The following is a 111,669-nucleotide window of genomic DNA, read 5'->3' as shown; positions in this document are numbered from 1 at the left end:
GGGCCCGGGACGCCCGCCTCGCCCCCGTCACCGTTCCGCCCGCGCGCGGACCCGTCTGCCTCCACGACGGCAAGGCCCGCGCCGAACTCGGCGCCGTCGACCGGCCGCTGCTCATGGCCGTCGGAGCGCTCGAACGCGGCCGGGGGTACCGGACGCTGCTCGACGCGGCCCGGGAGTGGCGGGAGCTCGACCCGCAGCCGCTGCTCGTGATCGCCGGGGAAGGGCGTGAACGGGCCTTCCTGCAACGGCGGATCTTCGAGGAGCGGCTCGCCGTCCGGCTCATCGGCCGGCGGGACGACGTCGCCGAGCTGCTGGCGGCCGCGGACGTCGCCGTGCTGCCGTCGCGGTGGGAGGCCCGCTCCCTGCTCGCGCAGGAGGCGCTCCGGCTCGGTGTGCCGCTCGTCGCGACCGCCGTCGGCGGCGTACCGGAACTCGTCGGTGACGCGGCGGAACTGGTGCCGTACGGGGACGCGGGGGCCCTGGCGGGGGCGGTACGGGGCCTCCTCGACGACGCGGAACGACGGATGGACCTGGCGGCGGCGGGACGGGTGCAGGCGGGGTCGTGGCCGACGGAGGACGAGACGGTCGCGCATGTGCTGTCGGTGTACGACGAGTTGGTGGCGGGCCGGTAGGCGCCCCCGCACCGGCCTTGGGCGGCGGGCCGCCCCGCCCCCGTTACGGCGTGTGCCGGCGGGCTCGCAGGGCCAAGGAGAGGGCCAGGACCGTCTGGGGGTCGTCCAGGTCCGTGCCCAGGAGTTCCGAGATGCGGGCCAGGCGGTTGTAGAGGGTCTGCCGGTTGAGGTGCAGCTCGCGCGCCGTCTCCGCCTTGCGGCCCGCATGGGCCAGGTACGTCTCCAGGGTCGGCAGGAGCGGCGGGCGGGAGGTGCGGTCGTGGTCCCGCAGGGGCCCGATGGCGCGGTCCACGAAGGCCGCCAGGTCCGGGTGGTCGCGCAGGCGCCACAGGAGCAGGTCGATGTCCAGGCGCCGGGCGTCGTACCAGGGAAGGTCCGACAGGCCCTGCGCCGCCGTCGCCGTCTCCGCGGCGTGCCGCAGGCCCGCCGAGGCCGCCGCCCAGCCGCCCGCGACGCCGACCACGACGACCGGCGGGTGCGCTCCGGCGCGTTCCAGGCCGGCCCGTTCCACGCCCGCGCGCAGCGCCGCCGCGACCCGGTCCGCGACCGCCGTGCGTTCCGTCTCCGAGCGCAGGCCCAGGAGCAGGGGGACGCGGCCTTCCACCGGGCGGACGCCGAGCAGGGCCGGGACGCCCACCGAGGACAGCTCCTCCAGGACCGCCCGGGCCAGCAGGGCCCAGTTGCCCGAGGGGGACAGCTCCGGGGCCAGACGCATGACGACGGGGAGGAGCGGGCCGTCCCCGGGCTTGAAGCCCAGGACCCTCGCCTGCGCGGGGGCGTCCTCCGCCGAGATCCGGCCCTCCGCCAGGTCCGTCAGGAAGTCGCCCCGGCCGCGGGCGGCGAGTTCCTCCTCCTGGCGGGCCTGCATGAGGACGACCGCGAGGAGTCCCGCCGCCCGCTCGGCCGCCATCCGGTGGACGGGGGAGAGGGCGCCGGAGACCGCGAGGAGGACGAGACGGGCCCGCACTGAGCCCGTACCGGGGCCGCCGCCGGGCACGTCGACGAGGACCGTGCCGGTGGGCGGGCCGGACTCGCGGGCCGCCCGCTGGCCGCGCAGCCCGTCCCACACCTGGAGCGGGTCGGCCGGCGCGGACTCGGTGCCCGCCGCGTACAGCAGCTGTCCGTCGGCGGTCTCCAGGAAGACGGGGTTGGCGGCGAAGTCGGAGAGGATGCGGAGCACCTGCGGGACCCCGCCGCCGCCGAGCAGCGCCTCCGTGCACTGCCGGTGGACCTCCTCGGCCTGCCGCTGGAGCGCGTAGTGGCCGTTGACGATCTCGGTGTGGATCTCCTCCGTGACGGCGACGAAGGGGACCTCGCGGTGGAGCTGGACGAGCGGCAGCCCGGCCGCCCGCGCGGTCTCCACTATCGTCGCCGGGAGGCGGGCGAAGCGCGGGCCCAGCTCGACGACGAGCGCGGCGATGCCCCGGTCGGCGAGCCGGCGGACGAAGGCCCGCTGTTCGGCCGGGCGGGTGCCCAGGCCGAGGCCCGTCGTGAGGAGCAGTTCGCCGCCCTTGAGCAGCGACGCGATGTTCGGCACCTCGCCCGCGTGCACCCAGCGCACGGTGCGGTGGAGCCGATCCGCGCCGGCCACGACCTCCGGGAGCCCGCCGCGCAGCCCGGGGAGTTCCAGCGCCCGCTGCACGGTGATCCCGCCCTGATTGTCCATGGGCCCGGACGCTACCCGCGTCCGTGTTGCGGCGACATCACCGCACGGTCACGGGACCGGACAGTTCGTACATCAGGGCGACAACTCGTCGTCCCGTGGCGGGAATTGTGCGACCGCATGTCGATTGTGGCCTACGTCACTCGCGAGGATCCTCTCGGGCCATGGCAGAGAACCCCACCCCAGAGGTCCACCGGCTGAAGGCGAACTCGGTCGGACTCGTCGGCGTCGTCTTCATGGCCGTCGCCACCGCCGCGCCGATCACGGCGATGACCGGAAACCTCCCCATCGCCGTCGGCTTCGGCAACGGCACCGGAGCACCCGCCGGATACCTCTTCGCGACGCTCGTCCTGACCGTCTTCTCGGTCGGCTACGTGGCCATGGCCAAGCGGATCACGGCCGCCGGCGCCTTCTACGGCTACATCTCGCACGGCCTGGGCCGGATCGCCGGCATGGCCTCCGGCATGCTGGCCGTCCTCGCGTACGTCGTCTTCGAGGCCTCGATCGTCGGCGTCTTCTCCTACTTCGCCAAGACGACCGTCGCCGACCAGCTCGGCCTCGACCTGCCGTGGATCCTTTACGCGGCGGTCATGCTCGCCGTCACGGCCGTCCTGTCGTACTTCGACATCAACCTGACCGCCAAGGCGCTCGGCGTGATGCTCGTCGCCGAGATCGCCGTCCTCTTCGCGGTCGCCACCGCCGTCCTGATCGCGGGCGGCGGCCCCGACGGCATCCCGGTCGAGCCGGTCGACCCCAGGAACGCCTTCACCGGCACCTCCGCCGGGCTCGGCCTGTTCTTCGCCTTCTGGTCCTGGGTCGGCTTCGAGTCGACCGCGATGTACGGCGAGGAGTCCCGCGACCCCAAGCGGGTGATCCCGCGCGCCACCCTGATCTCCGTCGTGGGCGTCGGCCTCTTCTACATCTACGTCTCGTGGATGACCATCGCGGGGAACGGCCTCGCGGGGTCCGTGAAGCTGTCCGCCTCCTCCTCGCCCCTCGACCTGTTCTTCGCGCCCACCCAGACCTTCATCGGCGCCTGGGCCGTCGACGCCTTCCAGTGGCTGCTGCTCACCGGCTCCTTCGCCTGCGGCATGGCCTTCCACCAGTGCGCCTCGCGCTATCTGTACGCCATCGGCCGGGAGGGCTTCCTCCACCCGGCGCTCGGCCGGACGCACGCGAAGCACGGCTCGCCGTACATCGCCTCGTACGTGCAGAGCGCGATCGCCGTCGCCCTCGTCGCCGCCTTCTGGCTCACCGGCCAGGACCCCTACATCCACCTCTACACGCTGCTCGCGATCCTCGGCACGATGGCGATCCTCATCGTCCAGACGCTGTGCTCGTTCGCCGTCATCGGCTACTTCCGGAAGAACCACCCCGAGGACCGGCACTGGTTCAGGACGTTCACCGCCCCGCTCCTCGGCGGCATCGGCATGATCGCCGTCGTCGTGCTGCTGGTCATGAACATGGAGACCGCGGCCGGTCTCGCCGCCGACTCCCTCTTCTTCAAGGCCATCCCCTGGATCGTCGGCCTCGTCTTCTTCGGCGGCCTCGGCCTCGGCCTGCACCTCAAGGCCAGGCGGCCCGAGCGTTACGAGATCATCGGCCGGATCGTCCTGGAGGACGCCGCCGAGCGCCCCGCCGACCCCCGCACGGAGCCCGCCCCCGTACCGCAGAGCTGATCCCGCCCACCTCCAGGAGCGCCCCATGGCACGCACCAACCCGATGCACCTCCTGAAACTCCTCGCCGCCGAGCACGCCGACGCCCGACGGCTGAGCATCCCCGTCGACGAGCTGCGCGGCATGAGGGCCGACGCCCTCGGACGCCGGACCCTGCTCAAGTACGCCGCCGCCGCCGGGATCGCCGCCGGCGCCGGCACGGCGGTCCCCGCCGCGGCTGCCACCCCCGCCCCGCCCGTCAAGAGCACCGCCCGGGTCGCCGTCGTCGGCGCCGGGATCTCCGGCCTCACGGCCGCCCTCACCCTCCAGGACGCCGGTCTGAGCCCGGTGCTCTACGAGGCGAACCCGTCCAGGGTCGGCGGCCGCATGTGGACCCAGCGGGACCACTGGGCGTACGGCCAGACCTCCGAGATCGGCGGCGAGCTGATCGACACCAGCCACAAGAAGATCCTCGAACTCTGCCGCCGCTTCGGACTCGCCACCGAGGACTTCCTCGGCGGCGGACCCAACGGGGCCGAGGAGGTCCTCTGGTTCGGCGGCGCCTACTACCCCCGGGCCCGGGCCGACGAGGACTTCAACGCCGTCTACCAGGCGCTCCACCGCGACCTGCTGGACGCGGGCGAGGTGAAGTGGAACCAGACCACCCCCACCGGCACCGCCCTCGACGACATGTCGCTGTACGAGTGGATCGAGAGCCGGGTCCCCGGCGGGCACTCCTCACCGCTCGGCCGGTTCCTCGACGTCGCCTACAACGTCGAGTACGGCGCCGACACCACCGAACAGTCCTCGCTCGCCCTCGTCCTGCTCATGGGCTACCAGACCAACCCCGGCAACTTCAACGTCTGGGGCCTGTCCAACGAGCGCTACCACATCGTCGGTGGCAACGACCGGCTCCCGAACGCCGTCGCCGGGGCGCTCGCCCCCGGCACCCTGCGCACGGGCTGGTCGCTGACCGCCGTACGGGCCGAGGCCGACGGCACCCAGACCCTCACCTTCACCGAGGCCGGCGCCACCCGGACCGTCACCGCCGACCACACGATCCTGTGCGTCCCGCTGCCCGTCCTCCAGCAGCTCGACCTCTCCCGGGCCGGGTTCGACCCGCTCATGCGCAACCTCCTTCGGGACGCCCGCATGGGCTACTGCACCAAGCTCAACATGCAGTTCGGCACCCGGCCCTGGCGCGGCACCGGCCCCTGGCCCGGCGTCTCGTCGGGCGACTGCTTCACCGACACAGAGGTCCAGCAGACCTGGGACACCACCAAGGTCCAGGGCGGCACCGGCGGCATCCTCCTCCAGTACGGCGGCGGCAGCCTGGCCCGGAGCCTGAACCCGGCCGGGCCGTTCTCCACCGAGTCCGACCCGTACGTACGGAACCTGGTCACCCGTCACCTGGCCGGCATCGACGCCTTCTTCCCCGGCACCTCCCGGGCCTACACCGGCCGCGCCCAGCTCTCCGCCTGGCACAAGAACCCGTACTCCCTCGGCGCGTACTCCTACTGGCCCGTCGGCTACCTCCACCGGTACGCCGGGTACGAGGGCACCGCCCAGGGCAACGTCCACATCGGCGGCGAGCACTGCAGTTACGACTTCCAGGGCTTCATGGAAGGCGGCGCGACCGAGGGCGAGCGCGCCGCCAGGGAGGTGATCACCGCACTGCGATGAGCCGGCTCACCCGGCCGGGGCGATGTTCTGGTTGAACCGGAACACGTTCTCGGGGTCGTACTCGGCCTTCACGGCGGCGAGCCGGCGGTAGTTCTCCTCACCGAACGAGGAGACGATCCGCTGCTCGCCCTCGGCGCCGACGAAGTTCAGGTACGTCGCGTCGAGCGCCCACGGCCGCACATCGGCCCGCACGTCGTGCACCCACTGCCTCGCCCGCTCGTCGTACGCGGGGTCCTCCCAGGTCGCGAACGGGTGCACCGCCCACGGAGCGGTGCGCCACGGCTGCGGATACTCCGAGGGCCCCGCGGCCACGGCACCGCCCATCAGGAACAGCACGTGCTGGGTGGCCGTGGACGCCGGGATCCCCGCGCCGCGGTCGCAGAAGCTGTCCACGGCCTCGTCGGGGAACTCCCGCAGGTACTCGGCCGACCAGTAGTTCCGCAGCCCCGGAGGGTCGTCCATCATCGACTGCAGATCCACGTAGGGGATGTCCGTGACGATCTCCACCGCCGGCTTCAGCGCGAACAGCGGCGCCGCGAACTCACGGAGCTCCTCGACCGGCCCGGTGTACGTGAACAGCGCCCCGCAGACCAGCTTGCCGACCAGTTCCTCGGGTATGAACGGCTCCGGGGGCGCGGGCAGATAGATAGCGCCGCCACCCATCTCGTCGGGCGCGACGGCCCCGAGATCGCGGAAGGTGCGCACCACCTCGGGCGCGTTCTCCGGCAGGTACAGCAGCATCGACATGCTCATCCGGGGCAGCGGGTGCAGCCGCATCGTCAGCGAGGTCGCCACGCCGAAGTTGCCGCCGCCGCCGTGCAGCGCCCAGAACAGCTCCGGATGCTCCTCGGCGTCCGCGCGGACGTGCTTGCCCTCCGCGGTGATCAGATCGACCGCGAGCAGGTTGTCGCTGGCCAGCCCGAACTTCCGCTCCAGCCAGCCCGACCCGCCGCCCAGCGTGAAACCGCCGACGCCCGTCGTGGACACCCGGCCTCCGGTGGTCGCCACGTGGAACGGCTGGCACGCGTGGTCCAGGTGGGCCATCGTCGCCCCGCCCTCGACCCGTACCGTCATGTCCTCCGGGTCCACCACGACGGCGTGCATCCGGCGGAGGTCGACGATCAGCGCGCCGTCGATCATGGACGTCCCGGCCACGCTGTGCCCGCCGCCGCGCACCGCGATCGGCAGGTCGGCCTCGCGGCCGAACTGGATCGCGTTGGACACGTCGGCCTGGGTGGCGCACTGGGCGATCACCGACGGGCGCCGGTCGATCATGCCGTTGTGCAGGGCACGCGCCTCGTCGTAGCCCTGACCGCCGGGGATGATCACCTCACCGGCCAGGTCGTCGACGAGCCCGGCGAGGGCGCTTTCGGAGATGTGGGGAGCCATGGGAGCCCCCCTTTCGCGAGGGGGGACAGGACCTCTTCATCGTAGGTCCGGCCCCCCTGGAGCGCTCCTCAGCCCCCGTACGCCCCGCTAGCCGCCGTACGCCCCGCTCGCCGTGAGCCGCAGCGCCGTGTCGATCAGCGGGACGTGGCTGAACGCCTGCGGGAAGTTGCCCACCTGCCGCTGGAGCCGCGGGTCCCACTCCTCGGCGAGCAGCCCCAGGTCGTTGCGGAGCGCGAGCAGCTTCTCGAAGAGGGTGCGCGCCTCGTCGACCCGGCCGATCATCGCCAGGTCGTCCGCCAGCCAGAACGAGCAGGCGAGGAACGCGCCCTCGTCACCCTCCAGGCCGTCGACGCCGGCCTCCTCGCCGGCCGTCGGGTACCGCAGCACGAAACCGTCCTCCGTGGACAGCTCGCGCTGGATCGCCTCGATCGTGCCGATGACCCGCTTGTCGTCCGGCGGCAGGAAGCCCATCTGCGGGATCAGCAGCAGCGAGGCGTCCAGCTCCCGGGAGCCGTACGACTGCGTGAACGTGTTCCGCTCCTTGTCGTAGCCCTTCTCGCAGACGTCCCGGTGGATCTCGTCGCGCAGCTCGCGCCAGCGCTCCAGCGGGCCGTCGGCGTCCCCGGACTCGATCAGCTTGATCGTGCGGTCGACGGCCACCCAGGCCATCACCTTGGAGTGGGTGAAGTGACGGCGCGGGCCACGGACCTCCCAGATGCCCTCGTCGGGCTGGTCCCAGTTCGTCTCCAGGTAGTTGATCAGCTTGATCTGGAGCAGGGAGGCGTAGTCGTTGCGGGACAGGCCCGTCATGTGCGCGAGGTGGAGGGCCTCCGTGACCTCGCCGTAGACGTCCAGCTGGAGCTGGTTCGCGGCGCCGTTGCCGACCCGGACCGGGCCGGAGTTCTCGTACCCCGGCAACCAGTCCAGCTCCGCCTCGCCGAGCTCCCGCTCGCCCGCGATGCCGTACATGATCTGCAGGTTCTCCGGGTCGCCCGCGACGGCGCGCAGCAGCCAGTCCCGCCAGGCGCGGGCCTCCTCGCGGTAGCCGGTGCGGAGCATCGAGGAGAGGGTGATCGCCGCGTCCCGCAGCCAGGTGTAGCGGTAGTCCCAGTTCCGGACGCCGCCGATCTCCTCCGGCAGCGAGGTCGTCGGCGCGGCGACGATCCCGCCGGTCGGCGCGTACGTCAGCGCCTTCAGGGTGATCAGCGAACGGATCACGGCCTCCCGGTAGGGGCCGTGGTACGTGCAGTGCTCGACCCACTCGCGCCAGAAGTCGGCGGTCGCCTCCAGCGCGCCCTCCGGGTCCGGCAGCGCCGGCGGCTCCTTGTGCGAGGGCTGCCAGGAGAGCGTGAAGGTGATCCGCTCCCCGGGCATGACCGTGAAGTCGGAGTACGTCGTCAGGTCCTTGCCGTGGGTCTCCGCGTCCGTGTCCAGCCACACCGAGTCCGGCCCGGCGACCGCGACCGTGCGTTCCCCGACCTTGTGCACCCAGGGCACGATCCGGCCGTAGCTGAACCGCATCCGCAGCGAGGAACGCATCCGGACCCGGCCCGAGACGCCCTCGACGATCCGGATCAGCTGCGGCGCGCCGTCGCGCGGCGGCATGAAGTCGGTCACCCTGACCGTGCCGCGCGGGGTGTCCCACTCGGACTCCAGGATCAGCGAGTCCCCCTGGTAGCGGCGCCGGTCGGCGGGGGCGGCCTCCGCGTCCGCGGGCCCCGCCGGGCCCACCCGCCAGAAACCGTGTTCCTCCGTGCCGAGCAGTCCCGCGAAGACCGCGTGCGAGTCGAAGCGGGGGAGACACAGCCAGTCGACACTGCCGTCCCGGCAGACCAGGGCTGCGGTCTGCATGTCTCCGATGAGTGCGTAATCCTCGATGCGCCCGGCCACGTGCTCCACTCCAGTCGTACGGCCACGTCCGCCCCTGAGGGGCGCTTGCTGCTGATGTGCGTGATGTCTGTGAGGTGTCGGCCAAGCCAGTGTGCGGGATGAGCCGCCCTTCACGACGGGCGATGCCGGCCTGCGCGGCGGGTGACGCCGGCCTGCCCGGCAGGTGACGGCGGCCTTCTCGGCAGGTGACGCCGGCCTTCTCTGCGGGGGATGTCCGAGCAGAATACGTGCCACCCCGGCGACCGTAGTGATCACACGGGCGGCGCGCTGCGCCACACGGGTGAGCCGAGCCGCCCCCGGCCCCCACGGTCGCGTCGCCGTCCGTGAACACCCGACTGCCGCGTGTGGCCGGAAGCGGTCTCCCGATGTCGCTGATACCCTGGTACCCCGTGGACCGGTGGGAAACGGCGACAGCCGAGGACCCCGAAACCGCAGCGACGGCACCCCCCGATTCTTCCGGAGGGGACGCCGGTACGCACCTCCAGAACGCGACCACGGGAGCCCCCTCTTGGCGATGCCGCCCAACACCACGACGACCAAGCACATCTTCGTCACCGGGGGTGTCGCCTCCTCGCTCGGCAAGGGGCTGACCGCCTCCAGCCTGGGTGCGCTCCTCAAGGCCCGCGGCCTGCGGGTCACGATGCAGAAGCTCGACCCGTACCTGAACGTCGACCCGGGCACGATGAACCCCTTCCAGCACGGTGAGGTGTTCGTCACCAACGACGGCGCCGAGACCGACCTGGACATCGGCCACTACGAGCGCTTCCTCGACGTCGACCTCGACGGCTCGGCCAACGTCACCACCGGCCAGGTCTACTCGCAGGTCATCGCCAAGGAGCGGCGTGGCGAGTACCTCGGCGACACCGTGCAGGTCATCCCGCACATCACCAACGAGATCAAGGGCCGCATCCGCCGCATGGCGACCGACGACGTCGACGTCGTCATCACCGAGGTCGGCGGCACGGTCGGCGACATCGAGTCGCTGCCCTTCCTGGAGACCGTCCGCCAGGTCCGCCACGAGGTCGGCCGCGACAACGTCTTCGTCGTGCACATCTCGCTGCTGCCCTACATCGGCCCCTCCGGCGAGCTGAAGACCAAGCCGACCCAGCACTCCGTCGCCGCCCTGCGCAACATCGGCATCCAGCCCGACGCGATCGTGCTGCGCGCCGACCGCGAGGTCCCCACCGCGATCAAGCGCAAGATCTCGCTCATGTGCGACGTCGACGAGGCCGCGGTCGTCGCCGCCATCGACGCCCCGTCGATCTACGACATCCCGAAGGTGCTGCACACCGAGGGCCTGGACGCCTACGTCGTCCGCAAGCTCGACCTGCCCTTCCGCGACGTGGACTGGACCGTCTGGGAGGACCTCCTGGACCGCGTCCACAACCCCGACCACGAGGTCACCGTCGCGCTCGTCGGCAAGTACATCGACCTGCCCGACGCCTACCTGTCGGTCACCGAGGCCATGCGCGCCGGCGGCTTCGCCAACAAGGCGCGGGTCAAGGTCAAGTGGGTCACCTCCGACGACTGCAAGACCCCGGCGGGCGCCGCGAAGCAGCTCGGCGACGTCGACGGCATCCTCATCCCCGGCGGCTTCGGCGACCGCGGTGTCTCCGGCAAGGTCGGCGCGATCCAGTACGCCCGCGAGAACAAGGTGCCGCTGCTCGGCATCTGCCTCGGCCTCCAGTGCATCGTCATCGAGGCTGCGCGGAACCTGGCCGACATCCCGGAGGCCAACTCCACCGAGTTCGACCCGGCCACCGCGCACCCCGTCGTCTCCACGATGGAGGAGCAGCTCGCGTACGTCGAGGGCGCCGGCGACCTGGGCGGAACGATGCGCCTGGGCCTCTACCCGGCGAAGCTCGCCGAGGGTTCGGTCGTGCGCGAGACCTACAGCGACGAGCCGTACGTCGAGGAGCGCCACCGCCACCGCTACGAGGTGAACAACGCCTACCGCGCGGAGCTGGAGAAGAAGGCCGGTCTGGTCTTCTCCGGCACCTCCCCGGACAACAAGCTCGTCGAGTTCGTCGAGTACCCGAAGGATGTCCACCCCTACCTGGTCGCCACCCAGGCGCACCCGGAGCTGAAGTCCCGCCCGACCCGCCCGCACCCGCTCTTCGCGGGCCTGGTGAAGGCGGCCGTCGAGCGCAAGATGGGCAAGACGGCGAAGTAGTACGGCGCGTTAACGTAGCCGGGGCAAGGGTCCTCTTCCGGACCCCTGCCCCGGCTTTCGTATGCGGTCAAGCGGTCAAGCGGTCACATGGCCAAGCGGTCAAGTGGTCAGCGGTCATGTGGGAGGACAGCTCATGCAGCAGGTGCAGGACACCCCGGAGGAGTGGCGCGTCGCCGCCACCGCCACCCCCTTCACGGGCAAGAAGACGAGTGTCCGCACGGACGACGTGGTCATGCCGGACGGCTCGGTCGTCCGCCGCGACTACCAGGTCCACCCCGGCTCCGTGGCCGTCCTCGCCCTCGACGAGGAGGACCGCGTGGTCGTCCTCCGGCAGTACCGGCACCCCGTGCGGCAGAAGCTCTGGGAGATCCCCGCCGGGCTCCTCGACGTGCCCGGCGAGAACCCGCTGCACGCGGCCCAGCGCGAGCTGTACGAGGAGGCGCACGTCAAGGCGGAGGACTGGCGGGTCCTGACCGACGTCTACACGACGCCCGGCGGCTGCGACGAGGCCGTACGGATCTTCCTGGCGCGGGACCTCTCGGAGGCGCAGGGCGAGCGGTACGAGGTCTCCGAGGAGGAGGCCGACATGGAGCTCGCCCGGGTGCCGCTCGCGGACCTGGTGCGGGGGGTGCTCGCGGGCGAGCTTCACAACAACTGCCTGGTGGTGGGGGTGCTGTCGCTGGCGGCGGCGCGCGCGGAGGGCCTCCAGTCCCTCCGCCCGGCGACCTCCCCGTGGCCGGCCCGCCCCTTCGACTCGTAGCCCGCCCGCGGGGCCGGCACCGGTGCGGACCCGCGCCCGGGCGGGGCGGCGCCCACGACGGGGGTGGGCGCCGCCCACGGGGTTGCGGTCTGAAGATGTGCTGATCCGATCGGGGGACGTGTCCGCCCTGCTCCGCCAGGTCCGCCTCGCCCCCTGAACTACGCTCGGAATCGCCCGTGCGGAGCCCCCCGCGGGATCGGCTCGTGCGCAGGTGGACGGGAGCGTGGCCCGTGACGGATCAGGCTGTGGCGGCGGCCGGCCGCCGACAGTTCTTCGGCCGGCAGCGGGAGTTGAAGGCCCTGCGTGCCGACATCGAGCGGACCGGCCTCGACACCCTCACCGGCCGCAAGGCACCCCGCGCCCGGGTCCTGCTCATCGCCGGCAAGCCCGGATCCGGCCGGTCGGCGCTCGCCGAGGAGCTGGCCGCCGGGCTCGCCGACCGCTACCCCGACGGAGTCTTCCGCGCCCGGCTGACCGAGCCCGGCGGCGACCCCGTCCCCACCGCGCGGGTCGCGCAGGAGCTGCTCGCCGCGCTCGGCGTCGCCGAACCCCCGGGGGCCGGCGAGGACGAGCTGACGGAGCTGGTCCGCGGGGCCTTCGCGGACCGCAGGGCCGTCCTCGTCCTCGACGACGCCGTCGACGCCGAGCAGGCCGACCCGCTGATCCCCGACAACCCCGACTCCCTGGTCATCGGGGTCGCCCGCGGTCCGCTGACCGGGATCCCCGACGTACGGCCCTGCACGCTCGGCGGGCTCGACCCCAAGTCGGCCATCGAGCTGCTGACCGCTTTCACCGGCTCCGTCCGCATCACCGTCGACCCCCAGGCCGCCGAGACCCTCGTGGAGGAGTGCGGGGGACTGCCGGCCGCGGTCGTCCTCGCCGGCGGCTGGCTGTCCGCACAGCCGAAGGCCTCCGTCGCCGATCTCGCGAAGCGGCTGCGCGGCCTCGGCGGCGACCCCCTCACCCGTACCTTCCTGCTCGCGCACGAGGCGCTGCCCGCCACCGCCGCGCGGATACTGCGATTCCTCGCCCTGGCCCCCCTGGGCCGGGCCGACGCCCACACCGCCTCCGCCCTGGCCGGCTGCTCGGTCCAGGCGGCGGAGACGACCCTCGCCGACTTCGCCGCCCTGGGGCTCGTCTGGGGCGGCGGGGACGGACAGTACGAGGTGCGCGCGCACCTCGTCCCCCTGCTTCGCGCTCAGCTGGAGGAGCGCGACCGGCCCGCCGAGGTGCAGCTCGCCCGGGCCCGGATGCTGGAGCGGACCGTACGGCTGCTCCAGTCCTGCCGTGCGGTCACCGAACCCGAGGGCACGCCCGCCCGACGCAAGCTGGCCGGCCTGCCGCGCGCCCTGCGTTTCCCGAGCACGGCCGCCGCCGCGGCCTGGCTGGACTCCCGGCGGCCCGTCCTCCTGGCCTCCGCCCGCCTGGCCGTGGCGGACGGGGAGCTCGACACCCTCGCCCGGCGCCTGGTCGCGTCCCTGGTGAGGGCGCTCGCCGCGCACCAAGGCGCGGAGGCCGCCGCCCCCGAGCTGTACGGCCTGCACCGGCTGGTCCTGGACGTGGCCGAGCGGCGCGGGCTGCACCGCGAGCGGGCCGCGGCCCTCCTGAACCTGGCCGATCTCGATGCGAAGACCGGCAGGACGAAGGACGCTCTGCTGCGATATCGGTTGGCATTGGATGCCGGACGCGCAGCAAATGACCCGTACGCGACCGGTCGCGCAATGGAATCCGTAGGTGGCGCGTATCAGGAGCTGGGGGACTGGCAGCGGGCCGGCGACTGGTACGGGCGGGCGCTCGCCCAGCGCCTCGCCCGGGACGAGCGCCCCGACCAGGCCCGGCTGTACGCCCGTCTCGGAGCCGTACAGACCTACGCGGGGCGGTACGGGGAGGCCCTGAGGAGCTGGCGCGCCGCCGCGGCCGGCTACCGGAGGCTCGCCGATCTCCCGGGCCACGCGCGGGCGTTGAGCGAGGCGGCCCGGGTCCAGGAGTACGCGGGGCGGCCCGAGGAGTCCCTGCGGACCTGCGAGGAGGCGGTGGAGTGGGCCCGCCGGGCCCAGGACACCCGCCTCCAGGCGGCGCTCCAGCTGCGCCTCGCCGACACCCTCGACCGGCTCGGCGACCCCGCGGCCGCCGGGTTGCACCGGTCCGCGGCCGAGAGACTTCTGGAAACGGAACCATCAGCCTACGAAATCCGCAGTGGCTCCGTCGAAGATTAGTACTTTGAAAGGCTAGACAGCGGGAACTCCTTCATTAGACTGGGTGCGCCGCGTTCGAACGTGGTCTGCCCCGGTGCGCCGCAGTGCATCCGGGTATGTATCGCAGTGCCCCAGATATCCCCCTGATTCAAGGACCGTGATCGACGATGAAGGTCGGCATCCCCCGCGAGGTCAAGAACAACGAGTTCCGCGTGGCCATCACCCCCGCCGGTGTCCACGAGCTCGTCCGCAACGGCCACCAGGTCTTCGTCGAGCAGAACGCCGGTGTCGGCTCCTCGATCACGGACGAGGAGTACGTCGGCGCCGGCGCCGAGATCCTCGCCACCGCCGACGAGGTCTGGGCCACGGCCGACCTGCTGCTCAAGGTCAAGGAGCCCATCGCGGAGGAGTACCACCGCCTCCGCAAGGACCAGACGCTCTTCACCTACCTGCACCTCGCGGCCTCCCGCGAGTGCACGGACGCCCTCCTGGAGTCCGGCACCACCGCCATCGCGTACGAGACGGTCGAGACCGCCAACCGCGCGCTCCCGCTGCTCGCCCCGATGTCCGAGGTCGCGGGCCGCCTGGCCCCGCAGGTCGGCGCGTACCACCTGATGCGCTCCGTCGGCGGCCGCGGTGTCCTCCCCGGCGGCGTCCCCGGCACCCACGCCGGCGAGTGCGTCGTCATCGGTGGCGGCGTCTCCGGCTGGAACGCCACCCAGATCGCCGTCGGCATGGGCTTCCACGTGACCCTGCTCGACCGTGACATCAACAAGCTCCGCGAGGCCGACAAGATCTTCGGCACCAAGGTGAAGACGATCGTCTCCAACGCCTACGAGCTGGAGAAGGCCGTCGTCGAGGCCGACCTCGTCATCGGCGCCGTCCTCATCCCGGGCGCCAAGGCCCCGAAGCTGGTCACCAACGAGCTCGTCGCCAAGATGAAGCCCGGAAGTGTCCTTGTCGACATCGCGATCGACCAGGGCGGCTGCTTCGAGGACTCGCACGCGACCACCCACGCCGAGCCGACCTTCCAGGTCCACAACTCGGTCTTCTACTGCGTCGCGAACATGCCGGGCGCGGTCCCGAACACCTCCACCTACGCCCTCACCAACGCCACGCTGCCCTACATCGTGTCGCTGGCGAACAACGGCTGGGTCGAGGCGCTGCGCCGTGACTCCGCGCTCGCCCTGGGTCTCAACACCCATGACGGCAAGGTGGTTTACAAGGAGGTCGCCGAGGCGCACGGCCTCGAGCACGTCGAGCTCGACAGCCTCCTGGCCTGACCCCGAGGGCCCGTTGACGCCGTCCCCGTCAACGCGTGCCGTCAATATCACGCACCCGGCCGGACCTTGTTCGACAAGGTCCGGCCGGCCGTGTCTCCGGGGCTGCCAAAACGTTCGGGCAACTCGCCTCGAACGTAACCCTTTAACCGTTTCGCACACCCCTGAAACGTGTGGATGCATGCCTGCGCACCCTTGACAGAGACGTGTTCGGTTGCCGACACATCGGGCCGGGTCCGGCGGATTGTGTTGCTGCGGAGCGGTGACACGCCATAGAGTCGCCAACCGTCGGCATGGTGCCACGCTGACCTATCGATAAATGTTCCTGGTGACATCCAAGGAGGTAAGACGACTTGTGAATGAGTCGACAATTACTCCCGGGAGCGGCGCGCCAGGTGCCCCGATCGGCTCCGTCGCGGTGCGGACCTTCGCGACGCACCAGCCCATGACGAGTGCCCACACGATGAAGACGATGGACGGCCTACACGTGAACGCCACGGCCGGCAACGAGATGGGCCGAGAGTCCACCCACTTCGCCGCCTATGACGAGGTGCCCGAGGGGCACTTCTACGACCCCGACGCCGAGTACGAGCCCGACCCGGAGTACGCGGCCACCCTCGCACCCGACGCTGCCCGCCAGCGCCGCGAGCGGATCGGCCCCACCGGACGGCCCCTGCCGTACTTCCCGATCCCGGGTCCCCTGACCGACCACGGACCCGCCAAGATCATCGCGATGTGCAACCAGAAGGGCGGCGTCGGCAAGACCACGTCGACCATCAACCTGGGCGCCGCGCTCGCCGAGTACGGACGACGGGTGCTGCTCGTCGACTTCGACCCGCAGGGAGCCCTGTCGGTCGGCCTCGGCGTGAACCCGATGGAGCTCGACCTCACCGTCTACAACCTGCTCATGGAGCGGGGCATGTCGGCGGACGAGGTGCTCCTGAAGACCGCCGTGCCCAACATGGACCTGCTGCCGAGCAACATCGACCTCTCGGCCGCCGAAGTCCAGCTGGTCAGCGAGGTCGCGCGCGAGTCCACGCTCCAGCGCGCCCTGAAGCCGCTGATGAACGACTACGACTACATCGTGATCGACTGTCAGCCCTCGCTCGGCCTGCTGACCGTGAACGCCCTGACGGCGGCTCACAAGGTCATCGTGCCGCTGGAATGCGAGTTCTTCGCGCTCCGCGGAGTCGCGCTGCTCACCGAGACCATCGAGAAGGTCCAGGAGCGGCTCAACCCCGAGCTGGAGCTCGACGGCATCCTCGCCACGATGTACGACTCCCGGACCGTGCACAGCCGTGAGGTCCTCGCGCGCGTCGTCGAAGCCTTCGACGACCACGTGTACCACACGGTCATCGGGCGGACCGTGCGCTTCCCGGAGACCACGGTCGCCGGCGAGCCCATCACCACGTACGCCTCGAACTCCGTGGGCGCCGCCGCCTACCGTCAGCTCGCCAGGGAGGTGCTCGCCCGGTGTCACGCCGAGTGAGTCTGCCCGGCGCCGACGAACTCTTCCGTACGACCGGGGGGACGGCGCTCCAGGCGTCCGCACCCCGCCGCGCGGTCCCGGCACCCGCGGCCGAGAGCGACACGGCGGCGGCCGAGGGCTCCGCGGAGCACGCTCCGGCGGATTCCGAGGCCGCGGAACCCCGCGCCCGGACGGCCGAGCCCGAGGGACCGGCCGCCAAGGCCGCTCCCAACGCCCCGGTCCCCGCCCCCGCGGCGGCGGCCCGGCGGCGCGGCGCCCGGACCGCGAACCGGCGGCCCAGCGGCCGCGAGCGCCACGACGAGAAGATCACGGTCTACGTCTCCGCCGAGGAGCTGATGGACCTGGAGCACGCCCGGCTCGTGCTCCGCGGCGAGCACGGTCTCGCCGTCGACCGGGGCCGGATCGTCCGGGAGGCCGTCGCGGTCGTCCTGGCGGACCTGGAGTCCCGCGGCGACGCGAGCATCCTCGTCCGCCGCCTGCGCGGCCGCTGACGGTAGCCTGCGGGCTGCCGTCCTCCTCGTTCCCCTGGACCCCCATGCACCACGCCCCTGACGAAACGTCCCGCCCACCGCGCCGCCTCCTGGGTCGCGGCCCGGGCGAGACGGCGGGGACGGGCACCCGTCCCCAGGACGGTTCCGGGGCCGACGCCCCGCCCGCGGCCGTACCGGCGCGTCAGGGCCCCGACCCGTCCGGTCCGCCGGACCTCGCGCCCCCGGGGTCGCCGGAGCCCGGCCCCGCGGCCGGTGCGGGCTCCGAGGAGCCGTCGGGCGCCCCCGGTGCCACCGACGCCGGGGACGGGCGGTTCACCGTGCGGCTCTCGAACTTCGAGGGGCCCTTCGACCTGCTCCTCCAGCTCATCACCAAGCACAAGCTCGACGTCACCGAGGTCGCGCTCTCCCAGGTCACCGACGAGTTCATGGCGCACCTCCGCGCCCTCGGGCCCGACGGGGACCTCGACCAGACCACCGAGTTCCTCGTCGTCGCCGCCACCCTGCTCGATCTCAAGGCCGCCCGGCTGCTCCCGGCCGCCGAGGTCGAGGACGAGGCCGACCTCGCCCTCCTGGAGGCCCGCGACCTGCTCTTCGCCCGGCTCCTCCAGTACCGCGCGTACAAACGCATCGCCGCGATCTTCGAGGAGCGCTGGGAGGCCGAGGGCCGCCGCCACCCCCGTACCGTCGGACTCGAACCGCACCACGCCGAACTGCTCCCCGAGGTCGTCATCTCCATCGGCGCCGAGGGCTTCGCCCGGCTGGCCGTCAAGGCCATGCAGCCCAGGGCCGAGCCCCAGGTGTACGTCGACCACATCCACGCCCCGCTCGTCAGCGTCCGGGACCAGGCCGCGGTGGTCGTCGCGCTGCTCCGCGAGCGCGGGACGGCCGTCTTCCGGGAGCTGATCGAGGACGCCGGCGACACCCTCACCGTCGTCGCCCGCTTCCTCGCCCTCCTGGAGCTCTACCGGGAGAAGGCCGTCGCCCTCGACCAGGAGACCGCCCTCGGGGACCTCACGGTCTCCTGGACCGGCGGCGAGGGCGACCCGTCCGCGGCCGTGACCGACGAATTCGACCAGGAGGCCACCGCATGAGCGACCTCAAGCCCGCCCTCGAAGCCGTCCTCATGGTCGTCGACGAGCCCGCCACCGAGGCCCACCTCGCCAAGGTCCTGGAGCGCACCCCGCGCGAGGTGGCCGACGCCCTGCACGAGCTGGCCGACGAGTACACCTCCCAGGGCCGCGGCTTCGAGCTGCGGCGGGTCGCCGGCGGCTGGCGCTACTACACCCGCGCCGCGTTCGCCCCGGCCGTCGAGGCCTTCGTCCTGGAGGGGCAGCAGGCCCGGCTCACCCAGGCGGCCCTGGAGACCCTCGCGGTGGTCGCGTACCGCCAGCCGGTCAGCCGTTCCCGGGTCTCCGCGGTCCGCGGAGTCAACTGCGACGGCGTGATGCGGACCCTCCTCCAGCGCGGTCTGGTGGAGGAGGCGGGCGCGGAACCCGAAACAGGTGCGATCCTGTACAGGACGACGAACTACTTCCTGGAGCGGATGGGCCTGCGCGGCCTGGACGAACTCCCCGAGCTCGCCCCCTTCCTCCCCGAGGCCGAGGCGGTCGAGCCGGACTCCCTGGAAGGCGTCCCGTCGTTCGACCCGGACGCAGACGTAGACGACAAGACGGAAATTTGATGCGAAGCAGCAGCGGCAGGAACAGCAGCGGAAACAACGGCGGGAGCCGTGGTGGCAACAGCGGCGGCCGCGGCGGCAGCGGCGGTGGCCGCGGCAACAGCGGCGGTGGCGGCGGGCGCGGCGACTACCGCGGCGCCGGCGGTGGCCGCGACGACCGCCAGGGCCAGGGCGGCGGACGCCCCGGGCAGGGCGGCGGACGTCCCGGCCAGGGTGGCGGACGTCCGGGCCAGGGCGGCGGACGTCCCGGCCAGGGCGGCGGCGGGCGTTCCGGGCAGGGCAGCGGCGGGCGTCCGGGCCAGGGCGGCGGTCGGCCGACCGGCTCCAGCCCGCGCAACGCGCGCCCGGAGGAGCGCACCTACGACGAGCGCTACGGCGTCTCCGGCGGCTCCTCGGACGGCCCCAGGCGCGGGCGTGGCGACGCCGCGCGCGGCGGCGCCAAGGGCGGCCCCCGGCAGTCCCCGCAGCGCGGCGGCGGCCGTACGGCGCCCGCCCGCTCGCGTGAGTACGACGCCCGTACGGAGGAGCGCAACCGGGAGCGGTACGCAGGCAAGCCCGAGATCAAGACCCCCAAGACCTTCCCGGGCGCCGAGCAGGAGGGCGAGCGGCTGCAGAAGGTCCTCGCCCGCGCCGGCATGGGCTCGCGGCGCGCCTGCGAGGAGCTGATCGAGCAGGCCCGCGTCGAGGTCAACGGCGAGATCGTCGTCGAGCAGGGCATGCGCGTCGACCCGGAGAAGGACGAGATCAAGGTGGACGGCCTGACCGTCGCCACCCAGTCGCACCTGTTCTTCGCGCTGAACAAGCCCTCCGGCGTCGTCTCCACCATGGAGGACCCCGACGGCCGCCAGTGCCTCGGCGACTACGTCACCAACCGCGAGACCCGGCTGTTCCACGTCGGCCGGCTCGACACGGAGACCGAGGGCATCATCCTGCTCACCAACCACGGCGAGCTGGCCCACCGCCTCACGCACCCGAAGTACGGCGTGAAGAAGACCTACCTGGCCGCCATCACCGGCCCGCTGCCCCGCGAGGTCGGCCGGCGCCTGAAGGACGGCATCCAGCTGGAGGACGGCTACGCCCGCGCCGACCACTTCCGCGTCGTCGAGCAGACCGGCAAGAACTACCTGGTCGAGGTCACCCTGCACGAGGGCCGCAAGCACATCGTGCGCCGGATGCTCGCCGAGGCGGGCTTCCCGGTCGAGAAGCTGGTCCGCACCGCCTTCGGCCCGATCTCCCTGGGCGACCAGAAGTCGGGCTGGCTGCGCCGCCTGACCAACACCGAGGTCGGCATGCTGATGAAGGAAGTCGGCATGTAAGGCCCGTGTGCCCCGTGAGAAGCCCGTGACCGCCCGGCGGTCGCGGGCTTCTCCGCGTCCTGAGGGGCTTGTGGGTGAGACCCGTCCGGCTTTATAGTCAGGATGACTCTTAAAGAGATCGGAGGTGAGTCCCGCCGTGAACAGCCGGTGGACCTGGACCCACGGGGGTGGACCAGGCCTCGACGTCCCACCGGTGCGCCCCACGCGGCGCACCACGGGGACAAGGCTGCCCACGGCGGGAGTCACGCCATGACGCGTTACGGCCACGGCCTCGTCCCCGGCAGGTTCCTTCCGCCGCACGCCGGCCACCACCACCTCGTCCGCACCGCGCGCGACCGGTGCGAGCGCCTCACCGTGCTCGTCCGCGCCTCCGCGGCGGACACCCTCCCCGCGGCGGACCGGGTCGCCTGGATGCGCGAGATCCACCCCGACGTCCTCGTCGTCGGCGGCGAGGAGTACGCCGGCCCCGAGCAGGTCGACGCCGTCTTCACCGCGGAGCCGTACGGACAGGAGCCCGGCCGGCGCCTCGGCGCCGAGACCGTCCTCGTCGACCGGGTCCTTCCCCTCACCGGCGCCGCCGTCCGCGAGGACCCCGCCGCCTTCTGGGACCACCTGGAGCCGCCGGTGCGGGCCGCGCTCACCCGGCGGATCGTCGTCCTCGGCGCCGAGTCCACCGGCACCACCACCATGGCCCGCGCCCTCGCCGACCACTACCGGCGGCGCGGCGGCGTCTGGGCCCGCACGCGGTGCGTACCGGACCACGCGGGCGAGTACCGGGCACTCGGCCTCACCGAACGCCCCGGTGCCGGCCCGTCCGACGCCGCCCTGCGCTCCTCCGACTTCCCCGTCATCGCCCAGGGCCAGGCCGAACGGGAGGAGGAGGCGGCCCGGGACGGCTCGCCCGTCCTCTTCTGCGACACCGACGCCTTCGCCGCCACCATCCGGCACGAGCGGCACATCGGCACCGCCAGCCCCGCCACCTGCGAGATCGCCGCCCACGGCCGGCAGCACCTCTGGCTGCTCACCGACCACCGGGGCGTCGACTGCGCGGACGACACGGATCGGCTGCGGCCCTGGATGACCGCGCGCTTCCTCACCCAGCTCGCGCGCACCGGCCGCCGCACGGCCGTCCTCACCGGTCCCCACGAGGAGCGGCTCGCGGCCGCCGTCGCCGCCGTCGACGGACTGCTCGCCGAGGGCTGGCACCTCACCGAACCCACGCCGGAGCTCCGATGACCGTCCACCGGGCCCCCGAGGGCTACGACCCGTACGCCTTCGCGCCGTTCGCCGTCACCGTCGACCTCGCCGTCCTCACCGTCCGCGAGGAGCGGCTCCACGTCCTGCTCGTCGAGCGGGGACAGGAGCCGTACGCCGGATCCTGGGCCCTGCCCGGCGGGTTCGTGCTGCCCCGCGAGTCCGCCGAGCGGGCCGCCCGCCGCGAACTCGCCGAGGAGACCGGGCTCTCCGAGGCCACCGTCGCCGGACTCCACCTCGAACAGCTCCGCACCTACACCGAACCCGACCGCGACCCGAGGATGCGGGTCGTCTCCGTCGCCTTCACCGCGCTCGTACCCGACCCGCCCGAGCCGCGCGGCGGCGGCGACGCGGCCCAGGCCCGCTGGATGCCGTACGGGACGCACGGCGGGCTCGCCTTCGACCACGACCGGATCCTCGCCGACGCCCACGAACGGGTCGGCGCCAAGCTCGAGTACACCTGCCTCGCGACCGCGTTCTGCCCGTCCGAGTTCACCCTCGGCGAGCTGCGGCAGGTCTACGAGACGGTCTGGGGCGTCGAGCTCGACCGCCCCAACTTCCGGCGCAAGGTCCTCACCACGCCCGGCTTCGTCCAGGCCGTGGAGGGACCGCCGCGCCTCACCGGCGGACGGGGGAAACCGGCCGCTCTCTACCGGGCGGGAGGAGCCACGACCCTCCACCCGCCCCTCCTGCGACCGGAAGGACGCCCCGCATGAACCTCACCCGCACCGCCACCAAGCAGGCCGCGACCGGCTCTCTGATCGGGCTGGCGCTCGGCGACGCGCTGGGCCGGCCCACCGAGTTCATCGACGTACCGCGGATCATCAGCTGGTACGGCCCGTGGCGGCAGATGGCGCTCCCCGACAACGGCCGCGTCACCGACGACACCCAGATGACCCTCGCCTTCGCCCGCGGCATCCGCACCGCCATGGACCGGGGCGTGCTCGCCCCCGAGCGGCTCGCCCCGCCGCTGCGGGAGGAGTACGTCGACTGGTACCACTCCCCGGAGAACAACCGGGCCCCAGGCAACACGTGCCTGCGCGCCTGCGCGCTCCTCGACGGCGAACGGCTCTGGCAGGACGCCAGCCAGATCCACTCCAAGGGCTGCGGCGCCAACATGCGGGTCGCGCCCATCGGGCTCGTCCCCGGGCTCGGCGACGAGCAGCGGGCGGGCGCCGCGCAACTCCAGTCCGGCCTGACCCACGGTCACCCCACCGCGCTCGCCGCCTCCGACCTCACCGCCCGCGCCGTGTACCTGCTCGCGCAGGGCGTCGACCCCGCCGGGCTCGTCGGACAGCTGCGCTCGTACGCCTACGAGAACCGCTCCGTCTACCGCGAGCACTGGCTCGGCGACCTGTGGACCCGCTCCCAGGACCCCAGCGCCCTGCACTTCATCCAGCGCGGCTGGGACGAGTGCCTGGCGGTCCTGGAGCGCCTCGACGCCGTCCAGCGCTCGGCCGACCCGGAGCTCGACCCCTGCGAGTACACCGGCGACGGCTGGATCGCCGAGGAGGCCCTCGCGACCGGCCTCCTCTGCTTCCTGCTCTTCCCCGACGAGCCCCTCACGGCCCTCCGTCGCGCCGCCTGCACCCGCGGCGACTCCGACTCGATCGCCGCCCTCGCGGGCGCCTTCGCCGGCGCCCACCTCGGCGCGGACGCCTGGCCGAAGGAGTGGGCGGAGCGCGTCGAGTACCGCAGCGACCTGCTGACCTTCGGCGCGCTCTGGGACGCGTGAACCATGACCCTCACCCTTGACCCGGACCGGGACCTCTCCGCCGTCGTCGCGGAACAGCCCGACCCCCTGCTCTTCGCGACCGTCTCCGGCGCGCACCTCTACGGCTTCCCCTCCCGCGACTCGGACGTGGACCTGCGCGGCGCGCACCTGCTGCCCGTGGACGCCCTGATCGGCCTGCGCGAACCGGAGGAGACCCGCAGCCGGATGTGGTTCCGCGACGGCGTCGAGATGGACCTCGTCACCCACGACCTGCGGAAGTTCGCCCGGCTGATGCTGCGCCGCAACGGCTACGTCCTGGAGCAGCTCACCTCCCCGCTCGTGGCGCACACCACGGACACCCACGCCGAGCTGGTGTCGCTCGTGCCGGAGCTGCTCACCCGCCACCACGCCCACCACTACCGCGGCTTCGCCGGCACGCAGTGGCGGCTCTTCGAGACCAGCGGCGAACTGAAGCCCCTGCTCTACACCTACCGGGCGCTGCTCACCGGCATCCACCTGATGCGCTCGGGCGAGGTACAGGCCCATCTGCCGACCCTCGTGGGGGAGGTGGCCGAGGCTCCCGCCCGGCTGCCCGAGCTGATCGCGGCGAAGACGGCGGCCGAGCACGGGCGGGCCGACGTCGGTCCCGAGGCCGTACGGGCCGAGACGGAGGCCCTGCACGGCGTCCTGGACGAGGCCCAGGCGGCCTCGGGGCTCCCCGAGGCGGTGAGCGTCCACGACGCGCTGCACGACCTCGTCGTACGGGCCCGGCTAGAGCACGCTCAGGGCTGAGGCCCGACGGGCGCGGATCAGGAAGTCCTGGATCCGGGGCTCGTCCGGGGCGGCGGGGAGCGGGGTCCCGTCGTGGGCGCGGTCCGCCTCCTCCTGGAGCCGGTTCATCCAGGACTCGACCTCCGGCCAGGCCACCTCGCCGCGCTTCACCGCGAGGAGGCGCTCCCGGTCCTCGCCGACGTCGAGGCGGAGCTCGCCCGTGCGCAGCAGGTCGCGGCAGCTGATCAGGAGCCGCAGCAGGTGCATGGCGTGCTTCCAGCGGGGGCTGCCGTACTGGCGGACGTCCGCGTCCAGCTTGCGGCGCTGGCCGCCCGCGTACCGCACGAAGGTCTGGTGCGCCCGGCGGGACAGGAAGGCCCCGCGCAGGGAGAGCAGCTCGCGGCCCAGGTCGTCGACGTGCCGGACCACGGGGGAGTGGAGGCACTCCAGGACGTTCGGGTTGTTGCGCAGGGCGAGCTCGCAGAAGCGCTCCAGCTCCCAGCTGAACTGCTCCTCGCCCGGCCCCTCCACATGCGCGGGAGGCTTGTCGAAGTGCCAGAAGAGCGGCGTCGGGGCGAGGTAGACGCCCCGCACGTCCGTGTCACTGTCCTCGGTCGCCAGACCGAAGGCGCGCGATCCCATCACGCAGGAGTAGATCGTGTGCTCGCGCACCAGCTCGTCCGGAGTCATGCCGGGCAGATTACGCCAGGGTGATCGTTTCCCCCGAGACGGTGATCTGCTCGGCCGGGAGGGGGCGGGGGGCGGGGCCGGCGGCCACCGAGCCGTCGGCGATGCGGTACTTCGAGCCGTGGCAGGGGCAGTCGATCGTGCCGTCCGCGACCTTGTTCACCGTGCACCCCTGATGGGTGCAGATCGCGGAGAACGCCTTGAACTCGCCTGCCGAAGGCTGCGTCACGACCACCTTCTTCTCCGCGAAGACCGTGCCGCCGCCGACCGGGATCTCGGAGGTCTTCGCCAGGGCGTCGCCGCTCGGGGCGGGGGTGCCGGCCGGTCCGGTGGTGGCCGGTTCCGTGCCGGCCGGGGTGCTCGTGGTCGTACCGCCGTCACCGCCGTCACCGCCGTCGTCCGAGCCGCAGCCCGTCGTCAGGGCCGCCGCGGCGAGCAGGACAGTACGACGTGTCGTGGCGCTCGAAGTCATGCCGCCAGCTTGGCCGCGCACCGCCCCCGGGGCCCGCAACACGCCTGCGCGCGCGGCCCGGCTCCCCCGCACGGCCGTCAACCGCCCGGCCGCTGCCCCGAGTGGCGGAACGCCCCGCTCCGGGCGACATTGGGCGGGTTCCGTACCGGACGAAAGGCAGGACCATGGCGGGCAACGACCTCGGCAGTCTCCTCGGGAGCCTCCTCGGCGGGAGCGGAAGCGGGCAGAGCGGCGGCATCCTCGGCTCCCTGCTCGGGGCCCTCGCCGCCGGCAAGGGCGGCGGCGCGGGCGGCAACGGCTCGAACCCGCTCGGCGGACTCCTCGACATGCTGACCAGGTCCGGCCTGACCGACCAGACCACGTCCTGGGTCGGCACCGGCGAGAACCAGGCCGTCAGCGGCGCCCAGATCGCCGACGCCCTCCCCGACGAGACCCTCCAGAAGGTCGCGGCGGAAGCCGGCGTCAGCCCCCAGCAGGCCGCCGACGAGATCGCGCAGTCGCTGCCCCGGGCCGTCGACAAGCTGACCCCGAACGGCTCCCTGCCCCAGGGCTCCTCCCTGGAGGAGATCATCCGGCAGCAGCAGCTCTGACCACCCACGGCGCCCGCCCCGTCTCGGAGGGCGGGCGCCGCGGTGCGCCGCCCCCGTCGCTGACTAGGCTGAACGGAGCACTGACGCAGGCGAAGGAGCACGACGTGGCGGTACGAGCGGTCCGAGGAGCCGTCCAGCTGGAGCGGGACGAGGCCGGACACATGCGCGAGCAGGTCGAGGAGCTGCTCGCCGCCGTCCTCGAACGCAACGGGCTCACCACCGACGACCTCATCAGCATCTGGTTCACGGCCACGCCCGATCTGCACAGCGACTTCCCCGCCGCCGCGGCCCGGCACGTCGGGATCGTCGACGTGCCCCTGATCTGCGCACAGGAACTCGACATCGAGGGTGCGATGCCGAGGGTCGTCCGGCTGCTCGCCCACGTCGAGACCGAACTGCCCAAGTCCCGGATCGCGCACGTCTACCTCGGCGCCGCGGCCGCCCTGCGCAAGGACATCGCCCAGTGAGAACAGCGCTCGTCATCGGAACCGGACTGATCGGCACCTCCGCCGCCATCGCCCTCGCGGGCCGGGGCGTCACCGTCCACCTGCGCGACCACGACCCGGCGCGCGCCCGCACGGCCGCCGCGCTCGGCGCCGGCACCGACGAGGCGCCCGAGGGCCCCGTGGACCTCGCCATCGTCGCCGTGCCCCCGGCGCACGTGGCCGCCACCCTCGCCGAGGCCATGAAGGCGGGCCTGGCCCGCGGCTATCTGGACGTGGCCTCCGTCAAGGGCGGCCCGAAGCGGGAGCTGGAGGCACTCGGCCTCGACCTCACCGCGTACATCGGCAGCCACCCCATGTCCGGCAAGGAGCGCTCGGGCCCGCTCGCCGCCACCGCCGACCTCTTCGAGGGGCGGCCCTGGGTCCTCACCCCGACCCGGGACACCGACACCGAGGTCCTCAACCTCGCCCTGGAGCTCGTCGCGCTCTGCCGGGCCGTGCCCGTCGTCATGGACGCCGACGCCCACGACCGGGCCGTGGCCCTCGTCTCCCACACCCCGCAGTTGGTGTCCTCCATGGTCGCCGCGCGCCTGGAGGAGGCCGAGGAGTCCGCCGTACGCCTCTGCGGGCAGGGCATCCGCGACGTCACCCGGATCGCGGCCTCCGACCCGCGCATGTGGGTCGAGATCCTCTCCGCCAACCCCGGGCCCGTCGCCGACGTCCTCTCCGGCGTCGCCGCCGACCTCGACGAGACCGTACGGGCGCTGCGGTCCCTCCAGTCCGCCTCCGCCGACGAGCGGCGCGACGGGGCCACGGGCGTCGAGGACGTCCTGCGGCGCGGCAACGCCGGCCGCGCGCGCGTCCCCGGCAAGCACGGTGCCGCCCCCACGGTCTACGAGACCGTCGCCGTCCTCATCAGCGACCAGCCGGGCGAGCTCGCCCGTATCTTCGCGGACGCGGGGCGCGCGGGCGTCAACATCGAGGACGTCCGCATCGAGCACGCGACCGGGCAGCAGGCGGGTCTGGTCCAGCTGATGGTCGAACCGTCGGCGGCACCTTCCCTGAGCACGGCGCTCCAGGACCGAGGCTGGTCCCTCCGCACACCGTGACCCGACACGGGCCGGAGCCCGGCCGGGCGGCGCCGTGGCCCGCGCCCGCGCCGGCCCGTGCCCGCGCCGACCTGCGCCCGCGCCGGGCGGGGCGGTGCCCCGTTGCCGTGTGTGCCCGCGCCCGGGTGGGCCGTCGCCCGCTGCCCGTGTGGGCAATCGTCCCGCTGGGCGGGACGGGTGGGCACACGGGACGGCGCCCTCTCGCGGCGCCTCCGCTCCCTGGGCCTGGACCCGCACCACGCGTGGCGGCGCGCATCCGGTGCGGGTCAGGGCGCGGAAGCCTAGGCCCGGCAAGGGCGCCGTTCCGTTGTGCCCACCCGTTCCGCCCCGGCGGAACGCATGCCCACAACGGGGTGAGTACCGCCCCTTGCGGAACGCCTGCCCACAACGGGGGTGGGCGCCGTCCGTACGGGGTGGGCGCCGCCCCGGCGGAATGCATGCCCACAACGGGGGGGGGGTACCGCCCCCCGCGGAACGCCTGCCCACAACGGGGGGTCGCCGCACCGGCGGGAGGCTTGCCCGTAGTGGGGTGGGCCCGCCCACAATGGGCGGGGCCGAATGGGGGCTGGGGACTCGGTAACCTTGTGGGGGTCCCCCGCATCCCGCCGGGCCCTACCGTTCACCCCAGGAAGGTGTTCCCACCGTGGAATCCGTGATCGTCGCCATCGACGGGCCCTCCGGCACGGGCAAGTCCAGCACCTCCAAGGCGGTCGCCGCCAAGCTGGGGCTGAGCTACCTCGACACCGGCGCCCAGTACCGGGCGATCACCTGGTGGATGATCAGCAACGGCGTCGACGTCACCGACGCCGAGGCCGTCGCCAACGCCGCCTCCAAGCCGGTCATCGTCTCCGGCACCGACCCGGCCCGGCCCACGATCACCGTGGACGGCGCCGACGCCTCCGGTCCGATCCGGACCGAGGAGGTCACCTCCAAGGTCAGCGCCGTCAGCGCGGTCCCCGAGGTGCGGAGCCTGATCACGGAGCTGCAGCGGTCCATCGCCCGCGGCGCCGAGGTCGGCATCGTCGTCGAGGGACGGGACATCGGCACCACCGTCCTGCCCGACGCCGACCTGAAGATCTTCCTCACCGCCTCGCCCGAGGCCCGTGCCGCCCGCCGTTCCGGCGAGCTCAAGGGCGTCGACGTGCACGCCACGAAGGAAGCCCTGATCAAGCGGGACGCGGCCGACTCCAGCCGTAAGACGTCCCCGCTCGCCAAGGCCGGCGACGCCGTCGAGGTCGACACCACCGACCTCACCCTGGACCAGGTCATCGAGTGCGTCGTCACCCTGGTGGACGAGAAGCGGGCGGCCGCCCGGTGACCGTGCCCTCCGAGAAGGGCGCCGCCGTCGGCCGACGCATCGGCATCGGGCTGATGTACGGCTTCTGGAAGCCGCGCGTCCTCGGCACCTGGCGGGTGCCGGCCTCCGGCCCCGTCATCCTCGCCGTCAACCACGCGCACAACATCGACGGCCCCATGCTCATGGGTACCGCCCCGCGCCCCGTGCACTTCCTCATCAAGAAGGAGGCGTTCGTCGGCCCGCTGGGCAGCTTCCTGGAGGGCATCGGGCAGCTCAAGGTGGACCGGGACTCGACCGACCGCACGGCGATAGGCAACGCCCTCGGCGTCCTGGAGCAGGGCGGCGTCCTCGGGATCTTCCCCGAGGGCACCCGCGGCGACGGCGACTTCGCCTCGCTCCGCGCGGGCCTGGCGTACTTCGCCGTCCGCAGCGGCGCGCCGATCGTCCCCGTCGCCGTCCTGGGCAGCACCGACCGCCGCGGCCGGCTGGTCAAGGCACTGCCTCCGCTGCGCGGCCGCGTCGACGTCGTCTTCGGCGACGCCTTCGAGGCGGGGGACGGCTCCGGCCGCCGCACCCGCAAGGCGCTCGACGAGGCCACCGTACGGATCCAGGGGAAGCTCACCACCCACCTGGAAAACGCCAGGCGCCTCACCGGGCGCTGAGCGAGACTCTCAGTAGTGGGCCCCGCGGCCCGGGGACCCACCGACCACGAATGATCAAGGAACGGACTTCATGAACGACCAGCACGACCACGGGGCACTTGGCGACGCCGAGTACGCGGAGTTCATGGAGCTCGCCGCGGAAGAGGGCTTCGACGTCGAGGACGTCGAGGGCGCGATCGAGGAGGCCGGCCACGGCCCGCTCCCCGTTCTCGCCGTCGTCGGCCGCCCGAACGTCGGCAAGTCGACCCTGGTGAACCGCATCATCGGCCGCCGCGAGGCCGTCGTCGAGGACAAGCCGGGCGTCACCCGCGACCGCGTCACCTACGAGGCCGAATGGGCCGGCCGCCGCTTCAAGGTCGTCGACACCGGCGGCTGGGAGCAGGACGTGCTCGGCATCGACGCCTCCGTCGCCGCCCAGGCCGAGTACGCCATCGAGGCCGCCGACGCCTGTCTCTTCGTCGTGGACGCCACCGTCGGCGCCACCGACACCGACGAGGCCGTCGTCAAGCTGCTCCGCCGCGCCGGGAAGCCCGTCGTCCTGGCCGCCAACAAGGTCGACGGCCAGTCCGGCGAGGCCGACGCGGCCATGCTCTGGTCCCTGGGCCTCGGTGAGCCGTTCCCCGTCTCCTCGCTGCACGGCCGCGGCACCGGCGACCTCCTCGACGAGGTCCTGCGGAAGCTGCCCGAGGCCCCCGAGCAGCGCTTCGGCAACGCGGTCGGCGGCCCCCGCCGCATCGCCCTCATCGGCCGCCCGAACGTCGGCAAGTCCTCGCTGCTCAACAAGGTGGCGAACGAGGACCGCGTCGTCGTCAACGAGCTGGCCGGCACCACCCGCGACCCGGTCGACGAGCTCATCGAGCTCGGCGGCGTGACGTGGAAGTTCGTCGACACCGCCGGCATCCGCAAGAAGGTCCACCTCCAGGAGGGCGCGGACTACTACGCCTCCCTGCGGACCGCGGCCGCCGTCGAGAAGGCGGAGGTGGCCGTCATCCTCATCGACACCACCGACAACATCTCGGTCCAGGACCAGCGCATCATCACGATGGCGGTCGAGTCGGGCCGCGCCATCGTCATCGCCTACAACAAGTGGGACGAGCTGGACGAGGAGCGCCGCTACTACCTCGAGCGCGAGATCGAGACCGAGATGCAGCAGGTCGCCTGGGCGCCCCGGGTCAACGTCTCCGCCAAGACCGGCCGCCACATGGAGAAGCTGGTCCCGGCGATCGAGACCGCCCTCGCCGGCTGGGAGACCCGCGTCCCCACCGGCCGGCTCAACGCCTTCCTGGGCGAGATCGTCGCCGCCCACCCGCACCCGGTCCGCGGCGGCAAGCAGCCCCGCATCCTCTTCGGCACGCAGGCCGGCACCAAGCCGCCCCGCTTCGTGCTCTTCGCGTCCGGCTTCCTGGAGGCCGGCTACCGCCGCTTCATCGAGCGCCGGCTGCGCGAGGAGTTCGGCTTCGAGGGCACCCCGATCCACATCTCGGTCCGGGTGCGCGAGAAGCGCGGCCGCAAGAAGTAGTACCCGCGGAACGACACACGGCTGAGGGCCGGGACCCTGTCGGGGGTTCCGGCCCTCAGCCGTGTGTTCTGCCTCTAGAGGCCCCTGCGGGGGCCCGGCGGCAGCGCGGCCTGCGCGTGCGGGTGCTGCTGTGCCGCCGACCAGGCCGTCGGGTGCGCCGCCGCGGGCCGGTGCCCCTGCCCGTACACGCCCGTGCTCAGGACCGTGCCGAAGGCCCGGAAGCCCAGCTCCTCCTCACCGCTGCGGTCGCCCGGCAGCGTACGGAACGACCTGAGGTACTCCGCGTACAGGGCGTCGTAGATCGGCGTGGGCGAAGGCCCCGCCGCGGCGTCCCGCGCGGGGCGCATCGACGGGATCTGGCTCGGATACGGCTGGAGGAACGGGTCGTATGGGTGCACATAGGTGCCAACGACACCGACGCCCGTCGGATGCGGGCGGCTCTCCGAAAGGGGAGCGGCCCGGGGACGCGGCACGGTCGGTAGACCCGCCCCCGTCCCGGGGCGCCGCGCCCGCCCTATGCCGGGCCGGCCGTCCTCCATCAGGTGCCGGCCAGCGGCATCGCCGCGGCGACCAGACGGCCGTTCGCCGCGGCCTTCTCCAGTGCGTCGCGGAGCAGGTCCTCGCGCGGCTGCTGGCCGATCGAGCCCACCGGGGCGGCGAAGACCAGGACCGTGTGCGACTTGTTGGCCGCCGCGCGCCAGCCCTCGGTGACCTGGAGCGGCTGGTGCGCCTGCCACCAGGCCGCCTGTCCGGCGCCGCCCGGACCCGGCTGGAGCACGGAGTGCAGCTGGCCCATGGCGACCAGCACCGACCAGCCCGGCAGCACCGCCGGCTTCTCGCCCAGGTCCATGACCGGCTGGAAGCCCTGATCGGCCAGGAGCGGCAGGAACTCGTCGGTGAGGCCGTCCGAGCCCGGCCGGGCCACCGGCGCGGTCGGCTCCACGACGAGCGCCGGGTGCAGCTCGCCCTCGATCAGGACGAGACCGCTGGTGACCCCGAGCACGGCCTGCTCGGGGTGGGAGGCGGAGAGCGCGTCGGCGGCGTCGGAGGCCGTGATGGAGGCGACGGCGCCCTGGAGCTGCTCCTCGGCGACCCGGACGACCTGCGACGGGATGCACGTGGCGTGGGCGAACGCGAGGACCGCGGTCTCGTCGCCGACGAACAGCACCGTGCTCGTGCGCTCCTGGTCGGAGTCCCCCGGCGTGCGGCAGGACGTGCAGTCGTAGCTGCCCGGGGCGTTGTCGCCGGCGAGCAGCCGGTCCGCTTCTTCGTCGCCGATCTCGGCGCGTACGTCCTCGCTGACGTCGAGCATGCGCGGCACGGGGGGCTCCCTGGACTCGGTACGGGGGGACGCCGGGCCGTTCCCGGGCGTCTCATGCCGAGTTCAACGGGTCAGCCTCGGCCGGGGTCACGCGCGGAAGCGAGGCAACTTGCCGGAGGCTCGTGCGGCCGGGGCCGCGCGGGGCCTTCCGGGGCCGTCCGCGGGGCGTGACTCCGACCGGGTGGGGTGTGAACAGTGTTCCGCGCGGCACGGGCCGGGGGCGCCGGGGGGCTGCCTAGCCTTCCCCGATGTCGAAGATCCGATTTTGGACGGCGGGTTCCCTCGTGGCGGCGTCCGCGGCCGCCCTCCTGAGCCTGGCCCCGGTGCCCGCCCACGCCCGGGACACGCCCGCCGGACCCCTGGGCGCACCGGCCCCGGTCAGGGACGTGCGGGACGTGCCGGACGGCGTGCGGGACGTGCCGGACGGGGTGCTGGACGTACCGGAGCAGGTGCTGGACGTGCCGGACGGGTTGGTGGAGGCCTCGGACGCGCTCCTCGGCCTGTCGGACGCCCTCCGGGAGACCGACTCCCTGCCCCCGTACGCCTGCGCGCGGGACCAGTGGCCGTGGGGCTGCGTCGCCGAGTGCGAGAGCAGCGGCAACTGGCAGACCAACACCGGCAACGGCTTCTACGGCGGGCTCCAGTTCTGGCACCCCACCTGGATCGAGTACGGCGGACTGAAGTACGCGCGGCGCGCCGACCTGGCGACCCGGCAGCAGCAGATCACCGTCGCCGAGGAGGTGCTGCGCGTCCAGGGGTGGGGCGCCTGGCCCGTCTGCTCCAAGCGGTACGGCCTGTCCGGCCGCGTCCACACCGTCCAGCCCGGCGACACGCTCGGCTCCATCGCCCGCCGCTTCGGGATCAAGGGCGGCTGGCAGGCGCTGTACGAGGCGAACCGGAGCGTGATCGGGGCCGATCCGAACCGGATCGTCGTCGGCACCATGCTGCGGATCGACCCGCTCTGACCCGTCCGGGACGTCACCGGTACTCGGCCGGCTCCCCGCTCGACGCGCGGGAGCCGCGCCGCAGCTCGTGCACGACCGAGCCGGCCGGCAGCCCGTCCGGTACGCGCTGCTCGGCCAGGACCACGGCCGCCCCCCGCTCCACGGCGAGCGCCGCGAGCATCCGGTACGTACGGGCCGCGACCGGCGGGGCCATGCCGAGCGACGGCTCGTCGACCAGCACCACGCGCGCGCGTGCCGTGAGGAACGCGCGGGACAGCGCCAGCATCCGGCGCTCCCCGCCGGACAGGGTTCCGGCCGTCCTGGAGAGGAGGGGGGCCAGTTCCGGGTACGGGGCGGTGGCGTCGGGCGCGTCGGCGCCGGGCGCGGCGAGCGCGAGGTTCTCGGCGACGGTGAGGCCCGCGTACACGGCCCGCAGGTCCGGTACGAAGCACAGTCCGCGGCGGGCCCGCCCGTGTGCCGGCAGCCGGGTCACGTCGGCCCCGCGCCACTCCACCCGGCCCGCCGAGAGGCCTGCCGTGCCCGCCAGGGCGCGCAGGGCGGTCGTGCGCCCCGCGCCGTTGCGGCCCAGGAGAACGGTCACCGTCCCGGCGGGCACGGGCAGGTCGAGGCCGTGCAGGGCCTCCAGGGGGCCGTAGCGGACCCGGGCGGCGCGCAGGGCCATCTCGACGCTCATGACAGGATCCGGCCCCCGTCCATGGGGTGCACGGTGTGCGCGATCCCGGCGACCAGGTCCGGGTCGTGCTCGACGACGAGGACCGTCAGGCCGTCCGCGGCGAGGGCCGCCAGGATCCGGGCGAGCGCGGCGGTCTCGGCGGCGTCGAGCCCGGCGGCCGGTTCGTCGAGGAGCAGCGTATGCGGCCGCCCCGCCAGCGCGCGGGCCAGCTCGACCCGGCGCAGCGTTCCGGTGGGCAGGTCCGCCGCCGCCCGGTGCCGTACGGGCCCGTCGAGCCCGAACAGCCGCAGGCTCCGCTCCACGGCGGCCGGGTCGCCGCGTCCGCCCTTCTGCTCCTCGCCGAGGCGGACGTTCTCCTCGACGGTGAGCGACGGGAAGACGGCGAGCCGCTGGAACGTCCGGGCGATGCCGAGGCGGGTCCGGGCGTGGGCGGACCGGTGGGTGATGTCGGCGCCGTCGAGCGTGACGCGGCCCTGGCCGCGGTGGGGGCGCAGGGTCCCGGCGAGACAGTCGAAGAGGGTGCTCTTGCCGGCGCCGTTGGGGCCGACGAGGGCGGTGACGCGGGCGGGGGAGAGGCCGAGGGTGACGTGGGAGAGGGCGGTGACCCCTCCGGGGTAGGTGAGGGTGAGGTCGTGGACGTGGAGCCCTGGGCGGGCGGGGCCCTCGGCGGGCGGCGGGCCGTGGTCGTACGCACGGCCTTCGGCCCGCCTGGTGTCGGCCGGACCGGTGTCGGGCTGTCCCCTCGTGCGGGGCGGTGGCCGGCCGTGGGGTGGGGGGAGCAGGTTCGTCAGCGGGGGGATTCGGGCCGTCAGGGCTGCCAGGAGGCCGATCAGGGCTGCCGCCGTGCCTGCCTGGGGGCCCGCGTCCAGGGTCGTCAGGAGGGCCGCGGCGGCCAGGGGGGTGAGGAGGCTGTCCGCGCCCAGGACCAGGACCGCGGCGAACCACAGCAGGCCGCGGACCGGGTCGTACTGCTCCGGGTCGAAGGCTCGCAGGCCCACGCCGAGCAGGCCGCCGCCCAGGGCCGCCAGGGCCGCGCCCAGGACGACGGCCAGGAGCTTGAGACGGGGCACCCGGACGCCCGCCGCCTCGGCGCCCGGCTCGTGGTCCCGCAGGGCGGCGAGCGCCCGGCCCGTGCGGCCCCGGCGGAGTGCCGCCGCGAGGGCCAGGCAGCCGGCCAGGACCACCAGCTCCAGGGCGTAGAAGGCGCGGTCGTCGGAGAAGCCCGCCGGGCGCCCGAGCTCCAGGCCCGCCGTGGCGTACGGCTGGGTCAGGACGAAGCGGCTCACCGCCACCCCCACGGCGAGGGTCGCCAGGGCGAGGGCCAGGCCGTGCCGCCGGATCGCCGGCCACCCCGTCAGCAGGCCCGTCACGGCCACCATCGGCACCGCGAGGACGAGCGCCAGGAGCGTCGGGACTCCGGCGGTCGCCAGGAGCGCCGTGAACAGGGCGCCGAGGCCCGCGTACGCCGCCTGGCCCAGCGCGATCTGCCCGCCCCGGCCCGTCACCACGACCAGCGACAGGAGGATCACGGCGAGCGCGGGCACCTGGACCGCCGTGTGCAGGTCGGAGCCCGCGAGGCCCAGGGGGAGGAGGAGCAGGACGCCCACCACGAGCCACAGCGCCGTGGGCACCCGGGTGGCGCGGGCCGGCGGCGGCAGCGCGTCCCGGCCCTTGCCGCCGATGCCCGGCAGGACGAGCGCCGCCACCAGGAGCGCCACCACGAACAGGTTCGCGCCGACGGCCTGGAGCAGCGGCCCCGCCCAGCCCTCCGGGTGCAGCCGGGTCAGCTGGGCCTGGGCGACCCCGATCGCGAGCGCCGCGCCGATCGCGACCGGCAGCGACCGCATCCGGGCGATCACCGCGACCGCGATCACCTCGACGACGAGCAGCGGCATCCCGTACGGGTCGAGCCGGACGTACGGGGCGAGCAGCACGCCCGTGAGCCCGGCCGTGAACGAGCCGAACGCCCAGCCCGCCGCCGCGACCCGGTCCGCGTCGATCCCCGCCAGGACGGCGAGCGGACGGTTGTCCACGACCGCCCGCAGCTCCCGCCCGAACCGCGTCCACCGGGTCACCGCCCCCACCGCACAGGCCAGCGCCAGCACCGCCGCGAGCTGCGCCCACGGATCGTCGCCGAGCAGCACCGGCGCGTCGTCCCGTGCCCCCGGGCCCCACAGCAGCACCGCCCCGCCCACGAGGAGGACGAAGACGCCGATCGTCGCCACCAGCGTCTGCGCCGGGTTCGAGCCGCGGAGCGCCAGGGGGCGGAAGACGCCGCGGTCGAGGGCGAGGCCCAGGGCGGGGGCCACGACCAGGAGCGTGACCAGGGCGGCGACGGGCAGTGGCCAGCCCTGGTCGACCACCAGCCCGCGGAGCACGTACGCGCAGACCATGGCGACGGCGCCGTGTGCCAGGTTCAGCACCCCCGTCGCCCGGTAGGTGACGACGAGGCCGATCCCCGTGAGCGCGGCGGCGCTGCCGACCGCGAGGCCGGCGAGCGTCAGCTCGTACGTCAGGGAGGCCATGGCTCACACACCGGGCAGGGGGCGAGCTCCGCGTCCCCCACCTCCACGGCCTCCTCCTTGCCCGCCACCAGCGGGCAGTCCGGGCGGTGCGCGAGGGTGCCGCCCGGCACCCGCAGGAAGGGGCCGTCCGAGGACGGTGGGGGAGTCTCCTCCGGCGGCGGGGGCTCCGGCTCCGGAGGGAGTACGGGAAGCAGCGCGCGCGCCGCGACGAGGACCGCGCCCGCCACGAGCAGCGCGGCCCCGGGCACCGTGCAGGAGGCCAGATAGGGGAGCTGACGCTCCGCGAAGCGCTCGCCGGAGATCCCGTACCAGCCGAGCGCGCAGAGCACCGCGCCGCCGGCGGCCGCCGCGAGACCGCTCCACAGCAGGATCCGGGCTGTCGGCACCGGGGCCTCCCTCGTCCCCTCCGTATGTCTCTTTCTTGCACTATGCCCTGATCCGTCCCACCCTGGTAACACCAGCAGAGCTTCAGCAGGACACCAGCCACTCAGGACTGGCGAGACACCCGGTGGTGAGCCAGATGGTCGTCGATCGACGCGGGGGGCGCCCCCGCCTCGCGGTCCTCGGGGCCGTCGCCGTCCTCGTCCTGGCCCCCGCCCTCGCGAGCTGTTCGGACGACGGGGGGACGAACAGCTCAGGCACGTCCTCGTCCTCCCCACCGCCCGCCTCCCCACCGCCCGCCTCGGCGGCACCCGCCGACCCGGTCGCCGCCAAGGCCGAGATCACCAGGAACTGGACGGCGTTCTTCGACCCGAAGACCCCCGTCGCCGAGAAGGTGAGGCTCCTGGAGAACGGGGAGCAGCTCAGGCCGGTGCTCGGCGCGTTCGCCGCCGACAAGAACGCGGCCATGACCTCCGCGAAGGTCACCGGCATCGAGTTCACCTCGGCCACCGGCGCCAACGTCACCTACGACCTGCTGGTCGGCGGGACCCCGGCCCTGACCGGCTCCCAGGGCACCTCCATCCTCCAGAACGACACCTGGAAGGTCTCCGTGAAGACCCTGTGCGGCCTGGTCGAGCTGAGCGGTGTCACCGTTCCGGGCTGCTGAGGCGGTCGCGGCGCTGCTCCTCGCCGTGCTGCTCGCCCTCCTCGCGGGTTGCGGCAGCCGGCTCCCGGAGCGCGCCTTCGAGACGCGGCCCACCGCCACCCCCTCCGGCGGTGAGCCGCTCCGCGTCGGGATCATCACCAGCGCCACGAGCCCGGTCGGCGGGCAGACCTTCACCGGCCCGCGCGACGGGGCCGTCGCCTGGTTCGAAGCCCTCAACGCGCGCGGTGGCCTCGACGGGCGCCGGATCGAGGTCGAGACCTGCGACGACGGGGGCAGCGGCGTCGGCAACAACGCGTGCGTGCACCGGCTGATCGACGAGCGCGGCGTCTTCGCCCTCGTCGCCACCACCGCCCTGAACTACGCGGGAGCCCCCCTCGTGGCGCGCGCCGGAGTCCCCGACATCGGCGGACAGCCGCTCACCCCCGCCTACGACACCTATCCGCACCTCTTCGGCATCTACGGCAGCTCGGCCCCGCGCACCGGTCGCGCACCCGGCTGGGACGGCACGCTCTACGGCGGAACCGAGGTCTACCGCTGGTTCCGGAAGGAACTGGGCGCGCGGACCGCCGCCGTCGTCTCCTACAACCAGGCCGCCTCCGCCGCCTACGCCCGGCTGGTCGCCCGGGGGCTGCGCGCCGAGGGCTACCGCGTCGTCGACGAACAGGTCGACTTCGCCCTGCCCAACTTCCGTGCGGTCGCCGCCGATCTGCGCGCCGAGCACGTCGACGTCGTCTTCGACGCCATGGACACCCACGGCAACGTGCGCCTGTGCGAGGCGATGCAGACCCTCGGGGTCCGGGTCGCCGCCAAGGTGACCAACGTGCAGAACTGGTCCTCGGCCGTCTCCCGCGACTACGCCCGGGCGCCCGGCTGCCGGGCCTCGCTGTGGGTGACGGGCTCCAGCAGGAACTACGAGGACACCGGGTACCCGGCCGTCCGCGCGTTCCGTACGGCGATGGGCGACCGGCCGCTGTCCCAATGGCAGTTGGAGGGCTGGGCGGCGGCGATGTGGTTCACCGACGCGGCCCGCTCCTGCCTCGCCCGGGACACGCTCACCCGGGGCTGCGTCGAGGACTTCATGAACCGTCCGGAGCCGTACACCGCGAGCGGACTGCTGCTCCCCGTACGGTTCGAGCACCTGGCCCGGCCGCCCGCGACCCGGAACACCTGTCTGTCCGTGGCCCGTTGGCAGGACGGGCGCGGCTGGGTGAGCCAGGGCGACATGACGGACAACTGCGCGACCGTCCCGCAGCTCGGCTACCGCCCGTGAACGGCGCCCCCGCACCGGCAGTACAGTCGGGCACCGACCATGATGACTGACCGGGGGGAACCGGCAGCGCGATGCGCATCTCCTTTCTGCTCCACAACGGCTACCACTACGGCGGGACGATCCGGACCACGTTCACGCTCGCCGAGGAACTGGCGGAACGCCACGAGGTGGAGATCGTCTCGGTGTTCCGCCACCGCGACCGTCCACGCCTCGGCCTGCCGGCGGGGGTGACCCTCCGCCACCTCGTCGACCTGCGCGAGGACAGCCCGGGATACGACGGCGACCACCCCGACCACCACCGCCCCGCCCAGGTCTTCCCGCGCGGTGACGGCCGCTGGAAGCAGTACAGCGCGCTCACCGACACCCGGATCGGGGAGTACCTGCGCGGCGTCGAGGCCGACGTCCTCGTCGCCACCCGCCCCGGGCTCAACGTGCAGCTCGCCCGCCAGGCCCGGCGGGGGCCGGTCCTCGTCGGCCAGGAGCACCTGATCCTGGACGGCCACAGCTACCGGCTGCGCCGGGACATCGGCCACGAGTACGCCCTCCTCGACGCCGTCACCACGGTCACCGAGGCCGACGCCCGCGCCTACCGGAGACTCCGCCTGCCCGGCGTGCGGATCGAGGCCGTCCCCAACAGCGTGCCCGCGCCCTCCGCACGGCCCGCCGACCCCGCGGCGAGGACCGTCGTCGCGGCGGGCCGGCTGACCCGGGTCAAGCGGTACGACGTGCTGATCGACGCCTTCGCGGAAGTGGCCGCCGACCATCCCGACTGGAAACTGCGGATCTACGGCTCCGGCGACGCCGTCCAGGACCTCAGGGGTCCGCTGGCCCGGCAGATCCAGGACCGGGGCCTCGGCGGACAGGCCTTCCTCATGGGGACCGTCACCCCCATGGAACCGGAGTGGGCCAAGGGCTCGATCGCCGCGGTGACCTCGCAGCGGGAGTCCTTCGGCATGACGATCGTCGAGGCGATGCGGTGCGGACTGCCGGTCGTCTCCACCGACTGCCCCCACGGGCCGGGCGAGATCATCGAGGACGGGGTCGACGGTCGGCTCGTACCGGTCGACGACGTCGCGGCGGTCGCGGGCGCGCTGCGGGAGCTCGTCGAGGACGAGGAACTGCGGGCCGAGGCGGGGCGGGCGGCGCTCGCCGCATCCGAGCGCTTCGACCCGGCGCGGATCGCCGCGCGGCACGAGGCGCTGTGGGGGGAGCTGGTGGCCCGCGGGGCGGGGCGGCGCGTGCACTCCCCGGGGCGGGCGCGGGTGCATCGGGGGGTGGGGCGGCTGATCGACGCGGCATACGCCCAGAAGGCGAGGGCCGGCCGCCTGGTACGCCGCCTCCGCTGACGGGCCGGGCGGTGCCCCGTTGCCGTGTGGGCAATCGCCCCAGCGGAACGATTGCCCACAACGGGGTGGGCGCCGCCCCGGCGGAACGCATGCCCACAACGGGGTGGGCACCGTCCGTACGGGATGGGCGTCGCCCCGGCCGAATCTCGTGCCCACAGGGGGCCACCGCAGGGATTGCGGACCGTAGTTGTCCGCTGTCGCTGGGAGACTTGGGGCATGTTGGAGACCTCCGCGCGGCTCTTGCGGCTGCTTTCGTTGCTTCAGGCCCACCGCGAGTGGTCCGGTTCCGATCTCGCCGAGCGGCTCGGCGTGACGCCGCGTACCGTGCGGCGGGACGTCGACCGGCTCCGGGAGCTCGGTTACCCCGTGCACGCCAGTCCCGGGACGGGCGGTGGGTACCAGCTGGGGGCCGGCGCCGAGCTGCCGCCGCTGCTCCTCGACGACGAGGAGGCCGTCGCGGTCGCGGTCGGCCTGCGTTCCGCCGCCGGGCAGGGCGTCGAGGGCATCGGTGAGAGCTCCGTACGCGCCCTGGCGAAGCTGGAGCAGGTTCTGCCGGGCCGGCTGCGCCGCCGGATCGGGGCGCTCAACGGGTTCACGGTGCCCCTGCTGCGTACTCCGAGGGAGCGGGTCGACCCCGCCGTCCTGACCGAGCTCGCCAACGCCTGCCGGGACAGCGAGCGGCTCCGTTTCGCGTACCGGGACCACGGCGGCGCGGCCACCCGCAGGACCGTCGAACCGCACCGTCTGGTCTGCACCGAGCGCCGCTGGTACCTGGTGGCCTGGGACCTGGACCGGGGCGACTGGCGTACGTTCCGGGCGGACCGGATCGAGCCGACGCCGCCGCACGGCCCCCGCTTCCCGCCGCGCGAGCCGCCCGCCGAGGACCTGGCGGCGTACGTGCAGAAGGGCGTGTCCGGCACCGCGTACGCACAGGAGGCGACGGTCCGGCTCTTCGTCCCGGCGGCCGAGGCGGCCGCCGCCGTCGGCCCGCTGGACGGTGTGCTGACGGCGGACGGCGAGGACGCCTGTCTGCTGCGGACCGGGGCGCGGAGCCTCGACTCCATGGTGTTCCACGTGCTGTTCATGGGCTTCGACTTCGAGGTGGTCGACCCGCCGGAGCTCGTGGAGGCGGTGCGGTCGCTCAGGGACCGTCTGTCCCGGGCCCTCGACCGGCCGGAGCGCTGATCCGCATCCGCTCGAACGCGGCGAACTCCGGGTGGTGGAGGTCGAAGGCGGGCGCCTCGGAGCGGATCCGGGGCACGGCCTCGAAGTTGTGCCGGGGCGGTGGGCAGGACGTCGCCCATTCCAGGGAGCGCCCGTAGCCCCAGGGGTCGTCGGTCTCGACCTTCTCCCCGTACCGCCAGGTTCGCCAGACGTTGTAGAGGAACGGCAGGGTGGACACGCCGAGCAGGAAGGCGCCGATGGTGGACACGGTGTTGAGCGCGGTGAAGCCGTCGGCGGCCAGGTAGTCGGCGTACCGCCGGGGCATGCCCTCCGCGCCGAGCCAGTGCTGCACGAGGAAGGTCAGGTGGAAGCCGGTGAAGAGGGTCCAGAAGTGGATCTTCCCGAGCCGTTCGTCGAGCATGCGGCCGGTGAACTTGGGCCACCAGAAGGAGAAGCCGGCGAAGGTCGCGAAGACGACGGTGCCGAAGACCGTGTAGTGGAAGTGGGCGACGACGAAGTACGAGTCGGTGACCTGGAAGTCCATGGGCGGTGAGGCGAGGATGACGCCGGTGAGCCCGCCGAAGAGGAAGGACACCAGGAAGCCGACGGACCAGAGCATCGGGGTCTCGAAGGAGAGCGAGCCGCGCAGCATCGTCCCGGTCCAGTTGAAGAACTTCACCCCGGTGGGCACGGCGATGAGGAACGACAGCATCGAGAAGAACGGCAGCAGCACCGCGCCCGTCGCGAACATGTGGTGGGCCCAGACCACCACGGAGAGGCCGGTGATCGTCATGGTGGCGCCGACCAGGGTCGCGTAGCCGAAGATCGGCTTGCGGGAGAAGACGGGGATGATCTCGCTGACGATCCCGAAGAACGGCAGCGCGATGATGTAGACCTCGGGGTGGCCGAAGAACCAGAAGAGGTGCTGCCAGAGCAGCGCCCCGCCGTTCTCGGGCTGGAAGACCACGGAGCCGAGGCGCCGGTCGGCCTCCAGGACGAGCAGCGCCGCCGCGAGGACGGGGAAGGCGACGATCACCAGGACCGCGGTGAACAGCACGTTCCAGGTGAAGATCGGCATCCGGAACATGGTCATGCCGGGCGCCCGCATGCCGACGATCGTGGCGAGGAAGTTCACCGAGGTGAGGATCGTGCCGAAGCCGGAGAGCGCGAGCCCCATGATCCACAGGTCGACGCCGGCGCCCGGTGACCGGTCCAGGCTGTTGAGCGGGGCGTAGGCGGTCCAGCCGAAGGCGGCGGGGCCCGTCGGCGTGAAGAGGGAGCCGAGCACCATCAGGGCGCCGAAGAGGAACAGCCAGTACGAGAACATGTTGAGCCGCGGGAAGGCGACGTCGGGCGAGCCGATCTGCAGCGGCACCAGTTCGTTCGCGAAGCCGGCGAAGGTGGGCGTGGCGAAGAGCAGCAGCATGATCGTGCCGTGCAGGGTGAAGGCCTGGTTGAACTCCTGGTTCGTGACGAGCTGGAGCCCGGGGCGGGCCAGCTCGGCCCGCATCAGCATCGCCAGGAGTCCGGCGAACAGGAAGAAGACGAACGACGTGGCCAGATACAGGTGGCCGATCTTCTTGTGGTCGGTGGTGGTGAGCCAGTCGATGAGGATGCGGCCGTGCCTCTGGCGGGCCGATTCGGGGCTCGCGGTCGCTGTCCCGTTGCCCATGACTGCCTCCGCCTCGCCGTCCTCCCGGCTCCGCGTCTCCGGGCGTTCGGACAGCGTAAGCATTGTGTAAGGGAAGAGTGTGCGCCTCGGGTGCGCGTCGCCGACACAATTCCGTACGGGGGCGAGGGAAGCGGGGAATTGAGGGTGTGTTAGCGGCGCTTGCGCCCGCTTCGTGCGAACTGCTCGGCGCCGTTCGGAATTACTGGAGAAACGGCCGGAAACGCTCCCCGCGGCCACCGGTGAGCAGGCCAAACATATGTCGATAACTTGTGACACAAGCGTGACCGCCAAGGGACTAACGTGAGGTTCATGTCACCCACTTCGCGCACTCCCGAACCGCCCCGCGACGCTCCCGAGTCCTATGTGGGGCTCGACGCCGAGGGAGCCGAGCGGCTCGCCCGGACCCGCGGCTGGAGCGTCGTCCGGTCCCTGCCGCCCGGCTCGATCATCACCATGGAGTACCTGTCGGGGCGCATCAACTTCGAGGTCGAGCACGGCTCCGTCACCCGCTGCTGGCTCGGCTGAGGAGCCGGCGGGACCGCATGCGGAAGGGCCCCGGCCGAGATGGCCGGGGCCCTTCCGCACGTCTGTCAGCCGCACGTCTGTCAGCCGCGGGTCGCCGGGGCGCGCCGGGCGCCGGCCACCCCCACGGGCTCCCGCGCGGGCTCCCGGACCGGCTCGCGCACGGGGCGCGGTCCACCGGAGGCCACGGGCAGCGAGGGCACGAGCCGGCGGCGGTCCCGCAGCCGCTCCCGCACCCGGTCGCGCGCGGCGAGGATCCAGGACTCCGCCACGGCCAGGACCGGCTCGCACCAGGGCAGCGCGAGCAGCACGAGGAGCCCGGCGGCCCAGCCGAGCAGCACGTCGCTCAGCCAGTGCGTGCCGAGGTAGACGGTGGTGAGGCCCACGCCGAGGGCGACCACGGCGGAGAGCGCCGACAGATAGCGCCGGGCTCTCGGGGTGGTCGCGAGGTAGGCGAGGATGCCCCAGGTCACGACCGCGTTGGCGGTGTGCCCCGAGGGGAATATGTCGCCGCCCGCGAAGAGCTCCGCGGAGCCGACCTGGGTCGCGTAGTGGGGGCCGAGGCGGCCGAGGCCGAGCTTGACCGCGCCCACCGAGACGTTGAGCAGCAGGAGGGCGGCGCCGAGGCACAGGAGGGGCCGCAGGGTGTGCTGGCGCCAGGAGCGCCAGCCCAGCCAGGCGGCCACCATGACGGCCGTGGGGCCGCGCTGGCCGAGGACGACGTAGTAGTCGAGGAAACCGTGGATCTCGGGCCACTGCTGGTACGGCCGGAAGAGCATGATCTTCCAGTCGAGGGTCACCAGCCACGTCGACAGCAGCACGGCCACGACGATGGCGAGATAGAACGCCGACGTCCCGCCGAAGAGGGCGAGACGCGTGCGGGTCATCCGCGGGACCTCTATCTTCGGCGGTTCCGGCTCCCGGTCCAGCCGGGCAAAGATGTCGGTACGCACCCAATCGACGTTACAGGGAGTGAGAAGCAGACCCGGTCGTTCCGCTCCCTTCGTGATGACCATGTGATGTGGAGTGGGTCTCACCAGGTGGTCTATTCCAGGCGTCCGTCGGGAAATCCGATGACCTTCAGCCCTATTGCCGCGCGGGTTGTTTCCGTAAGGGTGTTTGAACGCGCGGGAATTTCCTCAAACAGACGTCCGTGCGGAATTCCATGCGACGCGCGGCCCCCGCCGAGTGGCGTACGCCACACCCGGAGGCCCGCCGGGGTGAGAGCTGCACCACGCGCTCGGGCCTTGAACTCGCGTACGCTGACGGCTCACTCGCCCGTCGATGCCGGGCCGCCCCAGGGGCATACGCCCTGGTCGGGGCCCGCCGAGCGCGAGAGCTTCACTGGGAGGTACGTACATGCAGCGGACGAACACGGCCCAAGGGCGACCGCGTGCCACCGTCGGCGCCGGCGCCAACCGCTGGGTCGTCCTCGTCGTCCTCTGCGTCAGTCTTCTCCTGGTCGCCCTCGACGCGACCATCCTCCACGTCGCCGTCCCCTCGCTCACCGAGGACCTGCGCCCCAGCTCCACCGCGCTGCTCTGGATCGTCGACGCCTACCCCCTCGTCTGCGCCTCGCTGCTGATCCTCTTCGGCACCCTCGGCGACCGGGTCGGCAGACGGCGGGTCCTCCTCCTCGGCTACGCGCTCTTCGGCATCGCCTCGGCGGTCGCCGCGCTCGCCACCGAGCCCTCGGTCCTCATCGGGGCCCGCGCGCTGCTCGGCGTCGGCGGCGCCATGATCATGCCCGCCACGCTCTCCATCCTCCGGACGGTCTTCCCCGACCGGAGGGAGCGGGCCACCGCGATCGGCATCTGGACCGCCACGGCCGCGATCGGGGCCGCCACCGGACCGGTGCTCGGCGGCTTCCTCGTGGAGAACTACTGGTGGGGCTCCGTCTTCCTCATCAACATCCCGCTGATGGCCCTGATCCTGCCCCTCGGCCGCCGCCTCCTCCCCGAGTCCCGGGGCGCCGCCGACGGGCCCTGGGACGTGCTCGGCGCGCTCATGGCCGCGGGCGGCGTGCTCGGCTGCGTCCTCGGGGTGAAGCGCGCCGGGGCCGGCGACCCGCTGCTCGCCCTGCCGACCGCCGGGCCGCTGCTGCTCGGCGCCGCGCTCCTCGTCCTCTTCGTACGGCGGCAGAAGCGGCGCGCGCACCCGCTGATCGACATGCGGCTCTTCTCCCGGGCCGCCTTCACCACCTCCGTCGGCTGCATCGTCATCGGCATGCTGGCCCTGGTAGGCCTGGAGCTCATCGCCGTCCAGTACCTCCAGCTGGTCCTCGGACTCAGCCCCCTGGAGACCGGGCTCCGGCTCCTCCCGCTGACGTTCGCCGCCATGGCCGCCGGCGCCACCGGCTCGTACACCCTGCGCAGGATCGGGCCGCGCCGGATGGTCGGCTGGGGCTTCGTCCTCACCGCCGGCGCGGTGCTGCTGCTGACCCTCATGGGACAGCACGACCGGCCGATGCTGCTCACGGTCGGTTTCGTGCTGCTCGGCTTCGGCCTGCAGACCACGCTCTTCTCGGCGTACGAGTCGATGCTCAGCGAGGCGCCGCAGCGGAGCGCGGGCGGTGCGGCCGCGATCGGCGAGACCTCGTACCAGCTCGGCGCGGGCATGGGCATCGCGCTGCTCGGCAGCGTGATGAACGCGGCGTACGCCCCCGGGCTCGCGTCGGTCCCCGGGGTGCCGGCGGAGGCGAGCCGGGCCGCGGCGAACTCGCTCGGCGAGGCGTACAAGGTGGCCGATCAGCTCGGCGGTGCGGCCGGTGACGCCCTGCACCAGGCCGCCCGGCACTCCTTCGTGACCGGTCTGCACATCACACTCTGCGTGAGCGCCGGGCTGCTGCTCCTCGGCGCGCTGATGGCCCGGCGACTGCCGGAGGTCATGGAGTGTCCGGTGGATCAGGAAGAGGCCTTCGACGAGGCCCAAGGGGCACGCGTGGCCACAGGGGTCCCTGAGTCCCCGGACGGGGCCGCGGAGCTCCGTGACGCGGCGCGGCCGGGCGGGTCGGCGCAGGCGCCGGAAACGGCGCCCACCGGTCTCGCGGAGCGGCCGGGGCTGTCGCAGCCGCTCGGGTCCCCGGAGCCGACCGGTCCCGCGGAGTCGACCGGGTCCTCGGAGCCGCTCGTCCCGGCGGAGGCTCCCGTCTCCCCCCAGGGGGCGGCGGCGCCTCGCGTGCCCGCGACGCGGGAAGCGATCGAGCCCGCCGGCTCGGGACGCCCGGTGCACTGACCCGACCCCGTCGGGAGGTGCCGGGCCGGACCGGCGGACCCGCTCAGCTCTGGTTGAAGAAACCGTCCTGCCGACGGCGTCCCGTCTCGCCGGTGACGATCTGGGTGTCGGCGGGGGTCAGCAGGAAGACCCGCGTCGCCACGCGCTCGATCGAGCCGCGCAGACCGAAGGCGAGACCGGCGGCGAAGTCGACGACGCGCTTGGCGTCGTTCGGCTCCATCGCGGTCAGGTTCACGATCACCGGAACCCCGTCCCGGAAGAGCTCGCCGATGCCCCGGGCGTCCCGGAAGCCGTCGGGGGAGACGGTGGCGATCCGGCGGCCCCGCTCCTCGGCGGTGTCCGTGGCCACCCGGACCCGGGGGTCCGTCACCCAGGCGTCGCCGCCCTCGGCACCGTCGGCGTACTCGTCGTCGTAGTAACGCTCGTCGTTGTCCTCGACGAGTCCCAGCCAGGCACTCGCCTTGCGCACCGATCCCATGGACGCCTCCTTTCAGCGCGGTCACTTGTGGTTCCGCAATCCCTATCGTCGTCCATGATGCGGATCGCGCGCCAAGTGGATAGGCGCCGCGCAGGGGATTCGTGACGGTACTGGTGCAGAACGTGAGGGCCGTTTCCTGGCGATTCGTCAGGAAACATACGGTATGCGGGGCCTGATGGAGGGCCATGTAGCTGAAAATATGAAAGTCGGGCCACAAGGGTGACGATGGGCGCGTACGGGTGAGCGAAGCCGCTCGCTACGATGCCGCGAGGCCGCTCGGCGGACCCTCGCCGGCCCTCGCCATCGCCCACGACTCACGGGGGAGTCCTTGTTCGGAATCGTCAGACCCTGCACCCATCGGCTCACCGACGGGCTCAGGACCGAGTGGATGGCCCACCTCTGCGGCCTCTGCCTGGCACTCCGCGCCGACCACGGCCAGTTCGCCCGCGTCGTCACCAACTACGACGGACTCATCGTCTCCGTCCTGACGGAGGCTCAGACCGGGGTGACCGAAGCGGGCCGCCGCAAGGCCGGGCCCTGCGCGCTGCGCGCCCTGCGCACCGCCCCCGTCGCCCGCGGCGAGGGAGCCAGGCTCGCCGCCGCCGTCTCCCTCGTCCTCGCCTCGGCGAAGGTCCGGGACCACGTCGCCGACCGGGACGGCCTGTTGGCCCGCCGGCCCGTCGCCGCCGCGGCCCGCCGCGTCGCCCGCTCCTGGGACCGGGCAGGGGCAAGGGCCGGCCGCGACCTCGGCTTCGACACCGCCGTCCTCGTCGACGCCGTCGACCGCCAGACCGGCATCGAGGCCCTCGCCGGACCCGGCACGCCCCTGCTCACCGTCACCGAGCCGACCGAGACGGCGACCGCCGCCGCCTTCGCCCACACCGCCGTCCTCGCCGGCCGTCCGGGGAACGCGGCGCCGCTCGCCGAGGCGGGGCGCCTCTTCGGACGCCTCGCCCACCTCCTCGACGCCGTCGAGGACCAGGCCGCCGACGCCGCGACCGGCGCGTGGAACCCGCTCACCGCCACCGGCACCTCCCGCGACGAGGCCCGCCGGCTCGCCGACGACGCCCTCCACGGCATCCGCCTCGCGCTGCGGGACGCGGAGTTCGCGAACGGCAAGCTCGCCCACGTCCTCCTCGCCCACGAGCTGCGCACCTCGGTCGACCGCGCCTTCGGCACCACCAGCTGCTCGCACGGGGCACCCGGGGCGGGCCAGGGCGCGCCCGGCGCCCACGGCCCGGTGCCGGGGAACCCGTACGCGACGCCGGGCGGGCCCGTGCCCGGCAACCCGTACGCCCCCGGCGGACCCGGTGGCCCGGGCGGGCCCTGGGTCCCCGGACCGGGCGGCCCCGGTGGTCCCGGCGGCCCGCTCCCGCCCGAGCCGCCGAACCGGCGCGGCCTGATAGCCGGCTGCGCCCTCTGGATCGGCCTCGCCTGCACCTGCCAGATGTGCTGCGGGACCTTCGAGGACCCCTGGAGCCGGCAGCGGCGCGAGGGCCTGTGCCAGCAGTGCGACCCCGGTGACTGCTGCGACTGCTGTGACTGCTGCAGCAACTGCTCCTCCTGCTGCGAGGGGGACTGCTGCTGCGGGGACTGCGACTGCGGCTGCGACTGCTGACGGACCGTCGGGGACCCGGGGCCGCCCCGGCCACCGACGGTACGTCGGGGTTCGGCGGCCCCGGCTGTCGACGGACCGACGGGGACCCGGCGCCGTACGTCGGGGTTCGGCGGCCCCGGCTGCCGACGGACCGACGGGGACCCGGGGCCGTACGTCGGAGTTCCGCGGCCCCGGCTGTCGACCGGCCGTCGGGGACCCTGCGCCGCTACTTCGTCGGCGCCGGGATCTCCGGCGGGGAGATCCGCGACGTCTCGATGCCCGAGGCCGTCACCCCCCACTTCTTCAGGATCCGGTCGTACGTCCCGTCCGCCTTCAGACCGTTCACCGCCGCCTGGAACGCCGGCGCGAGCGGGGTGCCCTTCTTGAAGGCGAAGCCGACGTCGAGACGCCGGTACTCGTTGAGGAACTTCAGGTTCTTCTGCTGCGTCACCGCGTACCGCACGCCGTTGATCGTGTTCATCACGACGTCGCTGCGGCCCTGCTGGAGCGACATCCAGATCGCCCCGGTCTCGCTGTAGACGTTCACCTCGTACGCCGGCTTCCCGGCCTCCCCGCACCGGCCCTTGTTCTTCTCCAGGGTCCGTTCGAAGGTGGTGCCGGCGTTCACGGCCACCTTCAGACCGCACAGCTGGGTGAGGTCCGTGACCGCCTTCAGACTGCTGTCGGCGCGCGCGGCGAAGCCCTGCCCGTCGTTGATGTACGTCACGAAGTCGATGGTCTTGCGCCGCTCCTCGGTCACCCCGAAGTTCCCGGTGCCGACGTCGTACTTGCCGCTGCCGAGCGCCGGCAGGATCGCCTCGAAGCCGACCACCTCGCGCTTCAGCTCCAGACCGAGCGCCTTCGTCACGGCGGCCGAGAAGTCGGCGTCCACCCCGACGACGGTCCTGCCGTCGGGCAGGTAGGCGGCGCTGGGCGGATTGCTCACCGAGGCGGCGAACGTCAGGCTGCCGCGCTGCCGCACGTCGGCGGGGAGCAGCTTCGCCGCCGCCTCGTTCTTCTTCACCGCCGCCACGACGTCCTCGGTCGGGAGCGCGCCCTTCGCGGCGCCCGGCGCCCCCGAGGCCCCGGCCGGGGCGGTCGCGGGCTCGCCGCCCGAGCAGGCGGTGAGGCCGAGCGCGGCCGCGGTGATCAGGGCGAAGGCGAGGGTGGTGCGTGCGGTGCCGGAACTCGTGCGCGTACTCATGGCTTCGGGTTCTCCAGGAATTTCTCGAACGGCAGCGGGCCGATCGACTCGGGATCGGCGGACACGTCGAAGAGCGGGCGGTAGCCGCTCGCCAGGTAGAGGCCCTTGGCCTCCGGCTGGCGCGGCCCCGTCGTCAGATAGATGCGGGAGTAGCCGCGGGCGGCGGCCTCCCGTTCGAGCACGGTGAGGACACGGCGGGCGAGACCGCGCCTGCGGTGCGCCGAGTGCGTCCAGATCCGCTTCAGCTCGGCGGTGTCCTCGTCGTAGCGGCGGTAGGCGCCGCCCGCCACGGGCCGGCCCTGCTCCAGGAGGAGCAGGAAGGCGCCGTGCGGAGGGGCGAACTCCGCCGCCGGGTAGCGGTGCAGATCGTGCGCGGATCCGTACCGGGTCGTGTATTCGTACGCCAGCTCGTCGAGGAGCGGACGGGCCAGGGGATCGGTGGTCGTGGTCCGGTGCACGGACAACGCGAAGGTCATGAAGGTCCTTCAGGGCGAAGGAGGAAAAGGAAGTACGGGAAAGAGCGAGGGGAGGGGAGAGCTCAGGCGCTCACGAGGGGCCCGGGTGTGAAGGCGCCGCGGACTACAGCACGCGGACGGGGAGAAGCAGAGGGTCGGCTCAACAGGAAGAGGACCACACACGACCGAAGTCGATGTGGGAGCGCGTGACCAGCTGCTGCGGATGCATGGCCCCAGTGGAACAGGCATCCGGGTCCGCGTCAACCGGGATGAGACGTACGGCTCAGAGTGCGGACACCCTTGACAGTGGGGCGTGTTGACCGCATAGCCTCGAAGGGCGGTTCGGGCTGAGGGGCCCGGATCCGCGGCTCCACGCGTGTGAAGGCGCACCCCGTGTTCGATCCGCCCTCTGGCATCCACGGAGCCCTCGCATGTCCGCGACCCTCGTCAAAACCCCTTCCACGGCCCCGCCGGCCGAACCTTCTCCGCGCATCGTGCCCACCCGCCGGGCCGGCCAGTGGGCCGCCGCCGTCGTCGTCCTCGTCCTGCTCGCGCTCGCGCTCGTCTCGGTCGTCCGCAACAAGGCCTTCCAGTGGGACGTCGTCGCCGAGTACTTCACCTCCGCGTCCGTCCTGCGCGGCCTCGGCCTCACCCTGTGGCTGACCGCCCTCGTGATGGCCCTCGGCTTCGTCCTCGGCACCCTGCTCGCCGTCCTCAGACTCTCCGCCAACCCCGTGCTCCGCGCCGTGAGTTGGGGCTACGTCTGGTTCTTCAGATCCACCCCGATCCTGGTCCAGCTGCTCTTCTGGTTCAACATCGGCGTGCTCTACCCGCAGATCCTCGGCGTGAACACGGTCAACCTCCTCGGCCCCGTCGCCGTCGCCGTCATCGGCCTCACCCTGCACGAGGCCGCCTACGCCGCCGAGGTCGTCCGCGGCGGCATCCTCTCCGTCGACCGGGGCCAGATCGAGGCGGCCCAGTCCCTCGGCCTCGGCCGGTGGCGCCGGCTCTCCCGGATCGTGCTGCCGCAGGCCATGCGCGCGATCGTCCCGCCCGCCGGGAACATGCTGATCGGCACCCTCAAGGGCACCTCGATCGTCTCCGTCATCGCCGTGCAGGACCTGCTCTACTCGACCCAGCTCGTCTACCACCGCACGTACGAGATCATCCCGCTGCTGCTGGTCGCCACGCTCTGGTACGTCGCCGTCACCTCGGTCCTCGGCATCGGCCAGCACTACGTCGAGCGGCACTACGCCCGTGGAACGGCCGGTGCGCGATGAGCCCGCGCCCGTCGATCGTCGTCGTGGGCGCCGGGCCGCGGGGGACCGGCTTCCTCGAACGGCTCGCCGCCAACCTGCCCGAGCTGTACGGCGACGAGCCCCTCGACGTCCACCTCGTCGACCCGCACCCGCCCGGCCCCGGCCGGATCTGGCGCACCGCGCAGTCCCCGCTGCTCTGGATGAACTCCCAGGCCGAGGACGTCACGATGTTCACCGACGAGACCGTCGACCTCGAAGGGCCCGTCCGCCCCGGACCCACCCTCGCCGAATGGGCCGGCATCGACGGCCGCACCTTCCCCACCCGCCCCCAGCAGGGCGCCTATCTGCGCTGGGTGTACGAGCGGGCCCGCGCCGCGCTGCCCGCCTCCGTCACCGTCCACGAGCACCGCACCACCGCCCTGCGGGTCAGCGGCCCTCGCGAGGGCCGCCAGCGGGTCTGGCTGGAGGGCACCGCCGTCCCCCTCCTCGCCGATCTCGTCGTCCTCACCGTCGGCCACCTCGACGCCCGGCCCGACCGGGAGCAGCGGGACCTCGCCGGATTCGCCGCCCGCCACGGGCTCGTCCACCTCCCGCCCGACTTCACCGCCGACACCGACCTCGCCGCCCTGCCCGCCGGTGAGCCCGTCCTCGTCCGCGGCTTCGGTCTCGCCTTCGTCGACCTGATGGTGCTGCTCACCGAGGGCCGCGGCGGCCGGTACGAGGGAGAGGGCGACGAGCTCGTCTACGTCCCCTCCGGCAAGGAGCCGGTGCTGCACGTCGGATCGCGCCGGGGCGTCCCGTACCACTCGAAGATCGGCTACGTCCTCGACGGCGAACGCCCCCCGCTGCCCCGCTTCTTCGGCACCGAGCAGACCGACGCCCTTCTCGGGCGCGCCGGGCCGATCGACTTCCGGCACGACGTGTGGCCGCTCATCGACAAGGAGCTCGGCTGGGCCCACTACCACCGGCTCTTCTCCACCCACCCCGAGCGGACCGCGCTCGCCTGGAGCGACTTCGAGCGGTCCTACGCGCAGGCGCCGCCGCGCTCGGCCGACCTCGCCGCGCTCGTCGCCGCCGCCGTCCCCGACCCCGCCGACCGGCTCGACCTGGACGCCCTCGACCATCCCCTGGACGGCATCCGCCACGACTCCGCCGAAGCCCTCCAGCAGGGCCTGCGCGACTACATCACCCAGGACCTGACCCGCCGCCACGACCCCGCCCACAGCCCCGACGCCGCCGTCTTCGCCGGGCTGCTCTCCGTCTACGGCCAGCTCCTGCGGCTCGGCAAGCGGCTGGACCCCGGCGGCTGGTGGCACGGCTTCTTCAGCTACCTCGCCTCCGGCCCGCCCGGCCCCCGGCTGCGCCAGCTCCTCGCGCTCTCCCGCGCCGGCGTCGTCCGGTTCCTCGGACCGCAGGTCACCGTCGAGACCGACGAGGAGCGCGGCCTCTTCCGCGCCTCGTCCGCCGCCGTGCCGGGGGAGTGGACCGAGGCCCGCGCCCTCGTCGAGGCCCGGATCCCCGACCCCACCCTGGAGCTCACCGGCAGCCCGCTGCTGCGCGCCCTGTACGAGGAGGGGACCAGGGCCACCAGCGGCGGCCTGCTCGTCGTCGACCCCGTCGACGGCCGGATCCTGGAGCACGACGGGCGCCCGCACCCGCGCCGTTTCGCCCTCGGTCCGCACACCACCGCACGTACCGGGAGCGCCTTCACCCGGCCCCGTACCGGCGGGGTCGCCTTCGGGCAGAACGACGTCTCCGCGCGGGCCGCCCTGGCCTTCCTGCGCGACCGGGAGTGTCGACTCCCCGCCCCGCTGAGCGCCTGATCCGCGCTCCTTCCCCGCTTTCGTGCCCCGTTCCCGAGGAACCGCCATGTCACTCACCAGCGATCCGCCCGCCGCCGGACCCGCCACTCAACCCGCCGCCGAGCCCGCCCCCGCATCCGCCCCCGCGTCCCTCACGAAGGACGCCCCCGGCCCCACCGCCCCCGCGCCCGCGCTCGTGGTGGTCCCCGTGCGCCACCCCTGGCGCTGGGTGGCCGTCGCCGCCACCGCCGTGCTGCTCGTCCAGTTCGTCCACGGGCTCGTCACCAACCCCGGCTGGGAGTGGGACGTCTTCGCCGCCTTCTTCACCACCGAGACGATCCTGCACGCCGTCTGGGTCACCCTCCAGCTCACCTTCTACGGCACCGCGCTCGGCTTCGCGATCGGCATCGTGCTCGCCTTCATGCGCCTGTCCGCCAGCCCGTTCCTGCGCTCGGTCGCCTTCGGCTACATCTGGGCCTTCCGCTCCATCCCGCTCATCGTCCAGCTGCTCTTCTGGTTCAACCTGGCCTACCTCTACAAGGAACTGAGCATCGGCATCCCCTTCGGGCCGAGCTTCGTCTCCTTCGACACGATGGGCCTCGTCGGCGAGATGAGCGCCGCCGTCCTCGGGCTCGCCCTGCACCAGGCCGCCTACGCGGCGGAGATCGTCCGGGGCGGTGTACTCGCCGTGGACGAGGGCCAGTTGGAGGCCGCGGCCTCCCTCGGCATCCCGAAGCTCCGCCAGGTGCGGCGGATCGTGCTGCCGCAGGCGATGCGCTCGATCCTGCCCAACGCCGCCAACGAGATCATCTCGCTCTTCAAGGGCACCTCGATCGTCTCCGTCATGGCCATCGGCGAACTCTTCTACCAGGTCCAGGTCGTCTACGGCCGCAACGGACGCGTCGTCCCGCTCCTCATGGTCGCGACCGCCTGGTACGTCCTGCTCACCACCGCGCTCTCCGTCGTCCAGCACTACGTCGAACGCCACTACGCGAAGGGGAGCGCCCGATGAGCTCCGTGACCAAGACCGCCGAGCCCGCCGACGGGACGGCCGCCACCACGGCCAAGGTCGAGATCCGCGCCGTCCACAAGCGCTTCGGCGCCCTCCACGTCCTGCGCGGCATCGACCTCGACGTCCGGGCCGGCGAGGTCACCGTCGTCCTCGGCCCCTCGGGCTCCGGGAAGTCCACCCTGCTGCGGACCATCAACCACCTGGAGAAGGTCGACAGCGGCACGGTCGGCGTGGACGGCGTCCTCGTCGGCTACCGCCGCTCCGGGAACAAGCTCTACGAGCTGCGCGAGCGCGAGATCCTCAAGCAGCGCACCCGCATCGGCTTCGTCTTCCAGAACTTCCACCTCTTCCCGCACCTCACCGTCCTGGACAACATCGTCGAGGCGCCCGTCTCGGCCCTGAAGCGCCCCCGCAAGGAGGCCGAGGCCGCGGCCCGGAAGCTGCTCGAACGCGTCGGACTCGCCGACAAGGCGGAGGCGTACCCCAAGCAGCTCTCCGGCGGACAGCAGCAGCGGGTCGCCATCGCCCGGGCGCTCGCCCTGGAGCCGGGCCTGCTCCTCTTCGACGAGCCGACCTCCGCGCTCGACCCCGAACTCGTCGGCGAGGTCCTCGACGTCATCAAGGACCTGGCCGCCTCCGGCACCACCATGATCGTCGTCACCCACGAGATCGGCTTCGCCCGGGAGGTCGCCGACACGGTGGTCTTCATGGACGAGGGCCGCATCGTCGAACAGGGCTCGCCGGCCGAGGTGCTCGACAGCCCCCGCCACGAGCGGACCCGCGCCTTCCTCTCCAAGGTCCTCTGACCACCCACTCATTCACAGGAGCTGTACTGCCATGAAGACCCGTCGCACCGTCCTCACCGCCCTCGCCTCGCTCACCGCCCTCGGGCTCCTCACCGCCTGCGGCTCGGGCGACGCCGCCGTCGGCGAGATCAAGCCCGAGGGTCAGAAGGACACCGGCATCAACGTCGGCCCGAACCAGAACCGCGTCCACACCGCCAAGGTCGACGCGATCGCCGGCAAGCTGCCGGAGGCCGTCCGCAAGAGAGGCACCCTGATCCTCGGCGTCTCCGCCAAGAGCAACCCGCCGCTCGCCTTCCGCGCCACCGACGACAAGACGCTGATCGGCGTCGAGGTCGACCTCGCCACCCTGATCGCCGACACACTCGGCCTGAAGCCCGAGTTCAACGCGGTCTCCTGGGAGAACCTCTTCGTCGGCCTGGACAGCGGCAAGTACGACGGCGTCTTCTCCAACGTCACCGTCACCGAGGAGCGCAAGGACAAGTACGACTTCGCGACCTACCGGCTCGACGACCTCGCCTTCGAGGCGAAGAAGGGCTCCGGCTGGACGGTGAAGGGCCCCGAGGACGTGTCGGGCAAGCGGATCGCCGTCGGCAGCGGCACCAACCAGGAGAAGATCCTCGTGGACTGGTCCCGGCAGAACGAGAAGGCCGGCCGCAAGGGCGTCGACATCAAGTACTACGACAACACGACCGACTACTACCTCGCCCTCCAGTCCGGACGGATCGACGGCTACCTCGGCCCCAACCCCACCGTCGCCTACCACGTGGCCTCCGCCGGACAGACCGAGGCCGTCGGCAAGTTCTCCGGAGCGGGCGCCGGACTCCAAGGCAAGATCGCGGCCACCACGAAGAAGGACAGCGGTCTGGTCGCCGCCTACGCGGCCGCGATCGACCACATCGTCGAGAACGGCACCTACGCGCAGGTCCTCAAGCGGTGGGGCCTGACCAACGAGGCCGTGCAGAAGTCGGAGATCAACCCGCCCGGCCTGCCCCGCACCAAGAACTGATCCGCGCCCCGCCTGCTCCGAGAGAGACCGCATGACCACCAGCACCCGACCGCTCCACCTCGCCGCCGAGCTCGCCCCGGGCTCCGGCCGGGCCGATCCGGGCCCGGGCACCGCCGCCCGTGCGGTCGCGCTCGCCCGGCTCGCCGAAGCCGCCGCGCTCGACTTCCTCACCCACGACGACTCCTTCGCCGGGCCCGGCCTGGACGCGCTCGCCGTCCTCGCCAGGGTCGCTCCCGAGACCCGCTCCGTCGGCCTGGTGCCGACCGTGACCACCACCCACACCGAGCCGTTCCACGTCCAGGCCGCCGTCGCCACCCTCGACTGGGTGAGCCGGGGCCGGGCGGGCTGGCGGATCGGGGTCTCCCCGACCGGGGCCGAGGCCCGGCTCGTCGGCCGCCGCCCGGCGCCGCCCACCGCCGAGCTCTGGCAGGAGGCGGGCGAGGTCGCCGAGGTCTCCCGGAAGCTGTGGGACAGCTGGGAGGACGACGCCGAGATACGGGACGTGGCGACCGGCCGGTTCGTCGACCGCCGCAAGCTGCACCACGTGAACTTCCAGGGCGCGACCTTCTCGGTCAAGGGCCCCTCGACCGTGCCCCGGCCCCCGCAGGGCAACCCGGTGACCGTCGTCGACGCCACCCGCCCGGCCGCCCGGGACACCGCGGCCCACCACGCCGACGTGGCCCTCATCCGGGCCGCCTCCGCCGAGGAGGCCGCCGCCCTCCGCGCCGAACTGCGCCGGGGGGCCCGTGCCCACGGCAGGGACCCCGGGCAGCTGCGCGTGCTGCTCTCGCTGACCGTCGACCTCGACGCGTACGAGGGCGGGCCCGGGGCGCTCGCCGAGCTGATCGCCGGCTGGCACGGAGGCGGCGCCGTCGACGGCTTCCACCTCGTGCCGGCGGTGCCGGAGCGGGACCTGGAGCGCTTCACCGCCGGGACCGTGCCGGTGCTGCGGGACCGGGGCCTGTTCCGTACGGCCTACGAGGGCGCCACCCTCCGCGACCACCTGGGGCTCGCCCGCCCGGTCAGCCAGTACGCCACGACGGGAGCAGGCGCATGAGCACCGCCACGGGCCGGAAGCGGATCCACCTCGCCGCGCACTTCCCCGGCGTCAACTCCACGACCGTCTGGGCCGATCCGCGCTCCGGCTCGCAGATCGACTTCTCCTCCTTCGAGCACCTGGCCAGGACGGCGGAGCGCGGGCTCTTCGACTTCTTCTTCCTGGCCGAGGGGCTGCGGCTGCGCGAGCACGCGGGGCGCATCCACGACCTGGACGTCGTCGGCAGGCCCGAGTCGATCACCGTCCTCAACGCCCTCGCGGCCGTCACCGAGCGGCTCGGCCTGGCCGCCACGGTCAACGCCACCTTCAACGAGCCCTACGAACTGGCCCGGCGGCTCGCCTCGCTCGACCACCTCAGCGAGGGCCGGGCCGCCTGGAACGTGGTCACCTCGTCCGACGCCTTCACCGGGGAGAACTTCCGGCGCGGCGGCTACCTGGACCGGGCCGACCGGTACACGCGGGCCGCCGAGTTCCTCGGCACCGTCCGGGAGCTGTGGGACTCCCGGACCCCGGACGGCGGGACGACGCCCTTCGCGCACAGCGGGCCGCAGTTCCGGATCGCGGGCGAGTTCCCCCTACCGCGCTCCCCGCAGGGGCAGCCGGTCGTCATCCAGGCCGGGGACTCCGCCGAGGGGCGGGAGTTCGCGGCCTCGGCCGCCGACGTGATCTTCACCCGGCACTCCACCCTGGAGGCCGGCCGGGCGTTCTACGCCGACGTCAAGGGCAGGCTCGCGCGGTACGGGAGGGACCCCGGCGACCTGAAGATCATGCCGGGGGTGACGTACGTCCTCGGCGACACCGACGCCGACGCGCAGGAGCGGGCGGCCGGGATCCGGCGGCAGCAGGTCTCCCCGCAGAACGCGATCCTCGCGCTCGAACAGGTCTGGGGCCGTGACCTGTCCGGATACGACCCCGACGGCCCGCTGCCGGACGTCGACCCGGACCCGGACTCCACACTGGTCCAGGGCCGGGTGCGGGTCGCCGACCCGGTCGCGGTGGCGCGGAGGTGGCGGGCGCTGTCCGAGGAGAAGGGGCTCTCGATCCGTCAGACGGTCGTCGAGTCGACGAGCCGGCAGTCCTTCGTGGGCAGCCCGGCGACGGTGGCGGCGGCCCTGGAGGAGTTCGTGGCCGCGGACGCGGCCGACGGCTTCATCCTCGTCCCGCACCTCACCCCCGGCGGCCTCGACGACTTCGTCGACCGGGTCGTCCCGCTGCTCCAGGAGCGGGGGGTCTTCCGTACGGAGTACGCGGGCACCACGCTGCGGTCGCACCTCGGGCTTCCCGAGCCCGTATGGAAGGGTTGAACACCATGAGCACGGATCCACAGCAGGACTGGCAGCACTGGCACGAGCAGCGCGAGGCCGCGGTCGCCTCGTCGTACGGCCCGCTCTCACTCACGGGCACCCACTGGCTCGCGGACCTGCCCGAGGGCCGCGTCCCGGGCGTTCCCGGCGAGTGGCGGGAGGACGGCGACGAGGTGGTCCTGACGGCGGTCGCCGAGGACGGGGTCACCGTCGACGGCAAGCCCTTCGCCGGCACGGTCCGGCTCACCGCCGACCACGGCCCGATCCACGAGTCCCGGGTCGAGTCGGCGGGCCGGCGGCTCGTGGTGCTGCGGCGCGAAGGGCTGTGGGCCGTACGGGACTTCGACCCCGGCTCGGAGGCGCGGCGCGCCTTCCGGGGCATCGAGGCCACCCCGTACGACGCGCGCTGGGTGGTGCCCGGGGTGTTCCGTCCGTACCCGCAGACGCGCAGCGTACGGGTGGAGAACGCCGACGGGCGGGAGCGCGGCCTGGGCCTGTCCGGGGAGCTGGTCTTCGAGCTGCACGGCGGCGAGCACGTCCTCCAGGTGGCCGTCGAGGACGACGGTTCCCTGTGGGCGGTCTTCGCGGACGCCACCAGCGGCAGGGACAGCTACCGCTTCCGTTTCCTGCGGCCCGAGGCCCCGGCGGAGGACGGCTCGGTGACGGTCGACCTCAACCGGGCCCTGCTGCCGCCGTGCGCCTTCGCGGACCATTTCATCTGCCCCTTCCCGCCGCCCGGGAACACGCTGGACACGGCGGTGCCGGCCGGTGAGCGGCGGCTGAGCACGGCCTGACCGGGGCTTTCCCCGTCAGACGTACGGATGAGCGGCGCCCCCGGCCAGGACGGCCGGGGGCGCCGGCGCGTACGGCGGTCTTGTGCGTCCGCTCCGGGAGGGCCACTATCACAAGCGGTGCATGTCAGGGACACGTCACCTGATGGCGCCTCACGGGCCCCCTATCCCGGGCCCCTCCGCTTCCCAGAAGGATGTGAGGAGCACAGTGAGGATCAAGCGCACCCGAATGCTCGCCGTCGCCGCCGGACTCGCGGCCGCCACCACCCTCGGTGTCCCCGGCGCGCAGGCCGCCCCCGGCCCCGCCGGAGCCGCCCGGCTCGCCCGCGCCGAAGCCGCCGTCGACGCCGCCGGGGTCGGCGGCACCGCCTGGTACGTCGACAGAGCCTCCGGCCGGATCGTCGTCACGGCCGACTCCACCGTCACCGAGGCGGGACTCGCGAAGATCCGGGGAGCGGCCGGAGCCGACGCCGGCGCCCTCCTCGTCCAGCGCACCCCCGGGGTCTTCAAGCCCCTGCTCGGCGCCGGGGACGCCATCTACGGCGGCGGCTACCGCTGTTCGCTCGGCTTCAACGTCCGCAGCGGCTCCACGTACTACTTCCTGACCGCCGGCCACTGCGGCAACGCCGTCAGCACCTGGTACACCAGCTCGGCGCAGTCGACCCTGATCGGCGCCACCGTCGGCTCCAGCTTCCCGGGCAACGACTACGCCCTCGTCCGCTACGACAACACCTCACTCGCCCACACCGGCGGCTTCACCGCCGCCGACGCCTACGTCGGCGAGTCCGTCAAGCGCTCGGGCTCCACCACCGGCACCCGCAGCGGCACCGTCACCGGCCTCGACGCCACCGTCCACTACTCCGGCGGCGGCACGGTGAAGGGCCTCATCCAGACCAACGTCTGTGCCGAGCCCGGAGATTCGGGCGGCGCGATGTACGACGGCACCAAGGCGCTCGGCCTCACCTCCGGCGGCAGCGGCAACTGCTCCACCGGCGGCACCACCTTCTTCCAGCCGGTGCCGGAAGCCCTCGCCAAGTACAAGGTCAGCCTCTTCTGATCCCGCACGGACACCCACTGATCCCCCCGCAGGAGGACAAGAAGTGACCACCCCCACGAAGAAGTTCCGGCTGCTCGCCCTCACGGCCGGTCTCGTCGCCGCCGCCGCGACGCTCGGCGTCCCCACCGCCAGCGCCGACTCCACGCAGACGTTCAGCGCCACCCAGCTCTCCGCCGCGGGCGACGCCGTCCTCGCCGCCGACGTCGCCGGCACCGCCTGGCGCGTCGACACCGCCACCGGACAGGTCGTCGTCACCGCGGACTCCACCGTCTCCCAGGCCGAGATCGCGAAGATCAAGCACCGGGCGGGGGGCAACGCCGGTGCGCTGCGCATCGAGCGCACCCCCGGCACGTTCAACAAGCTGATCTCCGGCGGCGACGCCATCTACGCGAGCAGCTGGCGCTGCTCGCTCGGCTTCAACGTCAAGGACGGCGCGGGGAACTACTACTTCCTCACCGCCGGCCACTGCACGGACGGCGCGGGCACCTGGTGGTCCAACTCCTCGCACAGCACCGTGCTCGGTACCACCGCCGGGTCGAGCTTCCCGACCAACGACTACGGCATCGTCCGCTACACCAACACCTCGGTGACCAAGTCCGGCACGGTCGGCAGCGTCGACATCACCAGTGCCGCCAACGCCACCGTCGGCATGTCCGTCACCCGCCGCGGCTCCACCACCGGCATCCACAGCGGCACGGTGACCGGCCTGAACGCCACCGTGAACTACGGCGGCGGCGACATCGTCTACGGCATGATCCAGACCAACGTCTGCGCCGAGCCCGGAGACTCCGGCGGCCCGCTCTACTCGGGCAGCCGGGCGATCGGCCTCACCTCGGGCGGCAGCGGCAACTGCTCCTCGGGCGGGACGACCTTCTTCCAGCCCGTGACGGAGGCGCTGAGCGCCTACGGGGTCAGCGTCTTCTGATCCCCGGCCCGCGCACCTGCCGGGGCCGCCCCGGCACGGAGAAGGCCCCCGCCGCCGGCGGGGGCCTTCTCCCCTTCCTCTACGCCTGGGGCTCGCCCACCTCCGAGGCGATCGGCTCCGCTTCCGGCTTCCGCTTCAGCGAGGACATCACCAGGGTGACGGTGGCGCCGACGACCGCCCAGGCCGAGAGGACCACCATCGAGACGGTCATGTCGTTGCCCTTGAAGTACGCGATCGAGCGCGCCGCCCAGGTGCCCGCGCCCGGTGGCAGGTACGGGCCGATCGCCCGCCAGAACGGTGGCAGCATCGGGAGCGGGAAGGCGCCGCCCGCGCTGGGGTTGCCGGCGATCACGATGAGCAGGATCGCCAGGCCGATGCCGACGATCCCGAAGACGGACTGGAGGGCGAGGGTCACGGCGCCGACGGAGAAGATCACCAGGGTGCCCAGGCCCCACAGGGCCGCGACGCTGCCGGGCAGGGCGCCGAGGATCGGTCCGACGATGACCGCGCCGCCGAGACCGCCGAGGACCGCGTAGAGCGCCAGGACCCCGAGGCGGATGATCGCGCGCTCCCGGTTCGCGGGGCGGGAGCCCGCGCTGATCGCCAGGATCGCGGCGCAGATGTAGCCGCCGACGCACCAGCCGATGACCAGGTAGAAGGCGGACAGTCCGTTGAAGTCCTGGGAGGAGGACGGGGCCACGTCGACGGTCCGCACGAGCCGCTGGTTGGCCGCCTCCACCTTCGTGATCATCGCCTCCAGGGTCGCGGAGAGCACTTTGCCGCCGCCGGAGGCGACGAGCAGGGTGTCGGTGCGGCCCCGGGGGTCGACGATCAGGGCCCCGTCGATCTCCCGGTCCATGATCTGGTCGCGCGCCTCGGCCTCGTCCGCGACCACGCGCGGGTCGAGGGGGTCGCCGGGCAGCTCCTCCAGCCGGTCCGACAGGGCGGTGGCGATCTGCTGCTGAGGGGCGACCGCACCGAAGGGGACGTCCGTGGGCTTGGGATCGTGCAGGGCTCCGACGTACGAGGTGATGAACAGGAGCTGGAGGGCGAAGACGCCGGCGACCAGCAGGAAGGCTCGGGGGGTGACGGCGCTTTTCAGTTCGTCGACGAAGCTCATGCCCCCCAGGCTCCGGGGCGGGGCGTGTTTCCGCAGGTGGGATGGGTCTGAACGAGTTATCGCACGGATGTTCGAAAGTGGGTTAAGGTGGGGAGCGAGGGGGTGGGAACGTATGTACGAATTCGATGCGGAAGTGCGGGAGGTGCGCCGGCCATGCCAGGTTTCACGCATCTGCACACCGCCTCGGGCTACTCCCTGCGCTACGGCGCCTCCCACCCCGAGCGCCTCGCCGCCCGCGCCGCCGAGCGGGGCATGGACGCCCTCGCCCTGACCGACCGGGACACCCTCTCCGGCACCGTCCGCTTCGCCAAGGCCTGCGAGAAGGAGGGGGTCCGCCCGCTGTTCGGCGTGGACCTCGCGTACGAGGCCCCCGACGCCCCCGGACCCGAGGCCCGCGACCCCGCCGACCGGGGATCCGCCCGCCGGGTGCCCGTCCGGGGCGGGGCCTTCGTCGACGAGTCCGCGCCCCGGGCCCTCTTCCTCGCCCGCTCCCGCACCGGCTGGGCCGCCCTCTGCGCGATGGTCACCGCCGCCCATGCCCAGGGAGCGGAGCGCCCCCTGCTGCCCGGGGCCGCCCTGGCCGGCGACGGCGTGTACGTCCTGCTCGGCCCCGCCTCCGACGTCGGCCGCGCCCTCGCCGCCGGCCGCCCCGACCGGGCCGCCCGGCTGCTCGCCCCCTGGCGCGAGCGGTACGGCGACGCGCTGTGCCTGGAGGCCGTCCACCACGGGCGCACCGGCACCGGCCCCGGCTCCCTGCGGCTCGCCGCCCGCACCCTCGGCTTCGCCGCCGAGCAGGGCGTCCGGCCCGTCCTCGGCAACGCCGTCCGCTACGCCGACCCCGGCCAGGGCCCCGTCGCCGACGTCCTCGACTCCGCCCGCCGCCTCGTCCCCGTCGACCCCCGCAAGGAGCTCGACAGCGGAGAGGCCTGGCTCAAGGGCGCCGAAGGGCCCGACGGCATGTTCGCCGCCGCCGAGCGGACCGTCGAGGCGGCCGGCTTCCGCAGGGACGCCGCCCACCGGCTGCTCGACCGGACGGCGGAGGTCGCCGCCGGGTGCCTGGTCGATCCCGAGGACGACCTCGGCATCGGCTCCGCGCACTTCCCGGAGCCGTACCTCGTCGGCGCGGAGCACCGCACCGCCCAGCGCGTCCTCGCGTCCCGGGCCGCCGCCGGCATGGTCCTGAAGGGGTACGAGAAGCGGCGCGCCTACTGGGACCGGATGCACCGCGAGCTGGACGTCATCGCCCACCACGGTTTCGCCACCTACTTCCTGACGGTCGCCCAGGTCGTCGACGACGTCCGGTCCATGGGGATCCGGGTCGCCGCCCGGGGCTCCGGCGCCGGCTCCCTCGTGAACCACCTCCTCGGCATCGCCCACGCCGACCCGGTCGAGCACGGCCTGCTGATGGAACGATTCCTCTCCACACGCCGCACCGCCCTGCCCGACATCGACATCGACGTGGAGTCCGCCCGCCGCCTGGAGGTCTACCGGGCGATCATCGACCGCTTCGGCACCGAACGGGTCGCCACCGTCTCCATGCCCGAGACCTACCGGGTCCGCCACGCGGTACGGGACGTGGGCGCCGCCCTCTCCCTGGACCCGGCCGAGACCGACCGGATCGCCAAGGCCTTCCCGCACATCCGCGCCAGGGACGCCCTCGCCGCCCTCGACGAACTTCCCGAACTGCGCGAACTCGCGGGCGAACGCGAGAAGTTCGGCCGCCTCTGGGAGCTGGTCGAGGCGCTCGACGCGCTGCCGCGCGGAATCGCCATGCACCCCTGCGGGGTGCTCCTCTCGGACGCCTCGCTGCTCACCCGTACCCCCGTGGTCCCCACCAGCGGCGAGGGGTTCCCCATGTCCCAGTTCGACAAGGAGGACGTGGAGGACCTCGGGCTGCTCAAGCTCGACGTCCTCGGCGTGCGCATGCAGTCCGCCATGGCCCACGCCGTCACCGAGGTCGAGCGCGCCACCGGCACCCGGCCCGACATCGACGCGGTCCCGGAGGGCGACCCCGAGACGTACCGGCTGATCCGCTCCACCGAGACCCTCGGCTGCTTCCAGATCGAGTCCCCCGGCCAGCGCGACCTGGTCGGCCGGCTCCAGCCCGCGACCTTCCACGACCTCGTCGTCGACATCTCGCTCTTCCGGCCGGGCCCGGTCGCCGCCGACATGGTCCGCCCCTTCATCGAGGCCCGGCACGGCCGCGCCCCCGTCCGCTACCCGCACCCCGACCTGGAGGGGACCCTGAAGGAGACGTACGGCGTGGTCGTCTTCCACGAGCAGATCATCGAGATCGTACGGATCATGACCGGCTGCGACCGGGCCGAGGCCGACCAGGTCAGGCGTGGGCTCTCCGACCCCGGGTCGCAGGGCCGGATCAGGCTCTGGTTCGCCGCGCGGGCCTCGGCCCGGGGGTACGCCGACGAGGTCGTCGCCCGTACCTGGGAGATCGTCGAGGCCTTCGGCTCGTACGGCTTCTGCAAGGCGCACGCGGTGGCCTTCGCCGTGCCGACGTACCAGTCGGCCTGGCTCAAGGCGCACCACCCGGCCGCCTTCTACGCGGGCCTGCTCACCCACGACCCCGGCATGTACCCCAAGCGGCTGCTGCTCGCGGACGCCCGGCGGCGCGGGGTGCCGGTGCTGCCGCTCGACGTGAACCGCTCGGCGGTCGCCCACCGTATCGAACTGGTGTCCGACAAGCCCCCGGTGTGGGGCCTCCGGCTCGGCCTCGCCGACGTCCACGGCATCGGCGAGACCGAGAGCGCCCGCATCGAGGACGGACAGCCCTACGCCTCCCTCCTCGACTTCTGGGAGCGGGCCCGCCCGCGCACCCCCGTCGCCGAACGGCTCGCCCAGGTCGGCGCCCTCGACGCCTTCGGCGCCAACCGCCGCGACCTGCTGCTCCACCTCACCGAACTCCGCCGCGTCCACCGGGGAGCCGCCTCCCACGGAGGCCAGCTGCCGCTCGCCCAGGGCGGGAAGACCGCCCCCGTCGGCCTGCCCGACCTCGACGACACCGAACGCCTCAGCGCCGAGCTCGGCATCCTCGGCATGGACGCCTCCCGCCACCTCATGAGCGACCACCACGCCTTCCTCCGCGAACTCGGCGTCGTCTCCGCCCAGCGGCTGCGCTCCGCCGCCCACGGACAGACCGTCCTCGTCGCGGGAGCCAAGGCCGCCACCCAGACCCCGCCCATCCGCTCCGGGAAACGCGTCATCTTCAGCACCCTTGACGACGGCACCGGCCTGGTCGACCTCGCCTTCTTCGACGACGCCCACGAACGCTGCGCCCACACCGTCTTCCACTCCTGGCTGCTCCTCGTCCGGGGCGTGGTGCAGCGGCGCGGCCCCCGCAGCCTCAGCGTCGTCGGCTCCGCCGCCTGGAACCTCGCCGAACTCGTCGAACTGCGGGCCTCCGGCGGCCTGGACGCGGTGGGGGAGCGGCTCGCCGAGACGGCGCCCGCCGGAGAGCACGCCGACAACGGCCGGCGGATCACGATGTCCACCGGATACGAGATGAACCCCTGGGCCGACCTCCGGCCGGCCGGGGAAGGCGCCGCGACACCGTCGCGGAAGCTGTGGCACAGCAGCCCCGGGAGCGCCGGATGATCCTCTGCGTACGGTTCCGCCTGGAACCGGCGGACGAAGCCGCACTGCCCCGACTGGTCGACCTGCTCGGCGAGTTCACCCCCGTCGTCGAGGCGGCCCCGCCCCGCGAGGCACTCGCCGACGTGCGCGGCGCGCTGCGCTACTTCGGCCGCGGCCCCGCCGAACTCGCCTCGGTCGTCCGGGTCCGCGCGCTCGCCCTGTACGGCGTCGACTGCGTCATCGGCGCCGGGCCCAACCCGATGCTGGCCCGCCTCGCGGCCCGCGAGGCCCGGCCCGGCGCCACCCTGGTCGTCGAGGACCCGGCGGCCTTCCTGCGCGACCGGCCGGTCGTCGACCTCGACGGCGTCGGTCGCGCCACCGCCCGTACCCTCTGCGGCTACGGACTCGACTCCGCAGGCCGCGTCGCCGACGCGCCGCTCGCCGTGCTCCAGCGGCTCGTCGGCGCGAAGGCCGGCCGCGAGCTGTGGGAAAGGGCGCGGGGCATCGACCGCACCCCCGTCGTCCCGAACGCGGCCTCCCGGTCGATCGCCGCCGAGCGCGCCTTCCCGCACGACGAGACCGACCGGACCGAGCAGCGCAGGGCCCTCCTCTCGCTCGCCGGAGAACTGGGCGCCCGGCTGCGGACCGAGGCCCAGGTCTGCCGGGGGCTCGCGGTCACCGTGCGGTACGCCGACCGCAGCACCACCACCCGGAGCCGCGCCCTGCCCGAACCGACCGCCCACTCGGCGGCGCTCACCGCCCTCGCGTACGCCGTCCACGACTCCTTCGGGCTCCAGCGGGCCCGGGTGCGCGGCATCGCGCTGCGCGCCGAGGGCCTGCGCGACGCCGAGGGGGCCGCGCACCAGCTGTCCCTGGACCCGGTGGACGAGAAGACCCGGCGGATCGAGGCGGTGGCCGACCGGGCACGGGCGAAGTTCGGCCCGCGGGCCATCCTGCCGGGCTCACTGGCGGCCTGATCACGCCCCCGTGACGACACCTCACTTTTTACCGACGCGTAACTTCCCAGCCGAGGCTACCCGTGCGTAATTTGGCTGGAGAGCATCCCCACTTGTGGTCCGGACCGCAGGGCACAGCACCCCCACCTTCCCCTTGAGCCGCAAGGAGATCGCCCGATGCTGCCCCGGAAGTCCTGGAAAAGCGCTGTCAGAGCGCTGTCCGTCCTGCTCCTGACCGCCGCCGCCACCCTCGCCCCCACCGCCGCCGCCCAGGCCGCCACCGCCCCCAGCCGCGGCTGGAACGACTTCTCCTGCAAGCCGTCCGCCGCGCACCCGCGCCCCGTCGTCCTCGTCCACGGCACCTTCGGGAACTCCGTCGACAACTGGCTGGCACTCGCCCCCTATCTGGTCAACCGGGGCTACTGCGTCTTCTCGCTCGACTACGGCCAGCTGCCGGGCGTGCCCCTCTTCAACGGGCTCGGTCCCATCGCCGCGTCCGCCGGACAGCTCGACACCTACGTCGACCGGGTCCTCGCCGCCACCGGAGCCCCCGAGGCCGACCTCGTCGGACACTCGCAGGGCGGCATGATGCCCCGCTGGTACCTCAAGTTCCTCGGTGGGGCCGAGAAGGTGAACACGCTCGTCGGCATCGCCCCCGACAACCACGGCACCACCCTGCTCGGCCTCACCAAGCTCCTGCCGTACTTCCCCGGAGCCGAGGACCTCATCAGCTCCACGACCCCGGGCCTCGCCGACCAGATCGCGGGATCGGCCTTCATCACCAAGCTCAACGAGGGCGGCGACACCGTGCCGGGCGTCCGGTACCACGTCATCGCGAGCCAGTACGACGAGGTCGTCACCCCGTACCGCTCCCAGTTCCTCAGCGGCCCGAACGTCACCAACGTCCTGATCCAGGACAAGTGCGCGCTCGACCTCTCCGAGCACGTGGCGATCGGCACGGTGGACCGGGTCACCTTCCACGAGGTGGCCAACGCCCTCGACCCGGCCCACGCGACCCCGACGACCTGTCTCTCGGTGGTCGGCTAGCCGCGGGTCCGGCGCCGCCGGGCCGTCGAGAAGAGCAGCGCCGCACCCAGCGCGAGCCCGGCGGCGCCACCCACCGCGACGTACGGGGTGGCGGCGTCGCCACCCGTCTCCGCCAGCTCCACACCGGAACCCGAACCGGCGGCGGGGGCGGGCGCGTTCGGCGCCGGCGCACCGGACGCGGAGGTACCGGGCGCCGCCCCGTGCCCTCCGTGCCCGCCGTGCTGGACCGTGGACCTGTCCGCGCCCGCCTCGATCTGCTCCTCGGTGGGCGCGGAGGCGGTCGGAGCGGGGGCGGCCGTCGCGGGCGCGCTCGACGCGGTGGCGCTCGGGGCGGGCGCGGTCGTCGCCGGGGCCGTACCGCCGTTGTCCTTCCCGAACACCACGTCGGAGCAGGTGTAGAACGCCTCGGGGGAGTCGGAGCGCTGCCAGATCGAGTAGATGAGGTGGCGGCCGGACTTCTTCGGCACGACCCCCTGGAACACGTAGTCGCCGTTCTGCATCCCCGGGTCGGTCACCGTCACGAACGGCTGGGCCTCCAGGTCCGACCACTTCAGCGGCTTCGACGGGTCGTACCCGTCCTTCGTCACGTACAGCGCGAACGAGCCCTTGTGCGGAGCGGTCCCCTTGTAACGGAAGGTGTGGGCCCCGGACGCCATGCTGCTCGCCGGCCAGTCGGCCCGCGCGAGGTCGAGCCCCCGGTACTTGTCGTTGCCCGCGCTGCACAGCCTGCCGTCCGGGATCAGCTGCCGGTGCTGCCCGGCCGCGTTGGCGATGTTCACCGCGTTCCAGTCGTAGAACGCCTGCGTCCCGCTCGCCGCCACGGCCGCCTTGCACGCCGCCGACTTCGGCGCCTCGGGCCCCTCCGCGTAACAGGCCGCGACCCGGCTCACGGGATCGGTCATGGACCCGTGCGCGAACGCACCGGGCGCGACGGCGAGACCGGAAAGGACCAGAGCGCTGGTGACGGCGGCCGTTGCCGTACGGCGAGAGGTCATGGGGGGACAACTCCTTCACGAGGGTGTGGTGGGGGTTGCCGAGCAAACTAGCCCCGGAAGAAGCACGGATCGCGGCCTTTAGGGCGGCGTTAAGGTGCAGGTAAGAGGCGGCTCAGGAACCGCTAGCCCAGCCGCCGGTAGCGCCGTTCCGGGCGGCCCGTGCCGCCGTAGCGGAGGGTGACCTCCGCCCGGCCCGTCTCCGCGAAGTACTCCAGGTAGCGGCGGGCGCTCACGCGGGACAGGGAGCCGGCCTCCGCGCACTCCGTGGCCGACAGGCCCTCCGGGTGGGCGCGGAGGACGGAGTCGACCAGGTCCGCCGTGTGCGGGGCGAGGCCCTTCGGGAGTTCGCGGGAGCCGCGGGGACGCGCGCCGAAGATCTGGTCGACGTCCTCCTGGCGGGCCTCGTCGAGTTCGGCGAGGCGGCTCCGGAGGGAGGCGACGTGCCGCAGCTGCTCGTGCAGGGCGGCCTGCGTGAACGGCTTGATCAGATAGTGCAGGGCCCCCGCGCGCAGGGCCGAGCGGATCGTGCCGACGTCCCGGGCGGCGGTGATGAACAGCGCGTCCATGCCCAGACCCGCCGCGCGCAGCTCCCGCAGCACCCGGACCCCGTCCATGTCGGGCAGGAAGACGTCGAGGAGCACCAGGTCGGGGCGGAGCCGATCGGCCGCGCGGAGCGCCTCGGCGCCGCTGTGGGCGACCCCGGACACGGTGAAGCCCGGCACCGCCGACACGTAGCGGCAGTGCAGCTTGGCGACCATGAAGTCGTCGTCCACGACCAGCACCTTCGTCACGCCGACCCACGCTAGGTCCCGACCACAACGACCACAACGTCCGTTGATTGCGGAAGAGAGACAGCTTCTTAACGCGCGGGCAACATGTGGGCCACCTCACACCCCCCTTTCCCTTCTACCTGAGAGGCGGCACACGTGCGGTTGCGCACCCCCTTCGCCCTCCTCGGGGCGGCTCTCCTGGTGCTCGTGGGTCCGCCGCTGCTCAGCCCGGGCACCGGCTCCGAAACGGGCACCGCGATACCCGGCCTGCGCTTCATGGTCCCCAACACCCCCGGCGGCGGCTACGACATCACCGCCCGCACCGCGGCGAAGAACGCCGAGGAAGCCGGTCTCACCGGCGACGTCGAGGTCTTCAACCTGCCCGGCGCGGGCGGCACCGTCGGCCTCACCCGGCTCGTCGGCGAGCGCGGCGACGGCCGCCTCGCCATGTCCATGGGCCTCGGTGTCGTCGGCGCCGTCCACACCAACAAGACGCCCAGGACCCTCGCCGACACCACCCCGATCGCCCGGCTCACCGAGGAGCAGGACATCGTCGTGGTCGGCAAGGACGCCCCGTACAAGACGATCCAGGACCTGCTCGCGGCCTGGAAGAAGGACCCCGGCAAGCTGCCCGTCGGCGGCGGCTCCTCACCCGGCGGCCCCGACCACCTCGCCCCCATGCTGATGGCGCAGGCCGCCGGGATCGCGCCGAAGGACGTCAACTACGTGCCCTTCGACGGCGGCGGCGAACTCCTCGCCTCCATCCTCGGGAACAAGGTCGGCTTCGGCGTCTCCGGCGTCGGCGAGTACCTCGACCAGATCAAGGCGGGCGAGCTGCGCCTCCTCGCCGTCACCGGCCCCGAGCGGGTCCCCGGCCTGGACGCCCCCACGCTCCGCGAGGCGGGACTCGACACCGAGTTCACCAACTGGCGCGGCATCGTCGCCCCGCCCGGCCTCTCCGACGCCGAGCGCGACAGGCTCGTCGCCCTCGTGACCGAACTGCACGACTCCCCGCAGTGGCGCGAGTCGCTGAAGACCCACGGCTGGAACGACGCCTTCCTGCCCGGCGAGGAGTTCGGCACCTTCCTCACCGAGCAGGACCGGCGGGTCGGCTCCGTCCTCAAGGAGCTCGGACTGTGACCACGACCACCAAGAACCGCCCGGCGACCGGATCCACCCTGAAGGCCCGGCTGCGGGGACGCTCCGAACTCGGCGTCGGCGCCCTCCTGTTCCTGCTCGGCGTCCTCGTCCTCACCGACGCCCTCACCCTCGACGCCGACATCGCCGGGCGCGGCCCCGTCGGCCCCGCGACCGTGCCCGTCGTCGTCGGCTGCGGCCTCCTCGTCGTCGCCGTCCTGCTCACCGCCGACGTGCTGCGCGGCGGCCGCGGCGAGGCCGAGGGCGGCGAGGACGTCGACCTGACCGAACCCGCCGACTGGCGCACCGTCCTGCTCCTCGCCGGCGTGTTCCTCGCCTTCGCCGTCCTCATCGGCCCCCTCGGCTTCCCCGTCGCCGGCGCCCTCCTCTTCTGGGGCGCGGCCTACGCCCTCGGCAGCAGGCACCTCCACCGGGACCCGCTGATCGCGGCCGCCCTCTCGCTCCTCACCTACGTCGTCTTCGACAAGCTGCTCGGCGTCCCGCTGCCCGGCGGCCCGCTGATGGGAGTGATCTGACCCATGGATTCCCTGACCTCCCTCATCGACGGCTTCGGGACCGCCCTCACCCCGATGAACCTGCTGTGGGCCGCCATCGGCGTGCTCCTCGGCACCGCCATCGGCGTCCTGCCCGGCATCGGCCCCGCCATGGCCGTCGCCCTGCTGCTCCCGGTCACCTACGGGCTCGAACCGACCGGCGCGTTCATCATGTTCGCCGGCATCTACTACGGCGCCATGTTCGGCGGCTCCACCACCTCCATCCTCCTCAACACCCCGGGAGAGAGCGCGGCCGTCGTCGCCGCGATCGAGGGCAACCCGATGGCCAAGGGCGGGCGCGGCGCACAGGCCCTCGCGGCCGCCGCCATCGGCCACTTCGCCGGCGGCATGATCGGCACGATCCTGCTCGTCGTCCTCGCCCCGACCGTCGCCGCGCTCGCCGTCGACATCGGCGCCCCCGACTACCTCGCCCTGATGGTCCTCGCCTTCATCGCGGTGACCTCCGTCCTCGGCTCCTCCCGCATCCGCGGCCTCGCCTCGCTGCTCATCGGCCTCACCATCGGCCTGGTCGGCCTCGACCAGATGACCGGGCAGCAGCGCCTCACCTTCGGCTCGCTCCAGCTCGCCGACGGCGTCGACGTCGTCATCGTCGCGGTCGGCCTCTTCGCCATCGGCGAGGCCCTCTGGGTCGCCGCCCACCTGCGCCGCACGGCCGGCGAGGCCATACCCGTCGGCCGCCCCTGGCTCGGCAGGGACGACGTGAAGCGCACCTGGAAGTCCTGGCTGCGCGGCCCCCTCATCGGCTTCCCGTTCGGCGCGATCCCGGCCGGCGGCGCGGAGATCCCGACCTTCCTCTCGTACGTCACGGAGAAGCGGCTCTCGAAGCACAAGGACCAGTTCGGCAAGGGCGCCATCGAGGGCGTCGCGGGCCCCGAGTCCGCCGCCTCGGCCTCCGCCGCCGGCACGCTCGTCTCCATGCTGACCCTGGGCCTGCCCACGACCGCCGTCGCCGCCGTGATGCTGGCCGCGTTCCAGCAGTACGGCATCCAGCCCGGCCCGCTGCTCTTCGAGCGGGAACCCGAGCTGGTGTGGGGCCTCATCGCCTCGCTGTTCGTCGGCATGGTGCTGCTGCTCGCGCTCAACCTGCCGCTCGCGCCCGTCTGGGCCAGACTGCTGCGGATCCCGCGCCCGTACCTCTACGCCGGGATCCTCTTCTTCGCCGCCGTCGGCGCGTACGCGGTGGGCGGCGAGGCGCTCGACCTGATCGTGCTGCTCGTCATCGGCCTGATCGGCCTCGGCATGCGGCGCTACGGCCTTCCGGTGCTGCCGGCCGTCATCGGCGTCATCCTCGGACCCGCCGCCGAACAGCAGCTGCGCCGCGCCCTCCAGATCAGCGACGGCTCCCTGACCGGCCTGGTGAACACCCCGTTCTCGGTCACCGTCTACACGGTCGTCCTCGTGCTGCTCGCCTGGCCGCTGGCGAGGAGGGCGACCGCCCGGCGCGCCCCGAACTGACCGTACGACGGTATGCGAACGGGTCTCCAACTCGCCCCCAAAGGGGTGAGATTCGGACAGTCGGCGGCCGGATCCGGTATCCCTGGCGGGCAGCACCTTCCCCCCACCCCCGAAGGGACCCCCACCCATGCGCGTCCGACTCGTCCTCGCCGCAGCAGCCCTGCTCACCGCCGCCGTCGCCCCTCTCGCCCACGCGGGAGGGGCCGGCGGCGGCCTCACCGTCGACGAGTACGGCACCCTCGCCGCCGACGCCACGGTCAGCGTCTCCGGCACGTACCGCTGCCTCGACGACAGCGAGGGCCCCGTCTTCGTCAGCTCCACCCTCAAGCAGGGCAGCCGCTCCACCGGGATCGGCGGCACCCGCGCCGTCTGCGACGGCCACCTCCACACCTGGACCAACAGCGCCGTCGTGAAGGACCCCGCCTACCGGCCGGGCGCCGCCCGCGTGGAGGCCACCCTCCTGCAGCTCACGCCCGGCGAGTCGGGCCTGCCGCTCCCCGGCTTCCTCGCCGCCGAGCAGGCGGACGTCGAACTGCGTTAACCCAGCAGGCCGATCAGGCCCTCCCGGCCGAGCGCCTCCAGCTCGTCGAGGGCCACCACGGCACGGGCCGCCGCCTCCGGGTCGGAGGCGGCGAGACCGCTCGCCGCGAACTCGTCCTCGTCGAGGCGCAGCACCTCGCTGCCGTCCGCCGACACCCACAGATCCAGGTCCAGGTCCTCGACCACCACCCCGGAACCGCCGATCTCGGCCGGCCGCGTGATGTCGCAGTACCAGCCCTTCAGAGCGCCGTCGGCGGCCCACACCTCCTTGACCGTGAACCAGCGGTCGCTCCAGTAGTGCTCCACGAACACGTCACCCGGCTCGAACCGCACGAAACCGAAGTCCCGCACCCCCTCGGCCGCCCACGGGGCACGCACCGAGAGCCGGGCCCCCTCCTCCGTCAGCACCTCGGCCGGGTAGCGGATCTTCGTCCTGCCCGCCTTCGTCAGGGTGACCTCAACCGATCGTCCGGACATGCCGCACCTCCGTCGCGCTGATCCCGTAACCGAACCACTCGTTGATCGCCAGCATCGGCCCGTTGCCCGCGTCGTTGCTCGTGAACGCCTCCACGCAGCCCGCGGCCCGGGCCCGGTGCAGCGAGGCGTTCTTGGCGAGCTTCGCGAGGCCGCGCCCCCGGAACGCGGGCGCGGTACCGGTCATCCCCGAGGAGTACCGGCCCAGACCGTCCGTCTGCGCCGCGGTGAAGGCCGCCGGCACCCCGTCCACCACCGCGACCGTCGTCAGCGCCCGGTCCAGCAGCGGGTGGCTCCAGGTGGTCTCCAGCCAGTACGCGTAGTCGTCCAGCTCCGCGCCCACATCGCCCGGCTCGTCCGCCGTCGTCACCGCATCCAGCTCGAACAGCGGCCGGGGATCGGCCACGAAGTCCTCGGCCGTACGCAGCTCGACACCGGCCGGCGGGTCCTCCAGCGGCGGCAGCCCGTCCTTCGTCAGGTCGAGCCGGAGGAAGTGCGCGCTGCGACGGGGCGCGTACCCCCGCCGCTCGGCCCACGCGCGGCTCGCCGGCTCGTCCACGACCCAGCTGTACAGCGTCCGCGCGCCCCGCTCCGCGAGGTGCTCCTCGGCGGCGCGCAGCAGCAGCGTCCCCGCGCCGAGGCCCAGACGCGCGGGGTCCACATACACGTTGACGGAGCCTATGCCGGGCTCCGGGGCGTCGTGAGCGATCCTCAGCTGTACGGTCCCGATGACCTCGCCGTCCTCGGTCACGGCGACGAGGGGGCGCGCGTGGCTCTCGGGGTGGGAGTGCGCCCAGTCGAAGGCGAGCTGCTCGGCGGTGGCGAGCATGTAGGGCACGGCGGCCCGGCGGACCCGGGCGAAGCCCTCGGCGTCCTGGGGCCGTACATCACGGACGATCACAGTCATGTGGTGGCACGCTACGGGCGGGGACGTGCCGCCGCCTCCCATTTTCCGGCGGGGTGGGGGCAGAATCGGCGGGGTGACACTCACCATCGCCGTGGACCACGGATCCACCACCGCTCCCTACGAACAACTGCGTGCCCAGATCTCGGAGCGGGCCCGGTCGGGCAGACTGCCGGTCGGATACAAGCTGCCGACGGTACGGGGGCTCGCGGAGCAGCTGGGCCTCGCAGCGAACACGGTCGCCAAGGCGTACAAGGCGCTGGAGGCGGACGGCGTCATCGAGACCCGCGGGCGCCACGGCACCTTCGTCGCCGCCGCCGGTGACGCGGCGACCCGCCGGGCCGCCACCGCCGCCGCCCAGTACGCCGAGGAGGCCCGCCGCCTCGGCCTCAGCCGCGAGGCCGCGGAGGCGGCCCTGAACGAGGCCCTGCGGGCGGCGTACGACGACTGACGGGTCTTCGTCCGGGCCGCCGGGTCCAGACCGACGGCGCCGTCCGGGCGTCGGGGGCCGGGCGCCCGCGCCCCGTACGGGCCCCGAGGGTCAGGCCGACGGCTCCGTCCGGGGTGCCGGGGTCAGGCCGACGGGTTCCTCCGCCCGGGCCCTGAGGGTCGGGCCGACGGGCCCTACAGGTACAGACCCGCCCCCGACGTGCGGGGCTCCGGGAGGTCCGCCGAGGGCGTGCCGCGGCGCAGCGCGAACAGCTCCGCGAGCGTCGCGCCCTCGCGCGGCACGTCCTCCTCGCGGCCGAGCCACTCCACCGACTCGGCCCGGCTCAGCGGTCCGACCTCGACGCGGGCCAGGCAGCGGCCCGGCCGGACGACCGCCGGATGCAGCCGCTCCAGGTCCTCGTTGGTGGTGACGCCGACCAGGACGTTGCGCCCCTGGCCGAGCAGCCCGTCCGTCAGGTTGAGCAGCCGCGAGAGGGCCTGACCCGCCGTGTGCTTCGCCCCGCCCCGGATCAGCTCGTCGCAGTCCTCCAGGAGCAGCAGCCGCCAGCGCTCCTTCGACGTGCCGTCGTCCTCGCCGATCGCGATGTCCATCAGATAGCCGATGTCGTTGAAGAGCCGCTCCGGGTCGAGCACGCAGTCCACCTGGCACCAGTCCTGCCACGACCGGGCCAGGGTCCGCAGCGCCGAGGTCTTGCCCGTCCCCGGCGGGCCGTGCAGCAGCAGGAGCCGGCCGGTGATGTCCTCCGGGGTCACCTTCATCAGCCGGTCCATCGAGTCGGCCACCGACGCCGAGTAGTTGGGCCGGACCTCCTCCCAGGTCCCGGCGCTGATCCGGCGGGTCATCCGGCGCGGGCCGCGCTGCGGAGCCACGTACCAGAAGCCCATCGTGACGTCCTCGGGCTCCGGCTCCGGCTCGTCCTTCGCCCCGTCCGTGGCCTCGTCGAGGATCCGCTTCGCCAGCTCGGGGTCGGTGGCCGTGACGGTCACGTCCGCCCGCCGGTTCCAGCGGGAGGAGAGGATCGTCCAGCCCTCGCCCTCGGCGAGCACCGAGCTGCGGTCGTCGTCCTTCGCGGCCCGCAGCACCGTCGCCCCCTCCGGGAGCAGCGTCGCGTCGGGTTTCGCCCGGTCCAGGGTGGTGCTGTGCGCGTGCGGCTGCTCGCCGGTGGTGAAGCGGTCGAGGAACAGCGCGTCCATCACGTCCCCGGGCGAGTCGCTGTCGTCGATGTTCACGATGACGGGCAGCGAAGCGGCCGGCTGCTGCCGCAGGGCGGACGGTACGACGGGGGTGTCAGACATGGCGCCCATGATCCGCCACGGCAGGGGCCCGCGCACCGGGTTTTGCGGCCTGGCCCGGCTCGGTGTGGCGCTCTCCCGAAGTGGCTTGATCTCGACGGTTCCTGATGGAGGATCGGCGGGTGTTCACCCCCAGTTTTGACATGAACACTTCCGGTCCGTCGGATCCGCTGCTACTACCTGGTAACGCAGAGATCCTGCTACAGGGAGGTTCCATGAGACTGTCCCGTTTTGCCGCTCTCTCGTCCTCGCTCCTCCTCGGTGCCGTCCTCGCCCTCACCGGGGCGGGCGCGGCCCAGGCCGCCGAGAACGCCGCACTCGACTACGTGGCCCTGGGGGACTCGTACTCCTCCGGCGTCGGCTCCGGTAGTTACGACAGCGCCAGCGGCGACTGCAAGCGCTCCACGAAGGCGTATCCGGTCCTGTGGAAGAACGCGAACGCCCCCTCCTCGTTCGCCTTCACCGCCTGCTCGGGCGCCCGAACGGGTGATGTGACCGCGAATCAGCTCGGACCCCTCTCGGCCGCCACTGACCTGGTGTCCCTCACGATCGGGGGAAATGACGCCGGTTTCGCCGACGTCATGACGACGTGTGTGCTCCAGTCCGAATCCACCTGCATCAACCGTGTGAATCAGGCCAAGGCCTACGTCGACAGCACGCTCCCCGGCAAGCTCGACTCCGTCTACGACGCCATCAGCGGCAAGGCGCCCTCCGCGCACGTGGTCGTCCTCGGCTACCCGCGCTTCTACCAGCTGGGCGGCAGCTGCGTCGCCGGCCTGAGCGAGAACGAGCGCAGCGCCATCAACGGCGCCTCGGACTACCTCAACGCCGCCGTGGCCAAGCGCGCCGCCGACCACGGCTTCACGTTCGCCAGTGTCGTCCCGGGCTTCACCGGACACGAGATCTGCTCGGGCTCCGCCTGGCTGCACAGCGTCAACTGGCTCAACATCGGCGAGTCGTACCACCCGACCGCCGCCGGACAGTCCGGCGGCTACCTGCCCGCCTTCAGGGGCGCGGCGTAACCGTCCCGCCGTCGGCGCCCGCGGCGCCGGGCCGGGCCGGAGCGGTGCTCGTGACACCGCCCGGCTCCGGCCCGGTGCCCGGACCGTCGTCCCGTACCGCCCGATACGTCAACGCACCCGCGATCAGCAGCGCCCCGACGACCCCGGCCACCAGGACGGGCCCCCGGCGGGGCGCCGTCCGTCGCCGCCCCGTCCGTGACCGCCCCGCCGGGGAAGGCGGCGCCGGAGCGCCCGGCCCGGTGGCGTCGTCGTCGCCCCCGGGTGTCGTCCGGGGCGGCGCCGAAGCCTCCACCGCGGCTCCCGGCTCCGTCCTCGGCGCACCGCCCGCCGCCGTCCGGCGCAGCTCGCGCTCCACCTGATCGGCCGTCACGCCGGGCTCCTCACACGTCAGCTCGTCGATGACGGCACCCAGCGGCCCGGAGCGGCCGTCCACCGCCGCGTCGAGGAGCGCCCCGAGGGAGCGCAGGTCCGTCTCCGGATCCGTCCCGTCGTCCGGCGCGCCGTCGAAGCCGGTGACCACGACCCGCCCGTCGTTCGCGAGGAGCACCTGTCCCGGCCGCACGCCCCGGTGCGGCACACCGGCCTCCCGGGCGGCCCGCAGCCCGGCGAGGACCTCGGCGCCGACCCGCGCGGCCTCGCGCGCGGGCAGCGGACCGCCCGCGTCGAGGGTCTCGGCGAGGGTGAGGCCGCGGACCAGCTCCATGACGACCCAGGGTCGGCCGTCCTCGGTGGCCACGCCCAGGACCCGTACGACGGAGGGGTGGGAGATCCGGGCGGCGGCCCGCGCCGCGCGCTCCCGCCGCGCGTACAGCAGCAGCGTCTCGTCCGCCGGCAGCCCGGCCGGGGCGCGGAGCTCCTTGAGCGCCACCTCGTGGCGGTCCGTCTCGTCCAGGGCACGCCACACGGTGCCCGCCGTCCCCTCGGCGAGCACGTCGAGAAGCCGGTAACGACCCGCGATCACCGTCATGGATCCACGGTAGCCGAGGGGAGTCCGGAGGGCTGCCGTCCCGCGAAGGTCCCCTGCCGGACGGCTCGGGCGATCTTGGTGGTGGAGATCACACCGGTCCGCGCGACCGTGGATGACGGTCCGGAGTGCAGGATGGTTCGTGACGGTTCGGCAGGTGTTCGAGCGCTGTCCAACTCGCCCTGGAATCAGATGGATTCGGACAGTCACCGTCAACCCCCGTACGGGTGCGGTGAATCCCGCCGCCGGGATACCCGGGTGTCGCGATGGGGCGATAGGGTTAGCCTGCCCGGGCCGGGTGCCCTTGTACGGGTGGGGAGTGACATGGAACAGATAGCAATGCGCAGCAGGCCGCGAGTGCCTGCCATCACCTGCGGGAGCAGCGCGACCAGTTCGCGACTCGACCGCCATCTCGCGGTGCTCGGCGGCCCCGCCGTGCCCCAGCGCGAGGTGGCCGAGGCGACGCTGCTCATGCGGGAACTGACGACGCGTACGCGTGAGGCGCCGGTGCACAGCCACCGCAGCCGCAGCGCGCGGGTCTCGCTCTTCGCCCCGCTGCGACGCCTGCGCCGCTCGCTCTTCGGCACGCGTCACTAGCCCGGACGGCTCGGCCGCCCGTACGGCCCCGACCACGACCCCGCCGGACGTGTCCCCGCCCGTCCGGCGCTCCGTCGTGCCCGGGGTGCCCCGCTCCCGGAGCGACCGCCGCCCGCTCACCCAGGCGGCCGCTCCGGCCCGCGACCCGTCAGGCGATCACTCCCGCGCTCCGCAGCTCCTTCAGCTCCGCCTCCGGCACCCCGAGCTCGGCGAGTACCTCGTCCGTGTCCTGTCCGAGGGCCGGGATCCGGTCCATCCGGGGCTCCGGCGCGTCCGGGAACACGATCGGCGGCAGCAGCGAACGCAGCGGCCCGGCCGGGGACTCCACCGCCCGCCAGCGGTCACGGGCCGTCAGCTGCGGGTGGTCCGCGAGCTCCGCGACCGAGTTGAGCCGGGCGCAGGCGATGCCCGCCGCGTCGAGCCGGGCCAGCGCCTCGGCCGCCGTCAGCGGCGCGAGCGCCTCCGCGACCACCGCGTCTGTCGCCGCGCGCCCCGCCACCCGTGCCGTGTTGGTCGCGAACTCCGGGGCGTCGGCGAGCCCGGGCCGGCCGAGGACCTGCTCGGCGAGCCGCCGCCACTCGCGGTCGTTCTGCACGGACAGCAGGACCAGGCCGCCGTCCGCCGTCGGATAGGCGTCGTACGGGGCGATCACGGCGTGCGCGAGCCCCGTGCGCGCCGGTGCCGTGCCCCCGTGCATCCCGTGGTGCAGCGGATGCCCCATCCACTCGGCCAGCGAGTCGAGCAGGGAGACCTCCACCGGACCGCCGCGGCCGGTGGTGCCGCGGCGCACGAGGGCCGCCAGCACACCGGAGAAGGCGTACATCCCGGCCGCGATGTCGGCGGCCGGGATCCCCGACTTCACGGGCTGCTCCGGGGTGCCGGTCACCGACACGAGGCCCGCCTCGCACTGGACGAGCATGTCGTACGCCCGTTTGTGCGCGTACGGTCCCTCCGCCCCGTACCCCGAGACGTCCACCGCGATCAGCCGCGGGTGCGCCGCGCAGAGGGTGGCGGCGTCGAGGCCGAGGCGGGCCGCGGCGCCCTGCGCCAGGTTCTGTACGAAGACGTCGGCGCCGGCCACCATCCTGCGGACGAGCGTGAGGCCCCGGGGGTCCTTGAGGTCGACCGCCACCGACTCCTTGCCGCGGTTGCACCACACGAAGTGCGAGGCGAGGCCCCGGGCTGCCGTGTCGTACCCGCGGGCGAAGTCCCCGCCGTCGGGGCGCTCGATCTTGACGACGCGGGCGCCGAGGTCGGCGAGCTGGCGGGTGGCGAAGGGCGCGGCGACGGCCTGCTCGACGGCGACGACCGTGACCCCGGCGAGGGGGAGGGGCTGAGGGGCCGGAGGGAGGGGCTGAGGGGCCGGGGGGAGGGGCGGAGTGCTCATGACCGTCCTGCCTACCGTGCCCGGCCGGTCCCTGTCATCAGGGGGTGCGTCACCCCCGGGCGTACCGGCGCACCGCGAGCGGGGCGAAGACGGCGACGAGGCCGAGGGACCAGAGCAGCGCGCCCGCGACCGGGTGGGCCACCGGCCAGGCCGCGTCCACGGGGACCGGCGCGTTCCCGAAGAGGTCCCGTACCGCCGTGGTGACCGCCGAGATGGGGTTCCACTCGGAGACCGTCCGCAGCCAGCCGGGCATGCCGTCGGTGGGGATGTACGCGTTCGAGAGGAGCGGCAGCATGAAGGTGGCGCTGCCCAGCTGTCCGGCCGCCTCCTCGCTCTTCGAGGCGAGGCCGAGCAGGATGCCCACCCAGGTCGTCGCGAAGCGGAAGAGCAGCAGCAGGCCGACGGCGCCCAGGGCCTCGGGGAGCGTGCCCTCGATCCGCCAGCCCATGGCGAGACCGACGAGGACCAGCGGGACGGTGCCGACGGCGCTCGCGAGGAGGTCGGCGAGCGCCTGTCCGAGGGGGACCGCGGCCCGGCTCACGGGCAGGGTCCGGAAGCGGTCCATGACGCCCCGGTGGGAGTCCTGCGCGGCCTGGAACATGCCCGTCATCAGGCCGCCCGCCGCCGTCGCGACGAGCATGCCGGGCACGAGGAAGGCCCGGTACTCGGCGCCGGGCGCGGCGAGCGCGCTGCCGAAGACGTATCCGAAGAAGAGCAGGAAGACGATCGGCATCGTCTGCGTCATGACCGTGATCGCGGGCGCGTGCCGGATCCGCAGGAGGTGGCGGCCGAGGACGGCGGTCCCGTCGTGCACGAGGGCGCTCACGCGACGAGCTCCTTCCGGTCGGTGAGGCGCAGGAACACCTCGTCGAGGGTGGGCGGACGCAGGGAGGCGTCGATGATGTGGACCCCGGCGGCGTCGATCTCGCGGACGATCCGGGGGAGGGTGAGCGTGGTGTCCGTGGTCACCGCGCCGGCCGTGCGGCGCTCGGCGTCGAGGACCGGCTCCGAGCCGGTCAGCTGGTCGAGGACGGCCGCGGCCGCCGCGAGGGACGCGGGGTCGGCGACGACGACCTCGGCGTAGCTGCCGACGAGCGCCTTCAGTTCGCCCGGGGTGCCGCGCTGTGCGGCCCGTCCCTCGTCGATCAGGACGATGTCGTCGGCGAGCCGGTCGGCCTCCTCCAGGTACTGCGTGGTCAGCAGCACGGTCGTGCCCTGATCGGCCAGCTCCCGTACGGCGTCCCAGATCCCGTTCCGGCTGTGCGGGTCGAGCCCGGTCGTGGGTTCGTCGAGGAAGAGCACCCGCGGCGGTACGAGCAGGCTCGCGGCCAGGTCGAGGCGGCGCCGCATGCCGCCGGAGTAGGTGCGGGCGGGCCGTCCGGCCGCGGCGGTCAGACCGAACCGCTCCAGGAGCTCGTCGGCGCGGGAGCGCGGGGCGCGGAGCAGCTTCGCGAAGAGGCGGAGGTTCTCGGCGCCGGTGAGGTCGCCGTCGACGGAGGCGGACTGTCCGGTGACCGCGATCCGCTTCCGCACCCCCGCCGGGTCGCGCACCACGTCGTGGCCCGCGACGAGCGCGCTGCCCCCGTCGGGCGCGACCAGGGTGGTGAGGACGCGCACGGCGGTGGTCTTGCCGGCTCCGTTGGGGCCGAGGACGCCGCAGACCGTGCCCTCGGGGACGGCGAGGTCGAGGCCGCGGAGGGCGTGGACGTCGCCGTAACGCTTCCGCAGGCCTTCACTAAGTACAGCGTACGTAGTCGTCATGGCGCGACCATACCCCACTACGTACGGTGTACGTAACTACGATGGGGAGCGAGGTGATGATCCATGGCGGGCCGAGCGGCCGAACCGGAAGTGATCTGGGCGCGGCCCGAGCGCACGGGCCGCGGCCCGAAACCGGCCTACAGCCGGCGGGACATCGTGGACGCGGCCGTCCGCATCGCCGACGCGGACGGCATCGACGCGGTCTCCATGCGCCGCGTCGCCGCCGAACTCGGCTGCGGCACCATGTCGCTCTACAACTACGTCCCCCGCAAGGAGGACCTGTACGAGCTCATGGTCGACGCGGTCAGCGGCGAGTACGAACTCCCCGCGGAGCCCAGCGGCGACTGGCGCGCCGACATGACCACGATCGCCCACCAGAGCCGCGCCCTCATGTACCGCCACCCCTGGCTGCCCCGGGTGATGACCACCGCCTACGGCTTCAGCCCCAACGCCCTGCGCTTCCTGGAGTGGTGCCTCGGCTGCCTCGCCCCCCTGGACGTGCCCGCCGGGCTGAAGATGCAGCTCATCGCCATGGTCAACGGCACGGTCATGGCGACCGTCGCCAACGAGCAGGCCATCGCCGAACGGGCCCGCGGACTGCCCTGGTCCGAGGAGGAGGAGCAGGCCGTGCGCGGCGCCTACCTCATGGGGCAGGTGGCGAGCGGCCGGTACCCGCACCTCGCCGGACTGCTCGCGGAGGCGCCCGCCGCGCCCGTCGACGCGGATGAGATCTTCGCGATGACCATCGCCCGCCTGCTCGACTCGTTCGACCCGGGCCGCGGCCGGGGCGTGCTCACAGGAGCATGAACTGGCCCTCCGGGCCCTCCTCCTGATGGTCCAGTACGGACGCGGGGCGCCGGGACGCGGATGGCGGGGGCAGGATCCCCGCGGCGTGCAACTCCTCCCGGCCCACCGCCCCGGCCGCGAACGCGGCCCGCTCCGGCTCCCGCGCCCCGAGCAGCGCGAGCACGGTGACCAGGTCGAGCAGCTCCGAGGTCCACTCCCGCGGCCAGGCCGCCGGCCCGATCGCCTCCAGGGAGCCGGGCTCCGCGGGAGCCGTCCGGTGCGCGAACCACTGCTCCAGGACCCGCACCCCGCCGACCCGGTACTCCCAGGCCTCCGCCGGTACGGGGGAGATCACGCCCCCGCCGACGTCGAGGACCTCGGCCTCGGAGTCGTACGTCATCGTCGCCGGACGGGCCGGGACCGCCGCCCGCACATAGGGCCGGCGCCCGCCCGGCAGCCGGGGCCGCGTCCCGCTCAGGGCGCCGCGCAGCTGCACGTCGGCGAGCTCCCCGCCGAGCGCCACGCCCGCCGCCCACACCTCCCGGTCCCCGGGGAGCGGCACACGGCAGCCGGTGGGGGAGGGGAGGGCCGCCGCCACCGTCCACGCCAGCCAGTCCCGGGCGCCGACCTCGCACCCGTACCGCTTCCCGAGGAACTCCAGGAGGCCCGGCGCGAGATTGGGCTCCCGGCCCCCGGGGCGCCGGAACAGCGGCCGGATGCGGCCCGGACGGCCCGCCGGGGAACGGCCCTCCGGCAGCGCCCCCGTCACCAGGAGCGCGGGTCCCGCCGCCCCCGGCACGTACCCCTGCTCGACGGCGAAGAGCTGCGGCTCCCCGGCGACCCGCCACAGCTCCGGGCGGGCGGTGTCGATCAGCCGGTGGTCCGGCAGCAGCCACTGCTCGTCGAACGGCCCGTGCGCCACCCGTACCGGTTCCGGGCACGGCCCCGACTCGCGCGCGAACCTCGTGGTCCCGGTCCGCTGCCCGGGCAGCGCGCCCACCGCGCTCGCGGGGGTCCGCGCCCGGCTCGGCCGGAACAGCGCCTCCCGCTCGGCACCCTCGGCGGCCACCAGCCGGTCCCAGCGGGTCCGCAGCGTCCGGGCGTCGGGCGCGACGATCCACGCCCGCCCGAACCGCAGCGGGGCCACGGACCACGGCATCAGCTCGTCGAGATGAGGCGGGGCGTCATCCGCTCGGGGGGCCTCGGCTCGTCGGGCGTCGATCCGGTGGGCTTCGGCGCGGTGGGCTTCGGCTCGGGGGGCTTCCGTCACGCCCCGCATGCTAACGAGCGCCGTCCGTACGGGGCCAGGGCCGACCGCGCCGGGGTGGACCCGTCAGCGGCGCCACCGGCGGCGTCGTGGGGGTCCCGGCCGGGCCGCCGGTTCGAGCGGAGCGAGGTCCTCCCGGAGACGGCGGTACGCCTCGGGGTCCCGCTCGAAGTCCGACCCGGCCGCGAGGGCGGCCCGCTCGGCGTCCTGCCCCCGGAGCAGATCGACCGAGGTCTGCGCGAAGCGCTCCCGCAGGCCGTGCCGTTCGGCGTCGGCCAGCAGCCGGCGCAGCTCGGCGACCGCGGCCTCGGCGTCGGCGCGGGCCGCGGGCCCGGCCCGGAGCCTGTTGCCGAGACCGGCGGCGGGTGCCGCCTCCTCCAGGAGCGGGCGCAGCCGCTCCACGAGCTCCCCGGCGGTCGCCGCCGCCGTCCGCGCCTCTGGTCCTGCCTCCCGCAGGACCCACAGGGCGCGGACCAGTTCGGGGTCGGGCGCCGCGCCCAGCTCCCCCCGCCGCCCGGTGTCCCGTACCGCGTCCACCGCCCGCGCGTAGTCCTCTGACGCCCACCCGGCGGCCTCGGCCAGCCGGGTCGCGCGGCGCACGAGCCGCGCCTCCACGCCGAGGACCCGGGGGAGGGCACGGAGGTTTCCCCCGACCAGTCCGGTCAGGATGAACAGCACCGCCGGCAGCAGGAGGGCGTCGGCGGTGGAGAGGCCCTCTTCCGCGGAGGCTTCGACGTCGTCCAGGTCCCCCCGGTCCGGCCCTTCCGTGACCATGAACCCGGATTCCCAGCCGTAGCCCCGGCTGTCCTCGTAGTTCGGCGCCTTGAGGAGGTCGCTCCGGCCGGCGTCGCAGTGGTACGGCCCCTCCCGCGTCTTCTTCGCGTACGGATCGCTCCACCGGACCCGGCAGGTGCCGTCGGCCTCCTCGTGGACCACCGTCAGGTCGATCTGCCGCGTCGCGGGCGGCTCCGCGTCAGGCTCGAACGCGTACAGCCCCACCGAGCACGCGAAGAGCGTGAAACCGGCCGTCAGGACCCAGCGGAAGAAAGGTACGTGTCTCATGCGGTCAACCCCCCGCCGGCAGCCTCGCACGACGCGGACCGCAGGACGAGAGGCAGGCTCCGGCAGGGTGTCGGCCGCCCTGCCTGCCCGGGTCCGGCAGTCACGCCAGCCGCAGGCATCGGTGTGCCCCGGCCGTCGGTCCTCGGTCAGTGCGCCTCGACCGTCACCGTGAAGGAGAAGCGGTCGCCGCGGTAGCGGATGCGGGCCACGTCGACGACCCTGCCGTCCTCGTCGTACGTGACGCCGGTGTAGTGCAGGATCGGGGAGAGCAGCGGGACCTGGAGCAGCCCCGCCGTCTCAGGGTCCGCGAGGCGGGCCTCGACCGTGTCCGTGATGCGGCTGATCCGCACCCCGACCACGTCCCGCAGCACCTTCGTCATCGGCCAGCGCTCCAGGTCGGCCGGGTCGATCGCGGCGGCGAGCTCGGGCCGCACCGCGTTCTCCGCCCAGTTCGTCGGCTCGCCGCTCTCCCCGTCGCTGCGCAGCCGCCGGTACGCCACGACCTCCGGCACGTCCGGGAAGTACTCCGTCAGCTCCCCGGGCACCGGCTCCGTGCCGTGCCCGAGGACCGTCGTCCGCTCGCCCGACTGCTGGGCCACGATCGCGTCGATCGAGCCGAGCAGCCGGCGCGGGGTGGACCGCCGCGCGCCCGGCTCGATGAAGGTGCCGCGCCGCCGGTGCCGGCTGATCAGGCCCTCCTCCTCCAGTTCCTTGAGGGCCTGGCGCATGGTCAGCACGCTCACGCCGTAGTGGGCCGCGAGCTGCTCCTCGGTGGGCAGCCGCAGCGAGGCGTCGGGCGTGCGGCCCAGTATCGAGGCGCGCAGCGACTGCGAGACCTGATACCAGAGCGGCAGCTTGCGGTTCAGGACCAGCGAGTCGGGAGCGAAGGCGGTCACGGGTTCTCCGTACGAAGGCTACGGGCTTACGGCCGAGACATTACGGCCGGAAGTGGCGCTCCAGACCTTGCCATACGTCGTCGTATCCCTTCTGCAGATGGTCGGCGCCCGCGGCCTGCGGGGTCGCGGTCACCGGCCAGCGGGTCTCGAACATGAAGGCAAGGCCGTCGTCGATCTTCTGTGGCTTCAGCTCGGCGGCGCTCGCCCGGTCGAAGGTCTCCCGGTCGGGGCCGTGCGCGGACATCATGTTGTGCAGGGAGCCGCCGCCCGGTACGAAGCCCTCCGCCTTGGCGTCGTAGGCGCCCTCGATGAGGCCCATGTACTCGCTCATCACGTTCCGGTGGAAGTACGGCGGGCGGAAGGTGTCCTCGCCGACCAGCCAGCGCGGCGCGAACACCACGAAGTCGACGCCCGCGAGCCCGGGAGTGTCGGAGGGCGAGGTGAGGACCGTGAAGATCGACGGGTCGGGGTGGTCGTACGAGATCGTCCCGATGACGTTGAAGCGGCGCAGGTCGTAGACGTACGGGGTGTGGTTGCCGTGCCAGGCGACGACGTCCAGCGGCGAGTGGCCGTACGTCGCCGACCAGAGGTTGCCGCAGTACTTGTTGACCACCTCGACCGGTCCCTCGACGTCCTCGTAGGCGGCGACCGGGGCGCGGAAGTCACGGGCGTTGGCGAGGCCGTTGGCGCCGATCGGGCCGAGGTCCGGCAGCTGGAACGGCGCGCCGTAGTTCTCGCAGACGTAACCGCGGGCCGTCTCGTCCAGGAGGTCGACGCGGAAGCGGACGCCGCGCGGGATCAGCGCCACCTCGCCCGGGTGGGCGGCGAGCAGGCCCAGCTCGGTGTGGAGGAGGAGGCCGCCGCGCTCCGGGACGATCAGGAGCTCGCCGTCGGCGTCGCCGAAGACCCGCTCCATGGACGCGTTGGCGTGATAAAGGTGCACGGCCATGCCGGTGCGCTGCGTCGCGTCGCCGTTGCCGCCGAGGGTCCACAGGCCGGCCAGCCAGTCGGTGCCGGGCGCGGGCTCGGGCAGCGGGTTCCAGCGGAGCCGGTTGGGGTCGGGCACGGTCTCCGTGAAGGGGGCGCCCGCGAGCGCGCCGTTGTCGATCCGGGCGAACGGCGGGTGCGCGGCCGAGGGGCGGATCCGGTAGAGCCAGGAGCGGCGGTTGTGGGACCGCGGCTCGGTGAAGGCGCTGCCGCTGAGCTGCTCGGCGTAGAGGCCGAGGGGCGCGCGCTGCGGCGAGTTGCGGCCGTCCGGCAGTGCGCCGGGGACCGCCTCCGAGCTGTGCTCGTTGCCGAAACCGGTGCTGTAGGTGAGCGCCTCGGCCGTCTTCCTGGCCTGCTCCGTGGTCATCGCCCGCTCCTGTCCTGAGGCCCTGCTCCGGGGCCCTGTCCTGAGGCTCGTCCTGACTCCGCAAGGAATCCTATGGATGACCGTAGGATTCCGCGCGGCCTACGTCAACGGGGCATCGGCGGCCGTGCCCGGATTGATGCCCGCACGAGGGGTTCAAAAAGATGAACATTGCTCTACTCTCACGCGCATGTCGTGGACCCGAAGGTTCGTCTCCGTGCTCTCGGTCGTGCTCGTGGCGCTCGCCGCGGCCCTCTTCACCGCTCCTGGCGCCCAGGCCCACGAGGAGCGGCCCGTCACCCTCCCCGACGGATCCGGCAGCGTGCCGGAACTCCGCACCGGTGAACCCGACCTCCTCGTCTGCAAGACCGACCGCGCCGACTTCGAGCGCCGGATCTCCGGCTTCCCGGCCGGCCTCAAGGCCCGCAACCTCGCCCTCTTCGAACGCTGCGCCCGCGGCGGCTACCGCCACCTCCAGCAGGCCGTCGACGCCGTCGCACGGCCCGGCCTCACCATCGGGATCCTCCCCGGCCTCTACGAGGAGGAGCCCTCCCTGCCGCCGCCCACCGGCGCCTGCGCCACGCTCAAGGCCCCCAAGTCCGCGCTCGGCTACCAGATCCTCAGCTACGCGCAGCAGCTCCAGTGCCCGCACAACCAGAACCTGGTCGCGATCCTCGGCAAGAAGAACCTCCAGATCGAGGGCACCGGCGCCTCCCGCCTCGACGTCGTCGTCGACGCCAAGTACCAGAAGCTCAACGCGATCCGCGCCGACGGATCCGACGGCGTCTACTTCCGCAACTTCACCGCCCAGCGCACCACGTTCAACTCCCTGTACGTGCTCGCCGCCGACGGCTTCGTCATCGACGACGTCCTCACCCGCTGGAACGACGAGTACGGCTTCCTGACCTTCGCCTCCGACCACGGCCTCTACAAGAACTGCGAGTCCTACGGGAACGGCGACTCCGGCATCTACCCCGGCTCGGCCTCGAACATCAACGACGGCCACGGCTACGACGTCCCCCGCTACTCCATCGAGATCACCGGCTGCCGCAGCCACCACAACATGGTCGGCTACTCCGGCACCGCCGGGGACTCCGTCTGGGTCCACGACAACGAGTTCGACCACAACATGGGCGGCGCCTCCATGGACTCCGCCTTCCCCGGCCACCCCGGACTGCCGCAGAACCACGCCCGCTTCGAACGCAACGTCATCCACGACAACAACCAGAACTACTACCCCCACGTCGCCGACGGCACCTGCGCCAAGCCGCCCGTCGACCGCGGCTACGAACAGGGCGTCGTCTGCCCCCAGATCTCCATGCCGCCCGGCACCGGCATCATCACCGCCGGCGGCAACTGGAACCTCTACGAGGACAACTGGGTCTACGGCCACCAGCGCGCCGCCTTCTTCCTCAGCGCCGTCCCCGCCTTCATCCGCGGCGAGTCCGCCTGGGGCAAGCAGACCGACACCTCCCACCACAACCGCTACGCCGGCAACCGCCTCGGCGTCGACAAGGCCGGCAACGCCCGCCCCAACCGCACCGAAGTCTGGTGGGACGGCCAGGGCGACGGCAACTGCTGGCAGGCCGACGCCGGAGCCGCGACCCCCGGCGCCCCGCCCGCCTGCGGAGCCCGCCGCGGTGAGGTCTCCGGCAACACCGACCGCCTCGTCGGCGAACCCGTCAAACTCGCCCAGCTCCTCGTCTGCGCCGACTACAACGTCCAGGCCCGCCGCCTCCCGGCCGGCTGCGACTGGTACGGCGCCCGCGGCCTCCAGCGCGTCGAGACCCAGCTCGCCCTGGCAAGCGCCCTCGTCCTCGCGCTCGTGGGCGGCGCCCTCTGGTGGCGCCGACTGCGCGGCAACCGCCTCGCCGGCGCGGCCACCCTCATCGGCCTCGTCGGCCTGGCCCTCGACGTCGCCGGCTCGACCCTCGCCCTCACCCCGACCCCCCTCCCCGCCGTCGCACTGCTCCTCACGGGCGTGTGGTGGACCCTCGTCGGCCTCGCCCTGCGCCCCACCCGCCCCGTCCTCGCCTGGACCACGGTGGCCCTAGGCGCCCTCACCCTGCTCGACGCCTTCGACAAGGCGGTCCTCATGGTCCCCGGCATCCCCGTCAGCCCCGCCTGGCTCCGCCTCCTGCTCGGCGTCGTCTGGGTCCTGTGGGCAGTGATCGCAGCCGGCACCCGCACCACCCCCGAACCCCCGACGGAACCCCCGGCCACCCACCCGGAAGCGGAAGCGGAAGAGGAAGAGGAAGAGGAAGAGGCGACGGCATGACCCCCCGACCCGCCCCGGCCCCCGACGCCACCACGCCCGGCGTCACGGAGCCTGACTCCGCCGCCCCCGGCTCCACCACGCACCGCGCCAACGCCCCCGCGCCGGGCCCCGGCCTCTCCGCCCCTGCGGTCGCCGCCCGCCGCGTCCCCGCGCCGGGCCCCGGTCCCGGTCCCGCCCTCGTGCCCGCGCGCGCCGCCGCCCCCCTGGTCGCCGCCGTGACCGTCGCCGCGTTGCTCCTCACCGGCTGCGGCGGCCGGGCCACCACCCACCACAAGCCCGGCACCAGCCACCAGGAGGCCACCGGCAGCAGTGGCACCCTGCTGCCGGCCCGGGACGAGGGCGGACACCGGCTCCGTGAACTCCCCGCGGCGGACGCGCCCACCGTCAGGGCCGAGGCCCGCCCCGACTCCGAGGGCGGCTGGAACGTCCACCTCACGGTGGAGAGGTTCCGCTTCACCCCCGAGAGCACTGGCGGCGCGGCGCTCCCGGGCCGGGGCCATGCCCGCCTCCTCGTCGACGGCCGGGAGGCCGCCCGCCTCTACGGCCCCTGGGGATACGTACCGCCCGGCGCCCACACCCTGACCGTCCGCCTCCACGCGGACGACCACACCGTCTGGGCCGTCGCCGGCGCCCCCGTCCAGGCCACGGTCCGCCTCGACGGCGCCCCCTCCGCCTCCCCTTCCGCCTCCACCCCGTCGCCGTCGAGCAGCGCCCCGCCCGCCGACCCCGGGCGGACCGTCACCCTCACCATCACCGGAACGACCGTCCAGCCACCTCCCTCCCGCATCGAGCTGAAGAAGGGCGAGCGGCTCACCCTCCGTGTCACCAGCGACCGCGCCGACACCCTTCACGTGCACGGCTACGACCGTGAACTGCCCCTCTCTCCCGGCGCGCCCGCGACCCTCACCCTCACCGCGGACCGGACGGGCCTCTTCGAGGTCGAGACGCACGAGTCCGGACTCGTGCTGACCCAACTCGTCGTCCGATGAGCCCCGTCCCCGTACCCGCCGGGTCCCTCGGGCTCCCGCTCGCCCACGGCGTGGGCTCCCGGCACGACCTCCCCCTCTCCCCCTTCTACGCCTACGCCGGAGCCTTCACCGCCCTCCTCGTCTCCTTCCTCGCCCTCGGACTGCTCTGGTCCTCCTCCCGCTTCCGCGGCGACCTCTCCGGCCGCCCGCTCCCCGCCGTCGTCCAGCGGGTGGCCGACGCCCCTGCCACCCGTACCGCCCTCCGCCTCCTCGGCGCCGCCGCCGCACTCGTCTTCCTGCTCCACCTCCTCCTCGGCCCCGACGACCCGGACCGCAACCCCGCGCCGGGCGCCCTCTACGTCCTCCTCTGGGTCGGACTCGTCCCCGCCTCCCTCCTCCTCGGCCCCGCCTGGCGCCTCCTCAACCCCCTGCGCGCCCTGCACGCCCTCCGTCCGCCACGGAACCCGCGCCCCCTGCCGGCCGCGCTCGGCATCCGGCCCGCCGCCGCCGGACTCCTCCTCTTCACCTGGCTGGAGCTCGTCGCCCCCGACAACGCCTCCACCACCACCCTCCTCATCGCCCTCGCCGTCCACACCGCCGTCCAACTCATCGGCGCCGCCCGCCACGGCGATCGATGGTTCGCCCGCGCCGACCCCTTCGAGGTCTACTCCTCCCTTCTCGCCCGGCTCTCACCGCTCGGCCGCCGGGCCGACGGCCGTCTGGTCCTGCGCTCCCCCTTCCACGGCCTCGACTCCACCCCTCAGACCCCCGGTCTCGTCGCCACCGTCTGCGTCCTCCTCGGCTCCACCGCCTACGACGGCCTCTCCGACAACCCCCGCTGGATCACCACCCTCCAGACCTCCGCCCTCGGCCCCGTCCCCACCGCCACGCTCGGCCTCCTCGCCACCGTCGCCCTCGCCGCCGCCTGTTATGGCCTCTGCGCCGGCGCCCTGCGCCTGATGAACCCCGCCCTCACCACTCCGCTCACCTCCTTCGCCCACTCGCTCCTGCCCATCGCCCTCGGCTACCTCACGGCCCACTACTTCTCACTTCTCGTGACCGAAGGGCCACGTACAGTCATCATGGCAGCGGGCACTGACAACGCCCCCTCGCCCGCTCCACTGTTGGGCCCCGGGGGCCTCGCCACGCTCCAGGTCGCCGCGATCGTCACCGGTCACGTCCTCGGTGTCGTCGCCGCGCACGACCGGTCCTTGCGCCTCTTCCCGCCCGCCCGCGCCGTCGCCGGCCAACTGCCGCTGTTCGTGCTGATGATCGCGTACACCCTCGGCGGCATCGGCCTGCTCATCGCCTGAGCGACCGCCCCGTCCGGCGACCGCCCCGTCCGGCGCCCACGGGCCGATCGCCTCATCCCGACCGGAGCGGCATCATGGACCCCGTGCCTCAGACCCGCCCCCGAACCCAGCCGGCGCTGCGCCGCGCCCCCGTGCAGCAGCGGAGCGCCGAACGCCTGGCCCGGATCCTCGACGCCTGCGCCGTACTCCTCGACGAGACCGGGTACGAGCAGTTGAGCACCCGCGCCGTCGCCGCCCGAGCCGGCGTCCCCATCGGCTCCGTCTACCGCTTCTTCGGCAACAAGCGGGCGATGGTCGCCGCCCTCGCCCACCGCAACCTCGACCGGTACGCCGAGCGGGTCTCGGACCGCCTCGCCGACGCGCCGATCCTCGACGCGCACGGCGCCATCGACAGCGTCCTCGACGAGTTCATCGAGATGAAGCGGACCGTCCCGGGATTCGCGCTCGTCGACTTCGGCGTGCCCGCCGCCGCACCCGGGGAGGCCGCGGCGGACGCCCCCGGCGAGGCCGCCGCCGAAGACCCCAACCGGCTCGTCGTCGAACGGATCTGCGCGCTCCTCGCCACCCACTTGGGCCGCTCCGCCGACGAGGACCTGCACCGGAAGGTCCTCGTCGGGGTCGAGACCGCCGACGCCCTGGTCCGGCTCGCCTTCCGCGCAGACCCCGCCGGGGACCCGGCGCTCGTCGCCGAGACGCGGTGTCTGCTCCACGCGTACCTGGCGCCCTCGCTCTCGTGACCTCGCGCAGGCCCCTCCCGCCCGTGCCTACCGGTCGGTAGGCTCGGCGTCACCCGACGCACCCAGGGAGACGCCATGTCCACCGCCCTGCGCATATGCCCCCTCTGTGAAGCGACCTGCGGACTGACCCTGACGCTCGACGGGAGCCGCGTCACCGGGGCGCGCGGCGACCGCGACGACGTCTTCAGCCGGGGGTTCATCTGCCCCAAGGGGGCCTCCTTCCCTGCGATCGACGCCGACCCCGACCGGCTCCGGACCCCCATGGTCCGCAAGGACGGCAGACTCCAGGAGGTCACCTGGGCCGAGGCGTTCGACACGATCGCCGCCCGAATCCGTCCGATCGTCGAGGAATACGGGCCGGACTCGGTGGGTATCGTCCTGGGCAACCCCAATGCGCACACCGTCGCCGGCGCCCTCTACCCGCCCCTGCTGATCGGCGCGTTGCGCACCCGGAACCTCTTCACCGCCTCCACGCTCGACCAGATGCCCAAGCACGTCTCCAGCGGACTGCTCTTCGGGGACCCCTTCGCCGTCCCCGTGCCGGACCTGGACCGCACCGACCACCTGCTGATCCTCGGAGCCAACCCGCTCGACTCCAACGGCAGCCTGTGCACCGCCCCCGACTTCCCAGGCAGGCTCAAGGCGCTGCGCCGGCGCGGCGGCACCCTCACCGTCGTCGACCCCCGGCGCACCCGCACCGCCCGCCTCGCCGACCGGCACGTCGCCATCCGCCCCGGCGCCGACGCGCTGCTCCTCGCCGCCCTCGTCCACACCCTCTTCGACGAGGAACTCACCGACCCCGGCCCGCTCGCCGCCCATGTGGAGGGCGTCGAGGAGGTACGGGCAGCGGTGCGGGAGTTCAGCCCCGAGGCGGTCGCCGCCGCCTGCGACGTGGACGCGGACACCATCCGCGCCCTCGCCCGGGAGCTCGCCGCCGCGCCCACCGCCGCCGTCTACGGGCGGATGGGCAGCTCCACCGTGGCGTACGGCAGCCTCGCCAACTGGTTCGTCGACGTCCTCAACGTCCTCACCGGCAACCTCGACCGGCCCGGCGGCGCGCTCTTCCCGCTCTCCGCCACCGCGCCCGCCCCGCGCCCCGCGGGACCCGGCAGGGGCTTCACCCTCGGCCGCCGCCACAGCAGGGTCTCGCACCACCCCGAGGTCAAGGGCGAACTGCCCCTCGTCGCCCTCGCCGAGGAGATCGAGACGCCGGGGGAGGGGCGCATCCGCGCGGTGATCACCGTCGCCGCCAACCCCGTCCTCTCCGCGCCCGACGGGGAGCGCCTCGACGCGGCCCTCGACTCCCTCGATCTGATGGTCGCCATCGACCCGTACCTCAACGAGACCACCCGCCACGCCGACGTCCTGCTGCCCCCGCCGCCGCCCTCCCGGACCGCCCACTTCGACTTCGCCTTCAACTCCTTCGCGGTCCGCGACCAGGCCCGGTACACGCCTGCGGCCGTCCCCCTCGAAGCGGACCGCATGGACGAGTGCGAGATCCACGCCCGGCTGATCCTCGCCGTGTCCGGGATGCACGGCGCCCCGCCCTCCGCCGTCGACGACCTGGCCATCGGCACCACGCTCGCCAAGGCCGTGACGCAGGAGCACTCGCCGGCGTACGGGGCGGATCCCGAGGAGTTCGCCGCCCGGCTCACCGGGGCCACCGGAGCCGAGCGGCGACTCGACCTGATGCTGAGGCTCGGCCCGTACGGCCTCACTCTCGACGAGCTGAAGGCACACCCGCACGGCATCGACCTCGGGCCGCTGAAGTCGCGCCTGCCGGCGCTGCTCAAGACCCGCAGCGGACGGATCGAGCTGTTCCCGGCGCCCCTCGCCGCCGACCTGCCCCGGCTGCGGGCCGCCCTCGACGCCGTACCGGAGCCGGGGACCCTCCAGCTCGTCGGGCGCAGGCACCTGCGCTCGAACAACAGCTGGCTGCACAACACGCCGACGCTGGGCGGAGGTTCGAACCGCTGCACCCTCCAGGTGCATCCCCGGGACGCGGAGCGGCTCCGGCTCACCGACGGCGGGGTGGCCAGGGTGAAGGGTGAGGGCGGTGAGCTGGAGGTGCCGGTGGAGGTCACCGACGGCGTACGGCCGGGCGTCGTCAGCCTGCCGCACGGCTGGGGGCACGACCGGCCGGGCACCCGGCTCGCCGTCGCGTCCGTGCGCCCCGGCGTCAACGTCAACCAGCTGCTCGACGGGTCCCGGATCGACCCCCTCTCCGGCACCGCCGTCCTGAACGGCTTCCCCGTCGAGGTGTCGCCCCTGTAGCCCGCCCCGCCCGCCCCGCCCGCCACCCCTGCCGTGACCTGGGGTTTTGCTCGTATTGCTCACGCGTCAACATCTTGTTAACGGCGGAAGAGGACACCTACCGTCATCCGGACCGCCGCTCGGCGGCAGTTCAAGGGTGAACGTGAGGTGTCCTCCATGCTGACCGTCCTCGGCTTCGCCATGATCGCGACCTTCCTGGTCCTGATCATGCTGAAAAAGATGTCGCCGATCGCGGCGCTCGTTTTGATCCCCGCGCTGTTCTGCGTCGCGGTCGGGCAGGGGGCCCAGCTCGGCGACTACGTCATCGAAGGGGTCGGCAAGCTGGCGCCGACGGCCGCGATGCTGATGTTCGCGATCGTCTACTTCGGCGTCATGATCGACGTCGGTCTCTTCGACCCGATCGTCCGGGGCATCCTGCGCTTCTGCAAGGCGGACCCCGTGCGGGTCGTCGTGGGTACGGCGGTGCTCGCCGCGATCGTCTCCCTGGACGGCGACGGCTCCACCACCTTCATGATCACCGTCTCGGCGATGTATCCGCTCTACAAGCGGCTCGGGATGAGCCTGGTGGTCATGACCGGCGTCGCCGCCACCGCCAACGGCGTCATGAACACCCTGCCCTGGGGCGGCCCCACCGCCCGCGCGGCGACCGCGCTGAAGCTGGACGCCGGTGACATCTTCGTGCCGATGATCCCCGCACTCGGTGTGGGCCTGCTCTTCGTCTTCGTCCTGGCGTACGTGCTCGGGCGCCGCGAGCGCAAGCGCATCGGCTACCTGACCCTCGACGAGGCCCTGGTCCCGGAGGCCGACGCGGTGCTGGTCACGGCGGGCGGCGGCGCCGACGAGACCGGCAAGGGCAAGGGCAAGGGCAAGGGCAACGGCGAGGGCAAGGGCAAGGGTGCGGGCGGGGTCGGTACGGCGCCGGGTGCCGAGGGTGACGCCGCCGGGGCGGTGGCCGGTACGGGCGAGGGCGAGGACGACGGCTTCCAGGGGCTCGACCCGAACCGCGCGACGCTGCGGCCCAGGCTGTACTGGTTCAACGCGGCCCTGACGGTCGCGCTGCTCGCCGCGATGATCCTCGAACTGCTGCCGATCCCGGTGCTGTTCCTCCTCGGCGCCGCCCTCGCGCTCACCGTCAACTACCCGAAGATGGCCGAGCAGAAGGAGCGCATCGCCGCCCACGCGGACAACGTCCTCAACGTCGCCGGCATGGTCTTCGCCGCCGCCGTCTTCACCGGCGTCCTCACCGGCACGGGCATGGTCAAGCACATGGCCGACTGGCTCGTCGGCGCCATCCCCGAGGGCATGGGCCCGCACATGGCCCTGGTTACCGGTGTGCTGAGCCTCCCGCTCACGTACTTCATGTCGAACGACGGCTTCTACTTCGGTGTCCTGCCGGTCCTCGCGGAGGCCGGTGCGGCCCACGGCGTGTCTCCCCTGGAGATCGCCCGGGCCTCGCTGGTCGGCCAGGCCCTGCACATGTCGAGCCCGCTGGTGCCCGCGGTGTACGTGCTCGTCGGCATGGCGAAGGTGGAGTTCGGCGACCACACCCGGTTCACGGTGAAGTGGGCGGCGCTGACGTCGCTGGTCGTGCTGGCGGCCGGGATCCTCTTCGGAATCATCTGACCCGGGCGGGTCCGGTCCGGTGCAGTCCCTGGTGGCGTGCGGTGGCGGGGAGTGCGCCGGACGGGTGGAAGTCGGAGGGTGGTGCGGCCGGGTCGCCACCCTCCGTGTCCATGTCGTGACAGATAGTCGGATTATCGCAGTACTGCCCGACGTGTTCACGACTGGAGGAATTCCCCCATGGCGACACCCCCCACCCGCACCCTGCTCCGCGCGACGCTCGCCTCCCTGGCGCTCGGCGCCGTGACGCTCGCGGGTGCCCCGCAGGCCTTCGCAGCGCCGGGCGACAACGGCGACGTCAAGGTCCACCGGCAGGGCACCCCCGACACCGACCAGACCAACCAGCCCCAGGTCGGATGCATCTTCCGCTTCGCCGCCTTCAACTTCGACGGTCTGCAGAGCATCCAGTGGAACATCTACGCGCAGCCGGGCCAGCCAGGAAACCAGGACCCCTCGTTGAAGAACGGCAGCATCGCCGTCGACAGCAACGGTGACGGTCACACGGACGACATCACCGGCCTGCCGACCGGCATGTACAAGGTCGAGTGGACGTGGGTGGGCCAGAACGGCGCGGCGAAGTCGAAGGTCTTCCGCGTCGACTGCCCGCCGGACAACGGCAACGGTGGCAACGGCAACGGCGGGAACGGAAACGGCGGGAACGGGAACGGCGGCAACGGCAACGGCGGCTACACCGGCGGCGGTCACGGCCACGGCAAGCCCCCGCACGGCGCGGTCGGTGCAGGCGGCGGCGGCAGCGCGCAGATCGCCGCCGAGGACTCCTCCGCCTTCGGCGTCGGGGCGGCCGTCGCCGCCGGCCTCGCCGGTACGGCCGGACTGGTCCTGATCCGCCGCTCCCGCCGCCGCGGCAATGGCGCCGCGTAGGTCCCGCCTCACGCGCAGGCAGCGGCGCCTGCTCCGGCTCACCAGGACCGTGGCGCTGACCACGGTCCTGGTGACCGGGGGCTTCTGGTGGGCCGGCGGCGGGGAGCCGGACGCCCCGCCGCTCGCCGCGGCCCCGGCGGCCTCCGGCACGGCCACCCAGGGCCGGGCCGGAACGGCGGCCGGAGCGCACACCGCCGTGGACCACAAGGCGAAGACCAGGGCGCTGCCCAAGGCCACGCCCGCACCACGGCCCGCGCCCGCGCCCGCGCCGCTGTCCCGTTCCCGCCCGGTCACCGTCGCCGTCCCGGCCATCACCATCGAGGCCCCCGTGATCGAGCTCGGCCTCGACGCCACCGGGCGGCTCGGCACCCCGCCCGTCGACAACCCCCGGGTCGTCGGCTGGTACGCCAAGGGGCCCACCCCCGGCGAGCGGGGGACCGCCGTCGTGGTCGGGCACCGGGACACCCGCACCGGGCCCGCCGTCTTCCTCAACCTCAACTCGCTCAGCGCCGGCAACACCGTCCGGGTCGCCCGCGCCGACGGCAAGGTCGCCGTCTTCACGGTCGACCGCGTCCGGACGTACGCGAAGGACGACTTCCCCGACAAGGAGGTGTACGGGGACACCGGGCGGCCCGAACTGCGTCTGCTCACCTGCGGTGGGACCTTCGACCGCGGCAAGGGCTACGAGGCGAACATCGTCGTCTTCGCCCACCTCACCGAGATCGCCCAGAAGATCTGACCGGACCAGAAGAACCCGCGCCCCGGCCGACGGATCCAGCCGCTCCGTCGACCGGGGCGCGTCATGCGTTCCGGCGCGTCATGCGTTCCGGCCTGCGGTGCGTTCCGGCGTGTCATGCCTTCCGCCTGAAATGCCCTCCGGCCCGTCCTGTCTTCCAGTCCGTCCTGTCTTCCAGTCCGTCATGCGTTCCGTCTCGGCCGGGGCAAGGGGGGTTCCGCCAGTTCCGGCGGCGTACGCCTGTGCCGGTCCGACGTGGACATTCCGCGGCCCGGGGCGGCACGATCGAGCGGCGCGCCCCGGCTGTTCCCCGGGCCCCGGCCCCGGGTGAGACCGGGGGCACTCCGGCAGACCCTGGCGCCGAAAAACTAACAGCGCTAGTTTGGGTCGGACGAGGAACCGGCAACGTGAGGAGACAGCGGATGAAGGCCCACGACGCGATGTACATCGGCGGGGAGTGGCGCCCGGCCTCCTCCACGGACACCATCCCGGTGCTGAACCCGGCGGACGAGCAGGTCATCGGGCACGTCCCGGCGGGCACCGCCGAGGACGTCGACGCCGCCGTGCGTGCCGCCCGCGCCGCGCTCCCCGGCTGGGCCGCCACCCCGCCCGCCGAGCGTGCGGCACGGATCGCCGCCCTCCGCGACGCGCTCGCCGCGCGCGCGGAGGAGATCGCCGCCACCGTCACCGCCGAACTCGGCGCCCCGCCGCAGCTCGCGGCCGCCGTCCACGCCGGACTCCCGATCGCCGTCGCCGGCACCTACGCCGAACTCGCCGCCACCCACCCCTTCGAGGAGAAGGTCGGCAACTCCACCGTCTACGCCGAACCGGTCGGCGTCGTCGCCGCGATCACCCCCTGGAACTACCCGCTCCACCAGATCGTCGCCAAGGTCGCCCCCGCTCTCGCCGCCGGCTGCACCACCGTCCTCAAGCCCGCCGAGGACACCCCGCTCACCGCGCAGCTCTTCGCCGAGGCCGTGCACGAGGCCGGCCTGCCCGCCGGCGTCTTCAACCTGGTCACCGGTCTCGGCCCGGTCGCCGGGCAGGCGCTCGCCGAGCACGCCGGCGTGGACCTCGTCTCCTTCACCGGCTCCACCGCCGTCGGCCGCCGCATCGGCGCCCTCGCGGGCGGCGCCGTCAAGCGGGTCGCCCTCGAACTCGGCGGCAAGTCCGCCAACGTGATCCTGCCGAGCGCCGACCTCCCCAAGGCCGTCGCCGTCGGCATCGCCAACGTCATGTCCAACTCCGGCCAGACGTGCAGCGCCTGGACCCGAATGCTGATCCCCGCCGACCGGTACGAGGAGGCCGTGGCGCTCGCCGCCGAGGCCGTCGCCAAGTACGTCCCCGGGGAGCGCGTCGGCCCCCTCGTCAACGCCAAGCAGCAGCAGCGCGTGCGCGGCTACATCGAGAAGGGCGTCGAGGAGGGCGCCCGGCTCGTCGCCGGCGGCCCCGAGGCCCCGCGAGAGACCGGCTACTACGTCTCCCCGACCGTCTTCGCCGACGTCACCCCCGAGATGACCATCGCGCAGGAGGAGATCTTCGGCCCGGTGGTCTCGCTCCTGCGGTACGAGGACGAGGAGGAGGCCCTCGCCATCGCCAACGGCACCGTGTACGGGCTCGGCGGCGCCGTCTGGGGCGACCAGGACGAGGCCGTCGCCTTCGCCCGCCGCATGGACACCGGCCAGGTCGACATCAACGGCGGCCGGTTCAACCCGCTGGCCCCCTTCGGCGGGTACAAGCAGTCCGGCGTCGGCCGGGAGCTCGGCGCGCACGGACTCGCCGAGTACCTCACGACCAAGTCCCTGCAGTTCTAGGAACCCAGGAATCGAGGAGAGACGCGTGATCCGCGCCGCCGTCCTGCCCGCCGTCGGCTCTCCGCTGGAGATCACCGGCATAGAACTGCCCGAACCCGGACCCGGCCAGGTCCGGGTCCGGCTCGCCGCCGCAGGGGTCTGCCACTCGGACCTCTCGCTCTCCGACGGCACCATGCGCGTCCCGGTCCCCGCCGTCCTCGGACACGAGGGCGCGGGCACCGTCGTCTCCGTCGGCGAGGGGGTCACTCATGTCGCTCCCGGTGACGGCGTCGTCCTCAACTGGGCGCCGTCCTGCGGCAGCTGCCACCCCTGCTCGCTCGGCGAGGTCTGGCTCTGCGCGAACGCCTTGACGGGCGCGGCGAACATCCACGCCCGCACCGAGGACGGCACCGAGCTCCACCCGGGGCTCAACGTCGCGGCCTTCGCCGAGGAGACGGTCGTCGCCGCGAACTGCGCCCTGCCCGTCCCCGACGGCGTGCCGCTCGCCGACGCGGCCCTCCTCGGCTGCGCCGTCCTCACCGGCTGGGGCGCGGTCCACCACTCCGCCCGGGTCCGGGAGGGCGAGACCGTCGCCGTCTTCGGCGTCGGCGGGGTCGGTCTCGCCACCCTCCAGGCCGCCCGGATCGCGGGCGCCTCGACGATCGTCGCCGTGGACGTGTCCCCGGAGAAGGAGGCGCTCGCGAGGGCTGCCGGGGCCACCGAGTACGTCGTCGCCTCCGAGACCACCGCCAAGGACATCCGGAGGCTGACCGGGGGCCAGGGCGTCGACGTGGCCGTCGAGTGCGTCGGCCGAGCGGTCACCATCCGGACCGCCTGGGAGTCCACCCGCCGCGGCGGGCGCACCACCGTCGTCGGCATCGGCGGCAAGGACCAGCAGGTCACGTTCAACGCCCTGGAACTCTTCCACTGGGGCCGCACCCTGGCCGGCTGCGTCTACGGCAACTCGAACCCGGCCGTGGACCTGCCGGTCATCGCCGGACACATCAGGGCCGGCCGGTTCGACCTCGGCGCCCTCGTCACCGAGCGGATCACCCTGGACGGCATCCCGGGCGCCTTCGAGAACATGCGCGCGGGCAAGGGCGGCCGCGCCCTCGTCGTCTTCTGACCCCCGGCACGCGGAAGCCCGTACCGGGGGGGGTCCGGTACGGGCTTCCGTGGTCCGACCCGCGGGAGCGGGTCAGAGATCGAGGACGAGCCGGTCGCCGCGCGAGCGGCCCACGCAGATCATCATCGTCGTCCCCGACGCCTTCTCGTCCTCGCCGAGGACGGTGTCGTGGTGCTCGGGCGTCCCGGAGATCACCTTCGTCTCACAGGTGCCGCACCAGCCCTCCTCGCAGGAGTACGCCACACCCGGCACCACCTCGCGCACGGTGTCGAGCAGGGTCCGACCGGGCTCCACGCGCAGAGTCCGCCCGGTCCGCCGCAGCTCCACCTCGAAACCGCCCTCGCCAAAGGTCCGTTCCGCCGGCCCCGCACCGAACCGCTCCATGTGCAGCGGCCCCGCCCAGCGGTCCTCCACCGCCCGCAGCAGCCCCTCCGGGCCGCAGCAGTACACGGCCGTCCCGGCGGGCTGCCCGGCCAGGACGGCGTCCAGGTCGGGCAGCCCCGCCGTGTCCTGCGGGACGAGCGTGACCCCGGGCAGTGCGGAGAGCTCCTCGCGGTACGCCATGGAGGCGAGGCTCCGGCCGCCGTACAGCAGCGACCACGACCCCGGCGGCAGGGAGCGGATCATCGGCAGCAGCGGGGTGATGCCGATGCCGCCCGCGACGAACAGGTACCGCTCGGCGGGCACGAGCGGGAACCGGTTGAACGGACCCCGCACGTCCAGGACCGTTCCCTCCCCGACGGAGGTGTGGACCTCCTCGGAGCCGCCCCGGCCGCCGGGCTCGCGCAGCACCCCGAGCCGGTACGTGGTCCGGTCCGCGGGATCGCCGCAGAGCGAGTAGTGCCGGACCGCCCCGGACGGCAGCGTCACCTCCAGGTGCGCGCCGGGCTCCCAGGGCGCGAGCGCGGCGCCCGTGGGGTCGCCGAGCAGCAGCCCGCGGACCCCCTCGGCCTCCCGGACGACGGAGCGGACCGTGAGCCGGACCGTGGTCATGGCATCACCTCGCCGTCCCGGACGGCGGGAGCAGCGGCTCCGGCCACACCCGGCACAGCGCCCCGTACACGACGGCGGCGACCACGAACGAGGCCGGCAGGCTCAGGTCCACCCCGCCGGTGAGGCCGGTCAGCGGACCCGTGTAGAGCGGGTTGTTCACCCACAGCACGCCCACGACGGAGCCCGCCGCGAAGGCCGCGGCGGCCCTCGCGTTGACCCCGCCCGTGTACCAGTACCGGCCGCCGCCGCCCGTGGTGAACGCGCGCAGCGCCTCCGCGTCGTAGCGGCCCCGGTGGAGCACGTACCCGACGGAGAGCACGGCCGCCCACGGGGCCACGACGGTGAGCAGCAGCGTCACGAACGCCGACATCGCGTCCATGGCGTCGTACACCACCGCCCCGAGGTACAGCACGGCCGCAGCGAGCAGCGCGACCACCGTGGTCACGGCGGCCCGCGAGGAGCGCCAGAACACCGAGTTGGCGGAGAGCCCGGCCGCGTACAGACACAGACCGGCCTGCGGCAGGGTGCCCGCGAAGCCGAAGACGACCACCGCCACCGCGAACCAGCCCGGCACGGCGTCCGTCAGGCCCTGCAGCCACGGCTCGTCGGGCACGGGGAAGAGCGTCGTCACGTACGCGCCGGTGAGCAGGGCGGCGAGACTGCTGAGGAACATCGAGATCCCGCTCGCCCGCACGACCCGGCCCGTGGGGGTGCCGGCCGGCATGTAGCGGGTGTAGTCGCCCTGGAACGTGGCGTACGAGAGGGGCACGGTCGCCGACGCGGTCGCCGCGAGCAGCCAGGTCTGCAGGGTGCTGTCCAGCGCCAGGCTCCCGCCGGCGTACCCCGCGTCGAACTTCGGCGCGAGCACGAGCGCGGTGCCGAGGAGGACCGCCCCGCCGGTGACCGCCGTGATCCGGTACGTGCGGACCAGCGTCTCGTGGCCGCGCACGGCGACCAGCGCGACCGCCGCCGCCGTCACGAACATCGCCACGGTCAGCGCGCCCGGGCCGGTCGGTGTGGAGAGCAGCCGGTGCCCCGCGACCATCACGGCCGTGCCGCCCGTCCACACCGCGATCGCGAAGAAGCCGAGCGCCGTCACCACCGTGATGACGTTGCCGACGACGCGGCCCCGCACCCCGAAGTGCGCCCCGCTCGACACCGGGTCGTTGGTGCCGGTGCGGACGCCGAAGCGGGCGAGCGGCGCGAGCAGCGCCGTCCCGACGGCGACGCCCACCGCGATCGCGGTGGCCGAGGCCCACCAGCCGAGACCGAAGACCACGGGCAGCGCGCCGAGCACCACGGTGCCGAACGAGAACTGCGCGGAGGGCCAGATCCAGCCGAAGTCGCCCGGCGTCGAGGTGCGCTCCGACTCGGGCACCGGCGCGATGCCGTCGTGGTCGACCGCCGCACGGGGCGGCGTCACGGTGGACGCCGCCCCGGTCGGTGTGGTGGTCATGAGGCGCCTCCGGAGAGGCCCTTGGCAAGCTCTTCGGCGAGGCTCTCGGAGAGGTCCCCGGACCGGTCCTGGCCGGGCAGCACGTCGACCACCCGGAGGGCGGCGCAGGCCGCCCCCGAGGTGCGCTCGCCGCTGGTCAGGTCGAAGGTCGTGTGGTGCAGGGGGCAGGTGATGCGCAGCCTGTCCCCGTCGACCCTGCCGTACTTCAGCCGGCCCCCGCGGTGGGGGCAGAGGGCGGCGGCGAGGACCTTGCGGCCGCCGACCTCGACCAGGACCAGGTCCTCGGTCACCTGGCGGACGACGGGCTCGCCGGAGCCCCGCCGCCCGGCGGGCACGGCCGTCATGCGACGCTCTCCCGCGCCCGCGCGATCGCCGTCTCGGTGGCCTCGCCGACGATGTCGGAGGCCAGCCGCACACCCGCCCAGATCTTCGCGAAGTCCGGCTCGTCGAGCGCGCGGATCGCGGTGCGCATGTGGTTGGAGTGGTACGAGTCGATGTACAGGTGCTCGGTGTAGTAGGCGTCGTGGACGATCCCGAGCCGCCGCGCCGCGCGGGCGAAGCTCTGGAAGGCGTACAGGACGCTGGTCTCGAAGTAGGCGTACGCCCCCAGGAAGTACTGCGGGGACGACGCCCGGCTCGCCAGCCAGTGGAACATGTTGACGTACGCGTAGCACTCGGGCGTCGTCTCGTCGAGGTAGTCGTCGAGCTCCAGGCTCATGCCGAGTTCGGTGAGCAGGTCCCGGTAGAGCTGGGAGTGCGCCTTCTCCTCGTTGCCGCAGCCCAGTTCGTCGATGAGGACGCGGAAGACCGCCATCGCCGAGCGGTACGGCAGCCGGGGGACGACCGGGAGCAGCGACTCGGACTCGGTGAGCCCGTCGAGCGCGAACTGCCGCACGATCACCTTGAACTGTTCGAGCGTCGCGTGCTCGGCGAGGAAGGTCGCGCTCTCCGGGAGCGCGGCCTCCTCCTCGGCGAGGAACTCCTTGAGCGCCTGGAGCAGTTCGCCGGCCGAGCCGAACCGGGGCGCGGAGGCCTCGTAGGCCCGCGCCTTCGGCAGGATCCACCGCTCCTCGATCGAGGTCATCGAGCCGTAGTCGCCGAGGTTGGGCACCCGCCGGTAGAGGGTGTGGAGTTCGCGGTGGGCGGTCGCGGGCGGGGTCGCGAACGAGTGCGCGGCCACCGGGACGGAGGAGGCGGTGGGGGAGGCGGGGGTGGTGCTCATGCCGCCTCGACCTCCTCGTGCGTGGTGGGGGAGGAGATCACGCCGCGCTCGTGCAGTTCCTTCTTGACCCAGCGGTACCAGTCGTCCTTGAAGACGCCGTACTTCTCGCAGACGGTGTTGATCTCCGCCTGGCGGTCCGGGGTCGGGTCGACCAGCATCGCGTTGCACAGGCCGGGTTCGAGGTTGGCCAGCGGGCCGATGAAGCCCTGGATGCCGCGGGCGTCGACGAGGAGGTTCTCCCAGCCCTCGAAGACCGGGATGCCGGTGCCGGCCTCGGCCATCCTGCGGGTGAAGGCGGCGTCGCCGCTCGACTCCTTGATGCCGACGATCCCGGGGATCTCCTTGCAGATCCGGATCAGGGTCTCGAACTCGATGCGGTTGCCCGACAGCGCCTCCTCGTTGTAGAGGAAGATCGGGATGTCGAGGGCCGCGCGGATCGCCCGGTAGTGCTCGACGATCTGGTCCTGCGTCACGTCGGCGCCGAAGGGCGTGGTGACGACGACGGCGTCGGCGCCGATCTCGGCGGCCGTGCGGGCCCGGTCGACCACCGAGGCCGTGTCGGGGAGCTGGATCCCGGCCAGCACGGGGAGTCCGTCGGCGTGCTTGACGGTGTACGTGACGACGTCCTGCCACTGCCGGGCGTCGAGCTTCCAGCCCTCGCCGGAGGTCAGCGCCGGCATGAGGCCGGTGACCTCGGTCCGGATGTGGTCCAGGAGCCGGACGACGCTCTGCTCGTCGACGGTGCCGTGCTCGTCGAGAGGGGTGATCAGGGGGACGACGGTCCCGGAGTAGGAGTCAGGCATGAGTGGGGTGCCCTTCGCGATGTGTTTCAGAGGGAGTCGGAGTCGACCTTCAGCACCAGCGAGCGCCGGTAGAGGTCCTCCAGGTACGCGGGGAACGAGGGCTCCGCGCCGGTGCCGATCGGCACGACGGGCAGGCCGTCGGCCGCCTTCAGCAGCCGGGGGCTCGCGGTGTGCAGCACGCCCTCCCGGCCGATGACCTGGGCGAGCAGCAGGCGTTCGTGCGTGGGCAGTCCTTCGAGCGCGGGGGTGGTGAAGGCCCGCCGGACGTCGTCCTCGTCGTACGGGACCCGGTCGATGGCCAGGTCGGTGTGGAGGACGTCCATGAACGGGTAGTAGTCGTCCTGCACGCCGCGCTCGTAACCCCAGACGAGGTCGTCGCAGCGGCCGACCTGCTCCCAGTTCATGACGACCCGGCCGGCGTCCCCGGCGGCGAGCCGGGCGGCGAAGAAGGACTTGGCGGCGACGCGGACGGTCTCGTCCTCGCTGTGCATGCCCATGAAGAGCGTGGCGTCGATGAACACCGTGGGGGCGTGCTCGGTCGCCTCGGTCGCGGGGGTGGCGTCAGCCGGCATAGCGCTCGAGCACCTTCCGCATCCGCTCCATCGCGCCGGCGAACACCTCGGGCTCGCGGGCCAGGGCCAGGCGGACGAAGCGCTCGCCCTTCTCCTTGGTGTTCCAGTAGAAGAAGGTGCCGGGCAGGACGTACACCTCCTCGTCGAAGAGGACGGCCTGCAGCTGGGTGGCGGTCAGGTCCTCGGCGGTGATGCGGAACCAGGCGACGCTGGTGCCGACGACCGGCTCCTGGAACTCCAGGATGGTGCCGGCGAGGGCGGCGCGGGCGGCGTCGCCGTTGGTCTTGATGATGTCGCGGACGGAGGCGAAGCCGTCGGTGATGGAGTCCTCGACGTACTGGGTGACCATGTTGAGGACGAAGGGCGACACGTTCAGGAGGACGCTGGTGTGGAGGTTGTAGACCTCCTCCTGGATGTTCCGGCTGGCGGTGATCATGGCGCACTTGGCGTCCTGGATCGGCCAGGTCTTGCCGGTGTCCTCCATCACCATGTAGGTGACGCCGGACTCCTCCAGGAGCTTGTAGATGTCGACCCGGCCGATGCCCTCGTCACAGAGCGCGAAGGAGGCGAAGCAGAAGTCCATCACCAGGACCTTGTCGTGGTCCACGCAGTAGCGCACGACCTCGGCGAAGCCCTCCAGCTTCTCGGCGAGCAGGGTGAAGCCGGTCGGGTTGTTCGGGTCGACCAGGTAGATCGCGTCGGCGTCGATCGACTCGACCAGGCGGTCGTAGATGGCGTCCTTGTCGTGCAGCACGGACTCGTCGACCGGTCCGAGCGGCACCTGCATGTTGCGCAGCAGGTCGACCAGGTTGTCGAAGCAGGGCTCCACCAGCTGCACGGACATCCCGCGCTGCTTCAGGAACATGCCGGCCACCATCGTGGAGACGCTGGCGGAGTACGACAGGAGCGTGCGGTCCATGGCCCGGGCGGTGGGCTGCTGGTGCAGACGGAAGAACGCGTCGATGAACTGGCGCTCGAAGTGGGCCTGCTGCTTGGACTCGGACTCGTGCCAGAGCTCGGGGAGCCGGCTGACGATCCGCTCCTGCGAGGCGGACTGACGCTGGTGCGTGTGCGCGTCGGCCAGGTTGAACCGGGTCTTCAGAGCCTCGATCTCGTGCTGGGTGAGGTCGACGAAAGTGCTGACGTCTGCCTTGTCGGTCAACGACATGAAGAACTCCCGCTGTCGATACGAATCTCCGTCCGGAATTCCGGCGGCGTGAATGACTGTAGGAGCTTCGAGCGGCCTTGCGAATAACGGCCGGGTCACGCAATTAATAATCACCGCGATGTTCTGCGGGAGAAAAAAAGGAACGACGGCCAGGCATTCCTCGAAAGGAATGCCTGGCCGTCGTCCGCTTTATTCGGCCGCGCTCGGCGGCTTGTTCCGGCTATTCGGTGGCGGCCCGCAGCAGGATGTCCTCGAACACCTTGGGGTCGTCCGAGGCGATGACCGGCCAGCCGATGCCGTACGCGCCCTCCCAGCCCACGTCGATGCCGGGGTTGGCGTGGTCGGAGCCGTCGGGCAGGAACAGGTGGGGGCTGCAGTTCACCCGGTCGCTCTTCGAGAGCGCGGCCTGGTCGGCGAGGGTACGGCGGGCCCGGCCGTCGTCCAGCGCCTCGGTGAGCGCGTCGACGTCGACGGCGCCCGTCTCGGCGGCCACGTCCAGGATCACCTTGCGGTGGCTGATGCAGCGCGATTCGGCCCAGAAGGCCCGGCGCAACCCGAGGTCGAGCTGTTCGGAGGCGTTGAGGCTCTGCTCCTTCGCGGCGAGCACCGCCTCCAGGGCGGGCAGCGTCGTCGACGGGTACAGCCAGTCCTTGGCCTGCCACAGCTGCCAGCCGGCGGCCGGCTCCAGGCTGGCCATCCGGGCGACCTCGCTGTCCGTGCCGGGGCGCGGGCTCGGGGCGTCGTTCAGCAGTTCCAGCGGGAAGGCGCGCAGGTCGAAGGAGACCTGCTCCTCCAGGCCGAGGCGGGCCCGGGTGGCGTGCAGCCGGTGGATGGCGATGTGCGCGAAGGAACACCAGATGTCGGAGAAGACGGTGACGACTCCGCGCGGCGGGGTCAGATCGGCGGTGGTCGGGTCGGACATGGTTCTCCTCGGTTCGGGTGCGCGGGCGGAGCGGTGCTCAGCCGGTGGTGGACTCGTGGGCGTCGAGCGCCGCCTCGAGGTCGAGGTCGGCGCCCGGCAGCCAGGCGGGCAGGGACGGGATGCGGGCCATCGCGTCGAAGAGCCGGGGCACGGCGGCCTCCTCGACGGTCGGCCCGTGGGCGCTGAGTAGCCGCGCGGGGCGCAGCGCGGCCAGCTCGTGCACGGGGCGGAGGAACTTGGCCTCGTCGACCAGTGCGGTCCACGGGGCTATCGCACGGTTCAGCACCTCGAAGCCATGGAAGAATTCCTCCTCCGAAAGGTCGGTGAAGTCCTGCTGAATTTCTTCTACGACGGTGCCGAAACTGTCGGAGCTGTAGAGCGTTCCATCGGAATGGTCGAACACGGCGAGGGTTCCGGGTGAATCGAAGGTGGGCGGCCGGTGAAAACTCAGCTCACGATCGCCGACTTTCACGCGACTTCCCGGGTTCGCGGTTACTACCCGTTCCTGCGGAATGCTGAACTCTTCCGATATTCGCGTCAGTGATATCGCGTTGGCCAGCACCTTCGCCCGCGGCGCGGCCTCCAGGATCCGGGCGAGGGCGCCGGTGTGGTCGCGGTCGTCGTGGGTGACGACGACCCAGCGCAGGTCGCCCGGCTCGATCAGCGACCAGAGGGAGTCCAGGAAGCCCTCCCGGTCGACGGGCATGCCGGTGTCCACGAGCAGCGGCTCGCCGGACCGGAGGAGGAAGGCGTTCACCGGCTGGTCGCCGAGGCCGGGGATGGGAAGGGCCGACGGGAGGACGTGGATGTCCGGCCCGGCGGTGTAGGACGTCTTCATGAGCAGCCTTTCACGGGGCGCCGAGCGGGCCGGGGGTCCCCCGGGCCGCGGGCCCGGGGGAGGCGCCGGCCTCGGTCAGACGAGCTGGATGGTCAGGGATCCGGCGATCAGCAGGGCCAGGCCCAGGGCGCGCGGCTTGGTCAGGGAGCGCTGCGGGAGCTTGAACAGGCCCTTGTGGTCGATCAGCGCCGAGGTGAGCTGCTGCCCCGTCACGGTCAGCGCGATGGTGACGGCCGCGCCGATGGTGGGGATGAGCAGGAAGGTGCCGGTGACGTACGCGGCGGCGCAGGCGCCACCGAGCCAGCCCCACCAGGGCATCTTCTTCAGCGGGGCGATCTTGGGCTTCGGGGTCTTCCGGGTCGCGTAGAGCACCAGCAGGACGACGGCGATGGTGAAGGTCGCCACGGCGAAGCTGATCACGGCGACGGTGATGGGCTCCTTCAGCTGGGCGCGCAGCTGGGCGTTGACCGCGCCCTGGATCGGGAGCACACCGCCGGCGACGATGCCGAGGACGAGCCAGCCGGCGCGGCCGGCGCTCGACATCTTGGGGGCGCCGGGAGGGGCCGCGGCCTTCATGCCCCGGATGATCACGACGATGCCCGCGAGGACGGCCAGGGCGCCGAGGACGATGCCGACGCTCAGGTCCTTCTGCTTCAGGCCGAGGAGGCCGAAGAGGTCGAGGGCGAGCGAGGCGAACATCTGGCCGGTGACGAAGAGTCCGACGGCGGCCAGGGCTCCGAGCCGTGGGAACAGCAGGATGCCGCTGGTGATGTAGAGGGGGCTGGCGAGTCCGCCGAGCAGCTGCCACCACTCCACGTCGGGCAGCTTGCCGAGCGCGCCGAGCGCACCGGCCGCCACCGCGAGCACGACGAGCAGCGTGGTGGCCACGCCGAGCTGGATGGTCGAGGCGCCGTACGGGGTGCCGACGGCGGCGTTGAGCTGGAGGTTCACCGAGGCCTGGACGGCGAGGAGGCAGCCGACCAGCAGGGCCGCGGCGAGTAGCGCGGTGTGCATCTGGATCTCCCTGGGGCGGGATGGCGAGCGGATAAGTGGACACTGAGTCCGTTTAGCATGCCACGCAACATGGCAAACGGACAAGGTGTCCACTTAGCCTCAGGGGAAGTAAGGTCTGGTCCATGAGCGAGGAAGAGCAGCGAGGTCGTGGAGCCGCCTCCGTGCACCGGGTCGGCGGTCTCCTCGGTGATCTGCAGGCCGCGGACGAGCAGCCGGTCCCGCGCAGACGCGCGGACGCGGAGCGTAACCGTGCCCAGATCCTGGCCGCGGCCGAGCGGCTCTTCGCCGAGCGGGACCCCCGCTCGGTCACCATGGACCGGATCGCCAAGGCCGCCGGCGTGGGCCGCGCGACGCTGTACCGGAGCTTCCCCGATCCGTCCTCGGTCGCCGTGGCGCTGCTCGACGAGCACGAGCGCCGGCTCCAGGGGCAGCTCATCTACGGGCCGCCGCCGCTCGGTCCCGGCGCACCGGCGGGGGAGCGGCTCGCGGCGTTCTACCTGGCGATGCTCGATCTGCTCGAACGGCATCTGCCGCTGGCGCTGGGGGCGGAGACGGGCCCCGCGCGCTTCCGGACGGGCGCGTACGGGTTCTGGCGCGTCCACGTCCGGACCCTGCTGGTCGGCCACGGGATCGAGGACCCGGATCCGCTGATCGACATCGCGCTCAGTCCGCTGTCGCCCGAGCTCTTCCAGTTCCAGCGGCACGAGCTCGGCCTGTCGGCCGAGCGCATCGGGCGTTCACTGACGGTCTTCGCCCGCCAGCTGCTCCAGTCAGGAGGCGGTCGCTGACCGTCCCGGGGACGGCGCTTTCGGCGGCTTCGTGGGTGCGGCGGCCGGATGGACGAGGCCCGGCAGGATCAACTCCCAGATGCGGCGCAGGCGTTCCTCGGCGGGATCGTGCAGGGAGCCGCTCTCCATGGGCCAGGGCGCGTCGGCGGGCGCGCCGGGGAGGCGCATCTCCAGCTCGACCCCGGTGATCACGTAGCCGATCAGCGCCGCGACCGCCGTCGCGTCCACGCCCGGGCGTAACGCCTTCTCCGCCACCGCGTACCGCGCCAGACGGCCCACCTCGCGCCGCCAGGGGCAGTCCTGCCCGGGCCCCGGGTCGGTCGACTGCAGCTCGCGGGAGAGGCGCTCGCCGGCCCGCGCCACGGGATCGGTCTCGAAGAGCCGGATCAGCGCGTGAGTGGTGATCACCAGTTTGTCGATCGCGGTTCCGCCCACCCCCTCGGTGGACAAGCAGGCCGATTCG

Annotated in this window: 102 protein-coding genes and 1 pseudogene (2 of these 103 only partly in view); 63 read left to right on the top strand and 40 right to left on the bottom strand. The window is 73.1% G+C overall.

Annotated elements, in window-relative coordinates; translation table 11 throughout:
- Positions 1-632, top strand: partial view of a glycosyltransferase family 4 protein gene (locus ACN9MM_RS09300; RefSeq protein ID WP_426363180.1) — the 3' portion only. The gene continues 451 nt to the left of window position 1, outside the view; 632 of the gene's 1,083 nt are visible here — the last part of the coding sequence; its start codon lies off the left edge, out of view; the stop codon is at positions 630-632.
- Positions 633-675: 43 nt separating this feature from the next.
- On the opposite strand, the gene ACN9MM_RS09295 is transcribed toward ACN9MM_RS09300, so the two are convergent.
- Positions 676-2,298, bottom strand: a complete 1,623-nt coding sequence (locus ACN9MM_RS09295) for a PucR family transcriptional regulator (protein ID WP_426363179.1) — start codon at positions 2,296-2,298, stop codon at positions 676-678.
- Positions 2,299-2,459: 161 nt separating this feature from the next.
- Here ACN9MM_RS09295 and ACN9MM_RS09290 point away from each other — a divergent pair, with 161 nt between their 5' ends.
- Both ACN9MM_RS09290 and ACN9MM_RS09285 read left to right on the top strand, forming a co-directional pair.
- Positions 2,460-3,974: an APC family permease gene (locus ACN9MM_RS09290; protein WP_426363178.1), complete on the top strand. Its 1,515-nt coding sequence runs from the start codon at positions 2,460-2,462 to the stop codon at positions 3,972-3,974.
- Between the two features lie 25 nt (positions 3,975-3,999).
- On the top strand, positions 4,000-5,634 hold the full coding sequence (locus tag ACN9MM_RS09285; RefSeq protein WP_426363177.1) for a flavin monoamine oxidase family protein: 1,635 nt from the start codon (positions 4,000-4,002) through the stop codon (positions 5,632-5,634).
- A gap of 6 nt (positions 5,635-5,640) precedes the next feature.
- On the opposite strand, the gene ACN9MM_RS09280 is transcribed toward ACN9MM_RS09285, so the two are convergent.
- Positions 5,641-7,023, bottom strand: a complete 1,383-nt coding sequence (locus ACN9MM_RS09280; RefSeq protein ID WP_426363176.1) for an FAD-binding oxidoreductase — start codon at positions 7,021-7,023, stop codon at positions 5,641-5,643.
- Positions 7,024-7,110: 87 nt separating this feature from the next.
- Positions 7,111-8,913, bottom strand: coding sequence for a glycoside hydrolase family 15 protein (locus ACN9MM_RS09275; RefSeq protein ID WP_426363175.1), 1,803 nt, complete (start codon positions 8,911-8,913; stop codon positions 7,111-7,113).
- Between the two features lie 514 nt (positions 8,914-9,427).
- On the opposite strand from ACN9MM_RS09275, the gene ACN9MM_RS09270 reads away from it, so the two are divergent.
- The 14 genes and pseudogenes from ACN9MM_RS09270 (at position 9,428) to ACN9MM_RS09205 (ending at position 24,055) form a co-directional block, all read left to right on the top strand.
- The gene (locus tag ACN9MM_RS09270) at positions 9,428-11,086 is read left to right on the top strand and encodes a CTP synthase (RefSeq protein WP_426368705.1); all 1,659 of its coding nucleotides are present in this window, start codon (positions 9,428-9,430) and stop codon (positions 11,084-11,086) included.
- A gap of 133 nt (positions 11,087-11,219) precedes the next feature.
- Positions 11,220-11,846 carry an NUDIX domain-containing protein gene (locus ACN9MM_RS09265; protein WP_426363174.1) on the top strand — a complete coding sequence of 209 codons (627 nt, stop codon included), beginning with the start codon at positions 11,220-11,222 and terminating at the stop codon, positions 11,844-11,846.
- A 230-nt stretch (positions 11,847-12,076) separates the two neighbouring features.
- Complete coding sequence (locus tag ACN9MM_RS09260) at positions 12,077-14,062, top strand: tetratricopeptide repeat protein (protein WP_426363173.1); 1,986 nt, start codon at positions 12,077-12,079, stop codon at positions 14,060-14,062.
- 146 nt (positions 14,063-14,208) lie between these two features.
- Entirely contained in the window at positions 14,209-15,324 is a 1,116-nt protein-coding gene (gene ald, locus ACN9MM_RS09255) for an alanine dehydrogenase (RefSeq protein ID WP_426363172.1), read from the top strand.
- A 460-nt stretch (positions 15,325-15,784) separates the two neighbouring features.
- Complete coding sequence (locus tag ACN9MM_RS09250; protein ID WP_030212665.1) at positions 15,785-16,810, top strand: ParA family protein; 1,026 nt, start codon at positions 15,785-15,787, stop codon at positions 16,808-16,810.
- Complete coding sequence (locus ACN9MM_RS09245; RefSeq protein ID WP_426363171.1) at positions 16,795-17,301, top strand: hypothetical protein; 507 nt, start codon at positions 16,795-16,797, stop codon at positions 17,299-17,301. Before ACN9MM_RS09250 ends, ACN9MM_RS09245 begins: the two co-directional genes overlap by 16 nt.
- 44 nt (positions 17,302-17,345) lie before the next feature.
- Positions 17,346-18,392: a segregation and condensation protein A gene (locus ACN9MM_RS09240; protein ID WP_426363170.1), complete on the top strand. Its 1,047-nt coding sequence runs from the start codon at positions 17,346-17,348 to the stop codon at positions 18,390-18,392.
- Positions 18,389-18,982, top strand: a complete 594-nt coding sequence (gene scpB, locus ACN9MM_RS09235; protein WP_352020703.1) for an SMC-Scp complex subunit ScpB — start codon at positions 18,389-18,391, stop codon at positions 18,980-18,982. The genes ACN9MM_RS09240 and scpB overlap by 4 nt, the downstream gene beginning before the upstream one ends.
- Complete coding sequence (locus ACN9MM_RS09230) at positions 18,982-20,295, top strand: pseudouridine synthase (protein ID WP_426363168.1); 1,314 nt, start codon at positions 18,982-18,984, stop codon at positions 20,293-20,295. The genes scpB and ACN9MM_RS09230 overlap by 1 nt, the downstream gene beginning before the upstream one ends.
- 148 nt (positions 20,296-20,443) lie before the next feature.
- A pseudogene (locus ACN9MM_RS09225) lies at positions 20,444-20,539 on the top strand (nicotinamide riboside transporter PnuC); the annotation flags it as partial.
- Between the two features lie 5 nt (positions 20,540-20,544).
- Entirely contained in the window at positions 20,545-21,531 is a 987-nt protein-coding gene (locus ACN9MM_RS09220) for an AAA family ATPase (protein ID WP_426363167.1), read from the top strand.
- Positions 21,528-22,265: an NUDIX hydrolase gene (locus tag ACN9MM_RS09215; protein ID WP_426363166.1), complete on the top strand. Its 738-nt coding sequence runs from the start codon at positions 21,528-21,530 to the stop codon at positions 22,263-22,265. Before ACN9MM_RS09220 ends, ACN9MM_RS09215 begins: the two co-directional genes overlap by 4 nt.
- Complete coding sequence (locus ACN9MM_RS09210) at positions 22,262-23,284, top strand: ADP-ribosylglycohydrolase family protein (RefSeq protein WP_426363165.1); 1,023 nt, start codon at positions 22,262-22,264, stop codon at positions 23,282-23,284. Before ACN9MM_RS09215 ends, ACN9MM_RS09210 begins: the two co-directional genes overlap by 4 nt.
- A gap of 3 nt (positions 23,285-23,287) precedes the next feature.
- On the top strand, positions 23,288-24,055 hold the full coding sequence (locus ACN9MM_RS09205) for a nucleotidyltransferase domain-containing protein (RefSeq protein WP_426363164.1): 768 nt from the start codon (positions 23,288-23,290) through the stop codon (positions 24,053-24,055).
- Here ACN9MM_RS09205 and ACN9MM_RS09200 read toward each other — a convergent pair.
- Both ACN9MM_RS09200 and ACN9MM_RS09195 read right to left on the bottom strand, forming a co-directional pair.
- A complete protein-coding gene (locus ACN9MM_RS09200; RefSeq protein WP_426363163.1) occupies positions 24,035-24,724 on the bottom strand; it encodes a nucleotidyltransferase domain-containing protein in 690 nt (229 codons plus the stop codon). The genes ACN9MM_RS09205 and ACN9MM_RS09200 overlap by 21 nt on opposite strands.
- Positions 24,725-24,734: 10 nt before the next feature.
- Complete coding sequence (locus ACN9MM_RS09195) at positions 24,735-25,193, bottom strand: Rieske (2Fe-2S) protein (protein WP_426363162.1); 459 nt, start codon at positions 25,191-25,193, stop codon at positions 24,735-24,737.
- Positions 25,194-25,357: 164 nt separating this feature from the next.
- On the opposite strand from ACN9MM_RS09195, the gene ACN9MM_RS09190 reads away from it, so the two are divergent.
- The 6 genes from ACN9MM_RS09190 (at position 25,358) to der (ending at position 30,813) form a co-directional block, all read left to right on the top strand.
- The gene (locus ACN9MM_RS09190) at positions 25,358-25,783 is read left to right on the top strand and encodes a YidB family protein (protein ID WP_426363161.1); all 426 of its coding nucleotides are present in this window, start codon (positions 25,358-25,360) and stop codon (positions 25,781-25,783) included.
- Positions 25,784-25,887: 104 nt separating this feature from the next.
- The gene (gene aroH / locus ACN9MM_RS09185) at positions 25,888-26,250 is read left to right on the top strand and encodes a chorismate mutase (protein WP_383672699.1); all 363 of its coding nucleotides are present in this window, start codon (positions 25,888-25,890) and stop codon (positions 26,248-26,250) included.
- Positions 26,247-27,335 carry a prephenate dehydrogenase gene (locus tag ACN9MM_RS09180; protein ID WP_426363160.1) on the top strand — a complete coding sequence of 363 codons (1,089 nt, stop codon included), beginning with the start codon at positions 26,247-26,249 and terminating at the stop codon, positions 27,333-27,335. The genes aroH and ACN9MM_RS09180 overlap by 4 nt, the downstream gene beginning before the upstream one ends.
- A gap of 643 nt (positions 27,336-27,978) precedes the next feature.
- Positions 27,979-28,653: a (d)CMP kinase gene (cmk, locus tag ACN9MM_RS09175; RefSeq protein WP_426363159.1), complete on the top strand. Its 675-nt coding sequence runs from the start codon at positions 27,979-27,981 to the stop codon at positions 28,651-28,653.
- A complete protein-coding gene (locus tag ACN9MM_RS09170) occupies positions 28,650-29,294 on the top strand; it encodes a lysophospholipid acyltransferase family protein (protein ID WP_426363158.1) in 645 nt (214 codons plus the stop codon). Before cmk ends, ACN9MM_RS09170 begins: the two co-directional genes overlap by 4 nt.
- Positions 29,295-29,364: 70 nt before the next feature.
- Positions 29,365-30,813, top strand: coding sequence for a ribosome biogenesis GTPase Der (gene der / locus ACN9MM_RS09165; protein ID WP_426363157.1), 1,449 nt, complete (start codon positions 29,365-29,367; stop codon positions 30,811-30,813).
- A 74-nt stretch (positions 30,814-30,887) separates the two neighbouring features.
- Here der and ACN9MM_RS09160 read toward each other — a convergent pair whose 3' ends face one another.
- Complete coding sequence (locus ACN9MM_RS09160; protein ID WP_426363156.1) at positions 30,888-31,160, bottom strand: hypothetical protein; 273 nt, start codon at positions 31,158-31,160, stop codon at positions 30,888-30,890.
- A 191-nt stretch (positions 31,161-31,351) separates the two neighbouring features.
- Complete coding sequence (locus ACN9MM_RS09155) at positions 31,352-32,134, bottom strand: hypothetical protein (protein ID WP_426363155.1); 783 nt, start codon at positions 32,132-32,134, stop codon at positions 31,352-31,354.
- A 500-nt stretch (positions 32,135-32,634) separates the two neighbouring features.
- Between ACN9MM_RS09155 and ACN9MM_RS09150 the strand changes: the two genes are divergently transcribed.
- Complete coding sequence (locus ACN9MM_RS09150) at positions 32,635-33,099, top strand: transglycosylase family protein (protein WP_426368704.1); 465 nt, start codon at positions 32,635-32,637, stop codon at positions 33,097-33,099.
- Positions 33,100-33,112: 13 nt separating this feature from the next.
- Here ACN9MM_RS09150 and ACN9MM_RS09145 read toward each other — a convergent pair whose 3' ends face one another.
- The 3 genes from ACN9MM_RS09145 to ACN9MM_RS09135 are packed head-to-tail and all read right to left on the bottom strand — an operon-like array spanning position 33,113 to position 36,683.
- Positions 33,113-33,772 carry an ATP-binding cassette domain-containing protein gene (locus ACN9MM_RS09145; protein WP_426363154.1) on the bottom strand — a complete coding sequence of 220 codons (660 nt, stop codon included), beginning with the start codon at positions 33,770-33,772 and terminating at the stop codon, positions 33,113-33,115.
- A complete protein-coding gene (locus ACN9MM_RS09140) occupies positions 33,769-36,297 on the bottom strand; it encodes an ABC transporter permease subunit (protein ID WP_426363153.1) in 2,529 nt (842 codons plus the stop codon). Before ACN9MM_RS09140 ends, ACN9MM_RS09145 begins: the two co-directional genes overlap by 4 nt.
- Positions 36,285-36,683: a hypothetical protein gene (locus ACN9MM_RS09135; RefSeq protein WP_426363152.1), complete on the bottom strand. Its 399-nt coding sequence runs from the start codon at positions 36,681-36,683 to the stop codon at positions 36,285-36,287. The genes ACN9MM_RS09140 and ACN9MM_RS09135 overlap by 13 nt, the downstream gene beginning before the upstream one ends.
- A 134-nt stretch (positions 36,684-36,817) precedes the next feature.
- Here ACN9MM_RS09135 and ACN9MM_RS09130 point away from each other — a divergent pair, with 134 nt between their 5' ends.
- The 4 genes from ACN9MM_RS09130 (at position 36,818) to ACN9MM_RS09115 (ending at position 41,146) form a co-directional block, all read left to right on the top strand.
- Entirely contained in the window at positions 36,818-37,345 is a 528-nt protein-coding gene (locus tag ACN9MM_RS09130) for a hypothetical protein (protein WP_426363151.1), read from the top strand.
- Complete coding sequence (locus ACN9MM_RS09125) at positions 37,323-38,615, top strand: ABC transporter substrate-binding protein (RefSeq protein WP_426363150.1); 1,293 nt, start codon at positions 37,323-37,325, stop codon at positions 38,613-38,615. The genes ACN9MM_RS09130 and ACN9MM_RS09125 overlap by 23 nt, the downstream gene beginning before the upstream one ends.
- A gap of 71 nt (positions 38,616-38,686) precedes the next feature.
- Positions 38,687-39,961 carry a glycosyltransferase family 4 protein gene (locus ACN9MM_RS09120; protein WP_426363149.1) on the top strand — a complete coding sequence of 425 codons (1,275 nt, stop codon included), beginning with the start codon at positions 38,687-38,689 and terminating at the stop codon, positions 39,959-39,961.
- A gap of 216 nt (positions 39,962-40,177) precedes the next feature.
- Positions 40,178-41,146, top strand: a complete 969-nt coding sequence (locus ACN9MM_RS09115; protein WP_426363148.1) for a helix-turn-helix transcriptional regulator — start codon at positions 40,178-40,180, stop codon at positions 41,144-41,146.
- Here the strand turns inward: ACN9MM_RS09115 and ctaD are convergent.
- Positions 41,103-42,797: a cytochrome c oxidase subunit I gene (gene ctaD / locus ACN9MM_RS09110; protein ID WP_426368703.1), complete on the bottom strand. Its 1,695-nt coding sequence runs from the start codon at positions 42,795-42,797 to the stop codon at positions 41,103-41,105. The genes ACN9MM_RS09115 and ctaD overlap by 44 nt on opposite strands.
- 309 nt (positions 42,798-43,106) lie before the next feature.
- Here ctaD and ACN9MM_RS09105 point away from each other — a divergent pair, with 309 nt between their 5' ends.
- Positions 43,107-43,322, top strand: a complete 216-nt coding sequence (locus ACN9MM_RS09105; RefSeq protein ID WP_329855716.1) for an I78 family peptidase inhibitor — start codon at positions 43,107-43,109, stop codon at positions 43,320-43,322.
- 80 nt (positions 43,323-43,402) lie between these two features.
- Here the strand turns inward: ACN9MM_RS09105 and ACN9MM_RS09100 are convergent, their stop codons facing one another.
- The gene (locus ACN9MM_RS09100) at positions 43,403-44,272 is read right to left on the bottom strand and encodes a phosphatase PAP2 family protein (protein ID WP_426363147.1); all 870 of its coding nucleotides are present in this window, start codon (positions 44,270-44,272) and stop codon (positions 43,403-43,405) included.
- A 406-nt stretch (positions 44,273-44,678) separates the two neighbouring features.
- Here ACN9MM_RS09100 and ACN9MM_RS09095 point away from each other — a divergent pair, with 406 nt between their 5' ends.
- Positions 44,679-46,553 (top strand): MFS transporter, encoded by a 1,875-nt coding sequence (locus ACN9MM_RS09095; RefSeq protein WP_426363146.1) that lies wholly within the window; start codon positions 44,679-44,681, stop codon positions 46,551-46,553.
- A 43-nt stretch (positions 46,554-46,596) separates the two neighbouring features.
- On the opposite strand, the gene ACN9MM_RS09090 is transcribed toward ACN9MM_RS09095, so the two are convergent.
- Entirely contained in the window at positions 46,597-47,031 is a 435-nt protein-coding gene (locus ACN9MM_RS09090; protein WP_123450830.1) for a cell division protein SepF, read from the bottom strand.
- Between the two features lie 328 nt (positions 47,032-47,359).
- Here ACN9MM_RS09090 and ACN9MM_RS09085 point away from each other — a divergent pair, with 328 nt between their 5' ends.
- Positions 47,360-48,649 (top strand): DUF5685 family protein, encoded by a 1,290-nt coding sequence (locus tag ACN9MM_RS09085; RefSeq protein ID WP_426363144.1) that lies wholly within the window; start codon positions 47,360-47,362, stop codon positions 48,647-48,649.
- A gap of 205 nt (positions 48,650-48,854) precedes the next feature.
- Here the strand turns inward: ACN9MM_RS09085 and ACN9MM_RS09080 are convergent, their stop codons facing one another.
- Both ACN9MM_RS09080 and ACN9MM_RS09075 read right to left on the bottom strand, forming a co-directional pair.
- The gene (locus ACN9MM_RS09080; protein WP_426363143.1) at positions 48,855-49,832 is read right to left on the bottom strand and encodes an ABC transporter substrate-binding protein; all 978 of its coding nucleotides are present in this window, start codon (positions 49,830-49,832) and stop codon (positions 48,855-48,857) included.
- Entirely contained in the window at positions 49,829-50,308 is a 480-nt protein-coding gene (locus ACN9MM_RS09075) for a GNAT family N-acetyltransferase (protein ID WP_382861425.1), read from the bottom strand. The genes ACN9MM_RS09080 and ACN9MM_RS09075 overlap by 4 nt, the downstream gene beginning before the upstream one ends.
- 410 nt (positions 50,309-50,718) lie before the next feature.
- Between ACN9MM_RS09075 and ACN9MM_RS09070 the strand changes: the two genes are divergently transcribed.
- The 10 genes from ACN9MM_RS09070 to ACN9MM_RS09025 all read left to right on the top strand — a co-directional run bounded on the left by ACN9MM_RS09070 (position 50,719) and on the right by ACN9MM_RS09025 (position 61,306).
- On the top strand, positions 50,719-51,567 hold the full coding sequence (locus ACN9MM_RS09070) for an amino acid ABC transporter permease (protein WP_426363142.1): 849 nt from the start codon (positions 50,719-50,721) through the stop codon (positions 51,565-51,567).
- Positions 51,564-53,369 (top strand): FAD/NAD(P)-binding protein, encoded by a 1,806-nt coding sequence (locus ACN9MM_RS09065; RefSeq protein ID WP_426363141.1) that lies wholly within the window; start codon positions 51,564-51,566, stop codon positions 53,367-53,369. The genes ACN9MM_RS09070 and ACN9MM_RS09065 overlap by 4 nt, the downstream gene beginning before the upstream one ends.
- Before the next feature lie 46 nt (positions 53,370-53,415).
- Positions 53,416-54,360: an amino acid ABC transporter permease gene (locus tag ACN9MM_RS09060; protein ID WP_426363140.1), complete on the top strand. Its 945-nt coding sequence runs from the start codon at positions 53,416-53,418 to the stop codon at positions 54,358-54,360.
- Positions 54,357-55,166 carry an amino acid ABC transporter ATP-binding protein gene (locus ACN9MM_RS09055; protein ID WP_426363139.1) on the top strand — a complete coding sequence of 270 codons (810 nt, stop codon included), beginning with the start codon at positions 54,357-54,359 and terminating at the stop codon, positions 55,164-55,166. The genes ACN9MM_RS09060 and ACN9MM_RS09055 overlap by 4 nt, the downstream gene beginning before the upstream one ends.
- A gap of 31 nt (positions 55,167-55,197) precedes the next feature.
- Positions 55,198-56,172 (top strand): ABC transporter substrate-binding protein, encoded by a 975-nt coding sequence (locus ACN9MM_RS09050; protein WP_426363138.1) that lies wholly within the window; start codon positions 55,198-55,200, stop codon positions 56,170-56,172.
- Positions 56,173-56,203: 31 nt separating this feature from the next.
- On the top strand, positions 56,204-57,229 hold the full coding sequence (locus tag ACN9MM_RS09045) for an LLM class flavin-dependent oxidoreductase (protein WP_426363137.1): 1,026 nt from the start codon (positions 56,204-56,206) through the stop codon (positions 57,227-57,229).
- Positions 57,226-58,533, top strand: coding sequence for an NtaA/DmoA family FMN-dependent monooxygenase (locus tag ACN9MM_RS09040; RefSeq protein WP_426363136.1), 1,308 nt, complete (start codon positions 57,226-57,228; stop codon positions 58,531-58,533). Before ACN9MM_RS09045 ends, ACN9MM_RS09040 begins: the two co-directional genes overlap by 4 nt.
- A gap of 5 nt (positions 58,534-58,538) precedes the next feature.
- Positions 58,539-59,327: a DUF1684 domain-containing protein gene (locus ACN9MM_RS09035; protein WP_426363135.1), complete on the top strand. Its 789-nt coding sequence runs from the start codon at positions 58,539-58,541 to the stop codon at positions 59,325-59,327.
- A 226-nt stretch (positions 59,328-59,553) separates the two neighbouring features.
- Positions 59,554-60,381: a S1 family peptidase gene (locus ACN9MM_RS09030; protein WP_426368702.1), complete on the top strand. Its 828-nt coding sequence runs from the start codon at positions 59,554-59,556 to the stop codon at positions 60,379-60,381.
- A gap of 43 nt (positions 60,382-60,424) precedes the next feature.
- A complete protein-coding gene (locus ACN9MM_RS09025) occupies positions 60,425-61,306 on the top strand; it encodes a S1 family peptidase (protein WP_426363134.1) in 882 nt (293 codons plus the stop codon).
- 79 nt (positions 61,307-61,385) lie between these two features.
- Here ACN9MM_RS09025 and ACN9MM_RS09020 read toward each other — a convergent pair whose 3' ends face one another.
- Entirely contained in the window at positions 61,386-62,426 is a 1,041-nt protein-coding gene (locus ACN9MM_RS09020; RefSeq protein ID WP_426363133.1) for a DUF3533 domain-containing protein, read from the bottom strand.
- Between the two features lie 153 nt (positions 62,427-62,579).
- On the opposite strand from ACN9MM_RS09020, the gene ACN9MM_RS09015 reads away from it, so the two are divergent.
- The 3 genes from ACN9MM_RS09015 (at position 62,580) to ACN9MM_RS09005 (ending at position 68,017) form a co-directional block, all read left to right on the top strand.
- Positions 62,580-66,035 carry a DNA polymerase III subunit alpha gene (locus ACN9MM_RS09015; RefSeq protein ID WP_426363132.1) on the top strand — a complete coding sequence of 1,152 codons (3,456 nt, stop codon included), beginning with the start codon at positions 62,580-62,582 and terminating at the stop codon, positions 66,033-66,035.
- Positions 66,032-66,991, top strand: coding sequence for a DNA polymerase Y family protein (locus ACN9MM_RS09010; protein ID WP_426368701.1), 960 nt, complete (start codon positions 66,032-66,034; stop codon positions 66,989-66,991). Before ACN9MM_RS09015 ends, ACN9MM_RS09010 begins: the two co-directional genes overlap by 4 nt.
- A 156-nt stretch (positions 66,992-67,147) precedes the next feature.
- Positions 67,148-68,017, top strand: coding sequence for an esterase/lipase family protein (locus tag ACN9MM_RS09005; RefSeq protein WP_426363131.1), 870 nt, complete (start codon positions 67,148-67,150; stop codon positions 68,015-68,017).
- On the opposite strand, the gene ACN9MM_RS09000 is transcribed toward ACN9MM_RS09005, so the two are convergent.
- Together ACN9MM_RS09000 and ACN9MM_RS08995 are read right to left on the bottom strand one after the other, a co-directional pair.
- The gene (locus tag ACN9MM_RS09000) at positions 68,014-69,012 is read right to left on the bottom strand and encodes a lytic polysaccharide monooxygenase auxiliary activity family 9 protein (RefSeq protein ID WP_426363130.1); all 999 of its coding nucleotides are present in this window, start codon (positions 69,010-69,012) and stop codon (positions 68,014-68,016) included. The genes ACN9MM_RS09005 and ACN9MM_RS09000 overlap by 4 nt on opposite strands.
- A gap of 122 nt (positions 69,013-69,134) precedes the next feature.
- Positions 69,135-69,803 (bottom strand): response regulator, encoded by a 669-nt coding sequence (locus tag ACN9MM_RS08995; protein WP_426363129.1) that lies wholly within the window; start codon positions 69,801-69,803, stop codon positions 69,135-69,137.
- A gap of 135 nt (positions 69,804-69,938) precedes the next feature.
- On the opposite strand from ACN9MM_RS08995, the gene ACN9MM_RS08990 reads away from it, so the two are divergent.
- The 4 genes from ACN9MM_RS08990 (at position 69,939) to ACN9MM_RS08975 (ending at position 73,490) form a co-directional block, all read left to right on the top strand.
- Positions 69,939-70,922 (top strand): Bug family tripartite tricarboxylate transporter substrate binding protein, encoded by a 984-nt coding sequence (locus ACN9MM_RS08990; RefSeq protein WP_426363128.1) that lies wholly within the window; start codon positions 69,939-69,941, stop codon positions 70,920-70,922.
- The gene (locus ACN9MM_RS08985) at positions 70,919-71,455 is read left to right on the top strand and encodes a tripartite tricarboxylate transporter TctB family protein (protein ID WP_426363127.1); all 537 of its coding nucleotides are present in this window, start codon (positions 70,919-70,921) and stop codon (positions 71,453-71,455) included. Before ACN9MM_RS08990 ends, ACN9MM_RS08985 begins: the two co-directional genes overlap by 4 nt.
- A 3-nt stretch (positions 71,456-71,458) precedes the next feature.
- Entirely contained in the window at positions 71,459-72,949 is a 1,491-nt protein-coding gene (locus tag ACN9MM_RS08980; RefSeq protein ID WP_426363126.1) for a tripartite tricarboxylate transporter permease, read from the top strand.
- A gap of 127 nt (positions 72,950-73,076) precedes the next feature.
- A complete protein-coding gene (locus ACN9MM_RS08975) occupies positions 73,077-73,490 on the top strand; it encodes a DUF6299 family protein (protein WP_426363125.1) in 414 nt (137 codons plus the stop codon).
- On the opposite strand, the gene ACN9MM_RS08970 is transcribed toward ACN9MM_RS08975, so the two are convergent.
- Together ACN9MM_RS08970 and ACN9MM_RS08965 are read right to left on the bottom strand one after the other, a co-directional pair.
- On the bottom strand, positions 73,487-73,966 hold the full coding sequence (locus tag ACN9MM_RS08970; RefSeq protein WP_426363123.1) for a DUF402 domain-containing protein: 480 nt from the start codon (positions 73,964-73,966) through the stop codon (positions 73,487-73,489). The two genes, ACN9MM_RS08975 and ACN9MM_RS08970, sit on opposite strands and share 4 nt — an antisense overlap.
- The gene (locus tag ACN9MM_RS08965; RefSeq protein ID WP_426363122.1) at positions 73,947-74,870 is read right to left on the bottom strand and encodes a GNAT family N-acetyltransferase; all 924 of its coding nucleotides are present in this window, start codon (positions 74,868-74,870) and stop codon (positions 73,947-73,949) included. The genes ACN9MM_RS08970 and ACN9MM_RS08965 overlap by 20 nt, the downstream gene beginning before the upstream one ends.
- Before the next feature lie 73 nt (positions 74,871-74,943).
- On the opposite strand from ACN9MM_RS08965, the gene ACN9MM_RS08960 reads away from it, so the two are divergent.
- Positions 74,944-75,318 (top strand): GntR family transcriptional regulator, encoded by a 375-nt coding sequence (locus ACN9MM_RS08960; protein ID WP_329855750.1) that lies wholly within the window; start codon positions 74,944-74,946, stop codon positions 75,316-75,318.
- 173 nt (positions 75,319-75,491) lie between these two features.
- Here ACN9MM_RS08960 and ACN9MM_RS08955 read toward each other — a convergent pair whose 3' ends face one another.
- On the bottom strand, positions 75,492-76,622 hold the full coding sequence (locus ACN9MM_RS08955) for a DUF5925 domain-containing protein (protein WP_426363121.1): 1,131 nt from the start codon (positions 76,620-76,622) through the stop codon (positions 75,492-75,494).
- A 203-nt stretch (positions 76,623-76,825) separates the two neighbouring features.
- Between ACN9MM_RS08955 and ACN9MM_RS08950 the strand changes: the two genes are divergently transcribed.
- Positions 76,826-77,632: an SGNH/GDSL hydrolase family protein gene (locus ACN9MM_RS08950; RefSeq protein WP_426363120.1), complete on the top strand. Its 807-nt coding sequence runs from the start codon at positions 76,826-76,828 to the stop codon at positions 77,630-77,632.
- Here the strand turns inward: ACN9MM_RS08950 and ACN9MM_RS08945 are convergent.
- Positions 77,616-78,599 carry a protein kinase domain-containing protein gene (locus tag ACN9MM_RS08945; RefSeq protein WP_426363119.1) on the bottom strand — a complete coding sequence of 328 codons (984 nt, stop codon included), beginning with the start codon at positions 78,597-78,599 and terminating at the stop codon, positions 77,616-77,618. The genes ACN9MM_RS08950 and ACN9MM_RS08945 overlap by 17 nt on opposite strands.
- Before the next feature lie 321 nt (positions 78,600-78,920).
- Here ACN9MM_RS08945 and ACN9MM_RS08940 point away from each other — a divergent pair, with 321 nt between their 5' ends.
- On the top strand, positions 78,921-79,193 hold the full coding sequence (locus ACN9MM_RS08940) for a hypothetical protein (protein ID WP_382861354.1): 273 nt from the start codon (positions 78,921-78,923) through the stop codon (positions 79,191-79,193).
- A 148-nt stretch (positions 79,194-79,341) separates the two neighbouring features.
- Here ACN9MM_RS08940 and ACN9MM_RS08935 read toward each other — a convergent pair whose 3' ends face one another.
- The 3 genes from ACN9MM_RS08935 to ACN9MM_RS08925 are packed head-to-tail and all read right to left on the bottom strand — an operon-like array spanning position 79,342 to position 82,341.
- The gene (locus tag ACN9MM_RS08935; protein WP_426363118.1) at positions 79,342-80,580 is read right to left on the bottom strand and encodes a CaiB/BaiF CoA transferase family protein; all 1,239 of its coding nucleotides are present in this window, start codon (positions 80,578-80,580) and stop codon (positions 79,342-79,344) included.
- A gap of 49 nt (positions 80,581-80,629) precedes the next feature.
- Positions 80,630-81,406, bottom strand: coding sequence for an ABC transporter permease (locus ACN9MM_RS08930; protein WP_382861348.1), 777 nt, complete (start codon positions 81,404-81,406; stop codon positions 80,630-80,632).
- The gene (locus ACN9MM_RS08925) at positions 81,403-82,341 is read right to left on the bottom strand and encodes an ATP-binding cassette domain-containing protein (RefSeq protein WP_426363117.1); all 939 of its coding nucleotides are present in this window, start codon (positions 82,339-82,341) and stop codon (positions 81,403-81,405) included. The genes ACN9MM_RS08930 and ACN9MM_RS08925 overlap by 4 nt, the downstream gene beginning before the upstream one ends.
- A gap of 63 nt (positions 82,342-82,404) precedes the next feature.
- On the opposite strand from ACN9MM_RS08925, the gene ACN9MM_RS08920 reads away from it, so the two are divergent.
- On the top strand, positions 82,405-83,148 hold the full coding sequence (locus ACN9MM_RS08920) for a TetR/AcrR family transcriptional regulator (RefSeq protein ID WP_426363116.1): 744 nt from the start codon (positions 82,405-82,407) through the stop codon (positions 83,146-83,148).
- Here the strand turns inward: ACN9MM_RS08920 and ACN9MM_RS08915 are convergent.
- The 4 genes from ACN9MM_RS08915 to hmgA all read right to left on the bottom strand — a co-directional run bounded on the left by ACN9MM_RS08915 (position 83,135) and on the right by hmgA (position 87,706).
- Positions 83,135-84,406: a type ISP restriction/modification enzyme gene (locus ACN9MM_RS08915; protein ID WP_426363115.1), complete on the bottom strand. Its 1,272-nt coding sequence runs from the start codon at positions 84,404-84,406 to the stop codon at positions 83,135-83,137. The two genes, ACN9MM_RS08920 and ACN9MM_RS08915, sit on opposite strands and share 14 nt — an antisense overlap.
- 54 nt (positions 84,407-84,460) lie before the next feature.
- Entirely contained in the window at positions 84,461-85,456 is a 996-nt protein-coding gene (locus ACN9MM_RS08910) for a hypothetical protein (RefSeq protein ID WP_426363114.1), read from the bottom strand.
- 146 nt (positions 85,457-85,602) lie between these two features.
- A complete protein-coding gene (locus ACN9MM_RS08905; RefSeq protein ID WP_426363113.1) occupies positions 85,603-86,352 on the bottom strand; it encodes a GntR family transcriptional regulator in 750 nt (249 codons plus the stop codon).
- A 40-nt stretch (positions 86,353-86,392) separates the two neighbouring features.
- Positions 86,393-87,706, bottom strand: coding sequence for a homogentisate 1,2-dioxygenase (gene hmgA, locus ACN9MM_RS08900; RefSeq protein ID WP_426363112.1), 1,314 nt, complete (start codon positions 87,704-87,706; stop codon positions 86,393-86,395).
- Between the two features lie 187 nt (positions 87,707-87,893).
- Between hmgA and ACN9MM_RS08895 the strand changes: the two genes are divergently transcribed.
- From ACN9MM_RS08895 to ACN9MM_RS08850, 10 genes are all read left to right on the top strand, one after another.
- Positions 87,894-89,981 (top strand): right-handed parallel beta-helix repeat-containing protein, encoded by a 2,088-nt coding sequence (locus ACN9MM_RS08895; protein ID WP_426363111.1) that lies wholly within the window; start codon positions 87,894-87,896, stop codon positions 89,979-89,981.
- Entirely contained in the window at positions 89,978-90,970 is a 993-nt protein-coding gene (locus tag ACN9MM_RS08890) for a hypothetical protein (RefSeq protein ID WP_426363110.1), read from the top strand. Before ACN9MM_RS08895 ends, ACN9MM_RS08890 begins: the two co-directional genes overlap by 4 nt.
- A complete protein-coding gene (locus ACN9MM_RS08885; protein WP_426363109.1) occupies positions 90,967-92,262 on the top strand; it encodes a hypothetical protein in 1,296 nt (431 codons plus the stop codon). The genes ACN9MM_RS08890 and ACN9MM_RS08885 overlap by 4 nt, the downstream gene beginning before the upstream one ends.
- A gap of 74 nt (positions 92,263-92,336) precedes the next feature.
- Entirely contained in the window at positions 92,337-92,999 is a 663-nt protein-coding gene (locus ACN9MM_RS08880) for a TetR family transcriptional regulator (protein WP_426363108.1), read from the top strand.
- Positions 93,000-93,074: 75 nt separating this feature from the next.
- Positions 93,075-95,273 carry a molybdopterin-dependent oxidoreductase gene (locus ACN9MM_RS08875; RefSeq protein WP_426363107.1) on the top strand — a complete coding sequence of 733 codons (2,199 nt, stop codon included), beginning with the start codon at positions 93,075-93,077 and terminating at the stop codon, positions 95,271-95,273.
- Positions 95,274-95,429: 156 nt separating this feature from the next.
- On the top strand, positions 95,430-96,896 hold the full coding sequence (locus ACN9MM_RS08870) for a CitMHS family transporter (protein ID WP_426363106.1): 1,467 nt from the start codon (positions 95,430-95,432) through the stop codon (positions 96,894-96,896).
- Between the two features lie 177 nt (positions 96,897-97,073).
- The gene (locus ACN9MM_RS08865; protein ID WP_426363105.1) at positions 97,074-97,775 is read left to right on the top strand and encodes a hypothetical protein; all 702 of its coding nucleotides are present in this window, start codon (positions 97,074-97,076) and stop codon (positions 97,773-97,775) included.
- Positions 97,762-98,514, top strand: a complete 753-nt coding sequence (locus tag ACN9MM_RS08860; RefSeq protein WP_426363104.1) for a class F sortase — start codon at positions 97,762-97,764, stop codon at positions 98,512-98,514. Before ACN9MM_RS08865 ends, ACN9MM_RS08860 begins: the two co-directional genes overlap by 14 nt.
- Positions 98,515-98,933: 419 nt before the next feature.
- On the top strand, positions 98,934-100,325 hold the full coding sequence (locus ACN9MM_RS08855) for an aldehyde dehydrogenase family protein (RefSeq protein ID WP_426363103.1): 1,392 nt from the start codon (positions 98,934-98,936) through the stop codon (positions 100,323-100,325).
- A 25-nt stretch (positions 100,326-100,350) separates the two neighbouring features.
- Positions 100,351-101,430, top strand: coding sequence for a Zn-dependent alcohol dehydrogenase (locus ACN9MM_RS08850; protein WP_426363102.1), 1,080 nt, complete (start codon positions 100,351-100,353; stop codon positions 101,428-101,430).
- Positions 101,431-101,502: 72 nt separating this feature from the next.
- Here ACN9MM_RS08850 and ACN9MM_RS08845 read toward each other — a convergent pair whose 3' ends face one another.
- The 10 genes from ACN9MM_RS08845 to ACN9MM_RS08800 all read right to left on the bottom strand — a co-directional run bounded on the left by ACN9MM_RS08845 (position 101,503) and on the right by ACN9MM_RS08800 (position 110,418).
- Positions 101,503-102,423 (bottom strand): PDR/VanB family oxidoreductase, encoded by a 921-nt coding sequence (locus ACN9MM_RS08845; RefSeq protein WP_426363101.1) that lies wholly within the window; start codon positions 102,421-102,423, stop codon positions 101,503-101,505.
- A gap of 4 nt (positions 102,424-102,427) precedes the next feature.
- Positions 102,428-103,879, bottom strand: a complete 1,452-nt coding sequence (locus tag ACN9MM_RS08840) for a purine-cytosine permease family protein (protein ID WP_426363100.1) — start codon at positions 103,877-103,879, stop codon at positions 102,428-102,430.
- Positions 103,876-104,223 carry a Rieske (2Fe-2S) protein gene (locus ACN9MM_RS08835; protein ID WP_426363099.1) on the bottom strand — a complete coding sequence of 116 codons (348 nt, stop codon included), beginning with the start codon at positions 104,221-104,223 and terminating at the stop codon, positions 103,876-103,878. The genes ACN9MM_RS08840 and ACN9MM_RS08835 overlap by 4 nt, the downstream gene beginning before the upstream one ends.
- Positions 104,220-105,101, bottom strand: coding sequence for an iron-containing redox enzyme family protein (locus ACN9MM_RS08830; RefSeq protein ID WP_426363098.1), 882 nt, complete (start codon positions 105,099-105,101; stop codon positions 104,220-104,222). Before ACN9MM_RS08830 ends, ACN9MM_RS08835 begins: the two co-directional genes overlap by 4 nt.
- Positions 105,098-105,904, bottom strand: coding sequence for a dihydrodipicolinate synthase family protein (locus ACN9MM_RS08825; RefSeq protein ID WP_426363097.1), 807 nt, complete (start codon positions 105,902-105,904; stop codon positions 105,098-105,100). Before ACN9MM_RS08825 ends, ACN9MM_RS08830 begins: the two co-directional genes overlap by 4 nt.
- Before the next feature lie 26 nt (positions 105,905-105,930).
- Positions 105,931-106,476, bottom strand: coding sequence for a DUF6190 family protein (locus tag ACN9MM_RS08820; protein ID WP_426363096.1), 546 nt, complete (start codon positions 106,474-106,476; stop codon positions 105,931-105,933).
- Positions 106,466-107,644: an aminotransferase class I/II-fold pyridoxal phosphate-dependent enzyme gene (locus tag ACN9MM_RS08815; RefSeq protein WP_426363095.1), complete on the bottom strand. Its 1,179-nt coding sequence runs from the start codon at positions 107,642-107,644 to the stop codon at positions 106,466-106,468. The genes ACN9MM_RS08820 and ACN9MM_RS08815 overlap by 11 nt, the downstream gene beginning before the upstream one ends.
- A gap of 220 nt (positions 107,645-107,864) precedes the next feature.
- Entirely contained in the window at positions 107,865-108,566 is a 702-nt protein-coding gene (locus tag ACN9MM_RS08810; protein WP_426363094.1) for a DsbA family oxidoreductase, read from the bottom strand.
- Between the two features lie 37 nt (positions 108,567-108,603).
- The gene (locus ACN9MM_RS08805; RefSeq protein WP_426363093.1) at positions 108,604-109,404 is read right to left on the bottom strand and encodes an MBL fold metallo-hydrolase; all 801 of its coding nucleotides are present in this window, start codon (positions 109,402-109,404) and stop codon (positions 108,604-108,606) included.
- A 75-nt stretch (positions 109,405-109,479) separates the two neighbouring features.
- Entirely contained in the window at positions 109,480-110,418 is a 939-nt protein-coding gene (locus ACN9MM_RS08800) for a DMT family transporter (protein WP_426363092.1), read from the bottom strand.
- Between the two features lie 122 nt (positions 110,419-110,540).
- Here ACN9MM_RS08800 and ACN9MM_RS08795 point away from each other — a divergent pair, with 122 nt between their 5' ends.
- Positions 110,541-111,206: a TetR/AcrR family transcriptional regulator gene (locus ACN9MM_RS08795; protein ID WP_426363091.1), complete on the top strand. Its 666-nt coding sequence runs from the start codon at positions 110,541-110,543 to the stop codon at positions 111,204-111,206.
- Here ACN9MM_RS08795 and ACN9MM_RS08790 read toward each other — a convergent pair.
- Positions 111,189-111,669 carry the 3' portion of a TetR family transcriptional regulator gene (locus ACN9MM_RS08790; protein ID WP_426363090.1) on the bottom strand. The gene runs 215 nt beyond the window's last position, so the window shows 481 of its 696 coding nt (coding positions 216-696); its start codon lies beyond the right edge, outside the window; it ends in the stop codon at positions 111,189-111,191. The genes ACN9MM_RS08795 and ACN9MM_RS08790 overlap by 18 nt on opposite strands.

Source organism: Streptomyces sp. E-08, assembly GCF_049913095.1.
Taxonomy (GTDB): domain Bacteria; phylum Actinomycetota; class Actinomycetes; order Streptomycetales; family Streptomycetaceae; genus Streptomyces.
This window is presented reverse-complemented; position numbering and strand designations above follow the sequence as displayed.

What these genes read in the sequence shown, in the direction of transcription:
- ACN9MM_RS09295 (WP_426363179.1), bottom strand. Translation starts at nt 2,298, where the DNA reads ATGGACAATCAGGGCGGGATCACCGTGCAGCGGGCGCTGGAACTCCCC.
- ACN9MM_RS09290 (WP_426363178.1), top strand. Translation starts at nt 2,460, where the DNA reads ATGGCAGAGAACCCCACCCCAGAGGTCCACCGGCTGAAGGCGAACTCG.
- ACN9MM_RS09285 (WP_426363177.1), top strand. Translation starts at nt 4,000, where the DNA reads ATGGCACGCACCAACCCGATGCACCTCCTGAAACTCCTCGCCGCCGAG.
- ACN9MM_RS09280 (WP_426363176.1), bottom strand. Translation starts at nt 7,023, where the DNA reads ATGGCTCCCCACATCTCCGAAAGCGCCCTCGCCGGGCTCGTCGACGAC.
- ACN9MM_RS09270 (WP_426368705.1), top strand. Translation starts at nt 9,428, where the DNA reads ATGCCGCCCAACACCACGACGACCAAGCACATCTTCGTCACCGGGGGT.
- ACN9MM_RS09265 (WP_426363174.1), top strand. Translation starts at nt 11,220, where the DNA reads ATGCAGCAGGTGCAGGACACCCCGGAGGAGTGGCGCGTCGCCGCCACC.
- ald (WP_426363172.1), top strand. Translation starts at nt 14,209, where the DNA reads ATGAAGGTCGGCATCCCCCGCGAGGTCAAGAACAACGAGTTCCGCGTG.
- ACN9MM_RS09250 (WP_030212665.1), top strand. Translation starts at nt 15,785, where the DNA reads ATGAAGACGATGGACGGCCTACACGTGAACGCCACGGCCGGCAACGAG.
- ACN9MM_RS09240 (WP_426363170.1), top strand. Translation starts at nt 17,346, where the DNA reads ATGCACCACGCCCCTGACGAAACGTCCCGCCCACCGCGCCGCCTCCTG.
- scpB (WP_352020703.1), top strand. Translation starts at nt 18,389, where the DNA reads ATGAGCGACCTCAAGCCCGCCCTCGAAGCCGTCCTCATGGTCGTCGAC.
- ACN9MM_RS09230 (WP_426363168.1), top strand. Translation starts at nt 18,982, where the DNA reads ATGCGAAGCAGCAGCGGCAGGAACAGCAGCGGAAACAACGGCGGGAGC.
- ACN9MM_RS09220 (WP_426363167.1), top strand. Translation starts at nt 20,545, where the DNA reads ATGACGCGTTACGGCCACGGCCTCGTCCCCGGCAGGTTCCTTCCGCCG.
- ACN9MM_RS09215 (WP_426363166.1), top strand. Translation starts at nt 21,528, where the DNA reads ATGACCGTCCACCGGGCCCCCGAGGGCTACGACCCGTACGCCTTCGCG.
- ACN9MM_RS09210 (WP_426363165.1), top strand. Translation starts at nt 22,262, where the DNA reads ATGAACCTCACCCGCACCGCCACCAAGCAGGCCGCGACCGGCTCTCTG.
- ACN9MM_RS09205 (WP_426363164.1), top strand. Translation starts at nt 23,288, where the DNA reads ATGACCCTCACCCTTGACCCGGACCGGGACCTCTCCGCCGTCGTCGCG.
- ACN9MM_RS09200 (WP_426363163.1), bottom strand. Translation starts at nt 24,724, where the DNA reads ATGACTCCGGACGAGCTGGTGCGCGAGCACACGATCTACTCCTGCGTG.
- ACN9MM_RS09195 (WP_426363162.1), bottom strand. Translation starts at nt 25,193, where the DNA reads ATGACTTCGAGCGCCACGACACGTCGTACTGTCCTGCTCGCCGCGGCG.
- ACN9MM_RS09190 (WP_426363161.1), top strand. Translation starts at nt 25,358, where the DNA reads ATGGCGGGCAACGACCTCGGCAGTCTCCTCGGGAGCCTCCTCGGCGGG.
- der (WP_426363157.1), top strand. Translation starts at nt 29,365, where the DNA reads ATGAACGACCAGCACGACCACGGGGCACTTGGCGACGCCGAGTACGCG.
- ACN9MM_RS09160 (WP_426363156.1), bottom strand. Translation starts at nt 31,160, where the DNA reads ATGCGCCCCGCGCGGGACGCCGCGGCGGGGCCTTCGCCCACGCCGATC.
- ACN9MM_RS09145 (WP_426363154.1), bottom strand. Translation starts at nt 33,772, where the DNA reads ATGAGCGTCGAGATGGCCCTGCGCGCCGCCCGGGTCCGCTACGGCCCC.
- ACN9MM_RS09140 (WP_426363153.1), bottom strand. Translation starts at nt 36,297, where the DNA reads ATGGCCTCCCTGACGTACGAGCTGACGCTCGCCGGCCTCGCGGTCGGC.
- ACN9MM_RS09130 (WP_426363151.1), top strand. Translation starts at nt 36,818, where the DNA reads ATGGTCGTCGATCGACGCGGGGGGCGCCCCCGCCTCGCGGTCCTCGGG.
- ACN9MM_RS09120 (WP_426363149.1), top strand. Translation starts at nt 38,687, where the DNA reads ATGCGCATCTCCTTTCTGCTCCACAACGGCTACCACTACGGCGGGACG.
- ACN9MM_RS09115 (WP_426363148.1), top strand. Translation starts at nt 40,178, where the DNA reads ATGTTGGAGACCTCCGCGCGGCTCTTGCGGCTGCTTTCGTTGCTTCAG.
- ctaD (WP_426368703.1), bottom strand. Translation starts at nt 42,797, where the DNA reads ATGGGCAACGGGACAGCGACCGCGAGCCCCGAATCGGCCCGCCAGAGG.
- ACN9MM_RS09105 (WP_329855716.1), top strand. Translation starts at nt 43,107, where the DNA reads ATGTCACCCACTTCGCGCACTCCCGAACCGCCCCGCGACGCTCCCGAG.
- ACN9MM_RS09095 (WP_426363146.1), top strand. Translation starts at nt 44,679, where the DNA reads ATGCAGCGGACGAACACGGCCCAAGGGCGACCGCGTGCCACCGTCGGC.
- ACN9MM_RS09090 (WP_123450830.1), bottom strand. Translation starts at nt 47,031, where the DNA reads ATGGGATCGGTGCGCAAGGCGAGTGCCTGGCTGGGACTCGTCGAGGAC.
- ACN9MM_RS09080 (WP_426363143.1), bottom strand. Translation starts at nt 49,832, where the DNA reads ATGAGTACGCGCACGAGTTCCGGCACCGCACGCACCACCCTCGCCTTC.
- ACN9MM_RS09075 (WP_382861425.1), bottom strand. Translation starts at nt 50,308, where the DNA reads ATGACCTTCGCGTTGTCCGTGCACCGGACCACGACCACCGATCCCCTG.
- ACN9MM_RS09070 (WP_426363142.1), top strand. Translation starts at nt 50,719, where the DNA reads ATGTCCGCGACCCTCGTCAAAACCCCTTCCACGGCCCCGCCGGCCGAA.
- ACN9MM_RS09065 (WP_426363141.1), top strand. Translation starts at nt 51,564, where the DNA reads ATGAGCCCGCGCCCGTCGATCGTCGTCGTGGGCGCCGGGCCGCGGGGG.
- ACN9MM_RS09060 (WP_426363140.1), top strand. Translation starts at nt 53,416, where the DNA reads ATGTCACTCACCAGCGATCCGCCCGCCGCCGGACCCGCCACTCAACCC.
- ACN9MM_RS09055 (WP_426363139.1), top strand. Translation starts at nt 54,357, where the DNA reads ATGAGCTCCGTGACCAAGACCGCCGAGCCCGCCGACGGGACGGCCGCC.
- ACN9MM_RS09050 (WP_426363138.1), top strand. Translation starts at nt 55,198, where the DNA reads ATGAAGACCCGTCGCACCGTCCTCACCGCCCTCGCCTCGCTCACCGCC.
- ACN9MM_RS09045 (WP_426363137.1), top strand. Translation starts at nt 56,204, where the DNA reads ATGACCACCAGCACCCGACCGCTCCACCTCGCCGCCGAGCTCGCCCCG.
- ACN9MM_RS09040 (WP_426363136.1), top strand. Translation starts at nt 57,226, where the DNA reads ATGAGCACCGCCACGGGCCGGAAGCGGATCCACCTCGCCGCGCACTTC.
- ACN9MM_RS09035 (WP_426363135.1), top strand. Translation starts at nt 58,539, where the DNA reads ATGAGCACGGATCCACAGCAGGACTGGCAGCACTGGCACGAGCAGCGC.
- ACN9MM_RS09030 (WP_426368702.1), top strand. Translation starts at nt 59,554, where the DNA reads ATGCTCGCCGTCGCCGCCGGACTCGCGGCCGCCACCACCCTCGGTGTC.
- ACN9MM_RS09020 (WP_426363133.1), bottom strand. Translation starts at nt 62,426, where the DNA reads ATGAGCTTCGTCGACGAACTGAAAAGCGCCGTCACCCCCCGAGCCTTC.
- ACN9MM_RS09015 (WP_426363132.1), top strand. Translation starts at nt 62,580, where the DNA reads ATGCCAGGTTTCACGCATCTGCACACCGCCTCGGGCTACTCCCTGCGC.
- ACN9MM_RS09010 (WP_426368701.1), top strand. Translation starts at nt 66,032, where the DNA reads ATGATCCTCTGCGTACGGTTCCGCCTGGAACCGGCGGACGAAGCCGCA.
- ACN9MM_RS09005 (WP_426363131.1), top strand. Translation starts at nt 67,148, where the DNA reads ATGCTGCCCCGGAAGTCCTGGAAAAGCGCTGTCAGAGCGCTGTCCGTC.
- ACN9MM_RS09000 (WP_426363130.1), bottom strand. Translation starts at nt 69,012, where the DNA reads ATGACCTCTCGCCGTACGGCAACGGCCGCCGTCACCAGCGCTCTGGTC.
- ACN9MM_RS08980 (WP_426363126.1), top strand. Translation starts at nt 71,459, where the DNA reads ATGGATTCCCTGACCTCCCTCATCGACGGCTTCGGGACCGCCCTCACC.
- ACN9MM_RS08975 (WP_426363125.1), top strand. Translation starts at nt 73,077, where the DNA reads ATGCGCGTCCGACTCGTCCTCGCCGCAGCAGCCCTGCTCACCGCCGCC.
- ACN9MM_RS08970 (WP_426363123.1), bottom strand. Translation starts at nt 73,966, where the DNA reads ATGTCCGGACGATCGGTTGAGGTCACCCTGACGAAGGCGGGCAGGACG.
- ACN9MM_RS08965 (WP_426363122.1), bottom strand. Translation starts at nt 74,870, where the DNA reads ATGACTGTGATCGTCCGTGATGTACGGCCCCAGGACGCCGAGGGCTTC.
- ACN9MM_RS08955 (WP_426363121.1), bottom strand. Translation starts at nt 76,622, where the DNA reads ATGGGCGCCATGTCTGACACCCCCGTCGTACCGTCCGCCCTGCGGCAG.
- ACN9MM_RS08950 (WP_426363120.1), top strand. Translation starts at nt 76,826, where the DNA reads ATGAGACTGTCCCGTTTTGCCGCTCTCTCGTCCTCGCTCCTCCTCGGT.
- ACN9MM_RS08945 (WP_426363119.1), bottom strand. Translation starts at nt 78,599, where the DNA reads ATGACGGTGATCGCGGGTCGTTACCGGCTTCTCGACGTGCTCGCCGAG.
- ACN9MM_RS08940 (WP_382861354.1), top strand. Translation starts at nt 78,921, where the DNA reads ATGGAACAGATAGCAATGCGCAGCAGGCCGCGAGTGCCTGCCATCACC.
- ACN9MM_RS08935 (WP_426363118.1), bottom strand. Translation starts at nt 80,580, where the DNA reads ATGAGCACTCCGCCCCTCCCCCCGGCCCCTCAGCCCCTCCCTCCGGCC.
- ACN9MM_RS08925 (WP_426363117.1), bottom strand. Translation starts at nt 82,341, where the DNA reads ATGACGACTACGTACGCTGTACTTAGTGAAGGCCTGCGGAAGCGTTAC.
- ACN9MM_RS08920 (WP_426363116.1), top strand. Translation starts at nt 82,405, where the DNA reads ATGGCGGGCCGAGCGGCCGAACCGGAAGTGATCTGGGCGCGGCCCGAG.
- ACN9MM_RS08915 (WP_426363115.1), bottom strand. Translation starts at nt 84,406, where the DNA reads ATGCGGGGCGTGACGGAAGCCCCCCGAGCCGAAGCCCACCGCGCCGAA.
- ACN9MM_RS08910 (WP_426363114.1), bottom strand. Translation starts at nt 85,456, where the DNA reads ATGAGACACGTACCTTTCTTCCGCTGGGTCCTGACGGCCGGTTTCACG.
- hmgA (WP_426363112.1), bottom strand. Translation starts at nt 87,706, where the DNA reads ATGACCACGGAGCAGGCCAGGAAGACGGCCGAGGCGCTCACCTACAGC.
- ACN9MM_RS08895 (WP_426363111.1), top strand. Translation starts at nt 87,894, where the DNA reads ATGTCGTGGACCCGAAGGTTCGTCTCCGTGCTCTCGGTCGTGCTCGTG.
- ACN9MM_RS08890 (WP_426363110.1), top strand. Translation starts at nt 89,978, where the DNA reads ATGACCCCCCGACCCGCCCCGGCCCCCGACGCCACCACGCCCGGCGTC.
- ACN9MM_RS08885 (WP_426363109.1), top strand. Translation starts at nt 90,967, where the DNA reads ATGAGCCCCGTCCCCGTACCCGCCGGGTCCCTCGGGCTCCCGCTCGCC.
- ACN9MM_RS08880 (WP_426363108.1), top strand. Translation starts at nt 92,337, where the DNA reads ATGGACCCCGTGCCTCAGACCCGCCCCCGAACCCAGCCGGCGCTGCGC.
- ACN9MM_RS08875 (WP_426363107.1), top strand. Translation starts at nt 93,075, where the DNA reads ATGTCCACCGCCCTGCGCATATGCCCCCTCTGTGAAGCGACCTGCGGA.
- ACN9MM_RS08870 (WP_426363106.1), top strand. Translation starts at nt 95,430, where the DNA reads ATGCTGACCGTCCTCGGCTTCGCCATGATCGCGACCTTCCTGGTCCTG.
- ACN9MM_RS08865 (WP_426363105.1), top strand. Translation starts at nt 97,074, where the DNA reads ATGGCGACACCCCCCACCCGCACCCTGCTCCGCGCGACGCTCGCCTCC.
- ACN9MM_RS08860 (WP_426363104.1), top strand. Translation starts at nt 97,762, where the DNA reads ATGGCGCCGCGTAGGTCCCGCCTCACGCGCAGGCAGCGGCGCCTGCTC.
- ACN9MM_RS08855 (WP_426363103.1), top strand. Translation starts at nt 98,934, where the DNA reads ATGAAGGCCCACGACGCGATGTACATCGGCGGGGAGTGGCGCCCGGCC.
- ACN9MM_RS08845 (WP_426363101.1), bottom strand. Translation starts at nt 102,423, where the DNA reads ATGACCACGGTCCGGCTCACGGTCCGCTCCGTCGTCCGGGAGGCCGAG.
- ACN9MM_RS08840 (WP_426363100.1), bottom strand. Translation starts at nt 103,879, where the DNA reads ATGACCACCACACCGACCGGGGCGGCGTCCACCGTGACGCCGCCCCGT.
- ACN9MM_RS08835 (WP_426363099.1), bottom strand. Translation starts at nt 104,223, where the DNA reads ATGACGGCCGTGCCCGCCGGGCGGCGGGGCTCCGGCGAGCCCGTCGTC.
- ACN9MM_RS08830 (WP_426363098.1), bottom strand. Translation starts at nt 105,101, where the DNA reads ATGAGCACCACCCCCGCCTCCCCCACCGCCTCCTCCGTCCCGGTGGCC.
- ACN9MM_RS08825 (WP_426363097.1), bottom strand. Translation starts at nt 105,904, where the DNA reads ATGCCTGACTCCTACTCCGGGACCGTCGTCCCCCTGATCACCCCTCTC.
- ACN9MM_RS08820 (WP_426363096.1), bottom strand. Translation starts at nt 106,476, where the DNA reads ATGCCGGCTGACGCCACCCCCGCGACCGAGGCGACCGAGCACGCCCCC.
- ACN9MM_RS08815 (WP_426363095.1), bottom strand. Translation starts at nt 107,644, where the DNA reads ATGTCGTTGACCGACAAGGCAGACGTCAGCACTTTCGTCGACCTCACC.
- ACN9MM_RS08810 (WP_426363094.1), bottom strand. Translation starts at nt 108,566, where the DNA reads ATGTCCGACCCGACCACCGCCGATCTGACCCCGCCGCGCGGAGTCGTC.
- ACN9MM_RS08805 (WP_426363093.1), bottom strand. Translation starts at nt 109,404, where the DNA reads ATGAAGACGTCCTACACCGCCGGGCCGGACATCCACGTCCTCCCGTCG.
- ACN9MM_RS08800 (WP_426363092.1), bottom strand. Translation starts at nt 110,418, where the DNA reads ATGCACACCGCGCTACTCGCCGCGGCCCTGCTGGTCGGCTGCCTCCTC.
- ACN9MM_RS08795 (WP_426363091.1), top strand. Translation starts at nt 110,541, where the DNA reads ATGAGCGAGGAAGAGCAGCGAGGTCGTGGAGCCGCCTCCGTGCACCGG.